This is a genomic window from Frankia sp. CcI49 (assembly GCF_001983215.1).
Lineage (GTDB): Bacteria > Actinomycetota > Actinomycetes > Frankiales > Frankiaceae > Parafrankia > Parafrankia irregularis.
In genome coordinates this window covers 1-115,343 of record NZ_MOWP01000029.1, presented here as the reverse complement: position 1 = coordinate 115,343, position 115,343 = coordinate 1, and the positions used below count along the sequence as shown (strand labels likewise).

85 protein-coding genes, 1 tRNA gene, 1 pseudogene and 1 riboswitch (1 of these 88 running past the window's edge) are annotated in these 115,343 nt (G+C 72.4%); of the genes and pseudogenes, 42 read left to right on the top strand and 45 right to left on the bottom strand.

All coding sequences use genetic code 11. The features are described from left to right. Window positions 1–742 carry the 5' portion of an acyl-CoA dehydrogenase family protein gene (locus CcI49_RS26605; RefSeq protein WP_076830392.1) on the bottom strand. The gene continues 479 nt to the left of window position 1, outside the view, so 742 of the gene's 1,221 nt are visible here — the first part of the coding sequence; it begins with the start codon at window positions 740–742; its stop codon lies beyond the left edge, outside the window. A 24-nt stretch (window positions 743–766) separates the two neighbouring features. Beyond that, window positions 767–1,939, bottom strand: a complete 1,173-nt coding sequence (locus CcI49_RS26600) for an acyl-CoA dehydrogenase family protein (protein WP_054564530.1) — start codon at window positions 1,937–1,939, stop codon at window positions 767–769. A 644-nt stretch (window positions 1,940–2,583) separates the two neighbouring features. Between CcI49_RS26600 and CcI49_RS26595 the strand changes: the two genes are divergently transcribed. After that, the gene (locus CcI49_RS26595; RefSeq protein WP_076830389.1) at window positions 2,584–4,386 is read left to right on the top strand and encodes a glycerol-3-phosphate dehydrogenase/oxidase; all 1,803 of its coding nucleotides are present in this window, start codon (window positions 2,584–2,586) and stop codon (window positions 4,384–4,386) included. Window positions 4,387–4,499: 113 nt separating this feature from the next. After that, entirely contained in the window at window positions 4,500–4,643 is a 144-nt protein-coding gene (locus tag CcI49_RS42690) for a GPGG-motif small membrane protein (RefSeq protein WP_198955634.1), read from the top strand. A gap of 44 nt (window positions 4,644–4,687) precedes the next feature. Here the strand turns inward: CcI49_RS42690 and CcI49_RS26590 are convergent, their stop codons facing one another. Further along, the gene (locus CcI49_RS26590) at window positions 4,688–6,187 is read right to left on the bottom strand and encodes an NAD(P)/FAD-dependent oxidoreductase (RefSeq protein WP_076830625.1); all 1,500 of its coding nucleotides are present in this window, start codon (window positions 6,185–6,187) and stop codon (window positions 4,688–4,690) included. Window positions 6,188–6,492: 305 nt separating this feature from the next. Here CcI49_RS26590 and gnd point away from each other — a divergent pair, with 305 nt between their 5' ends. Beyond that, window positions 6,493–7,509 carry a phosphogluconate dehydrogenase (NAD(+)-dependent, decarboxylating) gene (gene gnd / locus CcI49_RS26585; RefSeq protein ID WP_076830385.1) on the top strand — a complete coding sequence of 339 codons (1,017 nt, stop codon included), beginning with the start codon at window positions 6,493–6,495 and terminating at the stop codon, window positions 7,507–7,509. A 177-nt stretch (window positions 7,510–7,686) separates the two neighbouring features. Here the strand turns inward: gnd and CcI49_RS26580 are convergent, their stop codons facing one another. Both CcI49_RS26580 and CcI49_RS42220 read right to left on the bottom strand, forming a co-directional pair. Further along, window positions 7,687–8,301, bottom strand: a complete 615-nt coding sequence (locus tag CcI49_RS26580) for a L,D-transpeptidase family protein (RefSeq protein WP_347280141.1) — start codon at window positions 8,299–8,301, stop codon at window positions 7,687–7,689. 619 nt (window positions 8,302–8,920) lie between these two features. Beyond that, window positions 8,921–9,802: a hypothetical protein gene (locus tag CcI49_RS42220; RefSeq protein WP_158230815.1), complete on the bottom strand. Its 882-nt coding sequence runs from the start codon at window positions 9,800–9,802 to the stop codon at window positions 8,921–8,923. A gap of 70 nt (window positions 9,803–9,872) precedes the next feature. Beyond that, window positions 9,873–9,994: riboswitch (TPP riboswitch) on the top strand. Window positions 9,995–10,218: 224 nt separating this feature from the next. Here CcI49_RS42220 and thiC point away from each other — a divergent pair. Next, window positions 10,219–11,889 (top strand): phosphomethylpyrimidine synthase ThiC, encoded by a 1,671-nt coding sequence (gene thiC, locus CcI49_RS26570; protein WP_235497735.1) that lies wholly within the window; start codon window positions 10,219–10,221, stop codon window positions 11,887–11,889. 301 nt (window positions 11,890–12,190) lie between these two features. Here thiC and CcI49_RS26565 read toward each other — a convergent pair whose 3' ends face one another. The 7 genes from CcI49_RS26565 to CcI49_RS26535 all read right to left on the bottom strand — a co-directional run bounded on the left by CcI49_RS26565 (window position 12,191) and on the right by CcI49_RS26535 (window position 34,478). Next, a complete protein-coding gene (locus CcI49_RS26565) occupies window positions 12,191–14,050 on the bottom strand; it encodes a class I SAM-dependent methyltransferase (protein WP_198955633.1) in 1,860 nt (619 codons plus the stop codon). Between the two features lie 135 nt (window positions 14,051–14,185). After that, the gene (locus tag CcI49_RS26560; protein ID WP_076830382.1) at window positions 14,186–15,376 is read right to left on the bottom strand and encodes a nucleotide disphospho-sugar-binding domain-containing protein; all 1,191 of its coding nucleotides are present in this window, start codon (window positions 15,374–15,376) and stop codon (window positions 14,186–14,188) included. Between the two features lie 65 nt (window positions 15,377–15,441). After that, entirely contained in the window at window positions 15,442–16,428 is a 987-nt protein-coding gene (locus tag CcI49_RS26555; protein WP_054564535.1) for an alpha/beta fold hydrolase, read from the bottom strand. A 136-nt stretch (window positions 16,429–16,564) separates the two neighbouring features. Beyond that, window positions 16,565–16,909, bottom strand: a complete 345-nt coding sequence (locus tag CcI49_RS26550) for a phosphopantetheine-binding protein (protein ID WP_076830379.1) — start codon at window positions 16,907–16,909, stop codon at window positions 16,565–16,567. After that, entirely contained in the window at window positions 16,906–22,461 is a 5,556-nt protein-coding gene (locus CcI49_RS26545; RefSeq protein WP_083749725.1) for a type I polyketide synthase, read from the bottom strand. The genes CcI49_RS26550 and CcI49_RS26545 overlap by 4 nt, the downstream gene beginning before the upstream one ends. Further along, window positions 22,454–31,240, bottom strand: coding sequence for a type I polyketide synthase (locus tag CcI49_RS26540; RefSeq protein ID WP_083749724.1), 8,787 nt, complete (start codon window positions 31,238–31,240; stop codon window positions 22,454–22,456). The genes CcI49_RS26545 and CcI49_RS26540 overlap by 8 nt, the downstream gene beginning before the upstream one ends. A gap of 2,203 nt (window positions 31,241–33,443) precedes the next feature. Next, window positions 33,444–34,478 (bottom strand): LuxR C-terminal-related transcriptional regulator, encoded by a 1,035-nt coding sequence (locus tag CcI49_RS26535; RefSeq protein ID WP_076830376.1) that lies wholly within the window; start codon window positions 34,476–34,478, stop codon window positions 33,444–33,446. Window positions 34,479–34,936: 458 nt separating this feature from the next. Between CcI49_RS26535 and CcI49_RS26530 the strand changes: the two genes are divergently transcribed. Then, window positions 34,937–35,407 (top strand): DUF6458 family protein, encoded by a 471-nt coding sequence (locus CcI49_RS26530; RefSeq protein WP_054564538.1) that lies wholly within the window; start codon window positions 34,937–34,939, stop codon window positions 35,405–35,407. 70 nt (window positions 35,408–35,477) lie between these two features. Here CcI49_RS26530 and CcI49_RS26525 read toward each other — a convergent pair whose 3' ends face one another. The 3 genes from CcI49_RS26525 to CcI49_RS26515 form a co-directional block, all read right to left on the bottom strand. Further along, window positions 35,478–39,593 carry a LuxR C-terminal-related transcriptional regulator gene (locus CcI49_RS26525; protein ID WP_076830370.1) on the bottom strand — a complete coding sequence of 1,372 codons (4,116 nt, stop codon included), beginning with the start codon at window positions 39,591–39,593 and terminating at the stop codon, window positions 35,478–35,480. Window positions 39,594–39,803: 210 nt separating this feature from the next. Continuing rightward, window positions 39,804–40,103, bottom strand: coding sequence for a DUF4193 family protein (locus tag CcI49_RS26520; RefSeq protein WP_054564539.1), 300 nt, complete (start codon window positions 40,101–40,103; stop codon window positions 39,804–39,806). Window positions 40,104–40,650: 547 nt separating this feature from the next. Further along, window positions 40,651–41,028, bottom strand: a complete 378-nt coding sequence (locus CcI49_RS26515; protein WP_054564540.1) for a co-chaperone GroES — start codon at window positions 41,026–41,028, stop codon at window positions 40,651–40,653. Between the two features lie 395 nt (window positions 41,029–41,423). On the opposite strand from CcI49_RS26515, the gene CcI49_RS26510 reads away from it, so the two are divergent. The 6 genes from CcI49_RS26510 (at window position 41,424) to CcI49_RS26485 (ending at window position 48,987) form a co-directional block, all read left to right on the top strand. Beyond that, entirely contained in the window at window positions 41,424–42,113 is a 690-nt protein-coding gene (locus tag CcI49_RS26510) for a hypothetical protein (RefSeq protein WP_054564541.1), read from the top strand. 521 nt (window positions 42,114–42,634) lie between these two features. Then, window positions 42,635–44,809, top strand: a complete 2,175-nt coding sequence (locus tag CcI49_RS26505) for a hypothetical protein (protein ID WP_076830367.1) — start codon at window positions 42,635–42,637, stop codon at window positions 44,807–44,809. Window positions 44,810–45,068: 259 nt separating this feature from the next. Continuing rightward, window positions 45,069–45,497, top strand: coding sequence for an ATP-binding protein (locus CcI49_RS26500; RefSeq protein WP_054564543.1), 429 nt, complete (start codon window positions 45,069–45,071; stop codon window positions 45,495–45,497). Window positions 45,498–45,815: 318 nt separating this feature from the next. Beyond that, the gene (locus CcI49_RS26495; protein WP_054564544.1) at window positions 45,816–46,823 is read left to right on the top strand and encodes a tellurite resistance TerB family protein; all 1,008 of its coding nucleotides are present in this window, start codon (window positions 45,816–45,818) and stop codon (window positions 46,821–46,823) included. A 67-nt stretch (window positions 46,824–46,890) separates the two neighbouring features. Then, a complete protein-coding gene (locus CcI49_RS26490) occupies window positions 46,891–47,403 on the top strand; it encodes an NUDIX domain-containing protein (RefSeq protein ID WP_054564545.1) in 513 nt (170 codons plus the stop codon). Between the two features lie 315 nt (window positions 47,404–47,718). Further along, window positions 47,719–48,987, top strand: a complete 1,269-nt coding sequence (locus CcI49_RS26485; RefSeq protein ID WP_054564546.1) for a YbhN family protein — start codon at window positions 47,719–47,721, stop codon at window positions 48,985–48,987. A 257-nt stretch (window positions 48,988–49,244) separates the two neighbouring features. Here the strand turns inward: CcI49_RS26485 and CcI49_RS26480 are convergent, their stop codons facing one another. After that, window positions 49,245–49,874, bottom strand: a complete 630-nt coding sequence (locus CcI49_RS26480; protein ID WP_076830364.1) for a histidine phosphatase family protein — start codon at window positions 49,872–49,874, stop codon at window positions 49,245–49,247. A 56-nt stretch (window positions 49,875–49,930) separates the two neighbouring features. Continuing rightward, window positions 49,931–50,311, bottom strand: coding sequence for a DUF3618 domain-containing protein (locus CcI49_RS26475; protein ID WP_076830361.1), 381 nt, complete (start codon window positions 50,309–50,311; stop codon window positions 49,931–49,933). Window positions 50,312–50,738: 427 nt separating this feature from the next. Here CcI49_RS26475 and CcI49_RS26470 point away from each other — a divergent pair, with 427 nt between their 5' ends. The 5 genes from CcI49_RS26470 to bcp all read left to right on the top strand — a co-directional run bounded on the left by CcI49_RS26470 (window position 50,739) and on the right by bcp (window position 55,007). Continuing rightward, a complete protein-coding gene (locus CcI49_RS26470) occupies window positions 50,739–51,629 on the top strand; it encodes a hypothetical protein (protein WP_076830358.1) in 891 nt (296 codons plus the stop codon). Between the two features lie 447 nt (window positions 51,630–52,076). Continuing rightward, a complete protein-coding gene (locus CcI49_RS26465) occupies window positions 52,077–52,826 on the top strand; it encodes an SCO family protein (protein ID WP_241840250.1) in 750 nt (249 codons plus the stop codon). After that, window positions 52,823–53,368, top strand: coding sequence for a MauE/DoxX family redox-associated membrane protein (locus tag CcI49_RS26460; protein ID WP_076830352.1), 546 nt, complete (start codon window positions 52,823–52,825; stop codon window positions 53,366–53,368). The genes CcI49_RS26465 and CcI49_RS26460 overlap by 4 nt, the downstream gene beginning before the upstream one ends. Then, window positions 53,368–54,171, top strand: a complete 804-nt coding sequence (locus tag CcI49_RS26455) for a thioredoxin domain-containing protein (RefSeq protein ID WP_083749723.1) — start codon at window positions 53,368–53,370, stop codon at window positions 54,169–54,171. The genes CcI49_RS26460 and CcI49_RS26455 overlap by 1 nt, the downstream gene beginning before the upstream one ends. Window positions 54,172–54,518: 347 nt before the next feature. Continuing rightward, window positions 54,519–55,007 carry a thioredoxin-dependent thiol peroxidase gene (bcp, locus tag CcI49_RS26450; RefSeq protein ID WP_076830348.1) on the top strand — a complete coding sequence of 163 codons (489 nt, stop codon included), beginning with the start codon at window positions 54,519–54,521 and terminating at the stop codon, window positions 55,005–55,007. Between the two features lie 194 nt (window positions 55,008–55,201). Here the strand turns inward: bcp and CcI49_RS26445 are convergent, their stop codons facing one another. Continuing rightward, window positions 55,202–55,588: a hypothetical protein gene (locus CcI49_RS26445; protein WP_076830345.1), complete on the bottom strand. Its 387-nt coding sequence runs from the start codon at window positions 55,586–55,588 to the stop codon at window positions 55,202–55,204. Between the two features lie 256 nt (window positions 55,589–55,844). On the opposite strand from CcI49_RS26445, the gene CcI49_RS26440 reads away from it, so the two are divergent. Next, window positions 55,845–55,928, top strand: a tRNA-Leu gene (locus CcI49_RS26440). Between the two features lie 502 nt (window positions 55,929–56,430). After that, window positions 56,431–57,459, top strand: a complete 1,029-nt coding sequence (locus CcI49_RS26435) for a pentapeptide repeat-containing protein (RefSeq protein WP_076830341.1) — start codon at window positions 56,431–56,433, stop codon at window positions 57,457–57,459. Window positions 57,460–57,598: 139 nt separating this feature from the next. On the opposite strand, the gene CcI49_RS26430 is transcribed toward CcI49_RS26435, so the two are convergent. The 3 genes from CcI49_RS26430 to CcI49_RS26420 all read right to left on the bottom strand — a co-directional run bounded on the left by CcI49_RS26430 (window position 57,599) and on the right by CcI49_RS26420 (window position 61,566). Next, window positions 57,599–58,744, bottom strand: a complete 1,146-nt coding sequence (locus tag CcI49_RS26430; RefSeq protein ID WP_241840249.1) for an RCC1 repeat- and reductase domain-containing protein — start codon at window positions 58,742–58,744, stop codon at window positions 57,599–57,601. Window positions 58,745–58,979: 235 nt separating this feature from the next. Beyond that, the gene (locus CcI49_RS26425) at window positions 58,980–60,764 is read right to left on the bottom strand and encodes a polysaccharide deacetylase family protein (RefSeq protein WP_076830334.1); all 1,785 of its coding nucleotides are present in this window, start codon (window positions 60,762–60,764) and stop codon (window positions 58,980–58,982) included. A 349-nt stretch (window positions 60,765–61,113) separates the two neighbouring features. Further along, complete coding sequence (locus CcI49_RS26420; RefSeq protein WP_054564556.1) at window positions 61,114–61,566, bottom strand: deaminase; 453 nt, start codon at window positions 61,564–61,566, stop codon at window positions 61,114–61,116. Between the two features lie 145 nt (window positions 61,567–61,711). Between CcI49_RS26420 and CcI49_RS26415 the strand changes: the two genes are divergently transcribed. Together CcI49_RS26415 and CcI49_RS26410 are read left to right on the top strand one after the other, a co-directional pair. Continuing rightward, window positions 61,712–62,833 (top strand): CaiB/BaiF CoA-transferase family protein, encoded by a 1,122-nt coding sequence (locus CcI49_RS26415; protein WP_054564557.1) that lies wholly within the window; start codon window positions 61,712–61,714, stop codon window positions 62,831–62,833. Window positions 62,834–63,936: 1,103 nt separating this feature from the next. Continuing rightward, window positions 63,937–65,253, top strand: a complete 1,317-nt coding sequence (locus CcI49_RS26410) for a transcriptional regulator (protein ID WP_241840248.1) — start codon at window positions 63,937–63,939, stop codon at window positions 65,251–65,253. 39 nt (window positions 65,254–65,292) lie between these two features. Here CcI49_RS26410 and CcI49_RS40830 read toward each other — a convergent pair whose 3' ends face one another. Continuing rightward, entirely contained in the window at window positions 65,293–65,892 is a 600-nt protein-coding gene (locus CcI49_RS40830) for a hypothetical protein (protein ID WP_054564559.1), read from the bottom strand. Between the two features lie 694 nt (window positions 65,893–66,586). Here CcI49_RS40830 and murI point away from each other — a divergent pair. The 4 genes from murI to rdgB are packed head-to-tail and all read left to right on the top strand — an operon-like array spanning window position 66,587 to window position 69,637. Continuing rightward, window positions 66,587–67,435 (top strand): glutamate racemase, encoded by an 849-nt coding sequence (gene murI, locus CcI49_RS26400; protein ID WP_076830328.1) that lies wholly within the window; start codon window positions 66,587–66,589, stop codon window positions 67,433–67,435. Beyond that, entirely contained in the window at window positions 67,432–68,178 is a 747-nt protein-coding gene (locus CcI49_RS26395; RefSeq protein ID WP_054564561.1) for an MBL fold metallo-hydrolase, read from the top strand. The genes murI and CcI49_RS26395 overlap by 4 nt, the downstream gene beginning before the upstream one ends. A 47-nt stretch (window positions 68,179–68,225) precedes the next feature. After that, complete coding sequence (rph, locus tag CcI49_RS26390) at window positions 68,226–68,996, top strand: ribonuclease PH (RefSeq protein ID WP_054564562.1); 771 nt, start codon at window positions 68,226–68,228, stop codon at window positions 68,994–68,996. Next, a complete protein-coding gene (rdgB, locus tag CcI49_RS26385; RefSeq protein ID WP_054564563.1) occupies window positions 68,993–69,637 on the top strand; it encodes an RdgB/HAM1 family non-canonical purine NTP pyrophosphatase in 645 nt (214 codons plus the stop codon). Before rph ends, rdgB begins: the two co-directional genes overlap by 4 nt. Window positions 69,638–69,816: 179 nt before the next feature. On the opposite strand, the gene CcI49_RS26380 is transcribed toward rdgB, so the two are convergent. The 7 genes from CcI49_RS26380 to CcI49_RS26350 all read right to left on the bottom strand — a co-directional run bounded on the left by CcI49_RS26380 (window position 69,817) and on the right by CcI49_RS26350 (window position 75,547). Continuing rightward, window positions 69,817–70,764, bottom strand: a complete 948-nt coding sequence (locus CcI49_RS26380) for a cysteine synthase (protein ID WP_054564564.1) — start codon at window positions 70,762–70,764, stop codon at window positions 69,817–69,819. Between the two features lie 23 nt (window positions 70,765–70,787). Beyond that, entirely contained in the window at window positions 70,788–71,159 is a 372-nt protein-coding gene (locus CcI49_RS26375; RefSeq protein WP_076830324.1) for a MoaD/ThiS family protein, read from the bottom strand. Window positions 71,160–71,360: 201 nt separating this feature from the next. Further along, complete coding sequence (locus CcI49_RS26370; protein ID WP_054564566.1) at window positions 71,361–71,765, bottom strand: M67 family metallopeptidase; 405 nt, start codon at window positions 71,763–71,765, stop codon at window positions 71,361–71,363. Window positions 71,766–71,977: 212 nt separating this feature from the next. Beyond that, a complete protein-coding gene (locus CcI49_RS26365) occupies window positions 71,978–72,517 on the bottom strand; it encodes a DUF2017 domain-containing protein (protein WP_035953419.1) in 540 nt (179 codons plus the stop codon). A 230-nt stretch (window positions 72,518–72,747) separates the two neighbouring features. Further along, complete coding sequence (clpS, locus tag CcI49_RS26360; RefSeq protein WP_054564567.1) at window positions 72,748–73,038, bottom strand: ATP-dependent Clp protease adapter ClpS; 291 nt, start codon at window positions 73,036–73,038, stop codon at window positions 72,748–72,750. 169 nt (window positions 73,039–73,207) lie between these two features. Beyond that, on the bottom strand, window positions 73,208–73,942 hold the full coding sequence (locus tag CcI49_RS26355) for an NUDIX domain-containing protein (protein WP_076830322.1): 735 nt from the start codon (window positions 73,940–73,942) through the stop codon (window positions 73,208–73,210). A gap of 186 nt (window positions 73,943–74,128) precedes the next feature. Then, entirely contained in the window at window positions 74,129–75,547 is a 1,419-nt protein-coding gene (locus CcI49_RS26350; protein WP_076830614.1) for a nicotinate phosphoribosyltransferase, read from the bottom strand. 435 nt (window positions 75,548–75,982) lie between these two features. Here CcI49_RS26350 and CcI49_RS26345 point away from each other — a divergent pair, with 435 nt between their 5' ends. From CcI49_RS26345 to CcI49_RS26310, 8 genes are all read left to right on the top strand, one after another. After that, entirely contained in the window at window positions 75,983–76,183 is a 201-nt protein-coding gene (locus tag CcI49_RS26345) for a hypothetical protein (RefSeq protein WP_006543110.1), read from the top strand. A gap of 274 nt (window positions 76,184–76,457) precedes the next feature. After that, window positions 76,458–77,930 carry a helix-turn-helix transcriptional regulator gene (locus CcI49_RS26340; protein WP_054564570.1) on the top strand — a complete coding sequence of 491 codons (1,473 nt, stop codon included), beginning with the start codon at window positions 76,458–76,460 and terminating at the stop codon, window positions 77,928–77,930. A 10-nt stretch (window positions 77,931–77,940) separates the two neighbouring features. Then, window positions 77,941–78,930, top strand: a complete 990-nt coding sequence (locus CcI49_RS26335; RefSeq protein WP_054564571.1) for an NAD-dependent epimerase/dehydratase family protein — start codon at window positions 77,941–77,943, stop codon at window positions 78,928–78,930. A gap of 160 nt (window positions 78,931–79,090) precedes the next feature. After that, window positions 79,091–79,525, top strand: coding sequence for a hypothetical protein (locus tag CcI49_RS26330; RefSeq protein ID WP_076830318.1), 435 nt, complete (start codon window positions 79,091–79,093; stop codon window positions 79,523–79,525). Window positions 79,526–79,910: 385 nt separating this feature from the next. Beyond that, complete coding sequence (locus tag CcI49_RS26325; RefSeq protein WP_054564573.1) at window positions 79,911–80,375, top strand: hypothetical protein; 465 nt, start codon at window positions 79,911–79,913, stop codon at window positions 80,373–80,375. Between the two features lie 89 nt (window positions 80,376–80,464). Beyond that, a complete protein-coding gene (locus tag CcI49_RS26320) occupies window positions 80,465–82,732 on the top strand; it encodes an ABC transporter permease (protein ID WP_076830314.1) in 2,268 nt (755 codons plus the stop codon). Next, complete coding sequence (locus CcI49_RS26315; protein ID WP_054564575.1) at window positions 82,732–83,610, top strand: ABC transporter ATP-binding protein; 879 nt, start codon at window positions 82,732–82,734, stop codon at window positions 83,608–83,610. The genes CcI49_RS26320 and CcI49_RS26315 overlap by 1 nt, the downstream gene beginning before the upstream one ends. Continuing rightward, window positions 83,607–84,380 carry an ATP-binding cassette domain-containing protein gene (locus CcI49_RS26310; protein WP_076830309.1) on the top strand — a complete coding sequence of 258 codons (774 nt, stop codon included), beginning with the start codon at window positions 83,607–83,609 and terminating at the stop codon, window positions 84,378–84,380. Before CcI49_RS26315 ends, CcI49_RS26310 begins: the two co-directional genes overlap by 4 nt. 298 nt (window positions 84,381–84,678) lie before the next feature. Here the strand turns inward: CcI49_RS26310 and CcI49_RS26305 are convergent, their stop codons facing one another. Then, complete coding sequence (locus CcI49_RS26305; RefSeq protein WP_054564576.1) at window positions 84,679–86,022, bottom strand: ABC transporter substrate-binding protein; 1,344 nt, start codon at window positions 86,020–86,022, stop codon at window positions 84,679–84,681. Between the two features lie 116 nt (window positions 86,023–86,138). Next, a complete protein-coding gene (locus CcI49_RS26300; RefSeq protein ID WP_076830305.1) occupies window positions 86,139–87,497 on the bottom strand; it encodes a hypothetical protein in 1,359 nt (452 codons plus the stop codon). 218 nt (window positions 87,498–87,715) lie between these two features. On the opposite strand from CcI49_RS26300, the gene CcI49_RS26295 reads away from it, so the two are divergent. Both CcI49_RS26295 and CcI49_RS26290 read left to right on the top strand, forming a co-directional pair. Further along, the gene (locus tag CcI49_RS26295; protein ID WP_054564578.1) at window positions 87,716–88,180 is read left to right on the top strand and encodes a hypothetical protein; all 465 of its coding nucleotides are present in this window, start codon (window positions 87,716–87,718) and stop codon (window positions 88,178–88,180) included. 213 nt (window positions 88,181–88,393) lie between these two features. Further along, on the top strand, window positions 88,394–89,113 hold the full coding sequence (locus CcI49_RS26290) for an ATP-binding cassette domain-containing protein (protein ID WP_054565369.1): 720 nt from the start codon (window positions 88,394–88,396) through the stop codon (window positions 89,111–89,113). Between the two features lie 80 nt (window positions 89,114–89,193). Here the strand turns inward: CcI49_RS26290 and speB are convergent, their stop codons facing one another. Beyond that, window positions 89,194–90,267 (bottom strand): agmatinase, encoded by a 1,074-nt coding sequence (speB, locus tag CcI49_RS26285; protein ID WP_076830301.1) that lies wholly within the window; start codon window positions 90,265–90,267, stop codon window positions 89,194–89,196. A 91-nt stretch (window positions 90,268–90,358) separates the two neighbouring features. Next, window positions 90,359–91,252 (bottom strand): RNA methyltransferase, encoded by an 894-nt coding sequence (locus tag CcI49_RS26280; protein ID WP_076830610.1) that lies wholly within the window; start codon window positions 91,250–91,252, stop codon window positions 90,359–90,361. A gap of 72 nt (window positions 91,253–91,324) precedes the next feature. On the opposite strand from CcI49_RS26280, the gene CcI49_RS26275 reads away from it, so the two are divergent. Both CcI49_RS26275 and CcI49_RS26270 read left to right on the top strand, forming a co-directional pair. Beyond that, window positions 91,325–92,767 (top strand): 8-oxoguanine deaminase, encoded by a 1,443-nt coding sequence (locus CcI49_RS26275; RefSeq protein WP_083749722.1) that lies wholly within the window; start codon window positions 91,325–91,327, stop codon window positions 92,765–92,767. 507 nt (window positions 92,768–93,274) lie between these two features. Continuing rightward, complete coding sequence (locus CcI49_RS26270) at window positions 93,275–94,525, top strand: aldolase/citrate lyase family protein (protein WP_076830604.1); 1,251 nt, start codon at window positions 93,275–93,277, stop codon at window positions 94,523–94,525. Between the two features lie 281 nt (window positions 94,526–94,806). Here CcI49_RS26270 and uraH read toward each other — a convergent pair whose 3' ends face one another. From uraH to CcI49_RS26240, 6 genes are all read right to left on the bottom strand, one after another. Beyond that, window positions 94,807–95,133, bottom strand: coding sequence for a hydroxyisourate hydrolase (uraH, locus tag CcI49_RS26265; protein WP_054564580.1), 327 nt, complete (start codon window positions 95,131–95,133; stop codon window positions 94,807–94,809). 91 nt (window positions 95,134–95,224) lie between these two features. Continuing rightward, window positions 95,225–96,787: an allantoicase gene (locus CcI49_RS26260; protein ID WP_054564581.1), complete on the bottom strand. Its 1,563-nt coding sequence runs from the start codon at window positions 96,785–96,787 to the stop codon at window positions 95,225–95,227. 60 nt (window positions 96,788–96,847) lie between these two features. After that, window positions 96,848–98,284, bottom strand: coding sequence for an allantoinase AllB (gene allB / locus CcI49_RS26255; RefSeq protein WP_076830298.1), 1,437 nt, complete (start codon window positions 98,282–98,284; stop codon window positions 96,848–96,850). Beyond that, window positions 98,281–100,776: a xanthine dehydrogenase subunit D gene (gene pucD, locus CcI49_RS26250; protein WP_076830598.1), complete on the bottom strand. Its 2,496-nt coding sequence runs from the start codon at window positions 100,774–100,776 to the stop codon at window positions 98,281–98,283. The genes allB and pucD overlap by 4 nt, the downstream gene beginning before the upstream one ends. Then, window positions 100,773–101,303, bottom strand: coding sequence for a 2Fe-2S iron-sulfur cluster-binding protein (locus CcI49_RS26245; RefSeq protein ID WP_241840259.1), 531 nt, complete (start codon window positions 101,301–101,303; stop codon window positions 100,773–100,775). The genes pucD and CcI49_RS26245 overlap by 4 nt, the downstream gene beginning before the upstream one ends. 86 nt (window positions 101,304–101,389) lie before the next feature. Next, entirely contained in the window at window positions 101,390–102,280 is an 891-nt protein-coding gene (locus CcI49_RS26240) for an FAD binding domain-containing protein (RefSeq protein WP_076830295.1), read from the bottom strand. A 354-nt stretch (window positions 102,281–102,634) separates the two neighbouring features. Between CcI49_RS26240 and CcI49_RS26235 the strand changes: the two genes are divergently transcribed. After that, a complete protein-coding gene (locus tag CcI49_RS26235) occupies window positions 102,635–104,005 on the top strand; it encodes an ATP-binding protein (protein WP_076830292.1) in 1,371 nt (456 codons plus the stop codon). A 13-nt stretch (window positions 104,006–104,018) separates the two neighbouring features. Here CcI49_RS26235 and CcI49_RS26230 read toward each other — a convergent pair whose 3' ends face one another. The 5 genes from CcI49_RS26230 to CcI49_RS26210 all read right to left on the bottom strand — a co-directional run bounded on the left by CcI49_RS26230 (window position 104,019) and on the right by CcI49_RS26210 (window position 110,391). Next, window positions 104,019–106,100, bottom strand: a complete 2,082-nt coding sequence (locus CcI49_RS26230) for an adenine deaminase C-terminal domain-containing protein (RefSeq protein WP_076830288.1) — start codon at window positions 106,098–106,100, stop codon at window positions 104,019–104,021. Between the two features lie 415 nt (window positions 106,101–106,515). Continuing rightward, window positions 106,516–107,427 (bottom strand): ABC transporter permease subunit, encoded by a 912-nt coding sequence (locus CcI49_RS26225; protein ID WP_076830284.1) that lies wholly within the window; start codon window positions 107,425–107,427, stop codon window positions 106,516–106,518. Continuing rightward, window positions 107,424–108,170 carry an ABC transporter permease subunit gene (locus CcI49_RS26220; RefSeq protein ID WP_076830594.1) on the bottom strand — a complete coding sequence of 249 codons (747 nt, stop codon included), beginning with the start codon at window positions 108,168–108,170 and terminating at the stop codon, window positions 107,424–107,426. The genes CcI49_RS26225 and CcI49_RS26220 overlap by 4 nt, the downstream gene beginning before the upstream one ends. Window positions 108,171–108,442: 272 nt before the next feature. Further along, entirely contained in the window at window positions 108,443–109,282 is an 840-nt protein-coding gene (locus CcI49_RS26215) for an ABC transporter ATP-binding protein (RefSeq protein WP_063793006.1), read from the bottom strand. Window positions 109,283–109,293: 11 nt separating this feature from the next. Continuing rightward, entirely contained in the window at window positions 109,294–110,391 is a 1,098-nt protein-coding gene (locus CcI49_RS26210; protein ID WP_054565375.1) for an ABC transporter substrate-binding protein, read from the bottom strand. Between the two features lie 402 nt (window positions 110,392–110,793). Here CcI49_RS26210 and CcI49_RS26205 point away from each other — a divergent pair, with 402 nt between their 5' ends. From CcI49_RS26205 to CcI49_RS26190, 4 genes are all read left to right on the top strand, one after another. After that, a complete protein-coding gene (locus CcI49_RS26205; protein ID WP_035952877.1) occupies window positions 110,794–111,096 on the top strand; it encodes an urease subunit gamma in 303 nt (100 codons plus the stop codon). Next, a complete protein-coding gene (locus tag CcI49_RS26200; RefSeq protein ID WP_054564588.1) occupies window positions 111,093–111,452 on the top strand; it encodes an urease subunit beta in 360 nt (119 codons plus the stop codon). Before CcI49_RS26205 ends, CcI49_RS26200 begins: the two co-directional genes overlap by 4 nt. Then, on the top strand, window positions 111,449–113,176 hold the full coding sequence (locus tag CcI49_RS26195; protein WP_076830281.1) for an urease subunit alpha: 1,728 nt from the start codon (window positions 111,449–111,451) through the stop codon (window positions 113,174–113,176). The genes CcI49_RS26200 and CcI49_RS26195 overlap by 4 nt, the downstream gene beginning before the upstream one ends. 227 nt (window positions 113,177–113,403) lie before the next feature. Beyond that, entirely contained in the window at window positions 113,404–113,748 is a 345-nt protein-coding gene (locus CcI49_RS26190) for a cell division protein SepF (RefSeq protein WP_054565376.1), read from the top strand. On the opposite strand, the gene CcI49_RS26185 is transcribed toward CcI49_RS26190, so the two are convergent. Next, a complete protein-coding gene (locus CcI49_RS26185) occupies window positions 113,729–114,721 on the bottom strand; it encodes a phytanoyl-CoA dioxygenase family protein (RefSeq protein WP_076830278.1) in 993 nt (330 codons plus the stop codon). The two genes, CcI49_RS26190 and CcI49_RS26185, sit on opposite strands and share 20 nt — an antisense overlap. A 410-nt stretch (window positions 114,722–115,131) precedes the next feature. Between CcI49_RS26185 and CcI49_RS26180 the strand changes: the two are divergent. Further along, window positions 115,132–115,343: pseudogene (locus CcI49_RS26180) on the top strand (IS256 family transposase); the annotation flags it as partial.

Sequence of the window (115,343 nt, the reverse complement as noted above, 5' to 3'; positions counted from 1 at the left end):
GCGCCCGCACCCCGTCCAGGGCCAGGGTGGCGAGCCGCGTGGTCCCGTCGTAGCTGGTCAACGGCGTGACGGTCACCCCCGGTGCTCCCGGGTCAACCAGGTAGAGGCCGACAGCAGACCCGACGCCAGCGCCGGTGCCGGTGCCGGATGTGGCGGAGGTGGCCGCCACCCGCCCCGGCTCGGTCGCGGCGACGACGACCAGGCCCGCCACCGCCAGGTACTCGACCGGCGACGCGGTGCCGGTGAGCAGGCCGGCCTCGGCACCGGCCTCGGCACCGGTGCCGGCGGACGGCGCGGACTCCTCTGCCGGGACGCTGGCCGTCACCGCGACACCGGCGGCGTCATAGCCCCGGCCCGGCCCGCGCAGGGCGACCGTCGCCACCAGCTCGCCGGAGGCGAGGCGCGGCAGCAGCTCGGCGCGTTGCCCGTCCGAACCGGCCAGCCGGACGGCCTCCGCCGCCAGCACCGTCGGCAGCCACGGGCCGGGCGCGACACCGGCGCCGAGCGCCCTGGCCACCACCTGGGCGTCGAGGATGCCGAGCCCGAGCCCGTCGAAGCTCTCGGGAACGCAGACGGCGAGCCATCCCTGCTCCCCGACCGCCTTCCACAGCTCCGGCGGGTGCCCGTCACCGGCGGCGTCCTCGAAGACCGCCCGGACGGCGGTCAGGCCGAAGCGGTCCGCCAGGAAGTCCCGGACGGTGTCGCCCAGCGCTCGTTGCTCGTCAGTAAGCGCGAAGAACACTTCAGTGATCCTTCCGGAACGGGCTCAACGGGGCAGGCCGAGCACCCGCTCGGCGACGATGTTGCGCTGCACCTGGGACGAACCGCCCCAGATCGTCACGGACCTGCTCCAGAACCCCTCGGCCTGCAGTGCGGTCACGTCGAGGTCCGCCAGCGGCGCGTCGATGGCCACATCCGAACCGAGCAGGTCGTCGAAGGTCTCGAACAGGTCCTGGTACGTCTCGGACCACTGCAGCTTCGTCATCGACGACTCGGAGCCGAGATCGACGCCCTGCTCCACCTTCGTCAGGACGTCCATGGCGTGGTAGCGCAGGCACTCCAGCTCGACCATCCGCCGGCCGAGCTCCTGGCGCAGCACCGGGTCGGAGTCCCGCCCGAGCGCCCGGGCGGCCCGCACGATCTCGTCGTAGGAACGCCGGAAGGACGTGTACTGCAGAATCCCGGACGCGCCCCGTTCGAAGGAGAGCAGCAGCATCGCGGTGGCCCACCCGTTGCCGAGGCCGCCCAGGCACTCGGTGGCGGGCACTCGGGCGTTGGTGAAGAACACCTCGCCGAACTCGGTCGCTCCGCTCATCTGACGCAGCGGCCTGACCTCGACGCCCTCCTGGTGCATGTCGATGAGCAGCATCGACAGGCCGCGGTGACGCTGGCTTCCGGCCTCCGTGCGCACCAGGGTGAAGATCCGGTCGCCGTGGCTCGCGTTCGTCGTCCAGACCTTCTGGCCGTTGACGATGATCTCGGGGCCGTCGGCCACCCCGGCCGTGCGCAGCGAGGCCAGGTCGGAGCCGGCGTCCGGCTCGGAGAAGCCCTGGCACCAGATGACCTCGCTGCGCAGCAGCGGCCGGATGATCTCGCGCTTCTGCTCGTCGGTCCCGATCGCCATGATGGTCGGCGCGAGGAACGCGAGGCCGAGCGCGTTGACGGTCGACGGTGCCCGGGCGCTCGCCGTCTCCTCGTCGTAGATCGCCTTCATGCCGGGGGTTCCGCCGCGGCCGCCGTACTCGGTCGGCCAGTCGATGCCGGCGAACCCGGCGTCGAACTTGCGCTGCTCCCAGTCACGGCGCATCTCGAAGCCCTCGTCCTCGGGCACGCCCGCCCAGAAGCCGGGACGGCTCCACGCGGCGGGGATGTTGTCCGCGAGCCAGCCACGGAGATCCGCGCGGAACTCCTCCTCCTTGGCACTGAAGGTCAGGTCCATGCCGCCGCCTCCTTTCGGATCGGGCCGTCCCGAGAGGGTGTACCCCGACGGCGCACGACTAGATCGGTAACGATTCGCGCCCAAGCATCCCCCATCGGGGGCCCCTGYGTGCCGTCCGCGAGATCATCCGCGCGATACGACCAATCCGGTGGTCGCGAAGCCGTGACCGGACGGCGGGCCCGCGGATGCACGGGCTTCACCGCGCCCCGGCACGGACGGATGCACGCCGGGCAGGTCCTGTGAGCCCCGCAGGCCCTGTAGGGCGGGCCACATTTCACATATTCATCACTTATCGGAACTCTCGGGCAGGGGCCCGCTGGGCATCATGGAGGCGGACAACCTGACGTGACAGGCGGCAACCGGGCAGGTACCCGATCTCCACCTGATGTTCACCGCAGCGTGAGCGGTGTGCACCAACTGCCGGCACGATGGGTGGGTGCCCGCCCGCCGCCGCCCGGTCCGCGTTCCCGCACGTGAGCATCGCCGACCCGCCGGCCGGGCACGCACCGGCAGAGCACGCGCCAGCAGAGAACGCGGCAGCAGGACACGCACCGACCGGACACCCGCGGACACACCAGGAACCAGGGCACCAGGAAGCACAGACCAGGGCACCTGAGGCACGGTCGAAGGGGGATCAACAAACGATGACCGGTACCGCACGCCTCGACCCGGCGAACCGGGCAGCAGCGCTGCGGCGGATGCGCGCCGAGCCGCTGGACGTCGTCGTGATCGGTGGCGGTGTCACCGGGGCCGGGGTGGCGCTCGACGCCGCCTCCCGCGGCCTGTCAGTCGCGCTGCTGGAGGCCAGGGACCTCGCCGCCGGGACGTCCAGCCGGTCCAGCAAGCTGATCCACGGCGGGCTGCGCTACCTGGAGCAGCTCAACGGCGCGCTCGTCCGCGAGGCGCTGCGGGAACGCTCGCTGCTGCTGGAGACCCTGGCGCCGCACCTCGTCCGGGCGATTCCCTTCCTGCTCCCGCTGACCCACCACGGGTGGGAACGTGCCTACATCGGCAGCGGTGTCCTGCTCTACGACACCCTGGGGCAGGGGCTGGGCCGCATCGCCCCCCTCGCCCCCCGAACGGGCGGGGACGCCGGTGCCCCCCGCAGCGGTGGCGTTCCCCTGCACCGGCACCTGACCCGCAAGGCCGCCCTGCGCGAGTTCCCCTCGCTGCGGCCGGACGCGCTGGTCGGCGCCATCCAGTACTGGGACGGCCAGGTCGACGACGCCCGGCACACGATGTTCGTCGCCCGCACGGCGGCCCGGTACGGCGCACTGGTCGCCACCAGCGCCCAGGTCACCGGGCTGGTCCGGGAGGGCGACCGGGTGGCCGGCGTCCGGGTGCGGGACCTGGAGAACGGTGTCGACCTCGAGGTGCGCGCCGCCACGACGATCAACGCGACCGGCGTGTGGACGGACGACATCCAGGCGATGGTCGGCGGCCGTGGGCGGCTGTCGGTCCGGGCTTCCAAGGGTGTGCACATCGTGGTGCCGCGCGACCGCGTCCACGGCTCCACCGGGCTCATCCTGCGCACCGAGAAGAGTGTGCTCTTCGTGATCCCGTGGGGCAGCCACTGGATCATCGGCACCACCGACACCGACTGGAACCTCGACCTCGCCCATCCCTCGGCCACCAGCACGGACATCACCTACCTGCTGGACACCGTGAACCGGGTGCTGCGCACGCCGCTGACGACCGACGACATCATCGGCGTCTACGCGGGTCTACGGCCGCTGCTCGCCGGCGAGTCCGACGAGACCGCCCAGCTGTCGCGGGAGCACGCCGTGGTCAGCCCGGTTCCGGGCCTGACGATGGTCGCCGGCGGAAAGTACACGACCTACCGGGTGATGGCCGCGGATGCCGTCGACGCGGCGGTCGCGGGCCTGAACCACACCGTCGCACCGTCGTGCACGGAACGGATCCCGCTACTCGGCGCGAACGGCTACCCGGCGCTGTGGAACGCCCGGGAACGGCTCGCCCGCACGGTCGGGCTGCACGTCGCCCGGGTGGAGCATCTGCTGCACCGGTACGGCACCCTCGTCGAGGAGGTGCTGGAACTGGTCGCGGCCCGGACCGAGCTCGGGCAGCCGCTGCCCGGGGCGCCGTCCTACCTCGCCGCGGAGGCCGCCTACGCCGCGTCGCACGAGGGCGCGCTGCACCTGGAGGACGTCCTGACCCGGCGGACCCGCATCTCGATCGAGACCGCCGACCGCGGGCTGGAAGCCGCTCCGTTCGTGGCGGAGCTCATCGCGCCGGTGCTCGGCTGGAACACCGAGACGACGACGCGGGAGATCGAGCTCTACCAGTCGCGGGTCGCCGCCGAGCTCGCGTCCCAGCGCCAGCCCGACGACGAGGCCGCCGACGCCGCCCGGCTGGACGCCCCGGAGCCACGCCCGATCGTCCGCCGCGACCTGCGGGAGGGCCGCGGCGCCGCCGCTCCCGCCTGACCGGACGCTCACCGCGGCGCTGGCCCGTTCCCGGTCCGGCACCGGGTCCGGTCTGAGACCGATTCGACAAGGACCCGGCGTTTTGTCGCCCTTTGTTTTGGAAGAAGACGACCATGGAATTCATCCTTTGGCTGATCGCCGTGGTCCTCGTCGTCGGAGGCATCGTCTCCCTGCTCCGGGGCACGATCCTTTATGGAATCGCGCTTATCGTGGTCGGTCTCCTCGTCGGTCCGGGCGGGGTCTCGGTGTTCACCTGATTTCCGGCGTGGGCGACCGCGGTGGCTGCGGCGCCACCGGCCGGTCAGAGGCCGTAGGCCTCCAGGAGGCGGAGCCAGACCTCGCTCACCGTCGGGAAGGACGGCACCGCGTGCCACAGGTCCTCCAGCGTGACGGCCCCGACGATGGCGATGGTCGCGCCGTGCACGAGCTCCTGCGTGTCATGGCCGACGAACGTGGCGCCGACCAGCACCCGCCGGGCGACATCCACCACGAGCTGGCAGGTGCCGACGGCGTCCGTTCCCCGCACGGACGAACCAGCCACCGACCCGGTCGGGACGGCAACCGCCCGCACGTCGAGGCCGGCGGCACGCGCGGCCTGCTCGGTCAGCCCGACCGCGCTGACCTGCGGGTCGGTGAAGGTCACCCGGGGGATCACCGCGAGATCGCACCGGTCCGCGGCGGGCCGGCCCGCCGGATCGGCCCGGCCGCTGATGACGTCGGCCGCGACCCGTGCCTGGTACTTGCCCATGTGGGTGAGCAGCGCACGGCCGTTCACGTCACCCGTGGCGTAGAGCCAGCCCCCCGCGACACCCCGGACCCGCAGCTGCTCGTCGACCTCGACGAAACCGTGCTGCGCGGTGGACAGGCCCACCGCCTCGAGACCGAGGTCGGCCGTGGCCGGCGTACGGCCGACGGCGACCAGCAGCTCGTCCGCCACGATCTGGCGGGGGTCGCCGGCCTCGTCCAGCCCCACCACGACCGGCCCGCGGGCGGACCCCTGCGTGGGCCGGTCCCGCCGGACCGTGACCACCCGGCGGCCGGTGTGCACGATGATGCCCTCCGCCTCGAAGGCCGCGCGCACCTCGTCGCCCGCGAACGGCTCCTCGTGCGCCAGCAGCCGCGGGCCGCCCTCGATGACGGTCACCTCCTCGCTGCCGAGCCGGCGGAACGCCTGTGCCAGCTCGGAGCCGACCGCTCCACCGCCGAGCACGGCCAGCCGGCGGGGCACCGCCCGCGCACCGGTCGCCGTGCGGTTGTCCCACGGCTCGGCCTCGGCCAGGCCCGGGATCGGCGGCATCGTCGCCCTCGTCCCCGTCGCCAGCACGACCGCGCGGTCGGGGCGCAGCGTCCGTTCGGCGCCGTCGGCCGCGCGGACCACCACGGTGCGCTCACCGGCCAGCCGGCCGACCCCCCGCACGACCGCCACGCCCCGGTCACGCAGCCACGGCAGCTGGCCCTCGTCGGAGTAGCCCCCGACCATCTCGTCCCGGCGGGCGAACGCCGCAGCCGCGTCAACCCGGCCGGGTACGCCACCCACACCGGCTGCGCCAGCCGCACCGGGCGCGGCCTGGGCCGCGGCGAGGACCTCGCCCGGACGGATGAGCGTCTTGCTGGGTATGCACCCCCAGTACGAGCACTCGCCGCCGACCCGCTCCCGCTCGACGACCACCACCGACAGCCCAGCCTCGGCGCACCGCCCTGCGACGACCTCACCCGCCGGACCGCCCCCGATCACCACGACGTCGGGCTGGCCCGGGGCACCGGCGGGATCTCCCGGCCCGGGCACGTCGCCTCTGCTCATCGGTCCGCCCTCCTCGTCGCGCGCGATCGGCATGGTGTGCGACCGGCATGCTGTACCGCCGGCATGACGTGCAGCCGGCATGACGTGCAGCCGGCATGGCCTGCGAGCACCGCGGCGCCTTCGGCCCGTCGCACGCGACCGTTGCGACCCACCCTCTCACCCTCCGGTGCCCCGCCGGCCCGGCACGCGGCGCACGATGCACCAACAGTGACCGAGGCCGCGCTGTCGTGCCTCGAGGTCAACGGCAGGATGGTGGGTGAGGACCTCACCTTCGACCGGTCCGTGCAGGACCACCGGGAGTTCACATGCAGCTCGCAATGATCGGACTCGGCCGGATGGGCGCGAACCTCGTTCGCCGGCTTATGCGCGACGGGCACGAATGTGTGGTCTACGACGTGAATCCGGAAGCGGTGAAGGCGCTCGCCGCCGAGGGCGCCGTCGGTGTGCACTCACTCGCGGACCTCGCGGGGGCGCTGCGCACCCCGCGGGCGGCGTGGGTGATGGTGCCCGCCGGCCTGACCGGCCAGACCGTTTTCGACCTCGCCGAGCACTTCGAGGCCGATGACGTGATCATCGACGGCGGCAACTCCTACTACCGGGACGACATCGACCGGGCCGCGAAGCTCGCCGAGCGCGGCGTGCACTACATGGACGTCGGCACGTCCGGCGGCGTGTTCGGCCTGGAGCGCGGCTTCTGCCTCATGATCGGCGGAGAGCCGCGGATCTTCTCCCGGCTGGAGCCGCTGTTCGAGACGATCGCGCCGGGTGTGGAAACCGCGCCGCGGACGCCCGGGCAGTCAGGCGAGGTCACCCAGGCCGAAAAGGGCTATCTGCACTGCGGCCCGAACGGGGCAGGCCACTTCGTCAAGATGATCCACAACGGCATCGAGTACGGCATGATGGCGGCCTTCGCCGAAGGCATGGGCATTCTGGAGAAGGCCGGCATCGGCCGGTCACAGGCCGGCCAGCACGACGCGGAGACCACACCGCTGGCTCATCCGGAGTACTACCAGTTCGACTTCGACCTCCCCGCGGTCGCCGAGGTGTGGCGGCGCGGCAGTGTGGTCAGCTCCTGGCTGCTGGACCTGACCGCCACCGCGCTGGTCGAGGACCCGGAGCTGGCCGCCTTCAGCGGGCGGGTCTCGGACTCCGGCGAGGGCCGCTGGACGGTGCTCGCCGCCGTCGAGGAGGGCGTCCCGGCGCATGTGCTGACGGCGTCGCTGTACGAGCGGTTCAGCTCCCGGGGCGAGTCGCTGTTCGCGGACAAGCTGCTCTCGGCCATGCGCAAGCAGTTCGGCGGCCACGCCGAGAAGAAGGCCTAGCCCGAGCTGCGGCTGGTGCCGGTGCCGGTGCCGCCGAGCAAGAAGTGAGGATTATGGCTGCGGCAGCAACCGAGATCCTCACTTCTTGCGGGTCACCAGGGACCCTGCCGCCCCTTTCGCCCCCATCAGCGTGAATTGTCGACACGGTGCGGGGCCCTCGCGGGCGGCAGGGCGCGCTCACCGCACGTCGGCGGAGGCCTCGACGCTCGTCCGGTCACCCATGATGATCATTGGATGGCTGCTCGGCGTCAACCAGTGGAGCACGGTCTCCATCGAGGCCTGCGGGAGGCTGACGCAGCCCCGCGTGGGCGTGTTGTGGTCCACATGCAGCCAGATGTCGCCCCCGGCCGAGTCGCCAAGCGGGCGGGTCGGATCCGACGGCGGATGGCCCGGCAGCCGGTTGTAGTCGATCGCCACGACGTAGTTGAAGGCCTCGCCCATCGGGTCACCGTCATAACTGCCGGCCTGGTAGAAGGACGGACGGTACTCATAGGGCAGCGCCGTGCCGGGGTCCGGGTAACGCCCCCCCGCCGCGGTGAGACTGAAGACGCCGATGGGACTGCGCAGATCACCCTCGACGTGATCGCGCGTCCATCCGTTGGCACCGTTGCGACCCGCGATCTGGGCGCCGACAGGCGCCCAGGGCGAATCCTCGTCGGTGCGCTGCCAGAGCATGACCTGGTTCACCGTCGCGGATTCGTCCGCTCCGGTGACGACGATGGCCTGCCGGGTGGATGAGGGGATCCGCGACATCATCAGATCGCCCACACCTGGTATCGCRCCGCCTGCCATGTCCCCGATCGTGCCCTCTTCCTTGAGGCCGGATGCTCCGTAAGCTGCCGGGGCCGGACTGGCCGACGGCACCTCACTGCGGGCGGCCGCCGCCGAAATCTCCGGATCCGCTCCGGAGTCGACCACATGTATCGCGCCGGCGGCGCCGACCACCAGTGTCGCACTGACCGCGGCCAAACCGATCGCAATCGACTGCGCGGGCACGCGACCGCCGCCCCCGTCTCCTCTCCGGCGGCCCAAGGACCGGCCGGACCTTCGGTGTGTCGACATTCCTCCGACCTCCGGGCCGAAGCCGCGCGTCTCCGGCCACCTCCACGCCCCGCACTGGACACCACCATCACACGTGCAAGCAGACTGCCGCGCGGCAACACACCCACAATTTCGCGCAGGTGTCGGTCGCACACGATACGGGCCCGCGACACCCGCCCTCGAACCGCTCCCGACCTGGCCCGACCGAATCGTTGTATGCGTTTACGGAATAGGGGCCTGGAGCCAGTCCAGGAGTAGTTTTCCACAGGCCGGCAACCCGCCATGGACACAACGGATCGACAATGACCATTGTCTGGGTATGACAGCCCGTCCCGGCCGACTCCCCTGGCAGGAGATCGCCGACCTCCAGTCAGGTGTCATCAGCGAGCGCGACGCGATCGGCGCCGGTCTCACCCGGGCCGACATCCGGGCGCGGGTCACCGCCGGCATGTGGCGGCAGCCCGCGCCGGGAGTGCTGATCACGGCGGTCGGGCCGGCCCTGGTCCAGCGAGCCTGGGCTGGCCTGCTCGCGGGCGGCCAGGGAGCGGTGCTCGGTGGGGCCACCGCCGCCGAGCTGGACGGTCTGGTCGACCACGATGACGAGGTCGTCACGGTGCTGGTTCCACCCGAGCGCCGTAACGCGCCGGTGCCCGGCGTGGCCTTCCGCCGCACGGCCCGGCTCACCCCGGCGGACGTGCACCGCGCCCGGCTGCCACCCCGCACCGTGCCGGCCCGTTCCGTCGTCGACCTGGCCGAGTGGTCCGGCGACCGCGGCGCGGCCCGCACCGTGGTCGTCGATGCCCTGGGCCAGGGTTTCGTCACCGTCGAGGCGATGCGGCGGGCGCTGGCGCGCCGCGGGCCGATCACCCGGCGCACCCTGATCGGCGAGACGCTCGACGATCAGAGCCGCCGTACCCCGAAACTGCTGTCCCGCCTCTACCGGCAGATCGAGATCGCCTTCTCGCTGCCCACCGGGCAGACAGTGGCCGTCGGCTCCCCCGACCTTCCCACCGGCCGGCTCGACGTCTGGTATCGGCCCTGGCGGGTGCTTGTGCGCGTCGGCAGACCCGGTCCGGCCCGGGTGCTTTCGGCCACGAAAGTGGTCCTCACTGTGCCTGCCGAACATCTCTGGGAGACCCCGGAGGAGGTCGCCGCCCTGGTCGGGGCGGCGCTGCGGGAGCTCGCCCCGATCCGTCCCGCCGCTGGTCCCGACGCCTGCACCGACCACGCCGAGCCGTCCGGCGAATGGCACGAACCGGTACGTGACGAACTTGGCGAAGATGACCAAGGGGGTGGCGAAGGGGTGGCGCCTGCCGTAGCGTCGAGGCAGATGCGGGAGCTTCCACCCTGGGAGGCTGAGAGGGCGGCCGGGCAACAGCCGGTGCCGCCGACCGCCTGAACCTGTCCGGGTAATTCCGGCGTAGGGAGTGATCAAAGGTGGTGCGTCCCATCCAGCCCGCGCAAGCTGAGTCCACTTCGTCCGAGAATGCACCGATTTCCTCCGGGCCGGGGCTTGCGTCCCAGCAGCCAACGGCCACGATTCCCGCCCCCACTCCGGCCTCCACCCCCGGCCCGGCCGGCGCCGAGGCGGACGGAATTCTGGCCCGGCCGTTCCCCGGCAGCCGCAAGACCTATCTGACCGGTTCCCGGCCCGACCTTCAGGTGCCCATGCGCGAGGTCGCGCTGAGCACCGGCGACAGCCTCGTCCTCTACGACACCTCCGGGCCGTACACCGACCCGGGCGCCGGGGTGGATGTGCGGCGGGGCCTGCAGGCACTGCGGTCCAGCTGGATCATCGACCGCGAAGACACCGAGGAGATCACAGGTCGGGCCGTCCAGCCCGCCGACGACGGGCGCAGCAGGACGAGCGCACCCGAGGCCGACCTGTTCATCGGTTCCGCACGCGCGCCGCGGCGGGCACTCGCCGGCCAGGCGGTGACGCAGCTCGCCTACGCCCGGCGGGGCGAGATCACCCCGGAGATGGAGTTCGTGGCGCTTCGGGAAGGCCTGGCGCCGGAGCTGGTGCGGGACGAGATCGCCGCCGGGCGGGCGGTCCTGCCGGCGAACGTGAACCATCCGGAGAGCGAGCCGATGGCCATCGGCCGCAACCTCCTGGTAAAGATCAACGCGAACATCGGCAACTCGGCCGTCGCCTCGTCCATCGAGGAGGAGGTCGAGAAGATGGTGTGGGCGACCAGGTGGGGCGCCGACACCGTGATGGACCTGTCGACGGGCAGGAACATCCACACCACCCGCGAGTGGATCATCCGCAACTCGCCCGTCCCGATCGGTACCGTCCCGATCTACCAGGCGCTGGAGAAGGTCGGCGGCAAGGCCGAGGAGCTCACCTGGGAGGTCTACCGCGACACCGTCATCGAGCAGGCCGAGCAGGGTGTGGACTACATGACGGTCCATGCCGGCGTGCTGCTGCGGTACGTGCCGATGACCGCGAAGCGCAAGACCGGCATCGTGTCGCGGGGTGGCTCGATCCTGGCCGCGTGGTGCCTCGCCCACCACCAGGAGAACTTCCTCTACACGAACTTCGCCGAGCTCTGCGAGATCCTGCGCGCCTACGACGTCACCTTCTCCCTCGGTGACGGGCTGCGCCCCGGGTCGATCGCCGACGCGAACGACACCGCGCAGCTCGCGGAGCTGGCCACGCTGGGCGAGCTGACCCAGGTGGCGTGGGAGCACGACGTCCAGGTGATGATCGAGGGCCCGGGCCACGTCCCGATGCACAAGATCAAAGAAAACATGGACCTGCAGGCCGAGCTGTGTCATGACGCGCCCTTCTACACGCTCGGTCCGCTCACCACCGACATCGCGCCCGGCTACGACCACATCACCTCCGCGATCGGCGCGGCGATGATCGGTTGGTACGGCACGGCGATGCTCTGCTACGTGACCCCCAAGGAGCACCTCGGCCTGCCGGACCGTGAGGACGTCAAGGCCGGCGTAATCGCCTACAAGATCGCCGCCCACGCGGCGGACCTGGCGAAGGGGCACCCGGGCGCGCAGGCCTGGGACGACGCTCTCTCCGACGCCCGGTTCGACTTCCGCTGGGACGACCAGTTCAACCTCTCGCTGGACCCGGAGACCGCTCGGGAGTACCACGACGAGACACTCCCGGCGGCGCCGGCGAAGGCCGCGCACTTCTGCTCCATGTGCGGCCCGCACTTCTGCTCGATGCGCATCACCCAGGACGTCCGCAAGTACGCCGCCGAGCACGGCCTCGAGACCGAGGAGGCCGTGCAGGCCGGGCTCGCGGAGAAGTCCCGGGAGTTCGCCGAGCAGGGCTCCCGCATCTACCTGCCGCTCGCCGACCAGCAGGCGACCTGATACGTGAGCCTGCTGATCTCTGCGGCTGCTGATCTCTGAGGTTTCCGGTCCCTTGGGCTACCCAGCCGGCCGTCGCCCCCGTCCGGGCGGCGGCCGGTTCGCGTTTCAGGCGGATCCGAGCCTCCGTTCAAAGATCATGGAATTTTGGTCGTTCTGACGACCAAAATCCTCAACTCTTGCCCAACTCTTGCCTGGCAGCAACGGCGGCGGCTGCCGCAGCCCGCGGCGGCGGCTCGAATAGCCGCAGAACGGCACAGCGGCACAGCGGCACAGCGGCGAACCGCTGGGGTGCCAGGCCGGGTCAGCCTTCCTTGCGGGCGAGCACCCGGTAGGTGTTGGAGCGTCTCCCCCGTGCCAGCACGGGCCGGGTCAGCCTGTCCAGCCCCCAGGCCAGCCCGAACGGGACGACCGCGGCCAGCAGCAGGACCGCCCGCAGCACCCGCCGGCCGATCCCGGCCCGGCTGGCGTGCACCCACGGCTCGGGCTTCGGGGCGAGGTTCGCGATGAGCAGCCGCAGGGCACGGGTGAGGTCGCCGGGGCGCTGCGCCGGGCCGAACTGGACCACGATGGGGCGCATCCCGCGGTCCTCGAGCGCCGCGAGCAGGTTGTCGACCGGGATGTAGTGCTGCCGGCGCGGCACGTCCCAGCCAGCCCAGTAGCGCCCCAGCCAGCGGGCGGCCGGGCAGGACGGGTTCGGCAGCTCGAGCAGCAGATGGCCGCCGGGCGGCAGGGCCTTCACCGCGCCGTCCAGCTCCTCGGACGGATACCGGGTGCGCTCCAGATAGCCGAACATGCTGATCACGTCATAGCGCCCGGCGATGCTGTCCGCCACCTGCACGAGCTCGCCCTGGTAGGCGGCCTCCACCCAGCCGCGCGCGCACGCCTCGTCGATCGCGTCGGTGACGTCGAGCGCCCCGAAGGTGGTCATCGGCCAGTGCCGCCGCGCGACGTTGCAGAAGTGCCCGAAGCCGGCGCCGACGTCCAGCCAGGCCCGCGGGGTGACATGGGGTCGCAGCAGCTCGGCGCGGGCACGGTCCGCCGGCGCCTCGCGCATCCGGGAGTGCTCGGCGGCCTCGACGGCGAAACCGTCCCGCCAGTCCCGCTCGTAGTAGTCCTGGCCGTCCGGGGTGAGCGCCGGGTTCAGGAAGATGTGGCCACAGCGCCGGCAGGCGTCGAGCCGGAAGCTGCCGGGCTTGCCCATGGTGAGATCCACCGAGCGCAGCCGGACGGTCAGATGCCCGGAGCCGCACCACGGGCATTCGGTGCCGGTCGCCTCGCGCAGCCGCCCGACGCGGCGGGCGCGGGCGACGTACCAGGCCGTCGTCTCCTCCCGGTGGCGGCGCCGGTCCTCCTTCACCGGGTCCGCGGGCAGCCCCGCGGCCTTCGCCTCGGCGGCGCGACGCCCGGCACGCACCGAGTGGATGACGAACAGCACGATGCCGAGGATGCGCACGATCGGGCTGCGGATCAGGTCCCGCGGGGCGAGCGGAACCTTTCCCGCGCACACGAAGAACGGCTGGAACCAGAAGAGCAGCATCGCCACATACGCCAGGTTCTGGCTGACCTGGGATCCGATCGCCGTCCCGATGTGCGGCGCGAACGGCATGTACAGGCTGGCCGGGGTGCACGCGTAGGCACGCTGCTGGACCCGCACCCGCATGGCCGCGTCGTCCCGCGCGGCCTGCAGGCCGTGCACGACCACGAGGTCCGTCGCGTCCGGGGCGTACCGCTTGAGCGCAGCGGTGATGTCGACCAGCTCGACCGGGTCGAAATCCTCCCGGGGCGTGATCCCGATCCGGTCCAGCAGAACGCGGTGGACGAGGATCGCCTGGAAGGCGCCCCGGCCCGCGGCCGTGCGGTCGGCCCGGTAGGTGCGGGTGTCGACCATGCGGGCCACGTCGAGCGCACGCTCGACCGTCAGATCGCCGGGGATGAGGTCGAGCGCCAGCAGCCGCTCACGGCGGGCATGGTTGCTCGCGGCCCGGCAGGCTGCCTCGGACAGGCGCACACCCTCGGCGACGAGGAACACGTGGGCCGGGTCCACCGGCCGGCCGGACGCCACCGCGGTGTCCAGCCGGCGCAGCCGGCCACGCAGCCGGACGCCGTTCGCCACGAGCCCGACACACACCAGAACCGGCACCAGGAGCAGCACCGTTCTCATGCCGCCACCGATCCTCCCGCCGCCACGTCACGCCCAACCGTCGCAACGTCGCGCCCAACCGTCGCACCGGTCTGAGCCGTTGCACCAGTTCCAGCCCCGACACCAGCTCCAGCCGTCACCCGAGCTCCGGCCACGCTAGGGCAGCAGCTTCTCAATTTGGTGGGCGGCGGTCACGACCCCGCCCGCGGCGGTGAACTCGTCCCGCAGCCGGGTGGCCGCGGCCCGGTAGGACGGCTCGTCCAGCACCGCGCCGACCGCGGTCGCCAGCGTCGCCGGGGTCGAGCGCCCGAAGCGCACCCGCAGCCCCGCACCGGCCCGCACCACCTGCTCGGCGATGATCGGCTGATCGTCCCGGACGGGTGCCACCACCAGCGGCACGCCGTGCGAGAGCGCCTCGCACACCGTGTTGTTGCCGGCGTGGCAGACAACCGCGTCCAGCGAGGGCATGAGTTCCACCTGCGGCACGAACGACCGGACCAGCAGGTCGTCGGGTGCCTTCTCGGCCAGGTCGTCCAGCGACCCCGCCGGCGCGACGATGACGCCCTGCACCCGGTCGGACATCCCCAGCAGTGCTTCGGCCGCCGCGCGCAGGAACCGCCCGCCGGCTTCCCTGGTGACCGTGCCCAGCGAGACCAGCACGGTGCGGCGGTCGGAGTCGAGCCAGGTCCAGGGGAAGTCCGGGGACTCCCGGCGGACACCGGCCGCGCACCCGACGAACACATGGTGCGACGGGTGGCCCCCGGGACGCAGCAGGGAGGGCACCGAGCAGATCAGGGTCAGTTCCTCGGAGAAACGCAGATCGGTGCGGGTCGCCTCCGGTTCGGGCACGCCGTTCGCGACCTGGAACTGGTGCAGCTGCTGGGCCACCCAGTTCCCGATGCCCGCGAGCACGGCATACGGATCGTCGGACTCGGCCGACGTCGTCGCGAGGGTCACCCAGCGGGCCTCGCTGCGGCGCACGGCCAACGCCGCACCGACGGCCTGCTGATCGACGACGACGACGTCCGGACGCCACTGGTCGATGATCGTGGTCACGTCGCGGGCCATCGAGTCACCCAGCGGCAGGATGAACTCCTCCCACAGGAACTTCAGCGACGCGGGCCCGCGCAGCGAACGGGAGCGGGCCTCCAGCTCGCCGCGCTGCTCCGCGGTGATCTCGCCGGGCAGCGCGATGAGCGACACCTCCGGCGGCACGAGCGGTCCGACGACACCCGAATGCCCGACCAGCGCGACCTGCTGGCCACGTGCGGCCAGTTCGCCAGCGATGCCCACCGCCGGGTTCACGTGGCCGGTCAGCGGCGGCACCACGAAGAGAATGCGGCCCATCAGTGCTCCTGGTCAGATCGGGCGTCCACCGCAGGCGTCCGCTCAGGGCTCAGGCGCTCAGACGCTCAGGCGTCCGCCGGCAAGCCCGCGGCGGCGGTCGGCGCGGCCGACACAGCCGGCGAGGCTGACACAGCCGGTGCGGCTGCCGCGGCTGACAGCGAGGCCGTCCGGTGCTCACCGTTGAGATCGGGCGGCGGGATCATCTCCCGGATCCAGGCCGGGGTGTTGAAGCCGGCACCCCGCACCTGGTGGCGCGGCATCGGCTCGTCGCGCTGGAACAGCCACCACCGCAGCAGGTCCCGCATGTAGTCGGCGGCCTCCCGCAGCACCATGTGGGTGGTCTGCTCCAGCACCACCAGCGTGCAGTCGGGCACCAGCTCGGCGAGCCCCTCGGCCTGGTCGATGATCTCCGAGTTCGCGCCGTAGACCGCCAGGACGGGCATCGGCAACGCGGCCAGCGCCTCCCGCGAGAACGGCGGCGTGGCCAGCATGTCCTCGGCGACCGAGGTCTCCTTCAGCAACGCCTGGGCGGAGCGCGCGATCCTGGTGAGCGCGCGACCGGCCGTGTTGGCGAGCCAGTACTCGACCTCGTCGTCGGTGACCGCCGCGAGCACCTGGGTCAGCGAGCGGGCCATCTCCTCGCCGAGCCCCTCGATGAGGAATGGCGGCTCGACGAGCGTCAGGCTCGCGACCCGGTCGGGGTTCGCCAGGCCGAACGCGAGGGTCAGCGTCGCGCCGTAGCTGTTGCCGACGATGTGGACCGGCCGATCCACATCGAGCTCGTCCAGCAGGGCCGAAAGGTCCGCCAGCGAGTCGGCCATGGTGTAGCCGGTCGGCGTCCGTTCGCTGCGGCCGTGGCCACGCAGGTCGTAGCAGATCACGTCGCACCCCGCGCCGGCCAGGCAGTTGCCCAGCGCGAAGTAGAAACTGGAGATGTTGTCCACTACCATGCCGTGCACCATGACGACGACCGGCGAGTCCGTGCCGGCCCCGCTCTTCGGTCCCAACCGCTGCACATGCAGACGAACGCCGTTGGCGACGATCTCAGCCACGCGCCTTCTCCCTAGCTTCGTTCACAGAGGTTGCCTACGCGGTCCGCTCGGGACCCACACGAGATGAGATTTCGGCCCGGTGCCACCGGGTCGCGGAGTGCTACCGGGCTGCCGAGTGGTACCGGGCCGCCGAGTCCTACCGGGCCGCTGACGGTGCGGCGTCGTGGGCGCTGTCGACGATGAAGTCGACGACCTCCCCGACCTTCATGTTGATCACCTGGTCGACGTCCATCTCCGACAGGAAGCCGACGAAGTCGACGTGCTCCCCGTAGGTCTCCCTCAGCCGGTCGGCGAAGGTGACGAACTCGATGCTCTCGAGCTCCAGGTCCTCGTTGAACGAGGTGTCCATCTCGATCGACATGTCGACGATGTACTCCTCGCCGATCACGTCCCGCAGGATCGCCGCCACCTCGGAGAGCACACGTTCCGCGCTGGCCGTCTGGTCCGCGCTCGCGGTGGCGGTCGGCTGGTCGGTGGTCATCGCTGTCTCTGCTCCTTCTGTTGTTGGGGTCGCGGGTCGGCGAACCGCTCCGCTCCGGCCCTCGCCGCCTGTCCGGCCTGCTCGCCCTGTCCGGTCCGTTCGAGCTGTTCGGCCGGTGGGATCTGTCCGGTCCGCTGGAGCTGTGGCGAGGTCCACGCCACGACATAGTTGCCCAGGTAGCCCCCGGCCTGAGCAACCAGCCGGTCGGCAGGCTCGAGATCCGTCCGCGGCCGCCCGGTGGTGTCCATGGTGCGCAGCGCGACCCAGCGCGGCCCGTCAGCGTCACCCCGGCCGCCCGAGATCCGCGCCGACGCAGCCGCGAGGACCGGAATCCGCAGCGGCGCCGGAAGTCCGGGCCGCTCACCCGGCTCGCCGACGGGACGAACCACCACCCCACCGGGACCGTGCGTCACCCCGGCGGCCACCGGCCGGCCGCCCTGAACCGGTCGGCCGACGACGAACCGCCGGGGATCGCCGGCCGGTCCGCTCCCGTCCGGCTTCACCGCCGCGCCCGCCGTCGTCACGCCCGCCGTCGTCACGCCCGACGTCGCCACGTCCGATGCCGCCGCGACTGCGCCCGCGTCCGCCGTCGTCGCCTTCGCCGCCGCCTCCTTCGCCGCCGCGAACCGGGCGAACCACACCGCCCGGGTGTCCGGGTCGTCCCCGGCCAGCTCGTCGAGCAGGCGCAGCTCCGGCTCGGCGAGCACGACCGCCTCCGCGGCCCGGTCCCGCCGTTCCACCCGGCCCAGCCCGATGCCCAGGCCTGCCCCGGCAGCCGCGTTCCGGCCTACGCCTACATCTACGCCGACGTCCACGCCCGACCCGCGCTCCGGAGCCCCGTCCGCCACGATCGCGACCGCGATCTCCGGACGGTGCGCGGCGCTGACCGCCGGTCGGTGCAACGTGGGCAGCTCGGGCCGGGCCGGTACCGCGGCCACCACTGGCTGGCCCGACGCCTGGTTCGACACGCCGACCTCGATCGGCCAGACCTCGCCGGCCCCGCGCTCCCACCAGTGCCGGCGCACCGCGTCCTTGACCGCGATACGTCCCAGCAGCCAGGAGCGCGCCGCGAGCGGGTTGTGCCGCGCCAGCTGCTCGCGCTCGGCCGCGTCGAGGTAGTGGCGCAGCGACAGCTCCCGGGAGGCCGGATCCCGCCAGTGCTCCGTCACGACCAGCCAGCCGTCCGCGGTGGACTGGCCCTGCGTGTTGGCCTCCGGCGCCATCGCCATCGACCACAGGACGTCGTCCTCGGTGAAACGCCGGTCGGTCCAGCCGCGCACGTGTGCCCACAGACGGCCGTCGGTGTGGCGCAGCTCCATGTCCGCGGTCGCGGAGCGGTCGGTGACCTCCCGGATCCGCCCCAGGTAGGTCAGCTCCGCCCCGGTGCCCGGCTGCGGGCCGAAGAAGCGGATCGACGCCACCGACGCGGGGAAGAGCAGCCAGTCCGACGGGAGGTACTGCATTCCCCAGTAGCCGAAGAACTGGCCGGCGTTGTCGAGCAACGCGCCGCTGGCGTGCGTCACCCGCAGCCGGCCCCGCAGGCCGGTCGGCGCCAGCCCGTCGACGGACTCGATGCCCTGGTAGCCGGGGCCGTGGAACAGCAGCCGATCGTCGTAGATGGCTCGGCCGGAATGCGGCGAGGAGGCCTCGCCGGGGATCACCACCTCGCCCGCCGCCCCCGCGCACGGGGCGAACCCGGTGGAGACGTCGGTCGTCGCGGGCGGTGCCGGGTGGTTCGCGGCGAAGACCACGGTCGCCCGGGTGTAGCCGACCACGTCGACCCTGATCTCGTCCAGCGTGAGCGGGGTGCAGGTGATGGTCACCTGCACCGGCGGTTCGATCGCGAGCCAACGGGTGGCGCGGACGTCCTTCACCTCGACCACGACCCGGCCCGGACGCAGCGCGGCGGCCTCCGCGATGATCATCTCGAGCACGCCCGTCAGCGGCACGACCGGGAACAGGTCGGACGGATCGGGCCAGCCCGGCGGCTGCCGGTAGAAGCAGTGGTCGATCACCTCGGGCATCGTCGCCAGCGAGAGCTCGCGCCGCACGGTGTGACGACCGTCGGGTCCGACCGCCACCGGAGCCGACGCGGCCACCGGAGCCGCCGACGCGGCCGGGGCGGACAGCCCGGTCGCGGGTGCCGGGGTGGCCGGGGTCGGTCGCTGGCTGCCCGCCCAGCGGTCCGTGACGGTGGACAGCGCTGCGGAGGTGTCCGCGATCGCGGCGCCCAGTTCAGCCAACACCGGGTGCCCGCCAGTGGCGGGAGCCCCGGTGGTCACCGGGCGGGGGCCGGCGGCGGGCGCCGTGCTCGCCGGACCCGCCGCGCCCGCCGGACCCGCCGCGCCCGCCGGACCCGCCGCGCCCGCCGGACCCGTCGCGCCCGCAGGCTGGACGCGGCTCGCCGCGGCGGCCGGCCGCACCCGCGACGCGACCATCGCTGCCGACAGGTCCGGTGCGTCCGGCCCGAGCCGGACCAGCGGGGTTCCGAGCTTCAGGCGCACCTCGCGGGCGGACCGCGACGCGGACACCGCCCTCGCCGGCTGACGGGGACCGCCGCCCGCCCTGTCAGCCGCAGCCGCAGCCGCGGCCGGGGACGCATCCGCAGACGCGGCTGCGGATGCGGGTGCGCGGGCGGGAGCTGAGGTCGCGGGCAGGTCGCCCGTCGCCGGCCTGGCCCGGCAGGGCAGCAGGTCCAGGCGCGGCGCGGCGCCCTCCGCCCACAGCGCCACGGCGACCCGCCGGAGCTGGTCCAGACCGGACCGCTTGGTCGTGTTCGTCACCAGCGACGCATGCTCGTCGCCCGGGCCGCTCAGGGTGTCGTCCACGAAACCGGCGACGCTGCCCATCCCGACCTGGACGAACACGCGGACGCCCGCGCCGTGCAGACTCCGCGCCAGCTCTCTGAACCGCACCGGCTCAAGCAGATGCCGGACAGCGAGCTCCCGGATGTCTGCGTGTTCGGGTGGATACGGAGCCACAGTAGTAGCCGACCATACCGGCACATTCGGGGTGCGCAGGGGGGTGGCAAACAGCCCATCACGCAGCCGCGCGAGGTGCGGACGCAGGAACGGCGAGTGGAAGCCGGAGCGGAAGGGCAGCGTCTGCCCCAGCACGCCCCGCGCACGCAGCCGGGCCAGCGCGGTGTCCACACTTTCGACCCGCCCACAGATGATCGACTGGTGCGGGCAGTTGTCGTGGGAGACGACGATGTCGGGCAGGTCCGCGATCACCTCGGCGGCGACGTCCGCGCCGCAGCCCAGTGCGCCGAACACGACCCCGGGCACCTCCACCGACGCCGGGTCGAAGGCACCGATGAAGTCGTCGGCGTAGTCCTCGGGGATCAGGCCGGCGGAGATCATGGCGTTCCACTCGCCCACGCTGTGCCCACCGACCAGGTCGGGAAGCACGCCGAGGGTGCGCAGAGCCTGGTCGAGGACCCGGCCGACCTGCACGCTGGCGACGCCGTGCAGCCCGAGATCCGTGGTGTCGCCGAGCGCCGGGCGAGACAGCCCGAAGTGATCACAGACGTCGTCGATCCGCGGGGTGAACTTGTCCTCCAGCCCACAGAAGAGAAACGCCAGCCGCGGCGCCGGTGCCGCGGTCGCCGCCGGGGCTCCGGGAGCGGCTGCGGCCGGAGCTGCGGCTGTGGCTGTGGCTGTGGCTGTCCCCGCCTCGGCGAGCAGTGGCGCGGAGGTGAACCAGAGGTCGTTGCGGCCCCGCCACGCGGTTCCACGGGCCGCCACGGTGCGAGCGAGGGCGAGGCGCCGCGGCGTCGGCGCCACCAGCGCCAGCCGGACCGGCCCGCCGGTCGGGGCCTGGGCCGCGTCGTCCCGGCCGAGCAGCACGGCGTCGGGCACGGAGAGCTGTTCGACGATCTCCGCCACCGACGAGCCCGCGAGCAGCAGCACCGGCTCGGCGGCCGGGTCGGCGACCAGAGCCGCGCCCGTCCAGGCCGCGCCGACACCCGCGGCGGCGGCCGCACGGGCCCCAGCGCCGGCCCCAGCGCCGGCCGCGGCGCCGACGCGACCGCCGCCGCCGCCGACGGGGTCGACCGCGCCCACGTGGTCGTCCAGGCACTCCTCGATGACGACGTGGGCGTTCACACCTCCGAAGCCGAAGGCGTTCACACCGGCGCGGCGCGGCGTCGCGCCCACCGGCTCCCACGGGACCGCCGTGGGCACCGGTGCGAACCGGCTGCCCTCGAACAGCGGATGGGGCTCCTCGCAGTGCAGGGTCGGCGGCAGGGTGCGGTGATGCAGCGCGAGCACGGCCTTGATCAGCCCGGCCATACCGGCCGCGGGCATCGCATGACCGATCATCGACTTCACCGAGCCGAGGCCGACCGGACCGGCGCCGGCCGCGTCGTCGCCGAAGACCTTCGTCAGCGTCGCGAGCTCCGCGCCGTCCCCGGCCGGGGTCGCGGTGCCGTGTGCCTCGATCAGGCCCACCGCACCGGGCCGCGCCGGGTCGAGGCCGGCGTCCGCCCAGGCTCGTTCGATCGCCAGGATCTGCCCGGAGGACGCGGGAGCCATCAGGCTCGCGGTGCGTCCGTCGCTGGACGAGCCGGCGCCGCGCAGCACCGCGTAGACCCGGTCTCCGTTCGCCCGGGCGTCGGCGAGCCGCTTGAGGACGATCATGCCGACGCCCTCGCCCATCAGGACGCCGTCGGCCCGGCGGTCGAACGGACGGATCCGCTGCGTCGGCGAGAGCGCGCGCAGCAGGGTGAACAGGCTCCAGAAGGAGACCTCGTGCACGAGGTGCACACCGCCGACGATCATCGCGCCGGCCCGGCCGCTCGTCAGCTCCCGCATCGCGGTGTCGACCGCGATCAGGGAGGAGGCGCAGGCCGCGTCGACCGTGTACGCCGGGCCGTGCAGGTCGAGGCGGTTCGCGATGCGCGACGCCGCCAGGTTGGGCACCAGGCCGATGGACGCCTCGGGCCGCTGCGGGCCCAGCCGGGCCAGGAACGCGTCGACCACCTCGTCCACGGCGGATTCCGGGACGTCCGGCAGCACCTCGCGCAGCGTCGTCGCGAGCTGGTGGGACGTCCGGACCCGCTGCTCCAGGCGGGCGACCCCGGGCCCGACGTACCCGCCCCGGCCGACCACGACGCCGACACGGCCGGTGTCCCCGAGTGCCTCGACACCGCCGGCGTCGTCCATGGCCTCGGCGGCGAGCCGCAGGGCGAGCAGCTGGTCGGGCTCCGCCCAGTCCACCGAGACCGGGACGATGCCGAAGCGCGCCGGGTCGAACGTGGCGAAGTCATCCACGAACCCGCCGCGGCGGCAGTAGAAACCGCCGCCGTCGGGACGCCGGTCACCGCGATCACCGGGACCACCGCGGTCGGGTTCCGCCGCGTAGTACTCGTCGAGGTCCCAGCGGCCGGGCGGGACGTCGCGGATCGCGTCGACCCCGCCGACGATGTTGTTCCAGTACGTGCCCAGGTCGCCCGCGCCGGGGAACAGCGCGGACATCCCGACCACGGCGATCTCGTGCCCGCCGCCCCCGCGATCGGGCAGCGGGCGGCTGGGCGTCGAACGCTCAGGCATGGGACGACGACCCCGCGGACGACGATCCGGCGGACGACGATCCGGCGGACGACGGCCGGGAGGTGAAGGATGCTGCTTCGCCGCACATCTGCACGACCTGGACGGGCGCGCCCGGGACCGGCTCGCGCAGTTCCCTGAGCAGCGCGGCGACCCCCTCGTCAGGATCGATCAGGCCGATGCCGCGGCGGGCGTACTCCCGCGCCAGCTCCTCGGAGACCATGCCGCGACCGGCCGCGGCGCCGGCCTCGACTCCCCACGGGCCCCAGTCGACGCTGACGACGCGGCCGGTCAGACGCGCCGAGGCCCGGTGGGCGAGCACGTCGAGGGCGTCGTTGGCAGCGGCGTAGTCGACCTGCCCGCGGTTGCCGAACACCCCGGCGACGCTGCCGAAGAGCACCACGAAGCCCACATCCGGCCGCAGGGCGTCCAGCAGCGCGCCCGCGCCGTCGACCTTCGTGCGGAACACCCGGTCGAAGGACTCCGGCGCCTTGCTCCTCAGCAGTCGATCCTCCAGGACGCCGGCCCCGTGCACCACGCCGTCGAGGCGGCCGTGGCGGGCGTACACGTCGGCGACGACCGCCGCGACTGCCGCGCCGTCGCGCACATCCACCGCGTGATAGCGCACGGACGAGGCGGCCTCACCCAGCGCCGCCAGCGTCGCGCGGATCTCCCGCTCCGCCAGGATGCGTCCGATCCGCTTCTCGATCTCCGCCGGCCTGCGCACACCGGTCTCGATCAACGCCCGGCGCAACGCCGGGGCGTCCAGGGCGGCCACCGTCGCCGGGTCCTCGGGTCCGTCCGGGATCGGCGTGCGACCCACCAGCTCGACCGCGCAGCCGGTGGCCCGCGCCAGCGCCAGGGCGGTGCGGGCGGTGATGCCGCGCGCGCCGCCGGTGAGCAGCACCACTCCGGAGGCGTCCAGCCCCGCCGGACCCGCCGTGCCGCGGCCGTCGGGCGCCAGCTCCACCGCTCGCAGCTCCGGCGTGATCCGGATGTTCTCCCGATAGCCGACGACAACCGGCGCCGCCGGGTCGAACATCTCGGCCAGCAGCCGCTCCGCGATCCGGCGCGGCGCCGCCTTCGGATGGACATCGACCAGCCTGACCTCGGTGTCCGGCAGCTCATGCGCGAGCGTCCGGACCAGGCCGGCCAGGCCGACGCCCGGCGCCAGCTCGGCGTCGTCGCCGCCACGGCCGAGATCCCCGCCGAGGCCCGTCACCACGAACAGGCGCCGCGGCCCGGCAAGCGCAGCCGCCCGCAGGGCTCCGAACGCCTCCGGAAGGCCACTGCCCACGCTGGCCGGCGAACCCGCCGACGCGACCCAGAACAGGCCGTCCGCACCGGGCTCGGCCTCAAGCTGTGCCACCGCCTCCGCGTTGTCCGCCGAGACGATGCGGACCTGGGCTCCGGCCTGCTCCAGCAGGGAGGACAACGCCAGCCCGATGCCGAGGTCACCCTCGACGACGACGAACCGCGTGCCGGCCAGCGACGAGGCCCGGCCCGCCGCCACGAGCGCGTCCCAGGAGGGGACAGCCGGCAGCGTGACATGGTCGATCACGAATCGCCGCAGCGGGATCCGCGTCACGGGGAGGGCCACGCCCGCGGCCCGTGCCGTTGGTGCGGTCAGCGTGGCCGGCACGGCCGGTGTCACTGGCACGGCCGGTGCGGTGACGCGGGCGGCGAACGTCGGATCAGTGGCGCCCCGCGGAGCGGACAGCACACCCCAGCTCTCCGGGGCCAGCGACGCCTGCGCCGTGCGGCCGGCAAGCTCCGCCGGTGACGGCACCGGCACCGAGGCCGACGTCACGGGCGCTCCGTCCAGGACCGCGACGCCCGCGCGCCCGCTGCGGGAGACGGGGGCAAGGGCCGAGGCCGGCGCGGCCGTGGACGCCCGCCCGGCGCCGGCACCCACGGAGACGGGAGCCGGCCGCGCGATCCCGCCGCCGGGCCGGTCGCCGCCGCCCTGCTCGGGCAGCCCCAGCGACCCACCGAACTCCGCGGAACCGCCGGTGCGGCCGGCCGAGACGGGCACAGCACCCGCCCGGCCAGCTCCCGCTCGGCCGGTGTTCCCCGGGCCGGTGCCCGCTGGTCCCGATCCCGTCGGGGCGGAGCCCGCGGAGCCCGCGGAGCCGGAAAGCGTTGGGCCGGAGCCCGCGCCGCCGCCTTCGGAGCCACCCGCAGCCCCGCGCTCGACGATCCAGGAGGCGATACCCCGAACCGTCTTCACCGCCGCCAACTCCTCCACCACCGACTCATCCACCTCGGACAAACCGGAACCCGCACCACCAGCACCCACACCCGGCAGACCCACCCGCCCGGCAAGCTCCCCGAGAATCTCCGTCCGCTTGATCGAATCAATCGACAGATCAGCCTCAAGATCCAGATCAGGCTCCAGCATCTCCACCGGATAACCCGTCAACTCCGCGATCACCCCGACCACCGACTCGGTCACCACCTCCAGCGACAACCCCGGCACCACCACCGGGACGTCCACCGAAGCCGGAACCGCGGCAGCCGAGACCGGGACCGCCGGGACAGCAGCCGGGCCCGCGGGCGCCGCACGCTCGACGATCCAGGAGGCGATACCCCGAACCGTCTTCACCGCCGCCAACTCCTCCACCACCGACTCATCCACCTCGGACAAACCGGAACCCGCACCACCAGCACCCACACCCGGCAGACCCACCCGCCCGGCAAGCTCCCCGAGAATCTCCGTCCGCTTGATCGAATCAATCGACAGATCAGCCTCAAGATCCAGATCAGGCTCCAGCATCTCCACCGGATAACCCGTCAACTCCGCGATCACCCCGACCACCGACTCGGTCACCACCTCCAGCGACAACCCCGGCACCACCACCGGGACGTCCACCGAAGCCGGAACCGCGGCAGCCGCAACGGTCGCCTCGGCGGGCACCGCGACCAGCGGCGGCACCGCCGGCACGGCAACCTCAGGAGCAGCAGGCATCTCGGGCGCAGCAGGCACCACCGGGGCAGCCGGGTAGGTGGTCAGCGCTCCGTTGTGGTGCCCGTTCGGCCCCGACGACAGCTGCGTCACGCCGTTCGGCACCGGCACCGGCACCGGCACAGGCTCGAGCGCAGGCGCAGCCATCGGCACCGCAGCGGTCGCCGGTGTCGGTGCCTGCCGGGCCGCGCCGAGGTAGGTCAGCAGGACATCCCGCTGGGCGGCCACGAGGTCGCGACCGGTCCGCAGGAACTCCAGCATGATCGTGTCGGCCGGGCCCGCCGCGGGCAGCGGCGCCGGGCTGGCGGCCGGAGCCGGGCCGGCCGGCACCGCTGTACCCGCCGGCAGCGCCGGGTAGGCCGCGGGGTCAGGGCCGGGGTGGCGACCGGCGGACGCGGGACCCGCCCCGTTCGCACCAGCACTCCCCGATGGGTGGCCGGGCAGCTGCCCGTCGAACGTCCGAAGATCGCTCATTGGAGAACCTCCCACCGTGTCACCGGGCCTCGCACCCAGCTGTTCAGGATCATGTCGAGGCGCCGGGACGTCGCCACCGGCCCCGGTCACCACTGCCGCGCCGTTGAGCGCCGCCGCTCCATTGGGCACAGCCGCCCCGTTGAGCACCGCCGGCCCGGCCGGCGTGGCTTCCCCGTCCGGTGCCTGTGCGGTGGCGCTGATCCGCCGGGCGGGCAGCAGGCCGCCCGGCAGATGGCCGCCGTCGCTGGTCCGCACGTAGGCACCGTCGATCAGCCAGCCGGGGCGCCGCGGCATCGCGCCGGGGGCGACCACCCGGGTGTCCCGGCCGACGAACAGCGGGGACGGGTCGACATCCGCGCCCGCGACCGCGAGCTCGGCCACCGCGAGCAGCAGCCGTCGCAGGCCGGGCTCGCCGGCGGCGTCGGTCGCCACGACCCGGTGCGGCCGCCCGGCGAGGATCTTGCCGGCGAGCTGGGAGAGCACCCGGCCCGGGCCGACCTCGACGAAGACACGCACACCGGCCGCGTACATGGCCTCGATCTGCTCCACGAAGCGCACCGGGGCGGCGAGCTGGCCGGCCAGCGCCGCGCGGATCTCCGCCGGGGCCTGCGGGTAGGGCCCGGCGGTCATGTTGGACCACACCGGGATCACGCCAGCGCCGACTTCGGTACCGGCGAGCTCGGTGGCCAGCCCGTCCGCGGCAGCGGCCACCACCGGGCTGTGGAAGGCGCACGCGACCGGGATTCGCCGCGACGACAGACCGGCGTTCTTCAACAGTTCCACCGCGGCGTCGATCGCCGCGGTCGGACCCGAGATCACGGTCTGGCGCGGAGCGTTCTGGTTCGCGAGCGCGACGCCCGCGACGGTTCCGTCGGCCGCGGGCGCGCCGAGCACCGCGCGGATCTGCTCCGCTGTCGCGGAGACCGCGGCCATGGTTCCGGGATCGTCCCCGGCTGCCGCGAGAATCGCCTCCGCCCGGGCCCGGCTGAGCCGGACGAGATCGCGCCGGTCGAACACCCCGGCAGCGCACAGCGCCGCCAGCTCTCCGTACGAGTGGCCGGCAACATGATCGGGACGGATCCGCAGGCCACCGAGAAGATCGTAGATGGCGAGGTCGGCGAGCCCGAGGGCCGGCTGGGCGGACCGCGTGTCGGTCAGGGCCGCGGACTGCGCCGCTCGTTCGGCGTCGGAGAAGGCGGCCGGTGGGAACATCGTCGCGGCCACGTCCGGGGCTAGCTCCAGCAGGGACCGCAGCCGCGGGAAGGCCACAAAGAGGTCCGCAAGCATGCCCGGCCGCTGACTGCCCTGCCCGGGGAACAGGAACGCCAGGCTCCCCGCACCGCCCGCACCGCCACCGCCACCGGCGGCACCGCCACCGAGCACAGTCGCGTGATCATCACCGTCACGGACGAACAGGCCGGAGCGGGGCGCGGAGCGCGGGTCACGAGCCCGTTCGATCGCCGCCGGCAGATCATCGAGGTCGTCGACGACGAAGGCGATCTGAACCGCTCCCCCGGCCTCCTCGCACACGGTGCGGGCGAAGTCGCGCAGCCGGAAGGGACGGCCGGCGTCCTCGTTGGCCCGCACCTGGGCCGCGAGGGTGTCCAGGCGCCGCAGTGCGCCGGCCCGGTCGCGGGCACGCACCAGGAACAGTTCGGCCGACCAGCGGTCAAGGCCGTGCGCGGGCTCCGGTGCCTTGTCGTAGGCCGACACGACGACATGGAAGTTCGTCCCGCCGAACCCGAAGGCGGACAGGCCGGCATGCCGCCGCGCCGGTGGGGCGACCCATGGGCGGGCCTCGTCATCGAAGTAGAACGGGCTGCTGTCGCGGTCCCAGTAGGGGTTCGGCTCGTCCACGTGCAAGGTCGGCGGGCGGACGCCGGTCTCCACCGCGCGCGCGACCTTGACCAGCCCCGCGAGGCCCGCCGCGCACTTCGTGTGGCCGATCTGGGACTTCACCGAGCCGACCGCGCACTGGCCCGTCTCGGCGCCGTGCTCGGTGAAGACCTCGGTGAGCGTCGCGAGCTCCGTCCGGTCGCCGACGACGGTCCCGGTCGCGTGCGCCTCCAGCACCCCGACCTCGGACGGCGAGATGCCCGCCCACGAGTAGGCCCGTTCCAGCGCGAGCACCTGCCCGGCCTTGCGCGGAGCGGTCAGGCCGAGCGCACGCCCGTCGGAGGAACCGGCGACCGACCGGATGACGGCACGGATCCGGTCGCCGTCGCGCTGGGCGTCCGCGAGCCGCTTGAGCACCACCACGGCGACGCCCTCACCAAGGCTTGTGCCGTCGGCGCCGGCGGCGAAGCTCCGGCACCGCCCGCCCGGGGACAGCGCGTGCACCGACGCGAAGAGCAGGAAGTCGTGCACGGCCGAATGTGTGTCGACACCGCCGCACAGCACCAGGTCGGACGAACCGGCCGTGAGCTCCTTGCAGGCCGCGTCCAGGGCGGCCAGGGAGGAGGCGCAGGCGGCGTCCACGGTGAAGTTGAGACCGCCGAGATCGAGCCGGTTCGCCACCCGGCCGGCGATGACATTTGCCAGCAGGCCGGGAAAGGAATCCTCGTCGAGCTCGGGAAGAATCTCCTCGAGCTCGGCCGGCAGCTCCCCGACCCAGGCCCGGTGCGCGGACCGGAACCCATAGGCGGTGGAGAGATCCGAGCCGGACTCCGCGCCGAACACCACCGACGCCCGGCGCCGGTCGAAGGGCCGATCGTCATAGCCGGCATCGCGCAGCGCCCGGGATGCGACCTCCAGTGCGAGCAGCTGGCCCGGGTCGATGCTGCGCAGTGACCGCGGCGGAATCCCGTACGCCAGGGCGTCGAAGGGAATCCGCGGCAGAAAGCCACCCCATTTGGACGGGGTCCGCCGCCCGGCATCCTTCACCACGGAGTCGGGGTCGTAGTAGAGGTCGACGTCCCAGCGCTCGGCCGGCACCTCGGTTATCGCGTCGACCCCGTCGACCACATTGGCCCAGTAGTCCTTTTCGTCGGCGGCACTCGGGAACACCGCGGACATGCCGACGATCGCGATATCGATGGGGCGCGCGGACTCGCGCACGGAAGCGACGGAACGCGCGGCACGCGCCGCCTGTCCGCCGGCATCGGCAGCGTCAGCGGCCTCAGCGGCGGCGGCACCGGCAACGTTTGCGCCGGTACCGCCGGTCTCGGCGTCGGCGGGCTGTGCCGGGGTCGGGACGACGGGGACCGCGAGCTCGCCGGCCCGAGCCGAAAGCCGGGCCATGGCCTCGTCGGTCACCTCGGCGTGCAGCCGGCCGATCGTCGTCCGGGCCGACCGCAGCGCCGAGACCTGACCGATCATGAACATGCCCTCGGCGGCCTGTTCGCTCGCGCCGACCGCGACCAGCTCGCCGCCCTCGCGCCGGACACCGCGGCTCGCGATGCGCAGCCGGCCGAGGTTGAGCTGCTCCAGCTCGGCCCACATCTGCTTGCGTGGCACCCCGGCGGCGGTCAGCTCGTCACGGCGGCGCAGGAACTCACGCACGTAACCGGACTCCACACAGCGCGTGGCGTGGCCCGGTGAGGTCTCCAGCAGGACCGTGCGGGACGCGGCGATCGCCGCCTCCTGGAAGCCGGGCATGATCGCGCCGTCCTCGACGGCCTCCTCGGTGAACAGATACGCGGTCCCCATCAGGACACCGATCTGGGCACCGCGCTCGACCAGCGGCGCGGCCGCCGCGGCGACCATCGCCGCCGAAGTGGCGTCGTGGATGCCACCGGCGAACAGGATGTGGACGTCCCCGAGGCTCTCCGGCCCGTCCTGCGCACGCCGGGCGAACGCCAGCAGGCCGCTGATCTGCGCCTCCCAGAGCGGGAAGCTCGCCCGCGGCCCGACATGGCCGCCACATTCGCGCCCTTCGAAGACGAACTTGCGCGCGCCGTCCGCCAGGAACCGCTCCAGCAGGCCAGGCGACGGAACATGCAGGAAGGTGTCAATACCCRCCGCCTCCAGTGGCGCCGACTGGGCCGGACGTCCACCCGCGATCAGCGCACACGGTGGGCGAACCGCGTGCACCGCGTCGAGCTGCGCGGCCCGGACCTCGGGCGGGGCGAACCCGAGGATGCCCACGCCCCACGGCAGGTCACCCAGCAGGTCGGCCGTCTCGGTCAGCAGCGCGCGGGCCTCCGGCCCGCTCATCAGCGCAAGCGCCAGGAACGGCAGCCCACCGGCGCTCGCGACGGAGTGCGCGAACTGCGCGCGGTCGCTGACCCGGGTCATCGGCCCCTGTGCGACCGGGTGGCGAAGGCCCCGGGCCGCGGCGAAGGCCGATCCCGACGCCAGCGGGCGGTGGCGGGCCGCGGCAGCCAGCGAGGAGCGGATCGAGGCCCGCACCGCGCCGACCACAGCACTCGCCGACACGTGCCGATCGGCCAGTTCGGCGGCGAAGGCGCCGTCCTGGCCGATCGGCAGCAGCTGGGTCCGCAGATCACGCCCGCCGAGCCGCGACGCGACGGATCCGGCCGCTGCCGACCGGCCGGCGGTGAGCGCGCCGTCCGAGGCCCGTTCGCCGCCGGTGTCGCGGAAGTCCAGTGCTGGCTCGTCTGCCGACGAGCCGTCCTGGCTGCTCCCGGCCCAGCCCACCAGCGCGGCGACGGGCAGGTCGGGCCGGATGTACACCCGATGTCCGTCGATCAGGGCCGTCTCGCTGCCGTCCATCGCGCGGACAGCCTTCGCCACCTCGGCCGGAAGCTCGACCTCACGCACGAGCGCGAGCTGCGAGTCGAGGACGACCCCGGCCGCACCGCCGGCGACCGCAGCGGCCGCGGTCGCCGGACCGATTCCACCGGCGGCCCACACAGGGGCAACAGTCCCGTCCCGCCGCGTCGCGTTCGCGGCGTTCAGATGCTGTAGCAGAGTGAACGTCGTGAGGTCACCGACCCGCCCCCCGGCCTCGTTACCACGGGCGACCAGGCCATCAGCACCGTCGGCGAGCGCACGCAGTGCGTCCTGGACGGAGAGAACCTCGACCAGCACCCGCCGCCCACCTCGGGCGGCCTCGGCGACACTCCAGGGCGCGTCCACACCGAGCAGCACCGTGTCGACCACGGCGGCCAGGTCACCGGCGAGGTCGCCGACGACCAACGGGCATCCCTGTGCGACCCRCACGCCGAACGGCGCCGAGGACCACGCCGCCGTCGCGGCCAGCGCCTCACGACCGCGGCCGGCGTCAAGGCCGAGATCGAGAACTCCCAGCGCCCCGCAGTGCCCGACCGCGGCGATCAGGTGCGGCGCGGGTTCACCGAACGGGCTGATGACGACGACCAGATCTCGGTCGCCGCGCCGCGCCTGCGCGGGTCGGGCGTGCGCACTCGCTGCGCTGCTCATCGGTGACTCCTCCTGGCCTGGGACCGCCGCACGCGGCGACTACCGGGTTCGGCTGCTGTCAGCGGGGGGCGAAAGCGGTCGGCATGCTGACGCCGGATTCGGGTGGCTACAACCGGCCGGCGGCGGAGAGCCGTGGATGATGTCGTCATGGCCGGGCTGCCACGGATCCGCACGCCTCGCGCTGCTTCAGGCTTGGTGCCGGCGGGGCGATCGGCGTATCGAACAGATGCGGCTCCAGGTGGGGTAGAACGGCGACAACCGAGACGGACGCAATACCGTCAGCGACGATTGGGTCGCGGCGACGCCCCAACCCAATCAGTTGGCCCCTGGCAACGAACGTGCGCGAAATACTAGCCCGCACGTCCTGCTTCCCCGCACCTAGGTGCCGCCACGAAACGATCCCGTGATCCGGCCGGTCACCTGCCTGTCCGGTGTAGGCCATCGGTGGTTCGCCGCCGGTCCGGGCGCGCCGCCACTCCCCCGCGGGCGCGGTGACGGCGGTCACGGACGCATCGTGCGAAGGCACGTTGTTCACCGCGGCGACATAGTCCAGGTGTCGACAGCAGATCCATTTACAACGGACTCGCGACTGATTTCCGGTGCTAACACGGGTTGAAACCTGGCTCTGGTACGGCGCGCCAGATCCGCGATCGAACCCGGCAGGAGAAACCGCACTGGCTTTCTTCGGTCGGGCAACGCACGTGTGACAGCAGACCGCACGGTTTCCCCACGACATGGCATTCATCCAGGTGTTCCTCCGGTCCGTGCCGGAACAGCGGCCCGACGTCCGCCATGAACGGACGGGCGCGCTGACAGCGGACTCGTCTCTTCTGCCCTCCGAACCTGCCGCGCTATGGCCCGTTCAACCTAGTCACTCTTCGGGCACAGCCGCAAGCACAGGCACGGCAGTTTTCCGTCGACGCACCCGGCAACCTCAGCACTGGATCGACAAATGCCCTGTTCAATGCACTGCGGCACCGCGGTCGAAACCAGGATCCGGGTCGCGAGCAGCGATGCTCCGTGCTCTCCGTGAGCGTGCGAAACACTAGTCACCGCACCGTTTGGACCACCCGAAGTAACTACACCGTCGTTCACGAGATGCCCGGCGGACAGATCGGGACAGCTCTCACCCGCGGATCAGGGGCGGCTGCGGTGGATGCCGTGGCAAGGGCATTGACGGCGGGCACCGCGGGACTCGTCGGGGCGGTGAGCACTCGTCAGGGCGGCGGCACCACGAAGCGAGAACCCAGGCCGATGCGAGTTCCGCGCTCCCTGGCATGCGGGCCCGGCTGCAGGGGGCAGCGGCGACCACGGTGTCACCCAGCAGGGAGAGGCGGTCATCTCCCGCCGGAACAGCGGACAGACAGCCCGGCTCCGGCAACCGTGGCCAGGGGGTCACAACCCGCCACGAGACCGCTTCAAGTCGCAATCGACCATGCTGTCGGCCGCACCCTGCCGGCGACGGTAGCTACCCGCCAACGGTGGGACAAGTACGCCTGGGACCTGACCATGCCGAGTGGCCCGATGGACCCCAGACGCGGGGGGACGACAGCTATACCCAACGGACGACCAATCTACCCGGTTCCCTGGCCGACGGCGGCGGCCGACCGGGCGCCGCATCCGGTGCGCCGGGACGGCCCCGGCGCTGGCCGCGCAGGCCGCCGCGCCGGGCCCGGATGCGGTACGGGCCCGGCGCGGCGAGTGCGTGCACGCAGGTATCTGGACGGTCGGCCGCGGCCGACCGGGCGAAGCCGGACCGTGGGCTGGTCCGTATCGCGGTTCCGGTCAGGCGGGCGGAACCGGCCGGTGCGGAGCTGTCCGAGGTGGAGCTGTCCGAGGCGGAGCTATCCGGGGCGCGACCGGACGGTGTCGTCCGGGCCGTGCTGTGCCGGGGCGCGGGTCAGGCGTCTGTCTGGCTGACGTCCGAAGCAGACGGTGCTGGATGCGGACGGTGCTGGATGCGGACGGGTGCAGCTGGAACACGTACTGCTGGAACACGTACTGGCGGAACATGTCCCGGTGGGCCAGGACAGATGGGACGGCTGCCGGTCGGGACGGCGGGGCGACTCCGACGGACAGACAGCGCTGGCTGGCTGCAGGCAGGAACCCGTGCCGGCCGGGGCACGGCCGGGCAGGCGATGCCGGCCATGCGAGCAGCGCCGACGCAGGTGCGGTACCGGAGCGAACCGGACCAGGGCCCTGACTACAACCGGGGCAGCCCCGGAGCCGRCATCGAGCCCATCTCACGCTGCCAGGCGAGGGCGAGCTGGGTGCGGTTCGAGCAGCCCGTCGCCACCAGCGCATGCGTCAGGTGGTGCTTCACGGTGTCGATGCTGATGCAGAGCGCCTCGGCGACCTGCCGGTTCGACTGGCCCTCCGCGACCAGGCGCACGACATCGCGCTCACGGGCGGACAGCTTCGCCGTCACGGCCGGGCCGGGGTTCACGCGGATGTAGAAGCGCAGCAGGTTGCCCAGGTGGCGGGCCAGCACCGCGCCGACAGCCCGGTCCCGCGGGCCGAACGCGCCGGGGCGGGGGTCGAGCAGCGAGACCACGGCGCCGACGCCACTGTTACCGGCGAGCCTGATCAGCAGCTTCGCGTGGATGCCGTGGGCGCGCAGGAAGCGCTCGAGCCGCAGCCGCACCTCGGGACGGTCGGGCACGCCGATCTCGTCCAGGGTGACGAGCCCGCGCTCCCACATGAGCCGCAGGCTCTCCGGGTCGTTGAAGACCTCCAGGCTGCGGTAGCGCTCCAGGAACGGCCCTGCCATCCGCAGCGCGAGGCCACGGCCGGTCGGGCGGGCGTCCTGGAAGGTCGCCTGCGGGGAGGAGCCCAGGAAGAAGGCGGAGTGGCGGTAGCCGAGGTGACGGGCCATGCCGTCCAGGGCGGCCTCACGGAACGCCGGGAGCGAGGCGGCGCGCTCGCAGTCCTCGACGACACGCAGCACGCCGCGCAGCTCCGCCGCGCCCAGGGCCAGGTCACGCGGCACCTGGGGGCCGCGGGCGGGGACCGCCGGCGCCCGGGCGGGAAGCCCCGCCGCGACCGCGCCGGGACGAGTCCGCGCCGCGGGGTGGCCCACCGCAGACGTCGCGGTGATCGGCGCGTGCCGCGTGGCGGGTGCCCGGTGCGGCGCGGGAACGCCGGACGGCCGGGCAACCCCCGCTGATGTGTCCATCGTCACGGCGAGCCGGCCAGTGGCCGGACGAGCGCTGGGGCTACCATCGGGATTGCTGAGCATTCGGTCAGTCACACATGCCTCCGGGGGCAGACCGACACCAGGTCACTGGCCGGTAGTCGCGAATCAGCCGGCGTATTTCCGGCCAAGCTGGACATGTTCGGCAAGCCTAGGGCCGCGACTACCCAGATGCCAGCCTGCGACACCTACTTTCTGGCGCCTGATAAGCCTGACTGGCTTATCTGACTATTGAATCTCAGCTCATGCGCCGTTTACCCGCCAGCCATCGTCAATTGTGACCGCGCCGACACGGCGCGTAACGACAACGGCAGGACTCCGCCACCCAAAGGTGCCAGCAACGGCCCTCGAATTGGCCCGGACCGACCACCACCTCCACCTTCGACCACGGGCGTGTAAACGGTCGACACGGAGGGTAGTTTTCTTACCGGTAGCATCTAACTGCTCACATCAAGTCACCAGCCAGGCGTGTGCCGTGAGCACGCCGCTGCGAGGTGAGGCATGTGACGACCGGATTCTCGATCTTCCTGCTCGCCGCCGGGGCGATCCTGCGCTTCGCGTTGTCCTACCGGTTGAACGGCGTCGACCTGCATGCGCTCGGATCGATCATCATGGCCACCGGCGCCGCCACCCTGTTCGTCTGCTTCATCCGGGACCTGCGCACGGCTCGCCGTCGAAGGCCGGCCCCGGTCGCGCGGACGCTGCCCCTGGGCACGCTGATTCCCCCGGAAGATGGCACCGCCGAGTGGAACTGGCCCGCCGCGGAATCCGCGCGGAGCGCCGATCCCGGTGGCCCCGGATTTCGTCTCGCCGACGATGGCACGTCCTCCTGGCACACCCCCCGTCCGGGGATCCCCCGGCCCTGGGAGGACACCGGCCACCCCGGCTACGCCGCCGGCGCCTGCCCAGGGGACGGCGCCGACGACTGGCCCGAAGGTGGTGGCACCTCCGACACGTGGTCGCACCAGCGTTGACCGCACCGGCCGGCGGTCACACCGCGCCGGATGGTCGGAGCAGGCCGGGCGGTCAGAGCAGGCCGGGCGGTCAGAGCAGATGCAGGGCGCGGGCACGGTGGACGGCGTCCCTGCGCCGGGCGACGTCCAGCTTGCGGTAGATGCTCTTGAGGTGCGTCTTGACGGTGTTCACCGAAACGAACATCTCCGCCGCGATCTCCGCGGTGGTGAGCATCGTCGGCAGGTAGCTCAGCACCGCCAGCTCACGCTCGCTGAGCAGATCAGCGGAACCCGCGGAACCAACGCGCGCCGCCCGCCGAGGGTCCCTGCCGGGCCCGCCAGCTCCGGTATCGGTGCCCGCGGTGTCGGGACCGACGTGGACCGACCCGACGCGGTTGGGCACCCCCGCGGCTCCCTGGAAGGCGGCCGGGTTCCGCAGGCCGCCAGCGGCAGCTGTCGCCGCCGACGACGACACACGATCGTCGTCCCAGTACGCCGAGGCTCCCCGGGAGGCCGGGTCCGCGAGCGGCCTGGTCGGCGCGGGCACCACCACCTCGACGGGGCCCGCGACGCCAGCCGGGCCCCACTGGCCGGTCTCGCCGCCAAACCCTGCCTCGCCGCCCCGTCCCGCCTCGCCGTCACCGCCGATCGCAGTGCCCCGGCCGGCCTGGCCGCTCCGGCCCGTGACGCCTCGGGTTCCCTGACGTGGCCAGCCCGGCCCCGCACCGTTCGCGGCCCCTTCGACCCCTTCGACCCCTGAGGCCCCTGCGGGCCCTTCCGGCACGGAGCCGGCGGCCGCGGAGCGCGGTGGTTCCAGTTCCGACGGCCCCACCGTGCCACCACCCGCCGCCTCGCGTGCCTGCGCGTGTCGCGCGGCTGGCATGCGCGAGGCGGGCAGCCCGGGCACCGGCAACCGCAGCGCGCGCCGCCGCTCGGCGGCTCGCAGGCCCGGAAGCCGAGCGGACGGCGTCCCCCTCGACGCCGCGCTGCGGTCGAGAGCCGCGACGAACTCGGGGTGGCTGTCCGCCAGCTCGGGATGAGCGGCCATCAGGCCCAACAGCTCGTCCCCGGCCTCCACGAACGGCGCGACCATCCCCTCGTCCACGGCGAGCGCCATGGCCCGCGCGAGCAGCCCACCGGCTCTGGCGTGGTCGTCACGGCGGGCGGCCGCGACTGCCCCGAGCACGCAGGCCGCCACCAGGCCCGCGCCGCCGTCGTCGGCCCGCAGCAGGGGCGCGAGCACCTCCTCCGCCGACGGCACGTCAGCACAGGCCAGGGCCGAACGCGCGAGGGAGAGCAGGACCTGCGGGTCCGTCGCCGTGCGGTCACCGGCACGCAGCAGTGAACGACGGGCCGCCTCCGGGGCGCCGGTCGCGACGAGCAGGTCCGCCTCCGCCGCCCGGCGCGCGGCCGCGCCCAGCGGCGGGGTGGGGCCGGAGCCGGCAGCGGCGAGCATGCGCCGCGCCGCACGCACCTCGTCGGCTGATCCGTGCAGGAGTCGCAGCCGGGTTTCGCACACTGTCGCGATCTCGACGAGGAACCCGGGGCTCGCAGGCGTGATCGCCCTGCGTGCCGCGGCGAGGCTGCGCTCGGCCTCGACCAGGTCGACGCGCTGCAGATGCACCATCGCGGCGGCGAGGTGGGCCTCGGGCAGACCGGGAACGGTCTGCTGCGCCGAGGCGGGCGTGGCGGCGGGCGTGTCCCGGCCCGCGGCGGCGCCTTCCACCCGAGTGATCACCAGACGTAGCTGGCTCTCGGCCTGCCGCAGCCGGCCGCGCAGCGCATACTGCAGCGCCAACGCCCCCAGGCAGGACGTCTCCACCCCGGCAAGTCCCGCCCGGCGGGCGGTCGCGGCGCCATCGTGCAGCACACTGGCGGCCACCGAGAGCCGGCCGAGCCACAGCTCACCCCGACCGCGGGCGCACAGAGCAACCGCCCGAACACCCTCGTCCATCCGCCGGGCCGGCCGGGGCTGGCTCCTGCGCGGCTCGGCCCGCGGGCCGTTCACGTCGGCCCGCGGACCACCCGGACCGCCTGGACCGCCCGGACCACCCGGACCGCCTGGACCGCCTGGACCGCCTGGACCGCCCACTGTTCCCGGCACCGAGCCGGCCGGCGCAGCTGACACAGCTGCCGCAGCTGCCGCGGTCAGCTGAGTCTGCGACCCGCCCCCAGCCCCGGACGCGCCGGCACGCAGCAACCTCCGGGCGGCCACGATCATTTCCGTGGGCTCTCCGGCCAGCTCGGCCCGATACAGCTCCACGACGTCGATGCGTTCGACCAGCGTCCTACGGCGAGACACGTCGTGGCGCGCCGGGCTCACCGGCAGCCCCGCGCGGGCTGACGACAGGCTCGCGGCACCCGCCTCCAGCCGACCCGAGCGCAGGTGGGCGACCGCCAGCACCAGGTCGCATTCGGGCGACAGCCCGGACGCCCTCGCCGGCACCTCGGCCACCAGCTCGCTCAGGTCGGGCTCGCCCCCGAACAGGATGTCCACCAGCGCCGAACCGTCGACGAGCAGACAGGCCAGGTACCACCAGTCACCGGCGCGCAGCGCATGGCGGGCCGCGTCGGAGGTGCTGTCGTTGGCCGCGAACCACAGGGCCGCACGCAGGTTGAGCTCACGCGGATCCTCGTCCGGGTCGCGCAGCAGCAACCCGTGCAGCATCAGCGCGAACATCCGGTTGTAGCGGTACCAGTCCCAGGCCAGGCCGGCGGATGACCTCGCCTCCGCCGCGGCGACCGGCGACGGCGCGGCAGGCTCCAGCGGTACGAGGAATCCGCCGGTACGGGCGAACTCGCGCAGCAGGTGGACCGCACCCCGCCACGTCGACGCCGGCCCCGGCGTCGGGGCGGCCGCCGCGACGGCGGTACCGCCGGGTGCCGGCGCGCCCGCCTCCCGGTACTCCGGCACACCCGCCGGAGCGCTCCGGGCGTCGATGGCGGCGACGGCCGCGGCGAGCGGGCCGGTGAGCCGTTCCAACACGCTGGTCCGGAGCAGGAACCGACGCACTGGCTCCGCGTAGTCCGCCAGGACCTCGGCCTGCAGGTAGTCGGCGATGGCGGCCCGCGGCCCGCGGGCCGGATCAAGCTCCGGCGGCAGCAGCGGCCTGCCGGATGGCAACGTGCCCTGGCCGGGGTCTTCCGCGCCGGTCACGCCGACCGCGCCGACCGCGCCGACCGCGCCGGCACCAGCCACAGCGCCGCCGACACCAGCCGCGGTATCGGCGGAACCGGCCGCGGCCTCGGCCTCGCCGGCAACAGCATCAGCCTCACCGGCCACAGCATCAGCAGCGTCGGCAGCGCGGGCCGCGGCGAGCCGCAGGCCCACCGCCCAGCCTTCGGTCCGCTTCCACAGGGCCGCGATGGCGGGCTCGCTGACCCGCAGGCCGTGGGCGGCGAGCAACGCCGCCGTCTCGTCCCTGGTGAAGGCGAGGTCCGCCGCGCCGATCTCGGTGACGGTGCCCTCGGCCCGCAGGCGGTGGACACGCAGGACCGGCTGTCGCCCGGCGAGAACCAGGCGCAGGTGCCCCGCGCCCTCGCCTACCAGGAGTTCGAGCCCGGCGATGTCCGCCGGTTCGTGAACCAGATGGGCGTCGTCGAGGATCAGCACGGCCGGCACCGGGAGCTGGGCGAGCTGGTTGACCAGCTCCCGCTGGAACCACTCGGGGTTCGTCCCGGCGGATTCGGCTTCCAGGCGTTCGAGCCGCTCCGGGCACGGCAACGCCGCGTCACGGCGCAGTCCGCGCAGGATCTGCGACCACAGCGACACGGGTGACGCGGGCGACACGGGCGGCACCGGTGCCCGGCCGGCGGGCATGGAGGAGCGACGACGTCCGATGACAGGGTCGACGCGCAGCCACACGACGGGGTGCGGTGAGCGGCCCGACCGGGCCCAGTCCGCCAGCAGCACCGTCTTGCCGGTGCCGGCGGGAGCGCACACGGCCGTCAGTGGGCCGTCGACCGCCAGGTCAAGGCGTTTCAGCAGCCTGGGCCTGGACACGAGCGGAACAGCCGGCCGGGGTGGGAACACGCGGGCGCCGAGCGCGGGCAGTCCCCCGCCCGCAGGCGTCAGCGGCGGCCTCGGCGCCGCCGCGTCCGCATCGACGGCGGCACTGTCCACACTGTCCACATCAATGGCGGCCCGTCCGGGACCGGCAGCCACCGGACCACCCGGACAGACCTCCGCCTCCCACGCCTCGACCATGTGATCACCCCCGCTCACCATGCCAAGGGTAGTGGTACAGCCACCCTCCGCATTCAGCAACCAGTGAGGCGGTGTCGCCCGCGAGACGGCGGGCCCAGGCGGTCACAGGGGCGTGCGATATCCGGACGGACGCGGACGGTTCCAGAAGCGCCTGGYAGGTGCGCTCTTCTCCGGAACCGTCCGCTCAGCGTCGCGGACCCGCGATCGGTGTCAGGCGGCGCAGTCGGCGCAGACCGTCCGTCGCGGGTCGGCAAGCTGGCTGCGGTGCTGCACGAGAAAGCAGCTGGTGCAGGTGAACTCGTCAGCCTGCCGTGGGAGCACGCGCAGCGAGAGCTCCTCGTCCCGGACGTCGGCGTCCGGAAGATCCAGCTCAGCCTCCAGCGCGTCCATGTCGTCGCCGAGGTCGGCGGCCGCGCCGGCGCGCTGGGCCTTCAACGTCTCCAGGCTCTGTTCCTGGAGCTCATCCTCCTCGACATCCGCGCTCCGCCGAGCGTCGAAGTCACGAGCCATGCCTCTCCTTACCTTTCCTCGTCCTCACAGACCGCGGCCTGTCGACACCGGCATCGATCCGGACCACAGGATCGAGCAAGCACCGTACCTGAACGGCATCGGCTGATCACAATAAGCAGTGGCTCTGGCCAGAGAAGTGGGCGCCAAGCAGATGTCCGCATTCCCCATGCCCCGGAGCCGGTACCCACGGCCACCAGTTCGGAACGCGGATCTCCAAAGCCGCCCGAAGGATACGGGCCAAAGAGTCGCCAGACCAAGCAGGGGCGCTTCGGCGCGGTGTCACTCCCGCCACATCCGGATCTGGATGGGTTGCGCCACGGCCCGTGATGCCCCACCTCGACGCCATGATCGGACGTCGATCGGACCGCCGCGGCGGAGGACATCGAGGTGGCGCGGACCACTCTTCGGTGGTGTCGACGGCTCGGATGTGTCAGCACGCGTCGGCACGCCGACACCCGCGAACTGGGCGATCACGGTGACGGACGGCCGGCGACAGCGACCGGGGACAGCGGCCCGACGAAGGTCGCGCCGGCCGGAGCCCCCCGGGTCAGAGGTAGAGGCCGGTCAATCCGTCGTCGAGGCGTTCCGCGGCGACCGCGTGGACGTCCCGTTCCCGCATCAGGATGTAGGTCGTGGAGTGCAGCTCCACCTCGGCCCGATCCTCGGGGTCGTACAGCACCCGGTCACCGACCTGGATCGTGCGCACGACCGTGCCGATCGCGACCACGTCGGCCCACGCCAGCCGCTTGCCCATCTGCGCGGTCGCGGGGATGACGATGCCCGCCTTCGAACGCCGGTCCGCGGAATCCTCCCGGGGCCGCACCAACACACGGTCGTGCAGCAGCCGGATCGGCAGGGATCCACTCGTCGCGTCGATGCCGACCGCACCCCCGACACCGTCGACATCGCCGGAAACTACGCTCACAGGCTCGGACCCTACCCGCCCGCGGCAGCATCGCCGACCGGATGTAGCCGATTGCCCCACTGCATGCCACCGGGGCCCCCGCACCCAGCCGTCGCGCCCGGACTGTCGCGCCCACCAGAAATGCCGGGGCGGATCCGACAGCGCCCGCCAGCAGGGCCGCAGCAGATCCCCCAAACAACCACAGACACCCCACCAGCCACCACAGACCTACCAACCAGCCCGGATGAGGAAAGGCACCTCAACGCGGTATAAGCTGCCGCCCATCGTCATCCGGGCCCGCACGGCCGGGTGCCGCCAGGCGCGCCGGGGGGGATGCCCGGCACCCAGCAGAAGCGTCCGCGTCGGAAGCCAGGTCAGCCGATCGACACGCACGAGCCAAGGGATGGGGCAAACCAATGGCGCTGAGAATCAGTGTGGACCTCGAGGGGCTGCGCTGGGCCGACCTCTTCCGGTTCGTCGATCTCGCGAGAAGCGGCGGCATCGGTCCGGACGACCAGGTCGACGTCATCACCTACGGCAGCGACCCGATGTCGGTGAGCCTTTCCGCCCGGATCTATCCGGCGTCGGACGGTTTCCTGTCCAGCGAGCAGCCCGAGCTCGGGCCCGGTGACGGCCTGCGCGGCGCGGCACCGCTGTCCATCGCCCCCGGCAGCGGCTCGTCCGGCGGTTTCGGCTACGACGGATCCGCCGACCGCTCCGCATCGTCCAACGGCAACCACTACCCCTCGTTCGACAACGGGGCCGACCGCTCCGCCTCCGCGGCAGGCAACCTTCCCGCGTACGGACCGCCCGGCTACGACAGCCAGCTGGAGCGGGGCACACCGCCTCCGCCGCCGCCCCCGCCGCCCCCGCCCTCCGGTGGATCGCACTACCCGGCCTTCGACGCCCCGACCGATCGGCTCGCAGGCCAGAGCAACGGTCAGTTCGCCGGTTTCGAGCCTGTGTTCGACCGTTCGCAGGGTGCGAAGGAGCCCGGTGGCGCGGGCGGGGTCGAAAGCCCGTACATCGAGGAGTTCGCGCGTCTCCAGGAAGGCCTGATGCGTCAGGTCCGCCGCGACGGTGAAGTCCGCCCCGACCGGACCTGACCTGACGCCTGACCGAGCAGTGGGGTCAGTGGGCGGGTCCGCGTAACCGGCCGCCCCGCGCCGCCGGACGCACCGGCGCCGGCAGCGCACCTGATGGCCGGCAGCCGCCCCTTGGCCCGCGTGCCCAGCTGACCCGCGTGCCCAGCCCACCGCAGGCCGGCTGACGAACCTGCCTGGCACCTTCGGGTAACCGGCGCCACATGCACCATTCGCATGGAGGCCGACCGCGCACGGGCCGGACCGCCCACATATGCCCTGACTAGGGATATTTCGGTGGAATCGGCGGCTCGTGGCACCCATGGCGGCCCACCCGTGCCACCGGGACGCACTCCGCGCCAGGGCATCGGGTGAGCGCATGGAACTTTCGCTCCACGATTGTCAGCGCTGCGTGGCGACGAAAGCACACTGCACATTCAATCGCTTCCGACTTCGTACGCAGATGGTGATGACAACGTCACCAGTTACCCGCTGTGGCGGTGCCGCCCGCACGTATCCGCCCGCAATGGTGCATGCTGCCTTCGATGGAGGACCCGCGCGTAGTCGACGTCGAGCAGTACCACGGTCAGTTGCGCTCGGAACTCGAGATGATCGCGAACGGACCGGTACTGGCCGGACCGCGGATCGTCGAACACATCAATTCGCTGATCGCCTTGATTGGCCTCCATCAACCGAACGAGTTCGACCTGTGCCTGGGCTGTGACCGGCTCTGGCCCTGCGCCACCGTCGTCGCGATCACCGGCGAGCTCGAGACCACCGAGGACGAAGTACCGCCCCGTCCCCTGCCGGTGCCGACCGCATCCCGTACCGGCCCCGGCGAGGTTCGAGGCACGGCGCCGGCCGGGCGCCCGGCCGGCGGCCAGCCTCAGGCCCCGGACCGCATGCCCACCCCGCCCCCGCCTGTCGATACCGGCGCCATACCGCACTTCGACACCGGTTCCATGCCACGCCCAGGCACCGGTGCCATGCCGGCCCCCGCCCCCGCCGCCGCCAGAGACGGCTCCCCGGCCCCAGGCGGCCCTGGCGGACCGGCACGCAGACCTGTCTTCGGCGATCCGCTGGCCGGGATCCGGCGTCCGGGAGCGGGCGAGGCCCAGCCGGCGCAGCCCCAGCCCCAGCCCCAGCCGGCGCAGCCTCAGGCCCATCCCGGGGCGCCCCAGCCGGGCCAGCCCCGGCTCCAGCCGCCCGGACAGCCCGCGCCCGGGCGCCCGCCGATGGGTGTCCCGGAGCCGGAGCGGCGATCCGGGCCGTCGCTCTTCCAGCCCGCGGCCGCCCAGTTCACCGATGGCGGCCTCGGGCAGCAGCACTCCATGCCTCCACATGGGTCGGACGTCGCCAGGGATCCGCGTGAGCGTCAGGCTCCCGGCGGGCCGCCGCCGGCGCCGTTCCCGCGGCCGGCCGCGGCGTCCTACGATCGCCCCGCCGCCGGCCCGCCCGCCGGGCCGATGGGCCAGCCCGTTCCCCCGGGTCAGCTGCCTGAGCCCGCACGCCCAGTGCAGTCCGGGCAGCCGCCCTGGGTCGGGCCGCCGGTGCCCGCAGGGCCGCCCACCCACGCCGGCCAGCCCACCTACACAGGTCAACCCGGCCAGCCAGGCCGGGACGGATACCCGGACCGCAACAGCTATCCGGACCGCAACGGTCAGCCGTTCGCGCGCCCGGCCGCCGCGGCAGGCGCTGGCCGTCCGAGCGGCCCCGTTCCGACCCGGCCGAACCCGGCGGGTCCGACCGCGGACGGCCAGATCCCGACCGGGCAGATCCACACTGGGCAGGTCCACACTGGGCAGGTCCCGACCGGGCGGTTCGCGCCCGGGCAGGTCCCGACGGGCCCCGTCCCCAACGGCCACTTCTCGAACGGGCAGGTTCCGAACGGGCAGGCCTTCACCGGCCCGGTACCCACCGGGCAGATCCCCCGCGGACCGGTCCCTGCCGGCCAGGCTCCCACCGGGCAGTTCCCGACCGGGCAGGTCCATACCGGGCAGATCCCGACCGGGCCCGACGCCCGCGGGCCGGAGCACCGGCAGCCGCCGGCCGCGATGCCGCCTGCCCCGGCACGTCCAGGTACGCCCGAGCCGCAGCGGCCACCCGCCGCCGCCAGGAATCCGAGGGCGGCAGCGGGTGGCGGCGACCGGGTGTCCGTACCTACGTCCCGGCCAGCACCGCCGATCTCCGGCCCGGTCGAGATGACGGCGGCGAGCATCGCGGCCGCGCGGGCCGCCGAAATGGCCCGAGCCGCCGCGGCGGCGGCTGCGGCCGGACCACAGGCTCTCCGGCCCCCGGACAACGTTCGCGGTGCTGATCGGGGAGCTCGCCCACCCGGGGGGCGGCTGGCCCCGGAACGGGGCCGGCACGCGGGTCCGGAACAGCCGCGCCCGCAGGGGTCGCCGTGGAGCAGCCAGGCCACCGAGCAGCGCCGTCCCATCTCTGTTGACGACTCGTGGGCCGGGACGGGCCGCGATCCGGCCCCTCGCCTCGGCCCGGGCGGACCTGGCGGTGCCGGGCAGCCCGGCGCCAGCCTCGGGCCCGACGTCGCGGGACCGACGGTCGGCGGCGGAGGGCCACCGGTGCCGCGGACGGGGCCGGCCACGGCGGGCCCGGGCGGCCAGGGCGGCGCTCAACCGACGAACGCCGAGCTCGAGGCGGTCGCGCGCGCCTGGCTCGCCCGCAAGGACTCCGTGCTGGACGGCATCGATGTGATCTGAGTCAGCAGGACGGGCACCGACGAGTTCAGGTTCTCGTCACCGGCGACCTCGTACCAGGAGGACACGGCGAGTCCTCCACGCAGCCGGGCCGAGACCAGGCCAGGCTGTGCCTGTCCGAGGACACGGCAGCGCCTGTCCGGGATGTGCCGCTGCATGCCGGGGGAGGTTTGAGGTCTCTCCCCGGGTGGGAGGAACGCGACGCCGGCCCCGCCGTGGCGCCGCTGGCAGGCGAGGATGGACGAAGCCCGGAGGGTGATGTGTGGCCGAAGCGCTGACCGCAGGCTTCGACCTGCACGCTGATCCACGGGCGGCTGGGCGGGCCCGTGCGCTGGTCGCCGATCTTCTCGCGGCGTGGGGTTGCTCGACCGCCTCTGAAGTCGCGAAGCTGCTGGTCAGCGAGGTCGTCACCAACGCTGTCCGGTTCGTCGGGGCCCGTGAGGTGCTCCGGCTCACCGTCGAGTGCGGCTCCGGCCTCATCCGGGTCTCCGTGAGCGACGGCAGCCCGCTCCGACCGGTGCTCAGAGCCGCCCAGGATGACGACGAGTCCGGCCGCGGCATGCAGCTCGTGAGCGCCCTCGCGGAGCGGTGGGGCGTCGTCGACGACCCGCCGTCGATTGGTTGCGGCAAACAGGTGTGGTTCGAGCTGGCGGCGAGCGACTCGGCCGCGATCGCCTGTCACGTGCACTGAGCCGTAGACGCACTGAGCCCGTAGACGCACTGAGCCGTCCCGGCCGTCCTGGGCCGCGACGGACGTCTCGAGCCGTTCCGGGCTCGCTGGACCGTCCCGGGTGTGCCGAGCCGTCCCGGCGAAACGTCGACGCAGGTCGGATCACCCAGTCGGGCGCCGCGTGTTCGCATGGTGATCGCGGCATTCACAACTGCGACTGCGCGCTACCAACTCCTCGCCATGAGTCAGCCAGAATGCGGCATATTTCTCCGTAAGCGGTAGATGATGGTTCGCATACCAGCATCCAGGTGACGACACGACGTCACGATGGGGGGCGGTATGCCGCTGCAGACGCAAGTCGTCGTGGACATCGCTTTGCTCGTCGAACTCGACGACGGACTTGTGGTCCGTGCGTCCGATGACGGCACGCTCCGCTTCCCGGGATGCATTCCAGGCCCGGGAGAATCGGCGCTGGCCGCCGCCGGCCGACTGTTGCGTGCAATGCTGCCGGAGCAGGCCCCGGCCCGGCCAGCCGCGGCCAGACCACCGCTCTCCACCCCGGCCGACACCGCCGACGCGGCGGAAACGGGGGACGTGTCCGGCATCCTGCGGTTCGCGGGCTGCGTCGAGCACACCGACCACGTCAGCCCGGAGCATCGCCGCAAGGTCCTGACGGTGCTCTACGCCGTCGCTCCCGACCCGGCGCACTACCGCGACCAGGATGATCTTCTTCCGGACCTGTTCCTGCTTCGACCGCACGAGATCGAGTCCCAGGCCACCCTCGCGACGGTCCAGCCGACCGCGGTCGTGCGCGCGGCGCTGGTCTGGTGGTCCGAGCAGTGGGCCTCCTGGCGTGGCCACGCCGTCGAGGACGCGGAGCCGTGGTGGACGATGCTGCGCAAGTCGGTGCGCACCCTGCGCGCTCAGCTCACAGCCCGCAGTGATGTCCTGCAGGGCGAGGCCTTCCGCGACGCCGCGGTGGCCATCTGCGCACTGGTCGCGGTCGCGGACGGCCGGGTGGACCCGGCGGAGCGCGACGCGATGATCCAGTCCATCCACAGCGAGCCTGTGCTTGCCGCCTACCCTCGCGCCGAGCTGGAACAGATTTTCGACCAACATGTGGCGCGACTGCGCCTCGATCTCGCGGAAGGCCGCCGAGTGGCACTGAACGAGATCGGCAAGGTGCGCGGTGATTCCACCCGCTCGTGGGCGGTGCTCCACTTCGGGGCTGTCGTCGGCCGCGCCGACGGCTACTTCGATCCGGACGAACGCCGGGTCGTCCAGGAGGCCGCAGAGGTGCTGGGCCTGAGCGCAGGCCGGCTCGCCGTCCAGGCGGTCGAGGAATGAGCCTTCTCCACCGTCGACTCCGGCCTGCGGCGCCCCTGACCGTGCATCGTGAGATGGAAAAGGCTCAATGAACCCGCCTCGCCCCGCCCGCACCCAGGGCCACCCGGGGGCGACACCCGAGCCGACGCTGCGTGCCCGGGTCTTCCTGACCCTCGGCAACCGCGTCGTCGTCGCGAACCACCGCGGCCAGCCGTGGTTCTTCCTCCTCGGTGAGCACGTCGCCCCGGGTGAGGGCGTCGAGCAGGTCCTGCACCGGGTGCTGCGGCGCACGGCCGGATTCGAGGTGCGTGCCCTGGACTTCGTCGGCGGCATGGAGCGCCACGGAACCGGTCGCGGGACCGGCCACGAGGCCGCCCACGAGATCGATGTCCTCTTCGCGGGTGCCGTGCCCCGGTACGCCGAGTTCGGCAGCCGCGTCAACGAGGTCGACCTGGTCACCGTCGAGCGGTCCGATCTTCACCGGGTCGAGTTCCGTCCCGCGTACGTCGGCGACGTGATCAGCTCGTGGCTGGCCGACCGCGTACCGCGGTGGTACACCGACGGGGGGTCCACGCGGCCCCCGACCGTGGCGACTTCCTGAGTCCTCGGTCACCCAGGCGGGCCGCCGTAACAGACGCTTGGCGGGGCAGTCGCGGCCATCCAACCGTCATCTCCCGGGTACTTCACACCCAGCGGACCACCACGTCACAGTGAGTTTGGAACGCCCCGTCGCGGTGCAGGACTGCCTGGAGCGGGGTGGAGTCGCGGACAGCGGATCCACCCCACCCCAACCCGCTGTCGGTGATGGTGCGGAGGTAGTCGGCACGAGGAGCATTCAGCCGTCGTTCAGGCACGCGACATAGCGTGAACCCGAACTTCCGGACCGGAGGGGGTAGACATCGAGATCCCGGTCGCGATGAACGCCGACAACACGGCGGCCGCGCCGCGCGTTGTCGGGCCGACGCTGCCCCGCCACAGGCGGGCCGGTGAGCGTGCAACGGGCACGCCTCGTGCCGCAGCGGTACCGGACGAGCGTCCGGTACCGGGCCGCGCCCGCCAGGCGCCGGCCGGCCACCCGCCCCGGGAGGATGAGCTTTCCGCACCGGCCGGCCGAGGCTCCGGCACCGGGCCCTCGCGGCCCGCTGCTTCGGTTCCCGCCGTCTTCGGCGGTGTCGACGCCACCGGCGCCGCCGCGATCGCTCTCGACCTCGGCCGGGTGCGGCCCAGGTTCGGCCTGCGCCGCACCCGGGTACGGATCCTGGTCGCGGCCGCGATCCTCGCGATCGTCTCGATCATGGCGACCAGATTCCGCGAGGATGTCGTCGGCAGCCTCACCGCCGTCCCCGCCCCGCGCTGGCACTGGCTCGCGGTCTGCCTGGTCGCCACCGCCGGCTTCTACGTGGCGCACGGGGTGAGCGTGCGGGCGGCCAGCGGGCTGCGGATGGGGCTCGGTATCGCCACCGCGTCCCAGCTGGCCGCCGCCGCGGCGAACCGGGTGGTGCCGGCGGGGCTCGGAGCCATCGCCATCCATCTGCGTTTTTTCGAGCGACGTGGGATGAATCGACCCGCGGCCCTCGCCGCGGTGGCCTCGCTCAAGGGCGTCGCCTTCCTCGTCCATCTGGCGGGCCTCGCGCTCGTCGCCGGAACCCTGCGCAGCTCAGGCGTCGGCGAGGCGGTGACGGCTCCCGTCCGGATGACGGTGAACGGAATCGGCACCGGCCCCTTCATGGCCGGCGTCGCCGTGGTGGGCGTGGGTGTGGGCTCCGCCGTCGCCCATCCACGAGTACGGTGCCGCGCACGGCCCGCCATGCGGGTCTTCCGCGAGCACCTCGGATCGCTGGCCCACTCACCCGGGCGAACCGCCGTGCTCGTGACCGGCACCGCCGGGACGAAACTCGCCCAGGTCGTCGGCATGGCAAGCGCGGTCTGGGCCTTCGAGGGCGAGCTGGACCTCGCCACGATCACCGCCGTGTACCTGGTCGGTTCCGCCGTCGCCGGCGCGGCTCCGACCGCGGGGAACGTCGGCGCCATCGAGCCGGCCCTGGTCATCGGCCTGACCGCCTCCGGCGGCGCCGGCCCGGCGATGGTGGCCGCGGTGCTGGTGTATCGCCTGATCAGCTACTGGCTCCCGATCATTCCGGGCGTGACCGCGCTGGCAGTGATGCGCCGTCGCGGAGACCTCTAGGTATCTAGGCGCCTCGCAGCCGCGCGGCTCGAACGCCGCAGCCCCATCCCATGCCGTCACACAGCTCCGGCAGTTCGCTCAAGAGCGGCAGAAAGGGCAGAGTCGCCGGATATTCCGCAAGGGTTGAGGATTCTGGTCGCCAGAACGACCACGATCCTCAACCCTTGCCCGGCGGCAGCCACAGGCACGCCGCCCTCTCCAGCAGCCAGAATCCTCAAACGTCTGCCCGTCAGCGACGTCGGATCCGGGTCCGCGGGTCAGATCCGGGTGGAGCCCTCCGCGGACAGGTTGAGCTGGCGCAGCACGGGCGTGTCTCGCTCGAAGCCGAGCTCCGACACAGCGGCGGGCACGATCACAAAACAGGCACCCGCGGTCGGCGGCAGCCGAAGCCATCTGGCGATCAGCACGCGGAACATGTGGCTGTGCCCCACCAACGCGACATCGCCGCGCTCCAGCCAGGGCCGCACCCTGGCGAGCACCAGATCGGCACGCCGCCCGATCTGATCGACGGTCTCCCCCCCAGGCACCTCGCCGGTGAACACCGACCAACCCGGATGGTCCCGGCGGATGGCCGGCGTCGTCAGGCCTTCGAGGTCCCCGTAGTCCCACTCGGCGAGATCCGGCCACACGGCGCGGTCCGCGACAGTTGGTTCGGTGGCCAGGAGCCCCGCCAGGTCCGCGGTGCGGGTCGCACGCAGCCGGGGGCTGGTGGCCACCAACACGAACCGCCGCCCCGACAGGAAGCTCCGCAGCGCCGTCGCCTGCCGTTCCCCCTCAGCGGTCAGGGCGATGTCGGTTCGTCCGGTGTGGCGCCCGGACCGGCTCCACTCGGTCTCGCCGTGACGGATCAGAGTCAGGACGCCGGGCCCACCGGACGCGGCAGACACACCGGACGCACCGGCTCCCCCGGGCGCTCCGGGCGCTCCGGGCGCTCCGGGCAGGTTCACCGCCTCCGGCGCCGCCGCCGGGCTCCCACGGCCAGCAGGAACACCGCCGACGCCAGCGCGACCCTCTCCCAACGGACCGTGCGCACGACCTCAGTCGGCACGCCCTTGCCGGATATGCCGGAGCTGCCCGCAGCCGCCAGCCCGCCTTCGGCGTCCTGATGCCCTGCCCGACCGCCCGGCAGTGCCGCGGGCCGTGGCGACGATCCGGCCGGAACGAGGCGCTCGCGCAGCTCGCCGACCTTCACACGGATCTGTTCGTTCGCGCGCTCCGCCACCCGCCTGGGGCTGACGATCTCCGCGATAGCGTCGACGGTCTCGGCCAGCTCGGCGCGGGTCTGTTCGATCTGACGCTGGATGACGGCCGGATCCTGCGGCACCGATGTCGCCCTCTCGGTTCTTGTGCGGGTGGACGGGGCCGGGCTGACGACCCGACTCGATCGTGCCAGACCAGCCCTTCTCCAGCTCGACGAAACGACGCTCCGGTGGCAGGGGCCCGGCCGGCACATCCACCCCACGCGCGGACAATCGCCCACTTTGTCCTGGTCAACCTACCGACGGCCGCCGCCCGACCGATCGGGTGTGAGATGAGGCCCGGACCACCCTGATCGGGGCCGGCTCGCGTCGATCGGGGCCACCCCCGCCACCCCTGCCGCCCGCGTGGCCTCGTGCCGTCCCGCACCGCGCCGCCGTCCCGCACCGCGCCGGCGTCATCGGTCAGCACCGCCTGCCCCGCGCCGCGTCCTCGGGTCAGCACCGCCCCCTCACCCAGGCCAGTGGTACCGGGCTCGGCAATAGGCTTACCTGGTGCGAGTCGGGCGGTGTGAGGGGCGGTACACCGGCCTCGCACGGTCCCCGGGGCTGGGCCGGCTCGGAGCAGCGGCGCGGCGCGGGCTGGGCTTCGCCGTGCCGACGGTCGCGCTGGCGCTGCTCGCCCACCTGCCGACCACCCACTCCGCGGGGCCGGCAGCGGGCCGTGTGCTGCTCGTCCTGCTCATGCTTGCCGTTCTGCGTGCCGCAGCCGACCTCCTTCGTCCGCGGGCCGTTCGGCTGCAGGGCGTTCAGCTGCAAGGCCTCGACGGCACGTGGTGGTCGGCGCGCGCCTCGACGGGTCGGCCTGTGCTCGGTGCCGTCGGCTCCGTCGCCGGGCTGCTGGCTGTGCAGGTGATGCTGCACGTGGCCTTCACGGCCAGGCCGACGCGAGCGCCGGCCGGCCAGCTGGCCGGGCTGTTGTGCGGGGCCGAGCGGGCCGCCGCGGCCGGCGGCGTGCCCTGGTTCGACGCCTCCCAGCTACGCGCGACGGCTCTCGCGGGCCGCCCGCCCGGTTCCCTGGTCGCCACGACCTCCACGACCGCGGCGGCCGGCGCGGCACGCCTCGGACCGGCGCATCTCGGGGCCCTGCACCTGCACAGCCTCGGGCCGGCGGTTCTCCTCGCACACAGCCTGGCCGCCGCCGTGGTCTTCTGGTGGGCCCGTCACGGCGTCCAGGCGGTCGCCGCCGCCTGCCGGATCCTCGGTTCGCGGCTCCCCACACTGCGCGCTGCCCACGCCCCGACCCTGACCAGACGACGGGTCGTCCGAGCGCCCGCACTGCGCGGGCCGCGTGTCCTGGAACGCCCCTGGGCCGCGGTCGCCTCGCGCGGGCCCCCGGTCGCCGGGTTCACAGCCCTCACAGCCGCCCGGCCCTGCCCGCGGTAGCCCCGCCGCGGCTTCGCCCTGCCGGCGGTAGCCCCGCCACCGCTTGGCCCTGCCCGCGGTAGCCCCCACCGCTTGGCCGTGCGCGGCAGCCCGCGTTCGCCCAGCCGTACCGGCCGGGCGCGGATCGGTCATGCCCGCGATGTCAGGTCAGCCCTGGCCGTCGTCGCCGGCACAGCACCGCCGCGCCCGCGCGGACGGCGCCTCCCGCCCACTGCTCTTCGTAGGAGTCAGGTGCACACCTCCAGCAAGACGACATCCGCAACAACCCCCACGGCCGACGAGGAGGCCACAGCCGCGGCCCGTACCGGGCATTCACCCGGCCCCCGGCGAAAGTCACGGCACGGCACGGGACGTCCTGGCCGGGTTCGGGTGGCTCTGGCCCTCGGGCTCGCTGTGAGTCTCGGCGCGACACTCGGCGCATGTTCCAGCGGTGGAGACGGCACAGGGGTGACGATCGTCGACGCCGGCGGAACCGGCGACGGGCTACACGGCGTTGTCCCAACAGAACGCTTCGCGAAGCCGGCTCTCGGCCTGACCGACACCGACGGCCGCCCGTTCGACCTTCGCACCCGAACGCAAGGGAAGATCACTCTGCTTTTCTTCGGCTACACGATGTGCCCGGACGTCTGTCCGACCACCATGGCCGACATCGCCGCGGCGCTGAGCGAGGTCGACCGGTCCGTCCGGGACCAGGTCTCCGTCGTCTTCGTCAGCACCGACCCGGAGCGGGACACCGGCGAGGTCCTCGACCGTTGGCTGAAGGGGTTCGACTCGAGCTTCATCGGCGTCCGCGGGCCGTTCGCGAAGGTCCAGAGCGTGGCGGAGTCGGTCGGCGTCCCGCTGGAGGCACCGGAGGTCCAGGCGGACGGATCCGTCCTCGTGACGCATGGCAGCCAGGTCATCGCCTTCGGCCGTGACAACCGGGCGCGGGTGCTCTACCTGGCGGGGACATCCGTCGCCGACTACATCGCGGACCTGCCCGTCCTGACCGCGGAGAAGACCGGGACCACCGCCGGTGCCGACGACGACGCGGCCACGAGCACGGGAAGCCCGGCGAGCCCGACTGACGCCCAGAAGGCCACGTCGAGGCCCACCGGCACCACCGCTTCCACGCCCACCGGCACGGCGGCGGCCACCAGCTCCCCGGCCCCGGCCCCGGCGGCAGCGGCCAGGCCGACTCCGGTGGCCACCGGATGAGCCTCGTCACCGCCCCCAGCCAGCAACGCAACCGGCTGCTGCTCCGACTGTTCTCCACGGTCCTGCGGGTGGGGCTCGGTGCGGTCTGGCTCGTCGCCGGACTCCTCAAGGTCGACGATCCCGACGGCATGGTGCGCTCGGTCCGTGCCTTCCGGATCCTGCCCGAGTCCCTCGTCCATCCGGTGGCCTACGCCGTGCCCTTCGTCGAGATCGCGCTGGGTGTGCTGCTGATCGTCGGGCTCACCGTCCGGCTGGGCGCGTTCGTGTCGGCCGCGCTGTTCGCCGTCTACATCGCCGCCATCTCGTCAGCGGCGGCCCGTGGCCTGCGCATCGACTGTGGCTGCTTCTCCACCGGCGGCGACCTCACCGCCGAGGCACCGACCCAATACACCGAGGAGATCGTTCGCGACAGCGCGCTCCTGCTGGCCAGCCTGTTGCTGGCCCGCTGGCCGGACGGCTTCCTCACGGTCGACCGGCTCCTCGACAGGACGTCACATCCGCCCCTCGACGACGACGAGGATGACCAGGTTCGGGAGGACTGATGGCAGGCAGCGATCCGGCGGGCGACGGCCCGACCGGCAAGCGCCCGGCGAATGACGGCCCGGCCGGGAAGCGCCCGGCGAGCGTGAGCGCCGCGGAGCGCCGCGAGCGGGTCGCGGCCGCGCGGCGCGCCGAGGCCGCGAGGGAGCGACGACGGCGCCAGCTCATCATCGGCTCCGTCGTCGCGGGCCTGCTCGTCCTGGCCGCCGTGATCGGCTTCGCGATCCAGAGCTCGCGGGAGGAATCGAAACCGGTGGTGCTGCCGTCGACGGCCACCGGGCCCGACAACTCCATCGTGGTCGGGCAGGCCAGCGCCCCCGTCACCGTCGACATCTACGAGGACTTCCAGTGCCCGGCCTGCGGCCAGCTGGAGAAGACCACCGGCTCGACGATCAGCGACCTCATCGACGCGGGCGACATCAAGGTCAACTACCACCTGATGTCGTTCCTCGGGCCCGAGTCGGTCCGGGCCGCGAACGCCGCGTCGGCGGCGGCTGACGAGAACAAGTTCAAGCCGTTCCACGACGCCCTGTTCGCCGACCAGCCCACCGAGCACACCGACGGCTACCAGAACGACACCCTGATCGAGAAGGGCGCCTCGGTCGGCCTCACCTCGACGGCTTTCGTGGACGCCGTCCGGAACGGAAAGTTCGACGGCTATGTCGCAAAGGTCGACGAGAGCGCCTCGAAGGCCGGGGTGACCTCGACGCCCACCGTGCTGGTCGACTCCAAGCAGCTCTCCGCGGACCAGCTGACCCCGGACGGGCTGAAGGCCGCGGTGGCAGCCGCCAAGAAGAACGGCTGACACTCCGCCGACCGGCGCCGGGTCCTGCTCGTTAGCAGAGGATCCCCGAAGCCGCCGCGGCGAAGATCAGAGGATTGTGGTCGTTCCGACGACCACAATCCTCCAGTCTCGCTCGGCGGCAGCGGCAGTGGCGGGCGACGGTGGTGGCAGCGGGGAGCCCGTAGCTCGGGACTGCCGCCCGCTCCGGGACGACGAACGTCCTCGACTCCCCGGAGCGAGCCAGACGCGATCATGCGAGTCCTCGTCACACCCCTGAACGGACACGGGTGAAGGGTGCAAACAGGGACACCGGGGGATCACGGCAGGGTGTTTGCCGGCCCGCCGGAGCCGCGACTAGCTTCTCGGACATGACCGAGACCGCCAGCGCCGCTCGCCTCTCCCCCGGTGACCCCGCGCCCGACTTCACCCTGCCCGACGCAGACGGCAACGAGGTTTCGCTGTCGTCCTTCCGTGGCCGCAAGGTCGTCGTCTACTTCTACCCCGCCGCTTCCACGCCCGGCTGCACGAAGCAGGCCTGCGACTTCCGCGACAACCTCAGCCTGCTCAACGACTCCGGTATCGACGTCCTCGGGATCTCACCGGACAAGCCCGCCAAGCTGGTGAAGTTCCGCGACAACGAGGAGCTCACCTTCCCGCTGCTCTCCGACCCCGACCGGGCGGTGCTGTCCGCGTACGGAGCATTCGGCGAGAAGACCATGTACGGCAAGAAGACCATGGGCGTCATCCGCTCGACGTTCGTCATCGATGCCGACGGAAAGATCGAGAAGGCGCAGTACAACGTGCGCGCCACCGGCCACGTCGCGAAGCTCCTGCGGGACATCGGCCTCGCCGACTGACCCGGCCGACCCGGCGCGGCGCAGACGGCCAGACGGCACCGTCGGTCCGGCGCCGTCTGCCTGACCGGCGCCGCCCGACCGGCCCGGTGCCGCGCTGACCCGGCACCGCGCTGGATCGGCACCGCGCTGGATCGGCACCGCGCTTGGCCGGCGCCATCCACAGCTCGGTCGGCACCGGCCAGGCCCGGTCCTGGTCAGCTGGCGACGCGCAGGTCCCACTGGAGCAGCACGTTGTCCGGCTGGGCGGGATCCACCAGCACGGGAACCCTCCGGCGAAGCTGGCTCGGGACGCGAACCCCGCCACGCCGGAGTCCGGCCGGCACCGCCGCGGCCGGCTCGGCCTCGGGTACGACCGCGCGGCGGATCACCGGGTACGGCTGCTCCCCGGGGCACTCCACCAGCAGGCGCACCTCCGCCACGGTCCCCCCGAGAACCCGGACGCCCGTGTCGTTCACAGCGCTGATCACCGCCATCGCGGCCCTGCCGTTGTCGATCAACCGGCGAGCCCGGTCGCGTTCCTCCTGAACGGAGGCGGACACCTGCTCAGGCTGGTTCCGCGCGGGCTCCGCAACGAAGGTCATCGATCTTTCCCCCAGAGGCATCATGCGCCCACCGACGCAGGTACACCCTGCACCCGAACGGGTCCTCCCCGCCGTCGCGTCCGCGACACCACCGGCTGTCCACCTGTTGGTTCCGCGACACCTGCCCGAGACCCCGGGCCCGCACCGGAGGATTTCTCCCGCCTGCCCAGCGGACGCGGCCCGCACGGCGGCGGTGCCGCTCCCCCGGCCGGCCCCTGTCCCGCGATCCGCACCCGGATCGCTAATCTGGACCCACGCGGGAGTGGCGGAATGGCAGACGCAGCAGACTTAGGATCTGCCGCCCTAGGGCGTGGGGGTTCAAGTCCCCCCTCCCGCACCACCCGGGCCGGGCAACCGTTTCCCTTTGTTCGCAACGGTCAGGCCTCCTGTGGATCACTGGCCGACCGCTCTCAGGCGTCCGGCGGTGGCTTGCCATGTCCGGTGGCGTCCGGCGGGTCGCGGTCCATTCGCGGTCCGGGCTCGACTCCCCTGCCGCCAGGATCTTTCTTCTGGACAGGACCAGGCGCTGTCTCGATCCTCCGCAGCTAGTGTCGACGTCCCCATCGATGCACTCCGGGTACAGAGAGCAGCGCGACCGCCCCGCCCCGGATCTTGCGCGGCTCGGCCGTGCTCGTCGGCGTGGTGGCCTGGCCGGCGTCGCAGGGTGGTTGGGGGGCCGTACGAAGCCGGGGCGATCATGTCCGTAGGCCGGCGTCTCGGCAGGCCGGCCGGACCGGTAGACGCGGCTTGTCGCCACCGCCGGGCTGCCCTTGGCCCGCACTGTAATCGTGGGCCGGGGCCTGTCCGTGACCCACCTGTCACGAGGGCGTACAACCCTGCCTATGGCTGACAACGGGGGCGCACGTCGACGAGCCGGCCGGCGGTGGCTGTGGATCGTGGCCGCCGTCGCCGCGGTGGGCGCGGTGGCCGCGGTGGTGGGGATCTGGCACCTACCGGGCCGCATGTACCCGCCGGGCACCGACGGTGGGGCAGAGGCTCGTGCGGCGCTGCAGGGCGGCCTACTCACGGCCGCCGCTGCTCTCACCGCGGTAGCCGGTGCTCTGATCGCCTTGGACGAGACACGCCAGGCGAACGCGAACACGCATGTGCGGGAGCTGTACGCCACAGCGATTGGCCAGCTCGGCGCCGACAGCCCCGACGTCCGGCTCGGGGGGATCTACGCGCTCGAACGCATTGCGCGTGACAGTGCGGACGACCAGCGCACCGTCGTAGAGGTACTTTCCGCCTTCGTGCGCGAGCACACCCGCTTCCAGACCACGCCAGCTTCGCCGGGGCGCCGGTCGCCGCCAGGACGGCGCTGGGCGGATCGTCCGCCCGCCAGGCCTCACCAACTGGGCACCGACGTGCAGGCCGCGCTCACCGTTCTGGGTCGGTTGCCCATCCGCGCCGGCGTTCCCCGCGCCGACCTATCCGGAGCGAACCTCACTGGCGCTCGGCTGAACTGGGCGAACCTCACCAGCGCGCGTCTGGACGGCGTGGTCCTCACCGGCGCGAAGTTGGACAGGTCCAACCTCAGCTATGCGCATCTGGGCAGAGCGAACCTCACCGATGCCAATCTGCGCGGGGCCAATCTCACCGGTGCCCGACTGGTCGGCGCCGACCTCACTCGCACCGGCCTGATCGCGGCGAACCTCACCGAGGCACGACTGTTCGGGGCCAATCTCACCGGTGCCCGACTGGTCGGCGCCGACCTCACTCGTGCCGGCCTCTTTGCGGCGAACCTCGTCGATGCACAGGACCTTGTGCAGGAGCAGGTGGACGCCGCTTTCGGGAACAGGCAGACGCAGTTGCCAGTTGGTCAGGTGCGTCCAGCGCACTGGCAATCGGAGACGCCGCCAGCCGGGGCCTGATCAAGTACCGTGCTTGCCCCAGGGGGCGGATTCCCAGATTCCCGGATTCCCGCCACCCAGATGACAGGCCGGTTACGGGCGGGTGCGCCGTGCTCATCCGGCCAGCGGGTAGGACGGCCGGATGAGCACGAGGCCCGTCTCAGTGCACCGCGTACCCGCTGAGGCCGCCGCCAGCGATCTCACTGACGCCGCTCAGGCCTGTGACCTGGGCCGGGGTCGGGCGGTTGGTGTTGGTGCCGTCGCCGAGCGCGCCGCCGGCGTTGGATCCCCAGGCCCGGACCGTGCCGTCACGGCGCAGCGCATACCCGGTGTAGGCGCCGGCCGCGATGGCGGCGACCCGGGTCAGGCCGGAGACCTGGACCGGGGTCGAGCTGTTCGTCGTGGTGCCGTCACCGAGCTGGCCTACGTAGTTGTATCCCCAGGCCCAGACGGTGCCGTCGCTGCGCAGCGCATACCCGCTGTTGCTGCCGGCCGCGATGGCGATGATCTGGGTCAGGCCGGAGACCGGCACCGGGGTCAGGCTGTCTGTCGTGGTGCCGTCACCAAGCGCGCCGAAGCTGTTGGAGCCCCAGGCCCAGACGGTGCCGTCATCGCGCAGCGCATATCCCCGGTAGACACCGCCAGCGATGGCTCTCACCTGGGTCAGGTTGCTGACCTGCACCGGAGTCGAGCTATCGGTGGTGGTGCCGTCACCAAGCTGCCCGGAGTTGTTGAACCCCCAGGCCCAGGCGGTCCCGTCGCTGCGCACCGCATACCCGGTGTGCATACCGCCGGCGACAGCGATCACGTCGGTCAGGTCGGAGACCTGGACCGGGGTCGAGCGATTGATGGTGGTGCCGTCGCCGACGGCACCGTCACTGTTCTCCCCCCAGGCCCAGGCGGTCCCGTCGCTGCGCACCGCATACCCGTTGTGGGCGCCGGCCCCGACAGCGACCACGTCGACCAGGTCGCTGACCTGCACCGGCGTCAGGCGGTCGGTGGTGGTGCCGTCACCGAGCTCGTTGTGTGAGTTGTCACCCCAGGCCTGGACGGCGCCCCAAGCCATCGCATACCCGGTGCTCTCGCCGGCCGCGACGGCGGTGATTTCGTCTATGCCCAAGACCTGAACCGGCGTCAGGCGGCCCGTGGTGGTGCCGTCGCCGAGCTGGCCCTGGCCGTTGGCACCCCAGGCCAGTACCGTGCCAGGCCCAGGCCCGGTCGCTGTCGCGCCCGTGGGCTGGACGATCACCCCGACGACGGCCAGCACCGCCGAGCACATCCCTGTTCGCCATTGTCGCTGAGACATGCCTGCCTCTTTCTGCCTGAAGGACGGGCCACATCCCCCCTGCAGCCACTCTGTGCACTATTTTTAGTACACAGAGTGTCGATCCGGCCGGATATCTTGACCAAGCGTGCCCGTGTTGTGCCATTACGTTGTCGCCCAGGCGAGTCCGGACGACCGGAACCCGGGATACGGCCTCCCTACGAACGGTCGACGATGCGGCGTGATCACGGGTGGGACCGGAGCGGTCCACGGAGTGTCAGGCAGGCTCCACGATCATCCAGGCGATGGTCGACGCGTCGGACGAGGAAGCCGACGTGATCGTGAAGCTCGTTCCCGCCGTTCTCGCGGAGACAGYTATCGGTTGGGGTGTGCCGACCCCGGACAGGTTCTGGGGCGTCAGGTAGATCCTGCTGTTCGCGGTGACAGCACTCGTGGAGACCGTGGCCGAGCCGCTGGACAACGTGGCGGCACCGAGGCACGCGTTGGTCCCTTCCTTGACCAGGAGCCCGTTTCCGGCAGTACTTACGATCAGATCGCCATCCGTCCGGAAGGTCACATTGGCGGCGAGGTTTCCGCTCCCGTCCCGCTGGAGTGTCACGTCCTCGGCCGCGCCGAAATCGATGCCGTCCTTGGCGGCCCCCAATCGCAGACGTTCGGTGCCGTCCTCACTTCGGATCCTGGTCGCGAATCCCTTGATGTTCACGTAGGACCCGCCGCTGCCCGAGTCGATGGTCATCTCACCACCGGCACCGCCCGTGCCGTTGTTGAGCCACTGGTTCGCGCTGATGGCCCCTTCCAACGTCGACTCGAGGCGCGCGAAGTACACCACCTGCGACGAGGTCCCGAACAGGGAAAGCCCGTTGTACAGGCGCATTTCTCCGGCGGACGTGACGCCGCCGGACGCAGGCCGGCCGAGCGTGACCGTCACATTCGTCGCGCTGGCCGTGGCAGCGGCCGACATGGTGGCCTGAATGGGCGACACGACAGCCGCGATCGTCGTGGCGACCGGGATGCCGGTACCGCTGATGGAGAGACCCACGTCGTCGGCACGGAACCCCGCGCTCCCCGACAGGACGGTCGTCGAGCCGTTGGTCGTCGTAAAATCAGCGAACACCTGGCGGCGCCCCACAGAGAACCCGGCGAGCGCCAGGAGGTCCTTTCTGAACTCAAATGGCGTTCCACTCGTCGCGTCCACGAACGGCGCGTTCGTCAACTCGTCCAGGCCCAACGAGTAGTTTCCGCCAATTTCGTCGTCGCGGTCTACGATCACCTCGTTGGCGTGGACGGTCKGATTGAATGTGTTACCCTGGGCATCGATCAACGCTCGCGTCGACAGCCATTTGGTCCGCTGGCTCATCGCCCGGTAGAACGTTCCCTGGTCACATCCCACGCCACTCGCGTAGGAAATCAGGTTGGACACCTTGGTCAGCTGCGCCGAATCAATGGCGCCGTGGTGGAAGAGGACGACGACGCTGCGGTTCGCCACAGCCTCGTCGATGTACGCCTTGATATCCGCCTCGGACGGAGCGAGGATGTCTATCCCCGGGACGTTGAACGGATCCGGCGCGTTTCGACTGACGACACCCCGGCTGCACCGGAAGTAATCGTGCCGACGACTGACAATTTCTTTTACCCGGTCGTTCGCCGACCCACCCGGATAGGAGCCCGTCTTGACCGAGAAGCCGAATCTCGTTTGAATCTCGCCGATGGCGGCGCCAAGCAGGAGGTCGAGCGCCACCGGACCATGGGTCGCGTAGTAACTCGCAAGATCTTCATGGTTCTTGCCGTGTGTGGCGATCTCGTGGCCGGCGGCGACGATGGCTTCGACCTGAGACGTCGTGATGTAAGCGTCTCCGTATACAGGGGATGTTCCAGCCTGGTCCACCCAGTCGACCGACAGGAAGAAGGTTCCCTTGATCCCGTTGGAGGCGAGCAGGGAGAAGTATCCCGCCTGACTGTCGTAGCCATCGTCGCCAGCCCAGACCACGAATGGTCCAGGAACATCAGGTGTCAGGCTGGCTGGAGCGATGTCGAACTGCATGTGATTCCCCCAAAGAGGCACGCTGCTGTATGCGCTTTTCGTGGAGATGGACCGCATGCCACAATGACCAATGACGATGTCTCCCCGCCCGGGTTGACGAGCCCTTCGGCATTCAAGATCCTCCGATGGGGCCCCTGCGTCCGTGGACATGGCGGGCGGGTCAGGGCGGGCCCGACGCTGACCGTGGGTGGGTGTACCCGGCACCGCACGCATAATGGGGCCGCGTTTCCGCCTGTCGCCCTGGCCTTGGGATGGCAGGCCGCGGAGGCCACGGGCCGATGGCCTGGACGGCCACCGGGCGTTCAGGATGGCGCGGGCGACGGGCCGACGCGACGGGGCGACGGGGCGGTCAGAGCGACAGGTGGGCGTTCACGGCGCGGGCCTGCTCGGCGAGTTCGGGCAGTTCCACGACGGTGACACCGGCGGCGGTGAGCAGTTCGCAGCCCTGGCAGTCGGCGACGAAGAGGCTGGGCTCGCGCCAGGCGATGACCACCCGCGGGATTCCCGCAGCCAGGATGAGCTGGGTGCAGGTGCGGGGCCGGGACCTGCGCTGCGAGCAGGGCTCGAGAGTGCTGTAGATCGTCGCGGTGGCGAGCCGCGGGTCGTCGGGATCGATCTTCGCGAGGGCGGATTCCTCGGCGTGCACCGCGTCGTCGACCTCGCGGGAGTAGCCGAAGGCGATCTCCTCGTTGTTCTCGTCGACGATGACGGCACCGACGGAGTAGGCGCCGGTGGCGGGTGGGCAGCGGTGGGCCAGTTCGATCGCCCGGGTCATCCACCGATGGTCGTCGAGCTGCGGCATGGCGAGGCTCGTCCTTCCCCGCGGGGCCGGTGCCCGACGGAACGCGCGTACCTGCAGGACAGTCTGCCATCCGGCGACACCCTCACGGCTGGCCCCCACCGCAGCAAACCCTCCATCCGAATTGCCCGATGGCTAGGTTCGATGAGTGCTGCTTCCTCTGCAGGGTGTCCGTGTCCTCGATCTGTCCCGGACGTTCCCCGGCGCGTGGTGCACACGGTTGCTCAGCGACCTCGGCGCCGAGGTGATCAGGGTTGAGGCGCCCGGAGTCGGCGACATGCTGCGGGGCCCGACCGGTTCCACACCGGCGCACGTGGGCCTCAACCGTGGCAAGCGGTCCGTCACGCTCGACACCCGCAGCAGTTCCGGGATCGAGGTGCTGCGCCGGCTGGTGGTCACCGCCGACGCCGTCGTCGACAGCGCCCCGCCAGCCACCCGGGCCGCGGCCGGCTTCGGCTACCCGCAGGCGGCGGAGCTGAACCCCCGGCTGGTCTGGGTGGGCCTGTCCGCCTTCGGCCTCGACGGCCCGTACGCCGGCCGTGCCGGGCATGAGATCACTTTCCTCGGTCATTCCGGCGCCCTGACCGCGATCGCGGGGCAGCTCCCCTGGGTGCCGCAGACACCCATCGCCGCGCCGCTGGCAGGCGCGGTCGCGTCGGCCGCCCTGTCCGCCGCCCTCACCGCGGCGGCGCGCACCGGCAGCGGCTGTCTGCTCGACGTGTCGATCGACGATGCCGCGACGTGGTTGCTGGCTGCCAGCCCGGGGCGTTTCGCGGGTATCGACTCCGACGCGGGCTGGGCGGCCGGCCGACGGCTGTACCGGTGTGCCGATGACCGGTGGGTGACGGTCGCCGCCGCCGAAGCACGGACATGGCACGCGCTGTGCCGGGTGCTCGACGCCGACGATCTGGTCGATCGGCTGTGGGCTGACGAGGATGAGCAGGTGACGATGGCCGAACGCTTCGAGAAGGTGTTCGCCACCAGGCCCGCCGCGGACTGGGTCGCGGTGGGCTCCGCGGCGACGATCGGCCCGGTGAACGACGGCGTGCAACTGGTGGACGACCCGCACGTCTCGGCCCGCGGCACGCTCGTGGACATCGCGGGCACCTTGGTTCCGGCGGCACCGTTCCGGCTCGGCGCCGCCGGTGAACGGCAGCCAGCACCGCCGACCGGCCTGCCCACGCTGGGCGAGGACACCGACGACATCCTTCGCGCGGCCGGGGTCAGCGACGAGGAGCTAGCTCAGCTGCGGGCCACCGGAACCATCTGAGCCGGAACCATCTGAGCCGGAAGCACCCGGCTCGTCGGCTTTCAGGGTTGGACGATCCATTCCGCCCCGCACTCGCAGGTCTGGATCCAGGTACGACTGAGACTGCCGGCCGGGCGGCAGGTGAGCGCCTCGGGCTGGTGGGTGCAGGGCACGGCGCCGACCGAGGTGGTCGCGATGGGCGCGCTGCCAGGCCTCGGCCTCGCGGCTGACCGACGCGCCGCGGACGGCCGCCGGCGGACACGGGCACCCACCCGATCAAGCAGAAGAGACTGAAAAATCATGACGTCACCTCCAACGTCGTACCGCCAAGAATAACCGCGGCCCTACGAGCTACGAGACTCGACAGTCGCCGGTGACGGCCGAGTATTCCTCACAGTGACAGCACCCCTGACGCCGTGCCACGACGGAACGTGGTCTCATCGTCCTTTCCCGTATCGGCGATTTCACCTATTCCGGCGCACGTCGAGCAGGTACACATCAGGTTCCAGCTCTTCACAGCACCGGCAGCGCCCCACCCGACCGGCAGGGCGCTACGCCGGTCGTCGTCTCAGCATCGATCGTCAGGCGCGGACACGCTCCGAGCCTGCCACAACACGCCTGGTGCACGATCTCCGGCACTCGGGCATGCCATTCACGGCTCGTGTCGCTGCCCGCCGGATGGAGTGTGGCCGGATGGTGTGGTTGGCGGGATGGGCGGGGACGCCCGCGCGCGAGGCGTCCCAGGCCTTTCCCATTGTGCCCGGGATTTTCCCCCGAAAACCGACCAAGGGCGAAAAGTTCGACTCCCATGCCACCGGAGCGCTGTCACTAACCTGATACCGGTATCCGGCACCGGCGGGCCGCCGCTTTCGACGCCGTCCGGCTGCCCGCCCTGGTTCGGTTTCAGCCTGAACGCCAGTAACGTCCTAATGTTTCCGTAGTATCACCAACGGCACCGAAGTGGGCGGTCGCCACCGCCCACTTCGCTGTCGGGCGAAGCCGATACCGAGAGACCCACCCATCCACGAAACGGGAACTCACATGATCACCACGATGGGACGGCGTCTGCTCCCCGCCGTCAACGGCGGGATCTCCACGCCACCAGCCCGATGACGGGTGGCGCCTTGACCGGCAGCGACTCCCCCGGCGACGCCGCGGCCAGCGGGACCCCGGTCAACGAGGCCCAGGTCGGCAAGGCCCAGGTCGGTGAGGCCCCGCGAGGTGGAGCCTCGCGAGAGGCCAGGACCGCCGGCGAGAGGGAGTGGGCTCGAGTCCGAGGCGAGCTCAGGCGCCGGCGGTTCGAGCTCGCGCTGACGGCGGCCCAGGAGTACCCGGCGGCCTCGCGGGTGGCCGGGACGCCCTTGTTGGCGGCACCGCGCTGGATCCCGCCTCGGCCGCTGCACCTGGCCGACGTCGCGATCGACCTGGACCCCGGCACCACGGCGCCGACCGGATCTCGTCCTGGGCCGGTGACGGGCCGGGGGCCCAGTGGCGAGGGTGTCCGACCGCTGCGTGCCGATGGGCGACGGTACGAGGCCTACACCGCGGTGATGGCCGAGCTCGACCGTCCCGCCGTGTTCGCGGATCTGCCCACCTACCGGCTGCGCGAGGCCGACCTGTCGTTACCGGGACGGAGCGGGCGGCTGACCTTCGGCCTCGGTAGCTACTTCGACGCGATCGACGTCGGCGAGGCCTGCGCGCACGAGTTCGCCGCCCGGGAGCTGGGCGCCCGGCCCGACACCGGCGGGTCGCCCGCTGCGACCGCGGACGAGCTGCCGCTACGACGCGCGGTGGGCGAGCCGTGGGACCTTCTGCGCCGGCCGGCGAACCTGGCGATCAGCACGCTCACGATCCGCCTCGACCGCTCCGCCGACCGCACTCCCGGCAGCAGTACCAGTAGCAGCAGCACCAGTAGCAGCATCCTGCTGCACCGGCGGGATCCGGCGAAGGTCGGTCATGCCGGCGGGCTGCTGCAGGTCGTCCCGGCGGGGATCTTCCAGCCGTCTGGCCCGGCGGACTGGAATGTGCGCAACGACTTCGATCTCTGGCGGTGCATCACTCGGGAGTATTCCGAGGAGCTGTTGGGCACCGCGGAGGAGTACGGCAGCGACCAGCGCCCCATCGCCTACGATGCCTGGCCGTTCGCCGCCGAGCTGACGCGGGCGGCACGATCCGGCGACGTGCGCGTGTCGGTGCTGGGCCTGGGCGTCGATCCGTTGACCTTCGCCACCGATCTGCTGGTCGTCGCGGTGTTCGAGGCGCCGGTCTTCGACACGCTGTTCGCCAGGCTGGTGACGCTGAACTCCGAGGGCACCGTGCTCGCCGGCGTTCCGTTCACCGCGGCCGGTGTCGAGCGGCTGGTCGGGCAGGAACGGGTACAGGCCGCGGGGGCGGCGCTGATCGCGCTGGCCTGGCAGCACCGGGACGAACTGCTGGCCTGACCGCCGCGGATTGCCAGGGCCGCCGCCGCTCCCGGACCTCTACGGCTTCGCGGGGCGGTCCTCGGCCCGGTGGGGGCCGCTCGACGACGAGCGGCCCGAGGCTGACGAGCGGCCCGAGGCCGCGGAGAAGCCGTCGGACGAGTCCGGCGGGATCGTGGCGGCGCTGTCGCGCTCCGCGGACGGATGGTCGCCGCCCCAGGAGAATCCAAAAGGCACCGCGGTGTGCTCGTCCTTCGCTCCAGTGCCGGATTCACGGTGACGCCGGTCCCGGGAGTCGGAGACGTTCCAGTCGTCGTCGGCGCCGTCCGTGGTGTCGCTGCCGGCGTAGTCCCAGCTCGACGACCACGCCTCCGACTGCCATTCGGTGGAGGAGGCCCACTCGCCGTCGGGGTCACGGCCACGGCCGGACCTGCCACGGCCTGGCTGCTCCCACCCCGCACCGGTGGGGCGCAGCGATGCGCAGGCGGACTCGATGACCTTCGGGACCACAAGCCAGGCAGAGATGTTGACCCCCAGGACGACGATGATGATCATTGCGACCAGCAACACCGATGCCGGCGACAGCGGCGCGGCATGTGCGATCAGTGCCCCGACCCCTGAAGCCGGAGCGTCGACCGCCACCGTGATGAACCGAGCCACGGTTGCCTTCCTACGCCTCAGACCGGCCTGCTGGGGTCGATCGACGCCAACCCGACAGTGCCGTAAGGGCGCAGCACCGCAGGTCAGCGGCAACACGGACCACCTCCGGCGGGCCCGCCACCGCCATCCGAGCAGGACTGAGCACCACGGTCCGCAAACACGTGACCTCGACATATGGCGGGGGTTGCGGGCGCTTCGGACGATGCACGGGCGCATGATCGAGGATGCGACTGGGGTGTCACGGGTCGGGGACGGATTGGAACGACCCGGACACCTCAGTCGCGTCCTCAACCTACCTGGTCGATAGCTTTTAGTCACTGATCGACTACAGGTAGTTCTAGCGTACACCCAGTTTGCTCGCCCTGTCCCCCTATGAAGTAACGAGACGGACACATGCAGCAGTACCCACCAATGCCCCAGGGAAAGGATGCTGCGCAGGGAGAGAGATCCATCACTGGAGCGAGGCGGCCGGCGGCCCACTCCCCCTTGCGGGCGGGGTCAGGCCGCCACACGCCATGGCGCCGCCCTGACCCGACACGGCACGAGCTGGACGGGTTCGTCACTGACGGGAATGCGCATCCCGCCCCGCAACGCGGAGCATGTCCATGACGCACGGACTGTCCGGGATCAGACACCGCCCCCGTGACGACAGCCACAGGGTGGCTGACAGGTTTCCGGCTTAGTCTCATCGCTCATGAGTGGCGCGCCCATCGGAGTGTTCGACAGCGGAGTCGGTGGTCGCACCGTTGCGCGCGCGATCGGGGCGCAACTCCCAGCGCGGCCCCCGCTCCACCTCGGCGAAACCGTGAACGCGCCGTAYGGCCCGCGACCCGGCGCCGAGGTCCGCCCACCTGCACCGACGGTGCTGGACCAGCCTGCCGCCGCGGGCGTGAAGCTTCTCGTCATCGCCGGCAACTCCGCGGGCGCGGCATGCCTGCGCGATGCCCGGGAACGTTATGACGTACCGGTCGTCGAGGTCATTGTGCCCACGACCTGCCGTGCCGTAGCAGCAACACGGAGTGGTCGGGTGGGAGTCGTCGGAACGGTCGCCACCAACACCAGTCGGGCCTATGAGGACGCTTTTTCCGCGGCCTCCGGGACAGAACTGGTAAGTGTGGCGTGCCCGGCTTTCGGCGCCTTCGTCGTGGAGGGCATCACGTCCGGGCGAGAGCTGCTGGGACTGACCGAGGCGTATCGCGCGCCGCTGCAGGAAGCCGATGTGGACACAGTGATTCTTGGTTGCACCCACTTTCCACTGCTGACCGGTGTGATCGGGCTTGTTCCGGGAGAGGGGGTCACACCCGTGCGCAGTGCGCAGGGGACGGCAGAGGCCACTGACCGGGTACTGGCCCGCCGGGTACCGGCCCGCGACGGCCGCTTCCGCGACCCCGATCTACCACCACCGGCCCATCGGCTCCCGGCTCCCGGCGCCCCGGCCGCGTCCCGGACCCGCCAGCCTCGCCAGACCCGGCCGACCCGCCAGACCCGCCGGACCCGCTCGATCCGCCAGACCTGTCAGGCCCGCCAGGTGGTCGCCCGATGAAGCTCACGATCCTCGGCTGTTCGGGCACCTACCCGGGACCCACCTCCGCCTGTTCGTCCTACCTGATCGAGCAGGACGGCTTCCGCCTCGTTCTGGACGCCGGCAACGGCTCCGTCGGCGAGCTGCAGAACCACTGCGACATCCGCGACGTCGACGCCGTCCTGCTGAGCCATCTGCACGGGGACCACTGCCTGGATCTGGTCGCCACCTCCTACGCGCGGCGCTACCACCCCGAGGGGATGCCGCCCAAGCTCCCGGTCTACGGGCCGATCAACACCCAGGAACGCCTGTGCGGGGCGTTCGAGCGCTGGCCGGAYGACTCCCTCGCCGACATCTACGACTTCCGCACGATCGGGCCCGGCCGCCTGCACATCGGGCCCTTCGGGATCGACCTGGCCCGGGTCGCGCATCCCATCGAGGCCTACGGCGTGCGGATCAACGCCGGCGGGAGGACCCTGACCTATTCCGGTGACACCGGGGCGTGCGACCGGCTCGTGCGGCTGGCCCAGGGCAGCGATCTGTTCCTGTGCGAGGCGTCCTTCCTCGACGGCGAGGACAACCCGCCGGATCTGCACCTGACCGGCAAGGACGCCGGCGAGCACGCGACCCGGGCCGACGTCGGCCGGCTCGTGCTGACGCACCTGGTGCCCTGGGGAAACGTGGAACGCACCCATGGCGAGGCCCAGGACGCGTTCGACGGGGACCTGAGCCTGGCCAGCACCGGGGCGGTCTACGAGCTCTGAGCAGCGCCTCGCAGGCCCGGCCGCGCTCGCGGATAGGGTCTCCTCCCGTGATCCGAGTCGATGGCAGGAAGACCGACCAGCTCCGCGACATCACGATCGTGCGGGGCTGGCAGGAGCACGCGGAGGGATCGGCGCTGATCTCCGCTGGGCTCACCAGGGTGCTGTGCGCCGCATCCGTCACCGAGGGCGTCCCACGATGGCGCAAGGGCAGCGGCCTCGGCTGGGTGACCGCCGAGTACTCGATGCTGCCGCGGGCGACCCACACCCGAAACGACCGGGAGTCGGTGCGGGGGCGGATCGGCGGGCGCACCCATGAGATCTCCCGGCTGATCGGGCGCAGCCTGCGCGCGGCGATCGACCTGAAGGCGCTCGGCGAGAACACCATCGCCATCGACTGCGACGTCCTGCTCGCGGACGGCGGCACCCGCACGGCGGCGATCACCGGCGCCTACGTGGCGCTCGCGGACGCCTGCCGGTGGCTCGGACGCCCGTCCGCGATCGTCACCAGCGTCTGTGCGGTCAGTGTCGGCATCGTCAAGGGCGTTCCGATGCTCGACCTCGCCTACACCGAGGACTCCACGGCGGACACGGACATGAACGTCGTCTGCACCGGCGCCGGCGGCTTCGTCGAGGTCCAGGGCACCGCCGAGGGCACCCCGTTCGACCGGGCCGCCCTGGACGAGCTGCTGGACCTCGCGACCGTGGGCTGCAGCCGGCTCACCGAGATCCAGAACGCGGCCCTGGCCCAGCCGGCCCCCGCCGGCCCGCCACGCCCGGAACGCGCCCTCCCCGCGGCGAAGTCGGCTGGTTCGCGGTGACCGCGACCGACACGGGCCCGTGGCGGGTCGTCCTGGCCAGCCGTAACGACGGGAAGCTTCGCGAGCTGGACCGGATCCTCGCCGGCACGGGCCTGGCGATCGAGGTGGTGGCGCTGCCACCCGGCCCCGAGGTGGCGGAGACCGGTTCGACGTTCGCCGAGAACGCGCTGATCAAGGCACGGGACGCGGTCGCCACCACCGGACTCGCCGCGATCGCGGACGACTCGGGGCTCACCGTGGACGAGCTGGCCGGGATGCCCGGGGTGCGCTCGGCCCGCTGGGCCGGTGTCCGCGCCGGCACCCGCACGGACCGGGATGCCGCGAACAACGCGCTGCTGCTGGCGCAGCTCGACGATGTCGAGGCCGAGCGCCGCGGGGCGGCCTTCGTGTGCGCCGCCGCGCTGGTCACCCCCGACGGCGCGGAGCACGTCGTCCACGGCTCGCTACGCGGTCGGCTGCTGACCGCGGGACGCGGCGAAGGCGGTTTCGGCTACGACCCGCTGTTCGTCGCGGACGGCGAGACCAGGACGAACGCCGAGCTCACCGCGGACGAGAAGGACCTGATCAGCCATCGGGGCAAGGCGCTACGCGAGCTGGCGACCGTCATCGCCGACCAGCTGGGCGGCCGACGACCGGCCTGAGGTCAGGCCGGTCGTGCCAACACCGACCGGCCTGACCCGGACAGGCGGGATGCGACCGGGAACCAGGCGCGGGCCGGGCCTGAGGCCAGGCCCGGAAGGACCAGAGCTGTTCGGGCCCGGAGCTGTTCGGGCCCGGAGCTGTTCGGGCCCGGAGAGCTTGTTCAGGCCCGGAGAGCTGTTCAGGCCCAGAGCTGGCCTTCCAGCGCGGCCTCCGCCTCGGCGAGGGTGCCCGCGTAGGCACCCGTCGACAGGTACTTCCACCCGCCGTCGCAGACGATGAACGCGATGTCCGCCCGCCGCCCCTCACGAACCGCCCGCTCGGCCTGCCCGAGGGCAGCGTGCAGGATCGCACCGGTCGAGATGCCCGCGAAGATGCCCTCCTGCTGCACCAGCTCCCTGGTGCGGCGCAGGGCGTCGCGCGGGCCGACCGAGTAGCGGGAGGTCAGCACGGACGCGTCGTAGAGCTCGGGGACGAACCCCTCGTCGATGTTGCGCAGGCCGTAGACCAGCTCGCCGTACCGCGGCTCGGCCGCCACGATCGAGATGTCGGGGACGTTCTCCCGCAGGTACCGACCGGTTCCCATCAGCGTGCCGGTGGTTCCGAGCCCGGCGACGAAGTGGGTGATGTTCGGCAGATCCGCCAGGATCTCCGGACCGGTCGTCTCGTAGTGAGCCTGCGCGTTCGCCGGATTGCCGTACTGGTAGAGCATGACCCAGTCCGGGTTCTCCGCGGCGAGGCGCTTCGCCACCGCCACCGCCTCGTTCGAGCCGCCGGCGGCCGGCGAGTAGACGATCTCGGCGCCCCACATCTGGAGCAGCTGGCGGCGCTCCACGGAGGTGTTCTCCGGCATCACGCAGATCAGCCGGTACCCCTTCTGGCTGCACACCATCGCCAGTGAGATACCGGTGTTCCCGGACGTCGGCTCCAGGATCGTCGCGCCCGGGGAGAGCAGGCCGCGCTTCTCCCCGTCCGCGATCATCCACAGGGCCGCCCTGTCCTTGATCGATCCGGTGGGGTTGTCCTGCTCCAGCTTCGCCCAGAGTCGGACCTCGGCGGAGGGTGACAACCGCGGAAGGCCGACCAGGGGGGTGCGGCCGACCGAGTCCACCAGGGATTCGTAACGCATGAGTGGGGACCTGCCCGCCCTGATCAGAGAAGCCGCATGCCCACGGCGGTGCCGGTGGAGCCACAGACCACGACGGAGGCGACGGAGGCGACAGAGGCACCAGAGCCACCGGCCACGGCGGGGAGAATGGTCACATTGTCGCCGTCGCTGATCTTGGCGTCGAGGCTGCCGAGGAAGCGGACGTCCTCGTCGTTGACGTAGATGTTCACGAAGCGGTGCAGCTGGGCCTCGCCATCGCCCTCGCCCTCGCTGGCGATCAGCCGGCCGCGCAGGCCCGGGTGGCGGGACTCGAGATCCAGGAAGAGCGCCGCGAGCGTGTCGCCCGTGCCCTCGACCAGCTTGGCGCCTCCTGTGTAGTTGCGCAGGATCGTCGGCACACGGACCTGGACTGCCATGGTGCTCCTTCCTCGGTTACCGCTGGCGGATCCGCCGCGCGGCGAGCCGCCCACCGTGGGCGGCGTGACACGTCTGCTGCCCGCTTCCGGACAGCTGCTTGCGGACACGTCGGAATCCGACTCGGCCGGGTGCCCATGCTCGCAGGCCCCCGGACCGGATGCCCGAGCCGTCGCGTCCTCTGGGAGAACGTCACAGCGGGGTCAGAGGATTTCCACCTGCTCCTCAGTGACCTCGCCGTCCACGATCCGGAAGGATCGGAACTCGGCCGTCTCCGGATCCCGCGTCGACGCCAGCACGTAGTGCGCATCCGGGATGCTCGCCTGTGAGATGTCCGTCCGCGACGGGTAGGCCTCGGTGGCGGTGTGCGAGTGGTAGATCACCACGGGTTCCTCGTCGCGATCATCCATCTCCAGGAAGACCCGGAGCTTCTCCGCGTCGTCGAAACGGTAGTAGGTGGGCGAACGCTCGGCGTTGAGCATCGGGACGAACCGCTCCGGCCGGTCCGAGCCGATGGGACCGGCGATGAGCCCGCACGCCTCGTCTGGATGGTCACGGCGGGCGTGGGCGACGATCGCCTCGTAGTGGGTTCGGTCGATGCGCAGCACGCGACAACCGTACGACGCGGATGGGCCGGATCGGGCGTCCATGCGAACACACACCTGACCTCGGCCCGCCTGCAGCAGGTGGCGCCGCGTGAGCTGCGCCCCACTTCCGGTCCGGTCGCCGCACGAGCGCAGGCCGGAACAGGGCCGGCGCCGGGCCGGAACCAGAGCCGGAGCGAGGTCAGAGCGAGGTCAGAGCAAGGTCGGGAACAGGGTCAGAGCAGGGTCCGCGTCAGCTCGTCGAGCAGCTCGGTCAGGAAGCTGTAGACGGCGGCCATCGGAAGCCGCGGATCGTCCGGACTGAGCCGGTCGAGCTCCTCGGTCGACTCGTCGTCGGTGAGCCCGAGCCGGGTGCCGAGCACCAGCCGCAGGTCGTTGAGCACCGTCAGCCAGTCCTGGGCCGCGGCCTCGTCGAGCAGCAGGACGTCGCCGGGGGCCGGCACCGCGGCCAGCACCCGGGCGGCGGCGTCGCGTTTGTGAGCCAGCGCCTCGTCCGTCCGGCGGCGGCGGAAGTCGCCGGAGGCCATCGGGTCGTCCGGGTAGGGGTCGGGCAACAGCCGTGCCACCGCCGGGTCCTCCGGCGGTGGGGGCGCGGTGTCACGCAGGCCGACGAGCGCCTCCAGCGGATCGTCGACCGGCGGCGGCTGCAGCAGCCCGTCGACCTGCTCCAGCAGCTCGGTGAGCAGCGTCGACTCGAGCCGGGGAAGCCGCAGCTCGATCCCGGCACTCGTCCGCCGGAAACCGTTCACACGCATCCACCCCTGGGTCGTCGCTCGGATGGCCGCCAGCCGGGGAACGCGGTCACCCGCAGGCCGGGCCGACGGCACCGGCCGTCGCCAGCCTACGGCCCACAGCCACCGGGCTGTCACACCGACCGCACCGGCCACACCCACCGCACCGACCGCCACCCGGACCGCACCCGCCGCCCGGGCCGGCACCGCGAATCCGGGCGCGAACCCACGTGACAGCAACCCCGCAGCCACGCTCAGTCCTGCGCGATGGTGGCCCACAGGCCGTAGGTGTGCAGCCGCTCGGCGGCCGCCTCCATCTCCTCGCGGGTACCGGACGTGACCGTCGCCCGGCCCTTGTGATGGACGTCCAGCATGAGCTTCGTCGCCTTCCGCTCGCTGTAGCCGAAAAGCTTGCGGAAGACGTACGTCACGTACGACATGAGGTTGATCGGATCGTTCCAGACGATGGTGACCCAAAGACGTTCGTCCTCGGGGAGGTCTTCAACGTCCTCGACTTCGACCGGCGACACGGCGGTGACGGACACGAGGTCTATTGTTACCCCTCCCGCCCGCGGGCTCACGACCGCAGGCGCACTGCCGCGCCCTCCCGTCCCGCGCACCCGAAGAACTACAAACAGTACGGAACATCGCCCGGCCGACCGGTTCGGACGTCAGAACCGGGCGGAACGGCGGTCAGACCGGGCGGAACGGCGGTCAGACCGAGCGGCGCAGCAGTGGCGGGTGCAGGGCCGTCGCCGAACCGAGCCGGTACAGCTCGGCCGGGCGGCCGCCGCCCCGCGGGGAGGACCGTTGCCCGACCGCCACGACGAAACCCGGGGTGGAGAGCACCTTGCGCCGGAAGTTGGGTGGATCGAGCACTACGCCCCAGGCTGCCTCGTACACCCGGCGCAGGTCGGCCAGGGTGAACGGCTCCTCGCAGAACGCCGCCGCCAGCGGCGTGTACTCCAGCTTCCCGCGGGCCCGTTCCACCCCGTCCGCCACGATCTGCGGATGGTCGAAGGCCAGGGTCGGCCCGTCCGCGGAGCCGAGGTCCTCGACCGGCCACCACCGGGCGTGCTGCCCGTCCCGCCCGGTGGTGGGCTGCGGAAGGTTCGGCAGCAGTGCGAGGTAGGCGACGCTGACCACCCTGGTGCGCGGGTCCCGGTGCGGGCAGCCGTAGGTGCGCAGCTGTTCGAGGTGGCCGGTGGTCGTCACCCCGGTCTCCTCGGCGAGCTGGCGCCGCGCCGAGGAGTCGAGATCCTCGTCGGCTGCCACGAACCCGCCCGGCAGCGCCCAGGATCCGCAGAAGGGCTCGGTGGCCCGCTGGCTGACGAGGACGCACAGCCGCCCCGACCGCAGGGTCAGCAGCACGACGTCGACGCTCACGGCGACAGCCGGAATCGCGGCGGGAGCCGGAATCGCGGCGTTCGACGGCGGGTTCGTGGCCACCGGGCAAGTCTGGCCGCAGCGGTGGCGTGCCACCCCGGCGACCCTCCGACTGCGTGCTGGGCCCAAGCTGCCAACGCAACCGGCGTTGCTGCCGGGCAAGATCCGAGGATCATGGTCGCCGCAATGACCCGAATCCTCAACTCTTGCTGCCCGTGAGGTACGAAGATCCTCGACTCTTGCTGTCCGTCAGGAAACGGGTCGGGTTCCATCGCCCGCGACGACTACCGGCAGGCATGGCTGCCCGTAGCGGACGTCCCTGGCCGAGGCCGGCAGTGACGCCAGTGCCGCCCGGTGATGCTCCCGGGCGCCGGTGACACCGGCCGCGCCGACCAGGGTCTCGGCCACCACCGCGCCGGCCCGCATCAGCGGCACGAGCAGCGGCCGGTCCGCGGGGGCTGCTCGGGCCGCGGGATCCACGGCATCCGCGGGAGCCCCGCCGCGGGCCCGGGCCGCTCCCGGCCATTCGCCGCCCGGGATGATGACGTCGGCGACCGCCGATCCGTCCGGGCCGAAACGGCGCACGATCTCCTTGCGCCCGCCACGGGTGCCTTTGCCGATCGAGGTCTTGGCCACCGGGCGGCCATCGGCCTCGACCAGCTTGTAGACGAAGCCGGCGGTGGGCGCGCCCGAGCCGGTCACCAGGTGAGTGCCCACCCCGTAGCTGTCGACCGGCGCCGCGGCCAGGCGGGCGATCGCGTGCTCGTCCAGATCGCCGGTGACGACGATGCGGGTCGCCACCGCACCGAGCGCGTCGAGCTGGGCCCGGGCGGCGCGGGCGCCGGCGGCCAGGTCACCGCTGTCGATCCGGATCGCGCCGAGGCCGGTGCCCGCGGCAGCCACCGCGTTCGCGATGCCGGTGGTGATGTCGTAGGTGTCCACCAGCAGCGTGGTGCCGGCGCCGAGCGCGGCCACCTGGGCGGCGAAGGCGGCCGCCTCGTCGTCGTGGACCAGGGTGAAGGCATGCGCGCTGGTCCCGGCGCTGGGCACGCCGTAGCCGCGCGCCGCCTCCAGGTTGGACGTCCCGGCGAACCCGACGATGTAGGCCGCGCGGGCCGCTGCCACCGCGGCCTGCTCGTGGGTGCGCCGGCCACCCATCTCCAGGCAGGGCCGGTCTCCCGCGGCGGCGACCATGCGGGCGCCGGCCGCCGCGACCGCGCTGTCGTGGTTGAGCACGGACAGCACGAGCGTCTCCAGCAGAACGCACTCGGCGAACGTGCCCTCCACCACCAGGACAGGGGTTCCCGGCAGGAAGGGCTCCCCCTCCGCGAATCCGTGGATGTCGCCGCCGAACCGGTAGCCGGCCAGCCAGTCGACGGTCCGGTCGTCGACGACGCCGGTGGACCGCAGGTGCTCTGTCTCCTGCGGACCGAACCGGAACTGTTCGATGGCGGCGAGCAGGCGGCCCGTCCCGGCGAGGACGCCGAAGCGGCGGCCGGCCGGCAGGGAGCGGGTGAAGACCTCGAAGACCGCCCGGCGGCCGGCCATACCCGAGCGCAGGGCCGCCTGCAGCATGGTCAGCTCGTAGTGGTCGGTCAGCAACGCCGTGGACGTCGGAACCGTGGGCGTCGGAACCGCAGACGTGGCAGACGTCGGGACCGCGGGCATCGGGACCGTGGACGCGGGGCCTGTCGGCGCCGGGGCCGTGGACTGCGGAGCCGAGGACGTCGGGGCCGTGGGGGTCGGGACCGTGGACATCCGGACCAGGTTAGGGACGAGAGCCGCCTGGCGCACCACATCTCGACCGGGCCGCGAGCCGCCGCGCCGGGCGCCGGCCAGGCCGCCGACCGCGGCACCGGAGGCGGCACCTGGAGTGCGCGCCCTGGCATACCCAGCAACACGGCCGGGTATGCCTGAGAGCGGCTCGAAACACTCCTCAGGCTATGTGATTCACGACACAGGTCTCGTTAACGGAGCGTAACCAGGATCGCCCCATCAAGGCGCCCCGAAGCGCAACCAGGGCCTGGGATCGGCCTGTTACGCGCGATCTGGCCGGTACCCACTTAGTTACTGTCCCAAGAACCCCCGGTCCGTGAGATCGTCGTGCGCGTGGACCGAAGCTATGCCGGGGTTTTCCTCGTGGTTGTCGGCGGTGCGCTGCTCGCCCTGCTGGTCGCCGGGCGTCGCGCGGGAGGGAGCCTCGTCCGTGAGGTCTGGGGGCGAATGGGCCTGCTGCGCTGGGTGTTTGTACTGATCATCGTGGTGGTTTTCCTTGATCTGGCGGACGGGGCCGCCAATCGGTGATCACCAGCCGAGGGGCCGAAAGACTCCAGAAGTGCGCCCAATGGCCAAGACGTGGCACCCCGGGGTTTCCACCACGATCACCCGGTCCCGCGCCGGAACGTCGCACTGCGAGTTCACCCCGTCCCCACCCCAATAACAGCAGGTATCGGCGGCGTCGCAGTGCGCTATAAATGATGGATAATGCGCACAGTTCGATTTATGTGTTCACGCCCCTACATGCCTGACTCGTTATGCTCACTTCGCGTTACTCCGACGCCGGACGAGAGGACAGCGGGTGACTGGACAAACCTGGCTGTGGACCCCACCGCGGCCGACTCCAACAAGTGTTGGAATCGGGTCGCTGCTACGGGCGTACCGGCAGGCCCATGGCCTGACCCAGCAGCAACTCGCCGACCTTCTCGGCTTCGACCAGTCCTATGTGTCGAAGGTCGAGAGCGGTCGGCGGGCGATCCACGACATCTCCACGCTGCGCCACATCGCCCGCAACCTCGGACTGTCACCCGAGGACGTCGGACTCGCCCCCGGCGGTCTGGCCGACCGGCGTCGTGAGCCACCGCGCGGCTCGACAGTAGAGAAGGTGGCCGGCAGCCAGCGTGCCTGGCGGCTCACCCGCGACCACCTGAACCACCACCGGATCAGCCTGGCGCGCGCCGCCGCGCGGCTGTACCCGGAGACCTACCGCCTCGGCAACGGCCTGCTCGCCCGCCCCGGCTGGGTGTGGGACACCCCGGTCGACATCAACGACATCGGCCTGCGCTGGGAGGAGGCGGCCGGTGAGCCGGCGCTCACCGGTGCCGAGCCCGAGGCCGACGCGACCCGCCCGCTGGTCGGCGACGGTGGCGCGCAGTCCCGCTACCAGCGCTACACCCGGGCGATGCGCGACCTCGACCGGCCGACCCTCTTCGAGAACCGGCTGAGCTTCCGCCTGCTGGACGTCGCGGAGACCGCCGGCGCCGCCCCGACCCTCACGTTCGGGCACACCACGTACTTCGACGCGGTCGACGTCTGCGAGACCGTGGCGCACGAGACCGCCGCGGCCATGATGGGCGGCGAGCTGGCCTGGCCCGCGCTGCCGTTCCGCCGCCGCATCGGCGACCCGTTCGACCTGGCCGGCCGCGTCGCGCTGCCGTCCATCAACACCCTGACCATCCGCCTCGACCGGGGCAGCGCCAGCTTCGTGCTGCACCGCCGCAGCGCCGGCTCGGTGGCGACCGCGGGCGGGGTCTACCACGTGCTGCCCGCCGGGGTGTTCCAGCCGTCCGGCATCACGCCGTTCCACCACGACGCCGACTTCGACCTGTGGCGCAACGTCATGCGCGAGCTCAGCGAGGAGCTGCTCGGCAACGCCGAGCACGACGGCAGCTCGTCCCGGCCGATCGACTACGACAACGACGAGCCGTTCCGCTCCTTCGAACAGGCGCGCCGGGCCGGTGGCCTGCGGGTCTTCTGCTTCGGGATGGGCCTGGACGCCCTGACGCTGTTCGGTGAGATCCTCACCGTCCTCGTCGTGGAGGCCGACACGTTCGACTCGCTGTTCGCGGACATGGTCCGCACCAACGCCGAGGGATCGGTCGTGTCGACCGGACCGGGCCGCCAGGCGCATGAGGGAATCCCCTTCACCCAGGCCTCGCTGCGCCGGCTGGTGGACACCGAGCCGCTCGCTCCGTCCGCCGCGGCCTGCCTGGAGCTCGCCTGGCGGCACCGGGAGACCCTGCTGCCAGGCCTGCGCTCGCGGGCAGCGGTCTGATCAGGCCGCTGTGCGCATCCTCGTCACCGGCGCCTCGGGGTTCGTCGGCGGTGTGACCGCCGACCTGCTCTGCGCCGCCGGCCACCAGGTCACCGCCCTCGTTCGGGACGCGACAGCGCGGTCGCGGCTGTCGCGGATGGTCGAGGTGGTCCAGGCGGACCTCCTCGAACCGCGTCAGCTAGCCGCGGCCGGCGTCAGCCGCGGGTTCGACGGGGTGTGCCATCTGGCCGCGTTGACCCGGGTGCGGGAATCCCGCGAGACGCCGCTGCGGTACTTCGCCGCGAACGTCACCGGAACGATCAACCTGCTCGCGGCCCTCGATGCGGGCACTCGGGCGACCGGCGTGGCCCCCCGGTTCGTGTTCGGCTCCAGCTGCGCCGTCTACGGGGACGGTGGAACCTCACCGATCCCGGAGACCCGCGCCGCCGCGCCGACCAGTCCCTACGGAGCTTCAAAACTGGCGGCCGAGCAGGCCGTGGCCTATCAGGCCGCGACCGGGCGGCTCGGCGCGATCGTGCTGCGCTCGTTCAACGTGGCCGGTGCGGTCGGTTCGCACTCCGACCGCGACAGCAGCCGGATCATCCCGGCCGCGCTCGGGGTGGCCTCCGGGCGGCGGGACGCCTTCCGGGTGAACGGCGACGGCGCGTCGATCCGTGAGTACGTGCACGTGGTCGACATGGCCCGGGCCTATCTGACGGCACTGCGCGCGGTCGTGCCCGGCCAGTGCACGGTGTACAACGTCGGCTCCGGCGTCGGGGTGAGCGTGTCCGACGTGCTGGCGACGGTGGAGAGCGTGACGGGGCGGGACGTCCCGCGGGTGACCCTGCCCGCGGTGCCCGAACCGCGGGCGCTCATCGCCGACAGCACGCGGATCCGCGCCGAGCTCGGGTGGAACTCACCCTCCTCGACCATCGAGCGGATCGTCGCGGACGCCTGGCGCTCCACCGCCGTGCTCGAATCGGTCCCGGTCGGCCGGGCGGACGTCCCGATCGGCACCTGAGCACCTCAGCAGCCGAGCACCTGAGCACCTGAACGTCCGACCCGTCCGATTGCCCGGCGCGGGTTTCGTCGGTATGCCCGATCGGCCCGGGCCGGCGTGAAACGATGAGCCGACCAAAGCCGAGCCGACGAAGTCGAGCCGACCGAAGGAGAGGGCAGCGGTGGGTCGTCCCTTCCACGTCTATGACTACGAGGGCGAGCATCTGGGGGCGTTCCCGAGCTGGGAACGCGCCCACGAGTGGGCCCACCTGCAGGCCGTCCTGAACGGCGTGCCGACTCCGCTGGAGGTGGAGGACCGGTCCACCTCCAGCCGGCGCAGGGTGTGGGCGGACCGCTGCGAGCCGGTGGGGGCCGGCGCATCGAACCCGGGCGCCCCGGCCAGCACCGGCACCCATGCCCAGGTCCAGTCCGAGGCTCACATCGACGCCGAGACGGACCTGCTCGCCGCGGGGCGCTGTGCCGCGGTGCGGGCTCCGGTCTTCGCGCCGCCGCACCCCCGGCAGTCGACCGAGTACGCGGACGGTTTCGTCGCGGACGGAGTCCTCGCGGAGGGCGCGCACACCGCTCGCACCGACGCCGCCCGCATCGAGCGGTGACGATCTCGGGCCACCAGACGATCTCGGGCCACCACTTTCCGGCCACCCTCACCATGGGTGGCACACGGACTGCCCTCCGCCAGGAGAATTTTTTCCAACGCAACGTGACAGATTGCCGACCAAAGCGTGGCCCGGCAGGGCATGACAAGACGTTATAAAGCAGGTCATATCCTTCCAGGGAGGCATCCATCACGGCTGCCTCGTGCCCGGTCCTGCCTGGCCGGGAACTGCCCTCGCGCAACCTGACACTCCACCTGGTGAGCTGAGCACACTAATCTGGCGGCTGTCGTCGGGGATTCACCGCACTGCGAGGCACGTTCGACGTGCCTCGCAGTGAATCGGGGGCCGACGGGCACAGCCGAGACGCTCCTTGGGGGAGACGAAAGTGGACGAGCAGACCGCTGCCGCCGGCGGAGCGCGACCGACGTCGCGCCTCGTCGTCGATGTCGTGCGAGCGCTGCGGGGATGGGTGGTCGCCGCAGCCGGCGGCGTTCTTCTCCTCGGCTGCTACCTGGGCGTCTCCAAGGAGACGGACGTCGCGTACCAGCTCCCGTATGTGGTGTCAGGCGGCTTCGGCGGCCTGGCGCTGGTCCTCGTGGGCAGCGCCCTGCTGGTCGCCGACCGGGTGGACGCCAACCAGGCCACGCAGAACCGGCTCGCCGGCCAGGTCGACGACCTGCACACCCTGATCATCGCCGCCGCGGCCAGCGGAGCGGCCGACTCCGAGGCCGCCGACGTACCCGCGCCCGCCGCCCAGGGGCACGACGTCCCGGGCCACGGCGCACCGGGCCAGCCGTTCGTGGCCCAGACGAGCTCCGCCTCCGCGGCCGTCTCCGGCCAGCGGTTCTGAGCCGGCCCCGGACGACACCATGGGCACCGTCGACCCGGGCGCGGGGCCGCTGACCGGCCCGTCCCCGGCACCTCCCGCGGAGTGAGCGGATGACCAGTATCGATCTCGCGCTCACCGCCATCTCGCTCGGGGCGATCGCGGCCCTGTCCGGTATCGGCGTGCTGGTCACCTACCGGACCAACGGCGTTCTCAACTTCGCCCAGGGCGGCATCGCCACCCTGGTCGCCTATGTGTTCCGCGAGATGGTCGTCGAGTGGGGCCTGCCGATCTGGCTGGCCGCGGTCCTCGCGCTCGCGGTGCTCTCCCCCGGCATCGGCCTGCTGCTGGAACGGCTCGTCTTCCGCCCGCTGGCCCGCCGCCGTGCCTCGGCCGCGGAGTCGCTGGTCGCCAGCCTCGGCGTCCTCGTGCTCACCCTCGGTATGACCGCGGGCATCTGGGGCCTCGGCTCCCGCGGCGACGCACCGAGCATCTTCCCTGCGGACACCGTCAAGATCGGTGACACCCGGGTCGGCGTGGACGCCCTCGCCGAGCTGGCGATGGTCGTCGTGTTCTGCGTCGTCCTCGGCATCCTCGGCGCGAAGACGAAGTTCGGCCGCCAGGTGCGGGCCGTCGTCGACGACCGGCAGCTCGCCGAGCTCTCCGGGGTGCCCGCGGACAAGGTGGCGGCGGCCGGCTGGGCGCTGGGCACCACGATGGCCGGGCTCACCGGCATCCTGCTGGCGCCGCAGTTCCGGCTCACCCCCTACGGTCTGACCCTGCTGGTCCTGGAGACGTTCGCGGTCGTGGTGGCCGCCCGGCTGGCGAGCCTGCCGGTGGCGGTGCTCACCGCACTCGGGATCGCCGTCGCGCAGAGCGAGCTCAAGCAGGTCACCCTGGACGGCGACGCGGGAACGGTCCTCACCGTCCTGCAGTCGAACCTGTTCATCGTCATGCTGCTGGTCCTGCTCCTCGTCGTGCCCAGGCTGCGCGAGCTCGGCAACGGCGACTCGGGCTCCACCGGGAGCTTCTCCAGCCGGGGCGCGCCGCCGTCGGGCCCGGTGAGCCGGGATGAGGCCCGCCGCGACGTCCTCGGCAAGCTCGGCGGCGCCGCGCTGCTGATGGCGCCGATGACCTTCGCCCCGGCCGACCTGCGCTCGGCGTTCATGGTCCCGGCGCTGGCACTGATCTTCCTGTCGCTGGTGATCCTCACCGGGTACAGCGGCCAGCTCTCCCTCGGCGTCGCCGGCTACGCGGGGCTGGGCTCCCTGTTCACCCTGAAGCTCGCCAACGGTGACCTGTTCGGCCTGCCGGCCGTCCCCGGCATCTGGGCCATGTTCCTCGGCGCGATCATGGTCGCACCGATCGGACTGATCACCGGCTGGCCGGCCATCCGCCGGCGCGGCCTGGTCCTGGCGCTGACGACCTTCGCCGTCGGCGCGGTCGTGAGCCGCTTCGTCTTCGAGCAGCCGGACTTCGCCTCCGGCCTGTACGTGGACCCGCTGGAGCTCTTCGGCGCCGAGCTGGGCGACAAGGCCTTCTACCTCTTCGAGCTGTTCTGCCTCGGCCTCGGCCTGCTGGTCGTCCGCAGCCTGCACCATGGCCGGATCGGCCGGGCGCTGCTGGCGGTACGTGACCACTCCGAAGGTGCCGCGGCCGTCGGTGTGGACGTCCGCAGCCTCAAGCTGCTCGCCTTCACCATCTCCTCGGCGGTGGCCGGCCTCGGCGGCGCGCTGCTCACCTTCAGCGCGTCGTCGTTCTCCACCGACGACTTCGCCCCGATGCAGAGCCTGCTGTGGTTCACGGCGGTGGTCGTCTTCGGCGCGGACAGCGCCGCCGGCGCCATCATCGCGGCCGGCTTCATCGTCGCCATCGACGTGCTCGCCCCGGCCGGCTCGTCGATCCTCGCGGTCGGCATCCTCGCACTCTCGCTCGGCTGGCTGCCAGGCGGGCTCGCCTCCGCGGTCCGGGGCGGCATCGCGTGGGTCGCCCGGGTGCTGGCGGACGAGTTCGTGCCCTCGGCGCACACCACCCACGCCGCGGCCAACCGGCTGACCCGGGCCGGCGGGGCCGTGCCGGGCATAGCCGGCGCGGCCGGCGCCACCCGGCACGGGGCCGCCGGATCCAGCGCGTCCGGCGGGTCCGGCGGGTCCGGCGGGTCCGGCGACAGCATTCGGATCGTGCTGCCCGCCGGTGCGCCCAGGCCCACCCCGCTCGGCGAGACGCTGCTCATCGCGGTCGCGAACCACAYGGCCCGCAGCGGGCTGACCCTCGACATGCTCCCCAGCGCGCGGGCGGGCGAGGCGGACTCCGTCGAACGCCAGGGCCTCTCCGGGCCGCGGCCACACCTGCCCGCAGTTCCGGTTGAGAGGGGTGCCTGATGAGCCGCAACGACCTGTCGGCGCGTGGCCTCGTCCGCCGCTACGGCGGCCTCACCGCCGTCGAGGACGTCGACATGGACGTCCCCAGCGGCCAGATCACCGGCCTCATCGGACCGAACGGCGCCGGCAAGTCCACCCTGTTCAGCCTGCTCACCGGGGTGGAGCAGCCCGACGAGGGCAAGGTCCTCCTCGGCCAGCGCAACATCACCAGGATGAGCCCGGACGCCCGGTCCCGACGCGGGCTGGTGCAGACCTTCCAGGTGCCGTCGCTGTTCCCCAGCCTCACCGTGGCGGACAACCTGCTCGTCGCCGCCGAGAACCGGCGCCGCGACTACGCCGGCGACCTGCTCGGGTTCAGGGCACGCGGGCGCAGCGGCGCGCTGCAGATCGTCGACGACGTCCTGACCTCCCTGCAGCTGGAAGACGTCCGGGAGAGCATCGCCGGCACCCTGCCAACCGGTGCGCTGCGGCTCGTCGAGTTCGCCCGCGCCCTGTGCGCACGCCCCGACGTGCTGCTCCTCGACGAGCCCGCCAGCGGGCTGGACGCGGCCGAGACCGAACGGTTCTCGGCGCTGGTCCGCCGGATCGCCGACGACGGAGTGGCGATCCTGCTCGTCGACCACGACGTCGACCTCGTCTTCAAGGTCGTCGACCGGGTGTATGCCATGGTCGGCGGCCGGGTCGTGGCGGAAGGCGCACCCGCGGCCGTGCGCGCGGACCCGACCGTGCAGTCGGTGTACCTGGCGCAGGGTCCGCTGACCTCGAAGAACACGGGTGCCTCGCCGTCGGGCGGGCCGTCAGGGGGCGGACCGCCCGCGGACAGCCCGCCGACCGGCGGTCCGCCCGCCGTGGCCGTGTCGTCTGGAGAGCTTCGTTGACCGCCAACCCCGCCGCGATCGGCGACACCCACACGGCCGTCGACCCGAACGGCGCGCCCACGGCCGAAGCGGGCCTGCCCGCCGTCGAGCTGCGGCTGGAGAACGCCCGGGCCGGCTACCGGACCATCGAGGTCCTGCACGGCATCGACATGGCCATCCCCTCGGGGGCGGTGACCGCGCTGCTCGGCGCGAACGGTGCCGGCAAGAGCACGACGCTGCGCACCATCGCCGGGCTCATCCCCCTGCGCGGCGGCTCGCTGACCTGGCGCGGTGAGCAGATCACGAAGATGACCACGACGAACCGGGCGAAGCGTGGGCTGATGCTCGTCCCGGACGAGCGGGCCGTGTTCGCGACCCTGTCCGTCCGCGACAACCTGCAGATCATCRCCGAGGCCAGCGGTCACCCCGACATCACCCCCGCGCTGGAGGCGTTCCCCCGGCTACAGGAGCGCCTGAGCCAGCGGGCCGGCTCCATGTCCGGCGGTGAGCGGCGCATGCTGGCCCTCGCCCGCGCGCTGCTCGCCCGCCCGTCGGTGCTCATGGTGGACGAGCTGTCGCTGGGTCTTTCCCCGAAGGTCGCGAGCGAGCTGTTCGCCTGGCTCGGGACGGTCGCCGACGCGGGTACGACCGTGATCCTCGCCGACCAGTACACCGAGGAGGCGCTCGCCCTGGCCGACATGGTGTACGTCCTGCATCGCGGCGAGATCACCTTCGCCGGTACGCCGGCGGAGCTCGGCGCCAGCGAGCTGCTGGCCGCCAGCGCTCCCTAGGGCCGAAGGGCGCCAGCAGTCACTCAGCCTGAGGCTCAGGCCTCAGGCTGCAGGCCTGGCCTCTGACAAGATCTGAGGATCCTGGTCGTGCTCACGACAAAAATCCTCAGATCTTGCCCGGCAGCGACAACATGCCCGACCGCGTCTCGGAGCCGCGCCCCGAAGAGTTGGGCATTCTGGTCGTTCCGACAACCACGATCCTCAACTCCTGCGCTTCAGCAACAGCAGCCCGGTGGGGCCGGCGCCGTAGCGGCGTGTGCCGGGCCCGGATCGGGCTCCGGCACACGCCGCGTCAGGTTCAGGCTGCCGGGTAGGGCAGATTCTTGACCGTGTAGCAGTTGGTGTTCATGTCGCCACTTTGCGTCAACCAACCGCCCTTGCCACCGTTGGCGGTGTCCTGCCAACGAGCCACATTGAGGCAGTTCTTCGACTCGGCCGGCGGCTGCTGGTCCTTGACGAAGTCACGAGCCGTGAGCAGCCCGTTGCCGGTGTACGGCTCGTTGCGGTTCATGTACGTCTCGACGCACTCGCGGGTCAGGTTCGCCCCGCACGACGCCATCGCGTCGGTCAGCCACTGCGCGGAGGCATAGCCCTCGAGCATCCACTGGTTCATCTTCGCGACGCTTTCCGGCTCGTACGTCGCGACTGCGTCCTGGAACGCCTTGACCGCCGGGATCGAGGCGTCCGAGAAGGTCGCCGACTGGGTCGTCGCGTAGACGAGGTTGCGGCACTGCGGCGAGTTGGCGTAGAGCGTGCCGACCGAGCTCGACATGCCCTGCGCGGTGGTCACCTTCGCCTTCAGCGGGACGCCCTGGCGCTCCATCGACTCGCAGAGCTTGGCGTTGCCGGTGTCCTCCATCGCGTCGAACACAATCTGGACGCCCTGCTGCTTCATGTGCTGCGCGACCGAGTCCCAGTTGGGTGCGGCGAGGTTGATCGGCTCCTCGACCACCTTGTAACCCTCGGCCCGCAGGCCGTTGGCGATCTTCGTCGCGTACCGCTCGGACTGGGCGATGCTGTAGTAGACCACCGCCGCCGTGGTCGCGCCGAGCTTCTCCTTGTACCAGCGGTACTCCTCGGTGCCGCCGTACAGGTTGCCGTCGAAGCCTGGCCGGCGGCCGTCCCGCGGGTAGTCGCTGCCGTAGATCGAGTACAGGTGCGGGTACTGGTCGTACTGGACACCCACCGGCTGGCCGCCGATGTCCGGCACGCCCTCGGAGTTGATGTACTGGCCGCCGGCGTAGTCGAAGGCCGTCACACCGGCGAGGGCGAACACCTTCTCGTCGTCGACCAGCTTGTGCGCGCAGGCGACGTTGTCGTCGCCGGTGCTCTTGTCATCGCACGACACCAGGGTCACCTTGCGCCCGTTGACGCCACCCTTGGCGTTGAGCGCCTCGAAATAGGCGCGTGCGCCGTAGAGGGACGCCGAGAACGTCTCCGGCCCCAGGCCACCGCTCATGCCGGTGATGTTGCCGATCTTGATCTCGGTGGGCGTCACACCGGTGTCGGACGCGGTGTTGGCCGAAGCAGCACCGGTCTGCGTACCTTCGCCGGACGGAGCCGAGTCACCCGCACGGCTGCCGCAGGCGACGAGCGCCAGGGAGGACAGCACGACCCCGGCGACGAGCGCTCTCGCTCGCATGAATTGCACTCCTCTGATAGGTCGGCGGCGCTCACACGCCACCAGCTCTGCGCGGGCCTCGCCGGTCAGGCTACCGACAGCGACGACGCTGTCGGCAACAGGACCGCTACCTGCCGTCAGGCTCGTCCAGCGCCCCGCACGAACAACCGACGCCACCACGTACGACGAACCGGCGGAGCAGCCGGGCCACCGGCATCCTCCGCACTCACGCCAGCGGTGAGATCCTCATCACTGATCGGGGGCTCCGCGACCACGACCGCGGATTCCGCCAACGGTGCCCGATCGCCACCCGCACTCGCGCCCAGGGCCAGCTCACCGTCTACGGCGTCGCCGTTCCCCGTGTCACCGTCGGCATCAGCGGCCCGGCCCGATGACAGCACGTCACCGGCGGGTTCGGTCGGCGCGGGCGGCGGAACCGACACGGGGGCGTCCTCCGGGACGGGGGCGCCGCGGCCCGCGGCCGTGGTGGTGGCCGTGATCGCCGCCACCGTCTCGTCGATCGCCGCGATCACCTGCCCGAGCGCCAGAACCGCGTCCACACCCTGCGGTGTCTCCCCGCCGGCGGCCCCATCCCGTACGAGCGCCGCCTGGGAGACCGCCTCGATGGAGGGGGCCACGGCGGCCTCGACTGCGGCGACGAGCGCGTTCGAGGCCGCCGCGGCCTCACTGACCGGCACCTCGTCAACCGGCACCTGATCGACCGGGGCCGAGTCCTCGACGGGCACGACGCTCTCGACGGGCGCGACATCCGCGGACGGCACCTCGTCGACCGGGACCACGTCCTCGACGGACACGGCCTCCTCGACCAACACCACGCTCTCGACCAGCACCACGCTCTCGACGGGCGCGACATCCGCGGACGGCACCTCGTCGACCGGGACCACGTCCTCGACGGACACGGCCTCCTCGACCAACACCACGTCCTCGACCAGCACCACGTCCTCGACCGGCTCGAGCACCTCGACGGGCTCCGCTGCCGCCTCGTCGGCGAGGGACTCCTCGGACACACGCGCGCTCGGCACAGCGACCTGGGACGAGGCCGGCTCCGCACCAGTCGCCGGCTCGGGTTGAGCCACGGGCAGGTCACTGGCCTGCGCTGCTACCGGTAGCGCCTCGAAGGGCTCCGCCGACACCGCTGTCTGCGCCGCGCCCACCGGCACGGGCGCGCTCACGGCCACCACGTCCGGCTCGGCCAAAGCTACGTCCGGCTCAGCCACCGCGCCCGGCTCGGCCGATGCGACGTCCGGCTCGGCCACCGCGACGTCCGGCTCCGCGGTCGGCGTCACCAGCAGCCGGTTGAGGATCAGGCCGCCGGGACCGGGGCCCCGGTCCAACTTGCCCTGCGCAGCGAGACGCCGGCATGCCTGGTTCACCGTTGCACGATTCGCGCTGATCGCCGCGGCCAGCGAGCCGTCATCCAGTCCGTCGGGAATCAGCGCGAGCTGCTCGAGAATCCGGTCAGCAACAGTAGCCACATTTGGGGACGCTATACGTTATCCCCGCTCCTTCCCGCATCGGGGGTGCGTAAGACCAGCGGTACTGCGTGGGTGGCCCGGTTAGCCCGGTCGGTCCCGGGAACGCCCAAGGTCGAGACCGGCCAGCGCACCCCGGGTCCGAAGCACCAGCGGTCTGGCCGTCCGCAAGCGTTCACGCCGCATCAGCTCGGCCGTTCGCACCGGAACAGGAGGCAGCGATGACATGGCCCGCCTCGGACATCCAGCCGGACCTCGACGTCCTTGACCTGGACAGCAACTCACCGCTGGAACGCGCCGAGATCACCGACAGCGACGACCTCGGGTCGACCGACGCGGGTCTCGACCCGCTCGACGACAGCTGGGATCCGCCGGACACGCCGAGCGGACTGGTTCGCAATCCGATCACGCCGAGGGAAGAGCGTTCGTCGTCCTTTGATCGTCAGCTTGCCGCCGAGGTCCCTGACCCTGATCCATACGCCGAGTCGGAAAGTGGCGATGCCGGCGCGGACGACAGCGATTTCTTCGCCGAAGGTTCGTCGAACATCGCGGCGTTCGACGACACGAACTCGGACCAGGTTGTCGAGAGCAGTGACGGTGCCCACCGCCGCCACCGACCAGCCGATGACGAGGCGTGGCGGCGTACCGCCGAAGAGGAAGCACTTCACCTCGACCCGCGTTCCTGACCGTTCCTGAGTGTTTCCGGCGCGGCCAGCGTTCCCGGCCCGGCCCCGCGTTCCAGGCCCGGCCCGTTCATAACCGCCCGCCCAACGGGAATCCATCCGCAGCCGACCCGCGCGGCGCGGCCGAAGGGCCGGCCGAACCCGGCTACGACCGGGGTGAGACTGTCGTTTTCACCCGGTACGCACCAGGCTGGGCCGGGCGGCTGGGGGGTGGGCATGGCGGAGGGCGGCCGTCGCACCGGCCAGGTTGATCTGATCGGGCTGAGCCTGCGTTTCGGGGGCAGGACCGCGCTTGACGACATCAGCCTGACGATCAACGCCGGTGAGTACTTCTGTCTGCAGGGGCCGCCCGGCAGCGGCAAGACATCCGTGCTGCGACTGGTCTCCGGGGCGGAACAGCCGTCGGCCGGCCGGGTCCTGCTCGACGGCGAGGACCCGGCCTGCAGACCCAGCTACCGACGCGCCGTCAGTGCGATCTTCGGCGGCTACACGCTGTTCCCTTTCCTGGATGTCGCCGCGAACGTCGCGTTCGGGCTGCGGCACGCCCACGGCCCGGCCGGCCCCGGCCGCGCCGAGACGTCAGCGCGGGTGCGCTCCGCGCTCGCGGCCGTCCAGATGTCGGAGTACGCGCGGCGACGCCCGCCGCAGCTATCCGGGGAGCAGCAGCAGCGGGTGGCGCTGGCCCGCGCGCTGGTGGTCCGGCCACGGATCCTGCTGCTCGACGATCCCCTCCGGGCCATGGACGAACGGTTGCGGCCAGTGCTCCGGGAGGACCTGCGGGCCGTGCAGCGTCAGGTCGGGCTGACCGTCGTGCACACCACCGTCGACCGTGACGAGGCACTGGCCCTCGCCGACCGGGTCGCCGTACTACGCGACGGACGGATCGTGCGGGTCGGCACGGCACCCGAGGTGCAGGCGGAGCCCACGGCGGCCTGACCGGCCGCGGACAGGCCGTACGGGCAGACAGGCCGTACGGGCAGACAGCCTGACCGGCCGCGGACAGGCCGTACGGCGGATCAGCTGTGCGGCGGCCGGCCGGGCAGGTCCACCGTTCCACCGGCCTCGGACCTCCGCCGGTGCGCGAGCGCGGCGAAGATCTCCAGCGCGACCCGGTGCGCGCTGTTCACCGTCGTGTCCGCGTGGTCGTACGGCGGCGAGACCTCGACGATGTCCGCCGCGACGACCGGGGCGTCGAGCGTGATCTGCCGCACGGCACGCAGCAGATCGGCCGGGGTCATGCCGCCCGGTTCGGGGGTTCCGGTGCCGGGCGCGAATCCCGGGTCGAGCACGTCGATGTCGACGGAGAGGTAGAGCGCGCGGCAGCCGTCGACCGCCTGCGCGATCGCCTCGGCGATGACCTCACGACTGCCGCGTTCCCAGATCTCGTGCATCAGATGCCAGCGCATCCCCTGCTCGCGCATCCAGGCGAAGACGTCCGGGGGTGGCCAGTACCCGCGCAGCCCGACCTGGACGAAGTTGCGCCCGCGCACCGCACCGGACTCGATCAGCCGCCGCATCGGCGTCCCGTGCGAGGCCAGGTTCCCGTCGATGATGTCCGCGGTGTCGGCGTGCGCGTCGAAGTGCAGCAGCCCGACCTCGCCCCAGCCGACGGCCTCGGCCACCCCGCTCGCGGCGGGCCAGGTGATCGAATGGTCACCACCGATGATCACCGGACGGATACCGAGCCGGGCGATGTCACCGACCTTGGCCCGGATGTTGCGGTGTGAGGCCTCGGTCAGGCCGTGCGGGCAGTGCGCGTCACCGGCGTCGACGACGTCGAGCCAGTCGAAGATCTCGATCCCGAGGTCGAGATGGTAGGTGCCCGGGTTGTAGGCCTGTGCGCGCAGCGCCCGCGGCCCGAACCGGGCACCGGGCCGGTGCGTCGTGGCGATGTCGAACGGCGCGCCGACGACCGYGACGTCGGGACGGCGCGCCCGCAGCTCGTCGAGGCCGGGCATCCAGGGCCGGTCCGCGAAGGTGGCGAGACCGGCGTACCCCGGCGCGTCCGGCCCGGGGTCATCCGCCGACGCACTCGCGCCCGTCGCACCCGCATAGGGCGGCACCGGCGACGGTTCCGGGCCCTGCGCCATGAGTACCGCCCCACTCCCCGCCACTGTCAGCCGTCAGAGCATCACCCAACACCAGTCTGCGCCTTCACCCGCCACGGCACGCGGCGATCGGTCACCGGGCAGGCCCGGCCAGCGCGGAGGGTGCGGAGGGCACGGACGGTGCGGGCGGGCGGAGCCCGAGCACGTAACAGGCGATCGCGGCCGTCGCGGCGACGTTGAGGGAGTCGACACCGTGGGCCATCGGAATCCGCGCCCGGCGGGTCGCCGTGGCCAGCACCTCGTCGGTCAGGCCGCTGCCCTCCGTCCCCAGCAGCACCGCGACCCGGTCATCCGGTGCCGCCCAGGCCGCCGTCAGCTCCTGCGCGTCGGCGGCCGGCGTCAGCGCCACCACCTCGAAACCAGACATGCGCAGCAGGGACAACGCCGCGGGCCACGGTTCGAGGCGGGCATAGGGCACGGCGAAGACCTCGCCCATCGACACCCGCACCGACCGCCGGTACAGCGGATCGGCGCACCGCGGGCTCAGCAGGACGGCATCCATGCCCAGGCCGGCGGCCGACCTGAAGATCGCGCCGAGGTTGGTGTGGCTGACCAGGTCCTCGCAGACGAGCACCCGGCGCGCCGTGGCGAGCAGCCGCGCGGCGTCGAGCGGCTCCCGGCGGCACATCGACGCCAGGGCCCCGCGGTGGACCTCGAACCCGGTGATCGCCGCCAGCACCGCCGGGCCGGCCACATACACCGGCGCGGCGGGCTGGCCGGGCGACGGCCGGGCCCAGAAGCCGGCCGGGACGCCGTGACGCCGCGCCGGCGACACCAGTACCGAGCGCGGCTGGTAGCCCGCGCGCAGCGCCCGTTCGATCACCCGCTCGCCCTCGGCGATGAACAGCCCCTGCTCGGGTTCCCGGCGCCGGCGCAGCGCGACGTCGGTCAGCGCCACGTAGTCCGAGACGCGCGGGTCGGCCGGGTCGTCGATGACGACGACCGGCCCGTCACCCTCGGCCGTCAAGCCGTCCTCATCCACCCCGGCACCGCCCGACTGTCATATCCACGAAACCCACGACCTGCAGAATCACCGCCCATGAGCACACCCGGCACCGCCGACACCAGCCCCTCCGACACCAGCGCCGTGCCCGGGGAACGACCCATGGCCGACCTTCTGGTGATCGGCGCGGAGCTGGTCGCGACGGTGGACGCCGAGCGGCGCGAGATCCGCGGCGGCTGGGTGGCGATCACCGACGGGCTCGTCAGCGCGATCGGCGGACCCGAGCAGACACCGCCCGCCGCGGCCCGGACGCTGCGGGCCGATGGCTGCCTGGTGACGCCAGGCCTGGTGAACACACATCACCACATCTACCAGAACCTCACCCGCTCCTTTGCGCCGGCGCTCGGCGGCACTTTGTTCAACTGGTTGAAGACGCTCTATCCGCTGTGGTCCCGGCTGGATGAGGAGGCCGTCCACACGTCGGCGTACGTGGGGCTGACCGAGCTCGCGCTGGGCGGCTGCACGACGACGACCGACCACCTGTACGTCCACCCGCGCGGCGGCGGCGACCTCATCACGGCCGAGATCGCGGCCGCGCAGCAGCTGGGAATGCGCTTCCACCCGACCCGTGGGTCGATGTCGCTGTCGGTGAAGGACGGCGGGCTTCCACCGGACTCGGTCGTCCAGGAGCCCGACGAGATCCTGGACGACTCCGCCCGGCTCGTCGCCAAGCACCACGACCCGTCGCACGGGGCGATGGTGCGGATCGCGCTCGCACCGTGCTCTCCCTTCTCGGTGAGCCCGGAGCTGATGACGGCGACCGCGGAGCTGGCCGAGGAGCTCGACGTCCGCCTGCACACCCATCTGGCCGAGGATCCCGAGGAGGACGACTACTGCCTGGCCGTCTTCGGACGGCGGCCGATCGACCAGTTCGCCGAGGTCGGCTGGGGCAGTGACCGAGCCTGGGTCGCCCACTGCATCTGCCCGAACCCCGAGGAGATCGAGCGCCTCGGGACCTGGGGCACCGGGGTGGCCCACTGCCCGAGCAGCAACATGATCCTCGGCGGCGGGCTCGCCCCGATCGCCGAGATGCGCGCCGCCGGCGTCCCCGTCGGGCTGGGCTGTGACGGTTCGTCGTCGGCCGACTCGGCCTCGCTCTGGCTCGAGGCGCGCACCGCGATGCTGCTCGGCCGGCTGCGCCAGGGAGCCGGCGCGATGTCCGCCCGCGACGCCCTGGAGATGGCGACCCGGGGCGGGGCGGCCTGCCTCGGGCGCGCCGGGGAGATCGGCGTCCTCGCGGTCGGCTCGGTGGGCGATCTGGTCGTCTGGCCACTGGACGGAATCGCCTACGCCGGAGCCCTTTCCGATCCGATCGACGCCTGGCTGCGCTGCGGGCCCACGGCTGCCCGCCACACGGTCGTGGCCGGGCGCACGGTGGTCGAGAACGGCCTGCCAGTCGACTCCGACCTGCCCGAGATGCTCAGCCGTCACCGCCGCATCGCAGCGGGCATTCAGGCGGCGTTCGAGAATGCAGGGTAGCCGTTACTCCGTACACGGCCCATCGGCGCACCGATCCGGCCCCTGAACATGGCTGGTTGCACCCGCTTCGGCGCAGTATCCTGGCAGGGAGCTTGCAGTTCCGGACCAACAGCTCGCGTTCGGCGCTCGGCCTGACTGTTAGGGCATCAATGCCGTCATGACCCTCGGCCGCGGCACGAATCGCGTTCCAGGCAGCCGCCGTCGGCGCCACCCGCCGAATCCCCCGATCGGCGCCGAACGCGCCGGCGGCGGCGTCATTCACGCCGCGCGCTCCGGCCGCTCGGCACTCCGGCCGCGCGCTCCGGCCGCTCGGCGGCGCACTCCGGCCGCTCGGCGCCACACCAGGTCACCTCGGCACGCCAGACTTCGGCCGACGCGGCACTCCTGCCTCGCCGCGCGCCACTCCACGCGGCCGGCAGCCGGCAGCCATCGACAAGCGAACGCGACAAGCGAACGAGGTTCCCCACGGTGCAGGCACGTCCCCAGATCCGACCCGACGGTGCGGTCGTGCCGACGCTGTCAGCCGACACCACCGCGGCGCTCACCGCGACGCTGGGCCGTCTCGACGCCGAACTGGCGGCCCGCCACCCGGGCGATCCCGGCACCCGTCAGCCGGTGCACACCTGCTACGTCCCGGCCGACCGGGTTCACCCGGACATCGTCGGTGAATGGGGCCGCGCGGCCCGCGAAGCGCTCACCCGGCACGCACCGGATCCCGACACGCTCGCGCTGGTCACCCTGGGCGGGTCGGCCGCGGCCCTCGCCGCGGACGTGTACACGCATGTCAGCCGCACCCTGGCAGCGGAACCGGTCCAGGACCTCAGAGTCGACCTGGAGGACGGCTACGGCATCCGCGCCGACAGCGCCGAGGACGCGGACGCCGTAGCCGCGGCCAGGGCGATGCGGTCCGCGGCCGCCGCCGGCACGCTGCCCGCCTGCTACGGCCTGCGCCCCAAATCGCTCGACGCGGCCGTGCGGGCTCGGGGGCTGCGCAGCCTCGACCTCTTCCTCACCACCCTGGCCGGAGACGACGGACCGCCACCCGGCCTGGTGGTGACGTTGCCCAAGGTCAGTGCGCCGGAGCAGGTGGTGGTCTTCTGTGACGTCCTGACGTCCCTTGAGCACCAGCTCGGTATCGGGCCCGTCGCGCTGGAGATCCAGGTCGAGACGCCGGCCGCGGTGATGGGCCTGCCCGCGCTGGTCGCCGCCGCGCCCGGCCGGCTCACCGGGCTGCACGTGGGCACCTACGACTACTCCGCGGCGCTCGGCATCTCCGCGGCCGACCAGGCCAGCGATCATCCGGCCGTGGAGCTGGCCACCGCGCTGATGCAGCTCGCGGCGGCGGGCACCGGCGTCCGGGTCGCCGACGGCTCCTCCAACCTGCTGCCCGTCGGGGCGGCGGCGGACGTCCACGCCGGCTGGCGCCGTCACGGCGAGCTGGTCCGCCGGGCCTGGTCACGAGGTCTCTACCAGGGCTGGGACCTGCACCCGGCGCAGCTCGTCAGCCGGCACGCCGCGGTCGCGGGCTGCCTGCTGCGCGGGCTCCCCGACGCGCTGCGCCGGCTCGCGGACTACACCGCCGCACGCGCCTCGGGCTCCGTCGCCGACGAACCCGCGACGGCACGGGCCCTGGCCGGCCACGTGCTGCGCGCGCTCGACGCGCATCTGTTGGACGACACGCGGCTGCGCACCGCCGGTCTGGACCGCGCGACGGTCTCCCGGCTGGGTGGGCGGCCGCCCGAGGCCCGACCGGGCTGACCCGACCTGGGGATTGTGACGGGATGCGGACACCACCCGCTGTTACCCGGCGACCGTGAGGAGTCGGGGGCGCTGAAGAATGGGAAGATCAAGGGATTTTGGTCGTCAGGACGACCAAAATCCCTTGATCTTGTCCGGTAGCAACCACCAGGCGCGGTCGCGAGCGGACTCCGCCGCTCCGCCGGGTTCCGCCACCACGCTCTGACAGCGACAGCCAAAATCGTCAGATCTTGTCAGCCAGCAATCCGGTCGCCGGTCGCCGTCGCTGTCCGGGTGCGCGGTCAGCTGCCGCGGTAGGTGGTGTATCCGAAGGGCGCGAGCAGCAGCGGGACATGGACGTGCTCGGCCGCGTCCTCGATGACGAACGCGACCGCGACCTCGGGATGGAAGGCCGAGTGCCCGGCGGTGTCGAACAGCAGCCGCCAGGTGCCGGCGCCGTCCGCCGGCAGCTGCGCCACCCGCCCGTCGCCGTCCGTGACGGCCTGCGCGACCGGGCGCCAGCCCTTCACCTCACCGTCGAGGGTCAGCACAGCCCGTTCGAGACGGACCGGAACCCCGACGGCCGGTTTCCCGACGCCGGTGTCCAGCACATGGGTCGACAAGCTCACAGGCACCGCCTTCTCCGGCCGCCGCGAAGCCGGAGCTGCGCCGCGGCCTCGTCACGTCGCCGTCACGTCGCCCGGGGCCGGGCGACGGCGGTCACTCGCCGGTGATCAGGTGGCGCAGGCGCAGCGCCGTGATCTCGGCCTGCTGACCGGCCGCCACGCGAAGCTCGGCGTCGGGCTCGTTGGCCATCCTCTCGCGAAGCAGGTCCAGCATCTCCTCGGCGCCACGCCCGGCGGCCCGAACCAGGAAGACGAACCCGAACCGATCCTCGTAGGCGGCGTTGCCCTCCGCGAGCGCGCGGCGGACCTCGGCACTCGCCTGGTCGAGCGCGGCCTGCTCACGCCTGGGGGCGTCGATGGTGACGATGGTGGCCCGGGACGACGTGGGCGGCGTCGGCGCGGGGGCCGGGCGCTCCCCGATCCGGGGATGCGCGGTGAACGCCTCGAGCCAGGCCGAGTCTGGCAGCGCCCACCACTCCTGCTCGGCGGCGGGCAACAGCGCCGCGAGGGTGCCGAAGGGCCGGCGGGCCACCACGGCGTCCGCCCAGTCCTCGGAGCCGCAGCAGGCCAGGAGCTCCTCCCGGGCGGCCGCGGTGGCCAGCGAGTCGAACCAGCGCATGGCCAGCCCCTCACGACCGGCCGCCGTCGGGTTGCCGAGCAGCCGCAGCCGGGCCAGCCCGCCGTCCGGGATCGCGTCGACCCGGATGTGGGTGGCCTCGGCCGGTACCTCCAGGTCGAAAAGGTGCCGGGTGTTCGGCTGGACCCTGGTCCGGGGCATCAGCGGGCGCCACTCGGGGACCGCCGCGAGGCCCGCCGCGGCCACCTCGCCGTCCCCCGCCTCCGGGGCGTTCGCCGCCCACAGGGCGACCGCGCGGGGCGCGTTGCCGCGGAAGTGCCGGGTGTCGACCTCGGCCCGCACCACGGTGCCCTCGGTGGCCAGCCGCACCACCGCCCAGTCGTGCCCCTCGCCGCGCCGGCGCCGGGTCTCCCACCCCTCGCCCATGACCCGGGCCTCGCCGGAGGCGTTCAGGTTGTGGCGGTCGCCGTAGTGCATGTCACTGGCGGCGACCACGACACCGCCCAGGTAGGCGGCGGCGAGATCCGAGGTCACCCGGTCGAGCAGCCGCGGGTCGGGAACGACCACGCCGTGCACCCGCAGGCGGGCCACCCCACCGTCCGGGTGGATGGTCAGCCGCAGGTGACTGATCCGGAACCGTGCCTCCTCGGGCACGGCCAGGACGTTGACCGCGTCGGCCGACACCGGCGTACGGCCCACTAGCGGCACCCAGGTGACCGAGTCCTCCGCGACCTCCTCGGCGGACGGATAGCCGGCCAGCGTCGCGCCGTGCAGCTCGACCGCCTCCGGAGCGTTGCCGGTGAAGTGGGTCGTGTCGACGGTCACGGCGTGCACGATGCCCGGCGCGCCCAGCCGGACAATCGCCCAGTCCGAACCGGGCAGGTCACGGCGGCGCCGGGTCTCCCAGCCGTCGGTCCACTGGCCCCGCTCGGTGAACACCCCGGGACGGACCACCGGGGCCTCCGGGAGGAGCATGCGTTCCGCGTGCGCGAAGAACTCGTCGTTCACCGCCACGACCGAGCCCCCGAAACGGGCCGCGGCCAGGTCGACGAGGTTCGTCAGGTCGGGCGCATCAGACATTCGAGAACTCCTTCGACATGCTTCCCTGCTTCACCGAGCTTCACCGATCTTGACCGTGTCTCACCGTGCGAGCAGCCGGCCTCGGACCGGCCGGTCGCCGTCGGCGCGATGCCCCCGCAGATAGGTCGCGAGCACCGCTCCTTCGAGCGTTCGTCCAGCGTATGGCGTCAACGGATGGCGGTGGCTCAGCAGCTGCGGGTCGACAACGAAGCTCGCGTCGGGGTCGAGGACGACCAGATCGGCGTCCGCGCCCACCGCGATGCGGCCCTTGGAACCGGCCGGAGCGCTGCCGCCGCCTCCGCCGCCTCCGCCGCCGCCGTCCTCGCCTGGGCCGGGAGTGCCCAGGCCCACGAGGTCGGCCGGGCCCGAGCACATCCAGCGGGCGACGTCGACCAGGCTGTGGCCGCGCCGGCGGGCCTGGGTCCACACCGCGGGCAGGCCGAGCTGGATGGAGGCGATGCCGCCCCAGGCGGTCCCGAAGTCCCCGGTCTCGACCGACTTCAGCGCGGGGGCCGCCGGCGAGTGGTCGGTGACCACCCCGGCGAACAGACCGGCCGCGAGGCCGTCCCACAGCCGATCCAGGTTCGGGCGCTCACGAATGGGCGGGGCGCACTTGAAGATGGTGGCACCATCGGGGACCTCCTCGGCGACGAAGGTCAGATAGTGCGGGCAGGTCTCCACCGTCAGGGGCAGGCCGGCCTCGCGGGCGGCGACGACGTCGTCGAGCGCCTCGGCGGCGGCCAGGTGGAGCACGTGCAGCCGGGCCTCGGTCGACGCGGCGAGGGCGGCCAGGGAGGCCACCGCGGCCTTCTCCGCGGCCGGCGGACGGGACCGCAGCCAGCTGCTGAAGGCCCGGCCCGCCGCGGCGGGCGCACTGGCCAGGACCGCCGGCGACTCCGCGTGGACGACCGTGAGGGCGCCCATCCGGGCGGTGTGCCGGGAGGCCGCGGCCAGCACGTCCATGCTCACGTGCGGAAACTCCTCGACCCCGGACGGGGCCAGGAACGCCTTGAAGCCGAAGACGCCGGCGTCGTGCAGCTCGGCGAGGTCGTGCAGCCGGCGCGCGTCGGCGCCGATGACGCCACCCCAGAACCCGACGTCGACCGCGATCTGCCCGGCCGCGGCGGCGCGCTTGACCGTCAGGGCCTCCAGCGACGTGGTGGGTGGGATGGAGTTCAGCGGCATGTCGATGATCGTCGTCACGCCGCCCGCCGCCGCGGCCCGGGTGGCGGTGGCGAAGCCCTCCCACTCGGTGCGGCCCGGCTCGTTGACGTGCACATGCGTGTCCACGACCCCGGGCATGAGCACCAGGTCCCCGACGTCGGTGACCGCCGCGTCGGCGGGGACGTCCGCCGGCGCGGTGACGGCGGTGATCCGGCCGTCGGTGACGTGCACGGCCGCGGGGCGTTCGCCGCCCGGCAGCACGACCCGGCTCGACCGGATCACCTCGACCGCCTCGGGCAGCACCGCCCGACCGGGCCCCGGCATACCGCTCATCGGTGTCCCTCCCTCACCACGGCCTCGGGCCAGCCCACGGCGTCCGGCCCATCCGTGGCCGTGGCCCTGTGCGCGGCGTCGGGCCGATCCGCGGAGGCCGCCGGCGCCGCGCCCACCGGGTCGTCCGGGTCTGCCAGGTCGTCCCGGCCTGCCAGGTCGTCCCGGCCTGCCAGGTCCACCAGGTCGACCGGGCGCACCGGCACGCGGCGCAGGTCGCGGCCGACCGCATCCCGGATCGCCGCCACGATCGCGGCGGTGGCCGTGCAGGTCGGGGTCTCCCCCACGCCCTTCGCTCCGTACGGCGAGTCGGGCTGGGGGTAGGTCAGTGCGACGAAGTCCAGCGCCGGCACGTCCGCGGCGGTCGGGAGCAGGTAGTCGTGCAGGGTCGGGTTGGTCACCACACCGCCCACGGTGACCAGTTCCTCCATGACCGCCAGCCCCAGCCCCTGGGCGGTGCCGCCCTCCACCTGGCCGCGCAGCGACAGCGGGTTGATCACCGTGCCGCAGTCCTGTGCCAGAGCCAGCGCGACGACCCGCACCAGGCCGAGGTCAGGGTCGACGTCGACCACCGCGCGGTGCGCGGCCGCGGCGAAGGCCACGTGCGGATCACCCTGGCCATGCTCGTCCAGCGCGGTCGTGCGCCGGTGGTGGAAGGTGTACTCGGCCTCGACCGGACCGGCCGCGAGCGCCTCGGTCAGGGCGAGCCTGGTCCCCGTCTCCGCGCCGATGATCTCTCCCCCGTCGATCACCAGCGCCCGTCGCGGCGACTCGACGACCTCCGCCGGCAGGCCCAGCGCCCGCGCGACCCGGGCCAGCAGCCGGTCGACCACGGCCACGCAGGCGCCGCGCACCGCACCGCCGCTCATCCAGGTCTGGCGGGACGCACTCGTCGACCCGGCGCTGCCGACCCGCGTGTCGGCGGGCAGCAGCTCGATCCGTTCCACCCCAAGCTCGGTGCGCGCGATCTGCCCGGCGATCGTGACGAACCCCTGCCCGACCTCGGAACACGCGCTGTGGACGGTGGCGAACGGCTGCCCGGCGTCGTCGAGGGCGAGCCTGATCCGCGCCGTGGACGAATCGTCCATCCCCTCGGAGAACAGCAGGTTCTTGTAGCCGAGCGCGTAGCCGACCCCGCGGCGGATCCGGCTGATCCGCGCCCCGGCGGCGCGACCGCCGGGACGGGCCGTCCGGGGGGTGTCCTCGGTCAGGCGGGGCGGCAGCGGGCGGGCCGCGACCGCCTCGATGGCCTCGCGCGCGGGCAGTGGCGGCCCGACGACCTGCCCGGTCGGCAGCACATCACCGGGCACGAGCGCGTTGCGGACCCGTAGCGCGACCGGGTCCATGCCCAGCCGGTCGGCAAGTCGGTCCATCTGGGCTTCATGCCCGAAAGCGACCTGCGGCACGCCGAAACCACGCATCGCACCGCACGGCGGGTTGTTCGTCCGGACGACGAGGCCGTCCAGCCGCGCGTGCGGCACCCGATACGGGCCGGCCGCGTGCGTGACGGCGTTGGCGAGCACGGCGGGCGACGAGGAGGCGTAGGCCCCACCGTCCATCACGACCCGGGCCTGGACGCTGACCAGGTCACCGGACGGGGTGGCGGTGTGGCGGAACCACATCCGCGCGGGGTGGCGATGCGGATGTCCCAGGAACGACTCGACCCGGTCATAGGCGATCCGCACCGGCGCACCGGTGGCGAGCGCCAGCAGGGCGCCGTGGATCTGCAGGGTCACGTCCTCGCGCCCCCCGAACGCGCCGCCGATCCCGGCCAGCTCCAGCCGGACCAGCGCCTCGGGCAGCCCGAGGCAGGCGGCGATCTGCTCGCGGTCGGAATGCAGCCACTGGGTGGCGACCCACAGGTCGATCCCGCCGTCGGCGGCCGGGACGACGAGCGCCGCCTCCGGGGCCAGGAAGGCCTGGTCCTGCATTCCGACGACATAGCTGTCCTCGACGACCACGCTCCCAACGACTGCGGGATCGCCGTGCCTCAGCGTGATCTCCCGGAAGACGTTGCCGTCCGGGTGGACGAGCTCCGCACCCGGTTCGAGGGCGCGTTCGGGGTCGACGAGCGGCGGCAGCGGCTCGTACTCGACCTCGATGGCGGCCAGGGCTCGCCGGGCGGTCGCCGCGTCCACCGCCGCCACCGCCGCCACCGGCTCGCCGGCATAGCGGGTCTCGGCCGCCGCGAAGACCGGCTGGTCACTGACGATGAGCCCGTACGTCGCCAGCCCGGGGACGTCGGCCGCGGTCACGACGGCGGCCACCCCGGGCAGAGCCGCCGCGGCGGCGGTGCCGAGCCTTCTGATCCGCGCCCGGGGGTGCGGTGAGCGCAGGGTGCGGGCATGCAGCATGCCGGGCACGCTCAGATCACCGACGTAGCTGAAGCGCCCCTCGACCTTGCCGACCCCGTCGGGCCGCGGCTCCGAGCGCCCGACGCCCCGGTGGCCGCCGGCCACACCGATCCGCCCGGCCATGCCCGCCTCGCCTGTCATGCGCCGTTCGTCCATCTCACGGTCCCCGTGGTGGCGGCGGCCTGCGCCCGGCTGGCCTGGACGTCCCGCACCGCCGCGATGATGCGGCCGTAGCCCGTGCACCGGCAGACGTTCCCGGCGAGCGCGTCGCGGATCTCGTCCTCGTCGGCACCCGGTCGGCGACCGAGCAGGTCCGTGACCGCCACGACCATGCCCGGGGTGCAGAACCCGCACTGGACGGCGCCATGCGCCAGAAACGCCGCCTGGATGTCGGCCGCGGGCCCGCCGGCACCGAGACCGGCGACGGTGACCACACGCGCGTCCACGGCGTCCGCGGCGAGCACGGTGCACGCGAGCACAAGCCGATCGTCGAGCAGGACGGAGCAGGAACCGCACCTGCCCTGCTCGCAGGCGTCCTTCACCGCGGTGACGCCGAGCCGCTCCCGCAGGACGGTGAGCAGCGACTCCTCGATCCGGGCGTCGGCGACGACACGCCGCACACCGTCGATGTTGAGGCGGTAGGAGAGCGAGAGCACACCCGCGCTCACCGCATCCGCATCCGCACCCCCACCCGCGCTCACGCCGCCCCCACCCGCGCCCACGCCGGCGCTGTCAGGGCCCACGCCACCCGTGCTCACGCGGCCTCCTCATGCCGTGCCGGCCCGAGGCACCGGGCGAACGCCCGGGCCGCGAGCACACCGCCCGCGTGCGACCGGTAGTCGGCCGGGTGGCGCGGGTCCTCGGGCAACGGCGGTGCCGCGCGCAGCACCTCGGCCGCCAGCTCACCGAAACGGCGGGCAACCGCGGGGGAGGCGGTTCCGGTCGACCAGTCGACCTCCTCGCCGGCGAGGCGCTCCGCCTCGGTCACCCGCCAGGGCCCGGCCGCCACGCCACTCACCGCACAGCACACCCGTTGACGCACTCTGTCCACCAGGAACGCGCAGGACACGAGCGCGGGAAACGCCGCCTGCCGCCCGCCGATCTTGAGGTAGGTCTGCGGGCCGCTCGGGCGGGCGATCCGCACCGCGGTGACCAGTTCGCCGGGCTCCAGGCCGTCGCGCAGCAAAGCCGCGATGCCGGTCGCACGGGGCCCGCGCGCCGAGGCGAGCAGGATCTCGGCCTCCGCGGCGGTGAGAAACGTCAGCAGGTCACCGCGCGGGTTGGCGGAGCCGAGCGCACCGCCGACAGTCGCGCAGTTGCGGATCTGGACCGACCCGACCACCCGGGACGTCGCGGCCAGCCCGGGCGCGAGCGACCAGCCCGCCAGCTCGGCGTAGGTGACACCGGCGCCGACCGTGAGCGTGTCCGCACCGGCGCCGCGCGCCCGCAGCTCCAGCACCCGGCGCAGCGCGACGATCACCGCGGGCTCCCGGCTGCCGGCACGCAGTGCGGGGACCAGATCGGTGCCACCGGCCAACAGCCACACGCGCCGGCCCGCGCCCGCCTCGGCGGTGAGCGCCCCGACAGCCTCGCCGACGGTTCGCGGCCTGTGCATGACGGTCGGCGGACCCCCAGGCGTCGTCATGTGGCCGACGATAGTGCCGCCACGTTACGGCGACGGAAAAGATCAGCACTGAGAATCCCTTGGTTCAGGGCTGAAAACATAGCGGCACGCCAATTCGTGCAGGGTCTGTCACCGACCGGCGAAAATGTTGCGCTGCGCAGTAGGCCTTTTCTGCCATCGGAGAAGACTCAGTACGGAGGTGTCCGGCGGACGGCAGGTCGGCCCCCGGTACCGAGGCGATGCCGCGGATATCCGACACCGGAACCGCCCCGGTCGGCCGGGTCCCCCGACTACGATGTGATCAGGCCGCGACACCGGGCGACCAGTGGTCACCCGGGCGCTCGGGGGCGGGCCGGTGGCGGAAGGTGGTGCCTGGTGCAGAACAGCACCGATTCGTCAGGCGAGTCGATGAGCGACCCCGACGAAACCCTTCCCCGCCACGACCTGCCGGGCGGGCGGCCCGGTCCTGGCTTCACCTGTGTGTTCTCCAACCCGCCGGTTCCGGCCGTGCAGAACGCGCGGGCCACGCCGGGCCCGCCGCCGAATCCCGACTTCGCCGCCCGCCGCACGTCCGCGGGCTGGCAGGATCTCGACCCGCGGGAGTTCGACCGGCTGCGCCGGCTCGTCGGGGCCGCCGGTGGCCAGGGCGACGGGGCGCTCGCGACGATGTCCGACGAGCAGATCGCCCGCTCGCTGGGAGTGGTCGTCACCGAGGGCGGCCACCCGCAGGTCCTCGCCGGCGCCGTGCTGCTGTTCGGGCGGCCGGAGGCCGTACACCGCCACGTTCCCCAGCACGAGGCGGCCATCCAGGTCATCGGCCCGGAGACCGGTGAGCCTGGTGCGGCCGGTGAGCCCGGCGCCCGGATGAACGACTTCTTCCGCTGGCCGCTGCTTCGCCTCACCGAGGAGCTGCTCGCCCGTTTCCGGGCCCGTAATCCCGGCCGGGAGATTCGCTACGAGCTGGTTCGCACCAGCGTGCCCGCCTACGCCGAACAGGCGTTCCGTGAGCTGCTCGCCAACGCCTTCGTGCACCGTGACTACCGGGCCGTCGGCGCCGTCCACACGCAGTGGACCAGCGAGGGAATCGAGATCACCAGTCCCGGTGGCTTCGTGGACGCCGGCCGTGCGCCGCACACGTCCGCGCTGTCCGTACGGCCGCCCCGGCCGCGCAGCCCGCTGCTGGCGGACGCGTTCCGCCGGGCCGGCATCACCGAGCGGTCCGGGCGGGGCATCCGCCGCGCCTACGCGGCGCAGCTGGCCGGCGGGCTCGCCGGGCCGGACTTCCACCGCTCGACGGCGGACTGTGTGATCGCCGTCCTGCCGGCCCAGGAGGCGGATCTCGCCTTCGCGCACTTCGCGCTCGGCCGTTCGTCTGCCGGGAGCCCCCTGGAGCTGCCCGACCTGCTCGTCCTCACCACCGCCCTGCGCGACGGGCCGCTGCGCACCGCCGACGCCGCCGAGCTGCTCGGCACCGGCAAGGAACAGGCCCGCCGGCAGCTGACCGGCATGGTCGGCCGCGGCCTGCTGGCCATCGACGGCGACCGTGGCACCCGGGTCTGGGCGCCGTCCCCCGACGTGCGGCGCGCGCTGCGTGAGGCGGCGTCCCAGCTGCGGCCCCGCCCGGCCCCCGGGCCGCGCACGGCTACCGGGTCGCGCGCCTCCTCCGAGCCCCGCACGACCTCCGAGCCCAGCCCGGCCTCCGGGGCGCGAGCGGCTTCCGGGGCACAGGCGGCCCCCGGAATCTGAGCGCCTGTCCGGCTCAGGGGCGGATGTACAGCTCCCGGCCGAGGCGGGCGATCGTGCGCAGCGGTGAGGCGAGGCGGCAGCCGAGCTCGCGGGCCTTGCTGTCGACCGCCGCGAGCTGACCGAGCACCGCCTCCCAGGGGGCGTCGCTCATCAGGCCCGCCACCGGCAGCGGGCAGGCGGCCAGCACCCAGCCACGGTCCACGACGACGAACCCGCCGCCCATCCCCTCGAGCGCCCGGGCCGCGGTCAGCATGTCCGCGTCGCCGGCCCCGACGATCACCAGGTCACCGGGGGCCGAAGCCGCGGACGCCCCCAGCGCCCCCCGGGTGAGCCCGATACCGCGCACCATGCCGACCCGTACCCGGTCGGCGCGCCCCGTCCGATCCAGAACCGCGATCTTGAGCAGGTCCCGGGACGGATCGGCGACGACGACACCGTCGCGCAGGGTCGGTTCGATCCGGACGACGCTCACCCGCGGCCGGTCCCCCTGCCCCCCGGACGCGTCGATGACCACCGGGGATGGCACCGGCGCCAGCAGCGCGGCGGACGTCATGCCGCCGTCACCGGGCACGCTCACGTCGACGACACCGAGGCTGGTGTCCCGGCGCCCGCCCCAGTGCATGCAGGGCGAGGTGAAGGATCCGGTGTACAGCCCCGCCGGCAGCCGTACGGACGACTGGGCCCAGTCCGGCGCGACATCGAGGTTGTCGAACAGCGCGCGACCGCGTTCGGCCGCGATCCGGCCGCCGGCGATGACCACGTCAGGCGGGACACCGGCGGTCAGGTCCCGCACGATCTGCAGGTCGGCGAGCCGGGCCGGGGCGATCAGGCCGAGCACGTGATCGAGGCCGAAGGCGCGGGCCGGATCGAGGGTGGCTGCCAGGACCGCGGTGCCGACACCGCCGCCCGCCCGGATCTGGGCCCGGACCTGGTCGTCGAGGTGGGGGAACGCGGACGCGCCGGCCAGCGGAGGTGCCGGCATCTCCAGGCCCGGGAAGGCGGTGACCAGGTGCGGCACGGGCGCGGTGAGCGGAACGGGCCGTTGCGGGGGGGCCGGAAGCCCACCGGCCAGGCCTTCGAGGGGGTTCACCTGCCGGGGCACGGCCTGGGAGATGAACCCGCTGTCCACACCGGGCCCGACACCGACGCTGACCCCGGGTCCAGCGACACCCGAACCAGCGGCACCCGAACCAGCGATGCCGGCACCAGCAGCAGCGGCGACACCGGCACCGGACTCCGTGGCCGAACCGGTCCAGGGCTCGGCGGGATCAGCGCCCCACGCCTCGACCGGCCCGCGGGGCAGCACCCGCATCGGTGTTCCGGTGCCCAGGACCAGCGCACGGCCCGGCGTGCCGTACATCTGCTCGATCTGCGCGGGATCGGTCAGCACGGTCACCGTGCCGCGGGGCACGACAAGCCTGGCGAGCTCCCCGGGAGAGAGCAGGGTGCGCTCGACCGACGTCCGGGCGTCGACGTAGGCAGGCAGGACGAAACGGCCCGCCGCGTCGAGGCTTCGGCGTGCCCCCAACGCGCCGGGGCGGGTGATCGCGGCGATGTAGCGGCCCGCGATGATCACGTCACGCCGCACCAGGTCACCGGTCTGGACGACCAGCACGACACCGCCGCGGATGGCGAAGTCGGCCTCGGCCTGCCCCAGCGCGATGGCCCGCAGACGTTCGATCTCGGCCGGGGACGGCCCGAGGGACTCGCCGGCCCGCGCGGCTGCCGAGGTCAGGTGTGGGCGCGGCGCGAGCAGCGCGCCGCCGGTCGCGCTGACGTGGCCGGTCGCGCTGACGTGGCCGGTCGCGCTGACGTGGCCGGCGGTCCCGCCGTCGCGCGGTGCGGGACGGCGGCGGGCCGGCCCTCGCCGTGCGCCCGGTGCCGCCAGCGGCATCGCAAGCGGGGGAAGGCCGGGGAGCGGGCCGACAACAGGGCGATCAGGCCCGGCTCCCGGCGCGCCTGACACCGGCGGAGGGGAGATGGACGCGGCGACCGGGGTGGCCACCGGCACGGCCGCGGCCGCCTGCGCACCGCCGGGAGGCGCGCAGGGGTAGAAGGCGTCGACCACGGGGTCGACGTCCCGCTCAGCGGCCATGACGCCCTCCGGAGCTCACCGGCCGGCCCCGCCGGCTACCCGGTAACGAATGCACGCGCTGAGACTTCGTTGGGACGGGTCGACGATGAGCCTTTTCCATCCTCGGCTCCGGCCTGGCGCGACAGCGCCCGACAGGCGTGAGATGGAAAAGGCTCACTGACCACGCCATCACGCGACCACCCAGGCACGTTCCGACGCACTGCTCTACACCCGCATTCTCGTACGAGACGGGGACTTCGCGTGGTCAGGTGGCCCAAAGCAAGCAGTGCAATATGCGCCACATCACAGTGGGTGACCAAAAACAGGCGTGGACGGTCGCCAAGGGTAACCAGTGGCGGCTACGTAACCGTGGTGACCATCCTGCGTAACCGTGGCGACCCATCCCGTCGGACGTCCCAGCCCCATCCGGGACGGCTCAGGCGCGCCGGGAGGGCGCCGGGCCGTAGCGGGCGAGGACGACGGCCTCCACGAACCCGACCAGCGCGTAGATCGCCACGCTCGCCACGGTGATCAGCACGGTCGCCGCCCACACCCCGCCGTAGTCGAACGTCTGCTGCGAACGCTGCATGAGGTAGCCGAGCCCCTTGCCGGTGGCCAGCCACTCCGCGAGCAGCGCGCCGATGACCGCGGACGGCACGGAGATCCGGGCCGAGACGAACAGCGCGGGCAGCGCGCTGGGCAGCGACACCTTGCGCAGCACGGTGAACGGGCCGCCGCCATAGGCCAGCACGAGATCGGCCGCCGCGCTGGACGCCGACCGCAGCCCGAAGACCAGGTTGACCAGGGACGGGAAGAACACGACGATTCCCGCGATCACGGAGACCGCCAACAGGCCGCGGCCGAAGATCAGGGTGAGCAGCGGCGTCATCGCGACCAGCGGCACCGACCGCAGCATCATCGCCACCGGCATCAGGGCCTGTTCGACCGAACGGCTGAGCACGAACGCGATCGCGATGCCGAGGGCGGCCACTGTTCCCACCGCGTACCCGACCGCCGCGTCACCCAGGGTGTGCCACAGGCCATCCAGGATGACGTCGCGGTTCTCGGTGGCGTCCGGCGCGGTGAACAGGTACTGCCAGACCGCCTGCGGGTCCTTGGCGACCAGCGGGTTGAGGTCGAAGACCTCGATGAACGCGTACCACAGACCGATGATCACCCCGGTGGAGGCGACCACGGACAGCAGCGTCCGCCCGATCCGGGTGGCGATCGTGCCCGCGACCGAGTGCCCCCGCCGACCGCGGGCCACGGCCGCGGCCCCTGCTGCCGGCGACGGCGTCGGTGGCGGTGGCGGTGACGGTGCGCCCGCGTCGACTGTGGCCGTGCTCATCGGGCACCTCCGGGATTGCCGCGGGGAGCCCACGGCATGAGCAGCCGGGCCAGCAGGGCCGTCACCGCGTAGCCGAGGCCGGCGATGGCGGACGCCACCATTGCCAGCGCCCAGGTGCGGGGAACCTCCAGGGCCTGCTGCGAGTGGACCATCGCGATGCCCAGGCCACGGTCGGCACCGAGGAACTCGCCGATGATCGCGCCCAGGATCGCGGCCGGGGCCGCGATCTGCAGCGCCGCGAACGTGCTCGGCAACGCGGCGCGCAGGCGGACGAAGCGCATCTGGTCGATGACCCTGCCGCCGCTCGCGCGGATGACGTCCAGGCTGGCCTGGTCCGGGGCCCGCAGGCCGAGCAGCGCACCGACCAGCGTGGTGAAGAAGACCGAGATCCCGGCGAGCGCCTTCTGCGGGGTGCTGCCGTCGAACACGGTGGTCAGGATCGGGCCGATCGCGATGATCGGCAGGCAGTAGGAGGCGACACCGATCTGGAGCAGCACCCGCTCGACCACGGGAACACCGAAGAACAGGATCGCCAGCCCGATCGCCAGGCCGTTGCCGACCAGCCACCCCTGCGCGGCGATCGACACCGTCGCGGTGGCCGACCGCCAGAGCAGCTGCCGGTCCTCCCACAGCGCGCGGGCGACCTCCCACGGCGTCGGAACGACACCGCCACGATCAAGGACGGTGACCGCGAGCAGCCACCACAGTGCGATCAGACCGGCGACGCCGATCGCGCCGCCGATCCACCCCGGCGCCGCCGGCCGAGCCGCTGAAGGGCCACCCGCTCGCCTGGCTGCCGCGGGGCCGTCCGCCCGTCCGGCCACCCGGTCGCCTGTGCGTCCGGACGTCTGGCCGACCGCACCTGTCGTGCCGGCCGCCGCGTCCGGCCCGGTGTCGCCCTCGCGCGGGTCCGAGTCGGTGGTCGGCACCGAGACCGAGACCCAGGAGGCCGGTGAGGAGGCCGACGACGCGCTCAGAACCAGGTCGGGAACCTCGGGCGGCGCGCTCGGATCGCTCATCCAGAGGCCTGCGCGGGCTCACCGGGACTCGCCCCGGCGAACAGGACGGTGGAGAGCAGGTCGTGCAACTCGTGGAAACGCGCCGTACGCAGCATCTCCGGTGTCCGCGGGCGCGGCAGGTCGATGCTGACCCGGGCGGCGATCCGTCCGGGCCGGGCGCTCATCACGGCGACGGTGTCGGAGAGGATGACCGCCTCCGGGATGGAGTGCGTCACCAGCACCGTGGTCGTCGCGCGCTCGCTCCAGATCCGCAGCAGCTCGAAGTTGAGGCGCTGGCGGGTCATGTCGTCCAGGGCGCCGAACGGCTCGTCGAGCAGCAGCACCTTGGGCTCGACGACGAGGGCCCGTGCGATCGCGACCCGCTGGCGCATACCGCCGGACAGCTGGGCCGGCCGGGCCCGCTCGAACCCGGTCAGGCCGACGAGCGAGATCAGGTCACTGATGACCTTTCGGTCGGCCTTCATCCCGCTGACCTCCAGCGGGAGCCGGATGTTCGCCTCGACCGACCGCCATGGCAGCAGGGCCGAGTCCTGGAACGCGATGCCCAGGTGGTGTGCCCGGCGTGCCACCGCGGGTGCCTCGCCGTGCACGAGAACCTGGCCCTCGGTGGGCGCCTCCAGGTCCGCGAGGATGCGCAGCACGGTCGACTTGCCGCAGCCCGAAGGCCCGATGAGGGTCAGGAAGGAGCCCGCCGCGGTCGACAGGTTGACGTTCTCGAGCGCGACGACCTGGCCGCGGCCCATACGGAACTCCTTGCGGAGCCCGGCCACGCTCACCCCGGATCCGTCGGATGCGCCCGCCGGGTCCGGGGCCAGGCCGGGAGCCGTTGCAGGCATGGCCGGGGTCATCAGACCAGGTCCGGCTTCGCTGCGTAGATCTCCTTGATGATCGACAAGTCGAACAGCTCCTCCGCGGTGATGGCCACGCCAGCGATCCCGAGGGTCCGGATGTTCTCCTCGACCAGTTCGTCGGTGATCGTGAACAGGCCGTTGGCCTTGGTGTCATCTGTGAGGACCAGCTTGTTCTGGTCCTTGCTCTCCAGGACCTGCTCGTCCTCGTCCAGGCCGAGGTCCTTACCGTAGACAGTCGCCGCCAGGTGCGCCCCGAGCGTCGGATCTGCCAACGAGTCCTTCCAGCCACGAATATCGGCGGTCAGCACCGCCTTGATCTTGTCGCGCTCCTTCTCAATCGATTCCGTACGGACCATGTAGGTCTCGGAGACCAGCGGGTAGTTGTGGTCGGCGAGCAGGAACGAGGTGACCTCGAAACCCTTCACCCGCAGCAGGTTCGGCTCGTTCGTGACGAACGAGAACCAGCCGTCCACCGTGCCGGTGGTGAGCGGCAGCGGGTCGAACTCGACCGGCACCTTCTCGATGGATGACGGGTCGATCGAGTTGGCCTTGAGGAAGGACGACCAAACACTCTCATTGGTCGCCTGAACGCCGATCTTCTTCCCGATCATGTCCTCGGGGCCGGAGAGGGGCTTGTCGGCCATGGAGACGATCGCGAACGGGTTCTTCTGATACTGCGCACCTATGATCTTGATGGGCGCGCCGTTGAGGATGGCGTTACCGGTGATATCCGGCGCGGAGATCCCGATGAAGGCCTTCCCGGTCGCCACGTCGGTGTCCTGCGGCGTCGCCGACGGACCACCGGCCATCAGGTTGACCTTGGAGAAGCCGGCCTCCCGGTAGTAACCGCGCTGGTCAGCGATGTAGGCGCCGGCGAACTCGACGTTCTTGATCCACGAGAGGCGCATGTCGAGCGTGCCGAAGCCGCCGCCCCCCGCAGCCGCACCCTCGCTGTCGTCATCACCGCAGGCGGCCAGCAGGCTCCCGCCGCCGAGCGCGAGCAGCGCGGCCCCGGCCGACGCCCCCAGACCCGAGCGCAGGAAACCGCGCCGATCCAGACCTCTGGTGCTACCTGTTGCCACACTAGCCCCCATCGAAAGCCCCCGATCGAACGCGCCCACGGCCCCCCGCCGCACCGTTCCCATCCGGCCGGCCCGGGCGGTCCCACGGAGGCTAGAAAGCACGCGTATCCGAGTTATCGCGGTCACGTGAATTGCCAGTAACCACCATGAGGACGGGAGATACCCTACCCGTCCGGAAATCACCGACCGAGCCGGAGAAAACCGATCAAGAGGTCGGCGATGTCACCAGAACGGCAACCGTTCGAAACCGATCCGAAATGAATACATGGCTCGCGCCCATGCGATCGACACAGCGCGTCTGATCTCGTTGCGGCCAGGTTCACCATCAGTGGCGTGCCGGTATCGGCGCACGGCACACCGGTGCCGATGGTGGCACTGTGGTGGCGGTGTGCGGTGCGTGTAGGCTCCGCGATCGTGCTGCTGAGCCCGCATGAACAGGAACGTCTGCTCATCCATGTGGCCGCCGGCCTGGCCCGCGAGCGCCGCGCGCGCGGGCTGCGGCTGAACTACCCGGAGGCGACCGCGCTGATCACCTCCTATCTCCTGGAGGGCGCTCGGGACGGGCGCACCGTCGCCGACCTCATGGCCGCCGGGAGGACCGTGCTCACCCGGGAGGACGTGATGGAAGGCGTCCCGGAGATGCTGGCCGAGGTCCAGGTCGAGGCGACGTTCCCGGACGGGACGAAGCTCGTCACAGTCCACGAGCCGATCCCTTGATCCCCGGCGAGATCGTCACCGCCGCCGACCCGGTGCGGCTCAACCCGGGCCGGCCGACCCGCACCCTCGTCGTGCGCAACACCGGCGACCGGCCGGTCCAGGTCGGATCGCACTACCACTTCGCGGCCGCGAACCCGGCACTCGACTTCGACCGGGAGGCGGCCTGGGGTTTCCGGCTCGCCGTCCCCGCCGGTACCGCGGTGCGCTTCGAACCGGGCGCCGAGCGCGAGGTCGAGCTGGTCGAGCTGGTCGGCGCGCGGGTCGTGCCGGGGCTACGCCAGGAATGGGCCGGCCCGCTCGCCGACCGGCACCCAACCGGTACGCGTGAAACCGAGCCTGGAGAGGGGCGAGGATGACCGAGCTGCCGCGGTCCCGGTACGCGACCCTGTTCGGCCCGACCGTCGGCGACCGGGTACGCCTCGCGGACACCGACCTTTTCATCGAGGTCACCGAGGACCTCAGCCGCGGCCCGGACCACGCGGCCACCGGCGACGAGGCCGTGTTCGGCGGCGGCAAGGTCATCCGCGAGTCGATGGGCCAGGCCCGCGCCACCCGGGCCGAGGGCGCGCCCGACCTGGTGATCACCGGTGCGGTGGTGCTCGATCACTGGGGTGTCGTCAAGGCGGACGTCGGCGTCCGCGACGGGCGGATCGTCGCCCTCGGCAAGGCCGGCAACCCCGACATCATGGACGGCGTCCACCCGGATCTGGTCATCGGACCCAGCACGGAGATCATCGCCGGGAACGGGAAGATCCTCACCGCCGGCGCGGTCGACACCCACGTGCACTTCATCTGCCCGCAGCAGGTCCCCGAGGCGCTCGGCGCCGGCATCACCACCCTCATCGGCGGCGGCACCGGCCCCGCGGAGGGCACCAAGGCGACCACGGTCACCGCGTCACCCTGGTACCTGCAGCGGATGCTGTCGTCGATGGACGGCTGGCCGGTCAACGTCGCCCTGCTCGGCAAGGGCAACACCGTCAGCGAAGCGGCGATGTGGGAGCAGCTGCGCGCCGGCGCCGCCGGCTTCAAGCTGCACGAGGACTGGGGCACCACCCCCGCGGCCATCGACGCCTGCCTGCGCGTCGCCGACGCCTCCGGGGTGCAGGTCGCGCTGCATTCGGACACCCTCAACGAGGCCGGATTCGTCGAGGACACCCTCGGCGCCATCGCCGGCCGGGCCATCCACGCCTACCACACCGAGGGCGCCGGCGGCGGGCACGCGCCGGACATCATCACCGTCGCCTCCCACGGCAACATCCTGCCCTCGTCGACGAACCCGACCCGGCCGCACACCGTCAACACCCTCGACGAGCACCTCGACATGCTGATGGTCTGCCACCATCTGAACCCCACGGTGCCCGAGGACCTCGCGTTCGCCGAAAGCCGCATCCGGCCGTCCACCATCGCCGCCGAGGACGTCCTGCACGACCTCGGCGCGATCTCGATGATCGGCTCGGACTCTCAGGCCATGGGACGGATCGGCGAGGTCGTGCTGCGCACCTGGCAGACCGCCCACGTCATGAAACGCCGCCGCGGGCCACTGCCCGGCGACGGCGCCGCCGACAACAACCGGGCCCGGCGCTACGTCGCCAAGTACACGATCTGCCCGGCAGTCGCGCACGGCCTGGAGGCCGAGATCGGCTCGGTCGAGGTCGGCAAGCTCGCCGACCTGGTCCTCTACGAGCCGGCGTTCTTCGGGGTTCGGCCGTCGCTGGTCATCAAGGGCGGGTTCATCGCCTGGGCGGCGATGGGCGACGCGAACGCCTCCATCCCGACGCCGCAGCCGGTACTGCCCCGGCCCATGTTCGGCGCGGCCCCCGGGCCCGCCGCGGCCGGCTCGCTGATGTTCGTCGCGCCGGCGGCGCTGGAGGACGGTCTGGACACCCGGCTGGGCCTGGCCACACCGATGGTCGCCACCGCGAACGTCCGCCGCCGCGGCAAGGCGGACCTGCCGGAGAACACCGCCACCCCGGACATCCGGATCGACCCGGACACGTTCACCGTGCGCGTCGACGGCGAGGCCATCGAGCCCGAGCCGGCCACCGAGCTGCCGATGGCCCAGCGCTACTTCCTGTTCTGAGGCGCCCGTCCGGGCCAGTTCGCCCAGTCCGGCGGCGCGGGGCCTGCACTGGGCTGAGGCTGGGCTGGGACTGGGCTGGGGCTGGGTCCGACCGGTCATCGAGCGCCGCCGTGCCGCCGGTCCGCTTCCGGCAGTGGTCCCGTCCCGGCGTGTCGCCCTCCGGCGCCGCGTTCTGTCGGAAATCATGTGGACTGCCCGCCATGGCCCGGCACAAGAGAGGCACATCGATGGACGCGACCACGCCCCGAAAAGCCCGGACGCGAGCCACCGTTCCCGCGATCGCCCCGACGACCTACGACGACTTCCGCCAGCCCGTCGACCGGCTGTGTGACGGCATCCCGATGCTGGTGGATCTCGATCACGGCGGCGAAACCCTGGAGCGCAGGTTCCTGGACTTCGCCGCCGGGGCCGTCTACGCGCTGTCCGGGCACATCGAGCGGATCGCCCCGCACGCCTATCTACTGATGCCACGCGGTGTCGAGCTACCTCCCGAGGACGTCCACCACCTGCGCGAACAGCACCTGGCCAGCCGGCACGCGCCGGCGCCCGGCATCAGCGTGCGGCGTTTTTGATGAACTGCCGCCGGTAGGCCGCCTGCTCACCCGCGAAGAACGAGCCGCGGACATGGCGGCGCCTGGTGTCGTCGTCGGTCGCCCGCGCCGCCGAATGCCACAGGTAGCCGTCATGCAGCAGGACGTCTCCCCGCTCGGCGTAGACGGCGATCTCCCCCGGCACCTTCTCGAAGCCCAACGGCATCTCGAACGGCGGGGCGGTGTCGGTGTATCCCCCGGTCGGGCGGGCGTCGGCGGGAACCGGCACCCCGTTGACGTTGCGGTAGGGGGCCGGTGTGGCCCACCGGTGGCTTCCGGGCACAACCCGCAGGAAGCCGTTGGCCGGGCTCGTCGCGTCGATGTGGACGGTGATGGCCAGACCGGGCCAGACGTCCAGGCTCGGCATCGCCTGCCAGTCGGAGTGCCAGCCGATGCGGGTGTAGCCGGACTCCCGCCCCGGTCGGGCGTCCTGGTAGACGACTCCGGTCTGCTCCGAGCCGCTGAGCCAGATCCGGGCGCCGATCAGCCGGCGGATCACCCCGGTCAGGACCGGGCCGTCGGCCGCCTCACCCACGGCGGGCGCGAGCTCCTGGATGTGCTCGACGTAGTTGACGAACCGCTCGGCCTTCGCGGCATCGTCGAGGTACTGGTCGTTGAGGTACTGCGTGGAGCCGTAGCGGGCCGACAGGTCGCCGGTGAGCACACCGGCCTGCGCGGCCTCGCACTCCTGCTCCATTCGGGCGATGAGCTTCTCCCCCAGCAGATCACGCAGGATCACAAAGCCGTGCTGCTGGTAGAACGCCTCGATCTCATCCAGATCCAGGTCCGTAGCCGGGTTCGCGGCCCGAACCCCCGCCCGCTCCGCGGCCCGGTCCGCGGCCGGCGTCGGCTCCGGGCCCGGCCCACCGGCCGCGCCCGGAGCACTGGCCGCGCCAGGGGCACCGGCCCGGAAGACCCCGGGCTCGGCGAACGGTGTGAGTACGGACGATCCCATCCACTGCCTCCAGCGACGCCTCGGCACCCACACCCACCGGGCCAGGCACGGCCGTGGACGACGGGCAACCGCAGATCCAGGAACTGCCGGTCGGCCTGGACCGCCCGACGGTCTGCCGCCCACTCTAAAAACACAGTGTTACGCCCGTTGTCACCTCGGGCCGATCGTGACCGTGGCGACTACCCGGCCGATCCTTCTGGTCGAGGAGTCCTCGCCGAAGGCGCCCGCCGATCCCACCCAGGGGATCCCGCACCGCCGCGCAGCACCAGCAATCCACCTCAAGATGGACAAAAGGGGCGYAGTTTTGCCTGGCAACGCGCAAGAACGAAGGATTTCGGTCGTCGGAGAGCCTGTCGCAAATTGAGGTGTCGCTACCGGGTGATCATGTTTTGTCCGGGATGATCGGGTTTATGGCACGTGGGTACCGGCCGGTCCGGCGGGATCAGTTGTTCCTGCTCCCTCCGGACATGACCGACTGGCTCCCGGACGATCATCTGGTGTGGTTCCTGCTGGACGTGGTCGCCGAGCTCGACACCTCGGGGTTGCACGCCCGGTACCGCACGGGTGGGGTCGGGCGGGCGGCGTACGACCCGGACATGCTCCTTGCTCTGGTCGTCTACGC

Bases quoted from the DNA above. Each gene is read 5' to 3' on its own strand.
- CcI49_RS26230 (WP_076830288.1), bottom strand. From the start codon at position 106,100: ATGGCCGCTGAGCGGGACGTCGACCCCGTGGTCGACGCCTTCTACCCC.
- CcI49_RS26435 (WP_076830341.1), top strand. From the start codon at position 56,431: ATGGCTGACAACGGGGGCGCACGTCGACGAGCCGGCCGGCGGTGGCTG.
- CcI49_RS26445 (WP_076830345.1), bottom strand. From the start codon at position 55,588: ATGACCTTCGTTGCGGAGCCCGCGCGGAACCAGCCTGAGCAGGTGTCC.
- thiC (WP_235497735.1), top strand. From the start codon at position 10,219: ATGCGCGAGGTCGCGCTGAGCACCGGCGACAGCCTCGTCCTCTACGAC.
- CcI49_RS26185 (WP_076830278.1), bottom strand. From the start codon at position 114,721: ATGGGATCGTCCGTACTCACACCGTTCGCCGAGCCCGGGGTCTTCCGG.
- CcI49_RS26215 (WP_063793006.1), bottom strand. From the start codon at position 109,282: ATGCCTGCAACGGCTCCCGGCCTGGCCCCGGACCCGGCGGGCGCATCC.
- allB (WP_076830298.1), bottom strand. From the start codon at position 98,284: ATGAGCGGTATGCCGGGGCCCGGTCGGGCGGTGCTGCCCGAGGCGGTC.
- CcI49_RS26295 (WP_054564578.1), top strand. From the start codon at position 87,716: ATGACATGGCCCGCCTCGGACATCCAGCCGGACCTCGACGTCCTTGAC.
- CcI49_RS26190 (WP_054565376.1), top strand. From the start codon at position 113,404: ATGGACGCGACCACGCCCCGAAAAGCCCGGACGCGAGCCACCGTTCCC.
- CcI49_RS26545 (WP_083749725.1), bottom strand. From the start codon at position 22,461: ATGCCTGAGCGTTCGACGCCCAGCCGCCCGCTGCCCGATCGCGGGGGC.
- CcI49_RS26505 (WP_076830367.1), top strand. From the start codon at position 42,635: ATGGAGGACCCGCGCGTAGTCGACGTCGAGCAGTACCACGGTCAGTTG.
- CcI49_RS26380 (WP_054564564.1), bottom strand. From the start codon at position 70,764: ATGCGTTACGAATCCCTGGTGGACTCGGTCGGCCGCACCCCCCTGGTC.
- CcI49_RS26595 (WP_076830389.1), top strand. From the start codon at position 2,584: ATGACCGGTACCGCACGCCTCGACCCGGCGAACCGGGCAGCAGCGCTG.
- CcI49_RS26485 (WP_054564546.1), top strand. From the start codon at position 47,719: ATGAACGCCGACAACACGGCGGCCGCGCCGCGCGTTGTCGGGCCGACG.
- CcI49_RS26460 (WP_076830352.1), top strand. From the start codon at position 52,823: ATGAGCCTCGTCACCGCCCCCAGCCAGCAACGCAACCGGCTGCTGCTC.
- CcI49_RS26260 (WP_054564581.1), bottom strand. From the start codon at position 96,787: ATGTCTGATGCGCCCGACCTGACGAACCTCGTCGACCTGGCCGCGGCC.
- pucD (WP_076830598.1), bottom strand. From the start codon at position 100,776: ATGACAGGCGAGGCGGGCATGGCCGGGCGGATCGGTGTGGCCGGCGGC.
- CcI49_RS26210 (WP_054565375.1), bottom strand. From the start codon at position 110,391: ATGGGGGCTAGTGTGGCAACAGGTAGCACCAGAGGTCTGGATCGGCGC.
- CcI49_RS26550 (WP_076830379.1), bottom strand. From the start codon at position 16,909: ATGACCACCGACCAGCCGACCGCCACCGCGAGCGCGGACCAGACGGCC.
- CcI49_RS26305 (WP_054564576.1), bottom strand. From the start codon at position 86,022: ATGCGAGCGAGAGCGCTCGTCGCCGGGGTCGTGCTGTCCTCCCTGGCG.
- CcI49_RS26590 (WP_076830625.1), bottom strand. From the start codon at position 6,187: ATGAGCAGAGGCGACGTGCCCGGGCCGGGAGATCCCGCCGGTGCCCCG.
- CcI49_RS26350 (WP_076830614.1), bottom strand. From the start codon at position 75,547: ATGCCCGCGGTCCCGACGTCTGCCACGTCTGCGGTTCCGACGCCCACG.
- CcI49_RS26195 (WP_076830281.1), top strand. From the start codon at position 111,449: ATGACCGAGCTGCCGCGGTCCCGGTACGCGACCCTGTTCGGCCCGACC.
- CcI49_RS26560 (WP_076830382.1), bottom strand. From the start codon at position 15,376: ATGGGCCGCATTCTCTTCGTGGTGCCGCCGCTGACCGGCCACGTGAAC.
- CcI49_RS26600 (WP_054564530.1), bottom strand. From the start codon at position 1,939: ATGGACCTGACCTTCAGTGCCAAGGAGGAGGAGTTCCGCGCGGATCTC.
- gnd (WP_076830385.1), top strand. From the start codon at position 6,493: ATGCAGCTCGCAATGATCGGACTCGGCCGGATGGGCGCGAACCTCGTT.
- CcI49_RS26495 (WP_054564544.1), top strand. From the start codon at position 45,816: ATGCCGCTGCAGACGCAAGTCGTCGTGGACATCGCTTTGCTCGTCGAA.
- CcI49_RS26315 (WP_054564575.1), top strand. From the start codon at position 82,732: ATGAGCCGCAACGACCTGTCGGCGCGTGGCCTCGTCCGCCGCTACGGC.
- CcI49_RS26375 (WP_076830324.1), bottom strand. From the start codon at position 71,159: ATGGCAGTCCAGGTCCGTGTGCCGACGATCCTGCGCAACTACACAGGA.
- CcI49_RS26365 (WP_035953419.1), bottom strand. From the start codon at position 72,517: ATGCGTGTGAACGGTTTCCGGCGGACGAGTGCCGGGATCGAGCTGCGG.
- CcI49_RS26565 (WP_198955633.1), bottom strand. From the start codon at position 14,050: ATGAGAACGGTGCTGCTCCTGGTGCCGGTTCTGGTGTGTGTCGGGCTC.
- CcI49_RS26240 (WP_076830295.1), bottom strand. From the start codon at position 102,280: ATGACGACGCCTGGGGGTCCGCCGACCGTCATGCACAGGCCGCGAACC.
- CcI49_RS26290 (WP_054565369.1), top strand. From the start codon at position 88,394: ATGGCGGAGGGCGGCCGTCGCACCGGCCAGGTTGATCTGATCGGGCTG.
- bcp (WP_076830348.1), top strand. From the start codon at position 54,519: ATGACCGAGACCGCCAGCGCCGCTCGCCTCTCCCCCGGTGACCCCGCG.
- CcI49_RS26525 (WP_076830370.1), bottom strand. From the start codon at position 39,593: ATGGTCGAGGCGTGGGAGGCGGAGGTCTGTCCGGGTGGTCCGGTGGCT.
- CcI49_RS26490 (WP_054564545.1), top strand. From the start codon at position 46,891: ATGAACCCGCCTCGCCCCGCCCGCACCCAGGGCCACCCGGGGGCGACA.
- CcI49_RS26520 (WP_054564539.1), bottom strand. From the start codon at position 40,103: ATGGCTCGTGACTTCGACGCTCGGCGGAGCGCGGATGTCGAGGAGGAT.
- CcI49_RS26275 (WP_083749722.1), top strand. From the start codon at position 91,325: ATGAGCACACCCGGCACCGCCGACACCAGCCCCTCCGACACCAGCGCC.
- CcI49_RS26510 (WP_054564541.1), top strand. From the start codon at position 41,424: ATGGCGCTGAGAATCAGTGTGGACCTCGAGGGGCTGCGCTGGGCCGAC.
- CcI49_RS42690 (WP_198955634.1), top strand. From the start codon at position 4,500: ATGGAATTCATCCTTTGGCTGATCGCCGTGGTCCTCGTCGTCGGAGGC.
- CcI49_RS26430 (WP_241840249.1), bottom strand. From the start codon at position 58,744: ATGTCTCAGCGACAATGGCGAACAGGGATGTGCTCGGCGGTGCTGGCC.
- CcI49_RS26455 (WP_083749723.1), top strand. From the start codon at position 53,368: ATGGCAGGCAGCGATCCGGCGGGCGACGGCCCGACCGGCAAGCGCCCG.
- CcI49_RS26420 (WP_054564556.1), bottom strand. From the start codon at position 61,566: ATGCCGCAGCTCGACGACCATCGGTGGATGACCCGGGCGATCGAACTG.
- CcI49_RS26225 (WP_076830284.1), bottom strand. From the start codon at position 107,427: ATGAGCACGGCCACAGTCGACGCGGGCGCACCGTCACCGCCACCGCCA.